Here is a 111020-nt window from a genome sequence, read left to right as displayed (position 1 = left end):
ATTCGAAGCGATAGCCGCCGCCGGCCTTGGCAGCCATGTCGGTGATCATCTTGGCCGCGTCGGTCGCGATACGCTTTATGCCGCCGACATCTTTCTCGAAGACGACGCGACGCTGCAACTCGCTGGTCGAGTTGTAGAAATGCACGATCGGGTTGGTGGCGCCCTTCAGCGCCTCGAAGGTGCGGCTGATCAGTTCAGGCCGGCACTGCACCAGCACCTGCAACGACACATCGGCCGGCACGTTGCCTTGCTCGATGCACCAGCGCGCGAAGTCGAAATCGGTCTGCGAAGCCGAGGGGAAGCCGATCTCGATTTCCTTGAAGCCCATGTCGAGCAGCAGGCCGAACATGCGCGCCTTGCGCTCGTGGCCCATGGGATCGATCAGCGCCTGGTTGCCGTCGCGCAGGTCGACCGAGCACCAGATCGGCGCCTTGTCGATCACCTTCGAGGGCCAGGTCCGGTCGGTGAGGCCGACGGTCGGGTAGGGTTGATATTTGCGGGCTGCGTCCGGCATGCCCCGGCCAACTTGCTTGCCGGTCGCGGCCTCGCTGGCGCGGATGTCTTCTCGTGCGTTCATCGTTGTTTCTCCCGGCGGCTGGCGGGTCCACCTTTCAGGCGGATGTGGAGCCAAGCGGCGCCTTTACCAGAATTTCGTTCGCTTGATATGATTTGCCAAGGAGCATGCGCTTGCGCGGCGGTTCGACCGCCGGGCGCTCCTTCAGCGAACCCGGCGATCGCCGATAAGGCCGAGAAGAAGCAGGGTCGAGGCAAGCGCGCGCACGGTCTCGGCGGCAAAGCCGGTCTGACGGGAAGCGGTGGTGGCGCGCGTATTCATGGCCGCTCTCATACAGGAGCGGCCTGTTGGAGGCAAGCGGGCCGGCCCCCGTCGAATTTTATCTTAACGCGGATGCTCTTCCCCGCGCGCCGCAAATGCGCCAGACTTGGCTTCCGGCGGGGTGCCGTCGGCAGGGGGCGTTCATGAATTTCGTGTTCTTCTCGCCGCATTTTCCCGCCAATGGCGCCGATTTCTGCGACCGGCTGAAGAAGGCCGGTGCAACCGTGCTCGGCATTGGCGATGCGCCCTACGATGCGCTCGACGGCAAGCTGAAGCAGGTGCTTTCGGAATACTATCGCGTCGCCGACATGGAGGATTGCGAGCCGGTGTTCCGGGCGATAGGCCATTTCATCCACAAATGGGGCCGCATCGACCGGTTCGAATCGCTCAACGAGCACTGGCTGGAGCTGGAAGCCAACATCCGCACCGACTTCAACATCTACGGCACCAAGCTCGATTTCGTGAAGAATCTGAAGCGCAAGAGCCGCATGCGCGCCTTCTTCCGCAAGAGCGGTGTCGAGACGATCGCGCAGCGCAAATGCTCCGACCGGGCCGGCGCCATGACCTTCATTCGCCGCGTCGGCTACCCCGTGGTGGTGAAGCCGGATTCGGGCTCCGGCGCTTCGAACACGTTCAAGATCTCCAATGCGAAAGAGCTCGACCAGTTCTTCCGGGACAAGCCGGAGGACGTGACCTTCGTCATGGAGCAGTTCATCGAAGGGCTGGTGGTGACCTATGACGGATTGATCAACCGCGACGGCGAGGTGGTGCTGGCGGCCAGCCATCGCTACGACCAGAGCGTCATGGACGTGGTCAACAAGGACCGCCACATGAGCTACACCTGCTTTCCCCGGATCAGGCCTGCCGTCGAGGAGGCCGGCCGCAAGATCCTGAAAGCATTCGACGTGCGCGAGCGCTTTTTCCACATCGAACTGTTCGAGACCAGGGACGACCGCATCATCGCGCTGGAGGTCAACATGCGGCCGCCCGGCGCCTGGATGACCGACGCGATCAACTACACGTTCGACATCGATGTCTACGCGGCATGGGCGGACATGGTGGTCAAGGATGCCGTCGGCGGCCCCTATGAGGGCAAGTATTTCACCGCCTATGCCAGCCGCAAGCGCCACCTCGACTATTTGCACAGCCATGCGGACGTGCTAGCCGCCCACCGCGACAAGATCGTCCATCATCAGCCGATAGAAGAGGTTTTCAGCCGGGCCATGGGAAATTACGCCTACCAGATGCGCTCGAAGGATCAGGCTGATCTGCGCGAGGCGGTGGCCTATATCCACGCCGAAAAGGCTTGAGGCATGGACATTTCCTATCACAAGGTCTTCGCCCGCAATCTCGGCCGCGACATGGAGTACAAGCGCTACGGGCATGCCGGCCGGCCGGTCGTGGTGTTCCCGACCTCGCAGGGCCGGTTCTACCAGTTCGAGGATTCCGGCGGAGTGGGGGCGCTCGCCGAGTTCATCGATACCGGCCGCATCCAGCTGTTCACCGTCGACGGCATCGATACAGAATCCTTCTTCGCCAGGGATGTCGATACCGCGCATCGCATCGAGCGGCACGAGGCCTATTTCCGCTATCTGCGCGAGGAGGCGCTGCCGGAATTTCTGGAAACCGCCGCGCAAGCCAATGGCGGACGGCGGTTGAAGCCGCTGTTCTCGGGCTGTTCGATGGGCGGCTACCATTCCTCGAACTTCGTCTTCCGGTTTCCCGAGCTCGCCAGCGGCGTCATCTCGCTGTCGGGTGTCTATTCGGCCCGCGATTTCTTCGGCAAGGCGCTCGACGGCGACATCTTCTACAATTCGCCGCTCGATTATCTGCCAGGGATCGTCGACCCGAAACTGCTGGCGCGGCTGAAGGCGCTCAGGCTGATCTTCTGCTGCGGGCAGGGCGCATGGGAAGAGCGCATGCTGGTCGAGACCCGCCAGCTGGAACAGATACTGCGCGACAAATCCATTCCGGCCTGGGTCGACTATTGGGGCGGCGACGTCAGCCATGACTGGCCGTGGTGGCACAAGCAGCTGGCTTATTTCTTCGGCCGCTGGCTGGATGACGATCTGATGCACAGGCTGGACTAAGGTGCATTGATATTCAGCTGGCCTGCGAATGGCTGACGCCTACCCCTCCTGGCAGGCCGGCAGGGGTGCGGTCTGGTGCTCCGCCGCGGATCCGCGGCGCAGACCGAGAAAGACGACGAGGGCGGTGACGATGGTGATTGCCGCCAGCACGATCAGCAGCCTGTCGAACGCCGTTTCGTAGGCCTCGACCAGCACGGCGGCGCCAGCCGCCGGCAAATGGTGCGCGGTTCCACCGACATTGCCGGTCACCAGCAATTGCGCCGCGGCGGCCGCGTCGCTGGAAGGCGCAGCGCCCCGAGCGGCGAGTTGCGCGGCGGTAAAGCCTGACAGGGTCGCCATGACGATGGCCAGCGCCACACCTTCGCAAGCGACACGGGTGGTGTTGAAGATGCCGACCGCCATCCCGGCCCGCTCCGTCGGCACGACGCTGACGGCGAGCCCGTCCATCAACCCCCAAGGCAAGGCGATGCCGACGCCGATCAGGATCAGTGGCGCGACCAGCGCAACCTCAACCGGGGGCGTCAGGCTCAGCCAGACCAGGCCGGCCGCCGCGACGAGCAGGCCGACGCCGCAGATCGTGGCCGGAGCGATCCAGCGCGCCAGCTGGCCGGCGAGCAAGGGCAGGAACAACAACGGTCCGGAGAGGCAGATCATCAATTGCCCGGCCTTGATCTCGCTCATCCCCTCGATGCCGATGAAGCGGATCGGTAAAAGTACGAGCAGGACGACGAAGCCATAGGCGGGCGCCGCCGCAAGAAACTGGACGCCGACGAAGCGAGGAAAGCGAAACAGGGTGAGATCGAGCATCGGCCGGCGCACGCGCCGCTCGGCGACGACAAACAGCACAAAGCAAAGGACGGCGACGCCGAGAAGCGTTGCCACCAGCGGGTCGGTCCAGCCGCTCTGGGGTGCCTGGAGCACGCCATAGGTCAGCGAGGCCAGCGCGAAGGTGAACGTGGCGGCGCCCGCCCAGTCGAGGCCGGAAGCATCCGGATCACGCGATTCCCTGATGGTGCGCAGGCCGAGGGTTGCCGAGCCAGCCGCGAGCGCCATCACCAGAACAAAGATCGACCGCCAGCCGAAGGCGGCGATGAGCAGGCCGGAGGCGATCGGGCCGAAGGCCAGCCCGATGCCGAAACTGGTGCCGAGGAAGGAGAAGGCGCGCAGCCGCGATGGTCCCTCGAATTCCTGGGCAAGTGCGGAGGCGCCGCCGGCGAAGGCCAAGGCACTGCCGAGCCCTTGCGCGGCCCTGAAGATGTCGAACCAGGCGATGTCGGACGCCAGCATCGCGCCGAGCGAAGCGAATATGTAGAGGGCAAGACCGACGAGGAAGATCCGCTTGCGGCCATGATTATCGGCCAGCGCTCCGGCCGCCATCAGGCTGGCGGCGAAGGTCAGCATAAAGGCGTTGGTCACCCAGTTGAGCGTGATCGGGCTGCCGCCGAGATCGGCCGCGATGCGGGAGAGCGCGACGGCCGGGCCGGTGAAGGTCAGAGGCATCGTCATCGCGGCAAGGCATACCGACAAGAGCACGAGCCATCGCCCGGCCGGGCCGGTGGTGGTCTTCAAGGTCATGGGTTTTTCCTATCTGAGCGGTCTGCGCCGGCGCGCAACCGCGGCGCCGATCATGCGGACCAAGATAGGTCAGAGACAGATCAGGAATAATAGTATTAAATATCCTGATATAACGGACTGAAACGCTCGAATGGAGCAGCATGATGGATCGCCTCAGCGGCCTTCTGGCTTTCGCCCGCACCGCCGAGTTCGGCAGCTTCGTCGCCGCCGGCCGGGCGCTCGGCATCTCCGCTTCAGCGGTCGGCAAAAGCGTCGCGCGGCTCGAACAGGAACTCGGCGTGCGGCTGCTGCAGCGCTCCACGCGGCGGATCGGCCTGACGGAGGAGGGCAAGCTGTTCAACGACCGCGTGCGGCGCATCCTCGACGACATCGACGATGCCGAGGCAATGCTGTCGCGGACAAGGGAGACGCCGCGTGGGCGGTTGCGCGTCTCGACCCCGATCGTCACCTACCATCTTTTGCTGCCGGTGCTGTCGGAGTTCATGGCCCGCTATCCCGAGATCGAGCTCGATATCGATTTCAACGACCGGATCGTCGACGTCATCGAGGAAGGCATCGACGTCGCCATCCGCAGCGGCGAGCTGCCCGATTCACGATTGGTGTCCAGACCCATTGCGCCCTTCCGCATGCTGCTGTGCGCGGCACCCTCCTACCTCGATCGCCATGGCACTCCCGGCGTGCCGGCGGATCTCATCAGGCATTTCGGCATAAACTTCCGCTATCTCAACAGCGGCAGGCTGCTGGACTGGCCGTTCATTACCGGGAGCGCCCAACCGCTGATCCGTTCAATGTTGACCTGCAACAACATGGAAGCTTTGAAAGGCGCCACGATCGCCGGACTCGGCATCGCCTGCATGCCCGATTTCCTGGTGCGGGACGCGTTGCGCGAGGACCGGCTGCGCACCGTGCTCGACGATCATGTCGACGGCCGTGGCCAGTTCCGGATGCTATGGCCCTCCAATCGCCATCTGTCGCCAAAGGTGCGCGTCTTCGTCGATTTCCTGCCCGAACGCCTGGCAGCCGCGCGATAGCGGTGCCCTGGTGGCAGCCCTCATCATTCCCTGATGCTTCTGGCTACCAGCCGGGCAATGCTCGGGCCGACAAGCAGCACGATCAGGAAGCGCGCCGACTGCAGGGCCATGACAAAGGAGATGTCGACGTTCTGCGCGGCGGCGGCGATGATGGCGACGCTGTCCATGCCGCCAGGGCTGGTCGCCAGATAGGCGGTCAGCGGGTCGACGCCGGCGAGCCGGCTGATGAGGAAGGCAAGGCCGCCGCAAAAGGCGATCAGCGCGACGATCGAAGCGATGATCTGCGGCAAAGCGCGTGCCGCGTGGCGCAGGATCGGCCTGGTGAAGTTCAGGCCGATCGCCCACCCGACCATCGCGTAACTGACCGCCAGCAGCCATTGCGGCAATTGCATCGGCACCCCGAGGCCGAGGTGGATGACTGTGCCGAAGATGAAGCTGCCGAGGAAGAAGGGCGAAGGCAGCCGGCAAAGCCTGCCCGCGAGGCCGCCGACGAGCGCCATGCCGATGGTGGCGGCGAAGGGTTGCGGATCGATCTCGGGGAACCAGACGACGGGCGGGACCTCGATGCCCGAGGTGTCGACCCACATCTTGGCGACGAGGGCTGCCGTCATCGAGACGAAGATGACGCGCAGATACTGCATGAAGGCGACAAGGCGCTGGTCGGCGCCGAAGGCGCCGGCCATCAGCACCATGGCGGTGGCGGCCCCCGGCGAAGAACCCCAGACGGCGGTGGTGCCCGGCAGGATGCGCCAGCGGCTGATCAGCCAGCCAAGCAGGCTCGAGGCCGCGACGGTGGCGATCACCACGCCGAGGAACAGCGGCCATTCCTTGTAGAAGACCGGGAAGATATCGGCCGAGATCGAAGCCGCGACGAGGCAGCCGACGACAGCCTGGGCGGCGCCGAACAGAAGCCGCGGCACACGCACCGCGGCACCGTTGGTGCCGGCGACGATGGCCGCCAGCATCGGTCCGATCAGCAGCGCCGCCGGCAAAGCGGCGAGTTCCAGCGCGCCGGCGAAGAGCGCGGAGATGACCAGCAGGATGAGCCACTGCCAAGGCTTGCTCAGCCGCGTCATGCGCTCGATGGCGGGTTGGTCGGAAGATGGCTGCTCGGCCTGGGAATCCATGTTCTGGTCTAACCCCAGACGCGAAAAATGCGAACGCAAGTGCGCCTGAAAAAGCACGTTTCCGCCTCGGGCGCCCGCCTTAGCCCGTTTTGGCTTCAGCCAAGCCGAAGCCGCCCACCGGATGCGTTTCCACCTGGAATTCGAAGCCGCCGATGAAGGGGCGCGCCTTGGCGATCGCCGCCTGGACTTCGGGAAGCTGCAGCGAGGCCTTGTGGCTCGCCTGATCGGTCCACACCTCGGTCACCCAGATCGCGTCGGCATCGGCCGGATCGGTGGCGATGATATAGCTGAGGCAGCCGGGCAGGGCGCCAGTGCTCTCACGCAGCACGGTCATGACTGCGTCGCGTTGGCCACGCGCCGCCCGCATCTTGCCGATCAGTCCATACATGTCCTCGTCTCCCCCTGGGTTGGCGCGAAAGGAGTGTGTCCAGTATGCCGGTCGCCGGTCAAGGCATCAACTGGCCGCCATTGACTTCGATCACCTGGCCGGTGACGTAGCCGCTCAACAGGTCCGATGAGAGGAACAGATAGGCGCCGACGCAATCTTGCGCCGTGCCGGCACGGCCCTGCGGGATGGTGGCGACCATGCCCTTCATCTGCTCGTCGGTCGAATAGCGTTCGTGGAAGGGGGTGAGGATGGTGCCCGGCGCCACGGCGTTGACGCGGATGCCGAAGCCGATCAGTTCCTTGGCCATGCCGCGCGTCACGTTGGAGACGAAGGCCTTGGCCGAGCCGTAAAGGCCAGCGCCGCCGCCCGCCCCGTTGCGCGCGGCGATCGACGAGGTGTTGACGATGAAGCCGCCCTGTTTTTTCAGCCACGGGATCGCCTTGCGCGAGGCGGTCAGCACCGAGCGTGCGTTGAGGTCCATCACCGCGTCGTAATGCGCCTCGGTCTGCTCGGCGTAGGGCACGCGGCCAAGCATGCCGCCGGCATTGTTGACCAGCCCGTCGAGCCAGCCGAAATGCCGCGCGCTGTCCTCGACGACGCGTTCGACATCGGCAGGGAGAGAAAAGTCGCCCTGGACGAGGAACACCTCGCCGCCGCCGTCGCGAATGGTCTGGCCGAGTTTCTCGGCGGCGTCGCGGCTGGAATTGTAGTGCAGCGCCACCTTGCATTTCTGCCCGGCATAAGCGAGCGCGAGCGCCGCGCCGATGCCGGTCGAGGCGCCGGTGACCAGCACCGCCTTGCCGGCGAGGTCGGGGATGACAAGACCAAGGGCTGTCTCTGGCACTGCTGTTCCTCCGGGGGATTTCCAAGTTTCTTGGCGGGTGTTGCCACCCTTGCATTCAAGTCAGTGCCGCTTCAAGGCCTGAGATAGACATAGCCCTGGCTTTGCAGTTCGGCGAGCTTGACGACGCCACCCCTGTCGGCGGCATGGAAGCCATCGAGCAAGTCGGCGAGCGTAATATCCATGCCGTGCATGGTGTTGCCGCAGGCATGCGGGTCGAGCCCTTGCTGGACAAGACCGGTAAAGCGCCCCGAAATCGCCGCCGATATGCCCTTCGACTTGAAGCCGGCAAGCGCCGGACCATGCACGACCAGCGCGATATCGACGTTGCCGCCGGTGCCCTCATAGTGGTTCTTGATGTTGCCGAGCACGAAATTGACCTTGTCGAGGTCGCTGAGGTGATAGGCGACCTTCAGCCTGGCAGGCTCGGTGGTTGCCGCCTGCACCGCCCGCAGGCCGAGAAGCGTCCCGGCTCCGGCGAGAGCCGCGTGGAACATGTCACGTCGGCGCATGGCGTGCCTCCCTGGCTTGCCGGCTCAGCGCGATTTGCTTGGCCGCGGCCGCAATACTAGCATAAATTGACGTTACGTCCTGTCGATGCGGAGAGGGGCACATGGCGTTCAGGGAATGGAAGACGTTTGCCAGCGCCGGATTTGGCGCCGCACTGCTTGGCGGACTTGTGGGTTCTGCTTTTGCCGACAATGCGCTCAAACTCACCGAACTCAGCCCCAACGGGGCGGACGCCTGTTTCGGCCGGGTCTATGACGCGGCGCACCTCAAGGCGCGTCCGAAGCAGAAGGTGACGCGGATTTTCTTTTACTACGGCCATGATCCGGTCAGCCGTCCGAATGAGGAACCGAACGCGAATTCCGATACTTCCTACAATGGGTTCCTAAGCACCACGGTGCGTGGCGCCAAGGCGCCGGAATGGGCCGGAGGCTGGTGCAATCACGAGTCCGAGGATGGCAAATCGGGCCCGATCCGTTGCGGCATGGACTGCGACCGTACCCTGGCGTCGCTGAAGGTCGACGGCAAGGGCCGGCTGATCCTGTCGGACCTGTCGTCCGACATCTACCTCGACGCCGGTTCGGAAGAAGAACTCGGCGCGGCTGAATACGACAGGCAGGCGCTTGGCAAGGAAGACGACAATTTCCGCCTCGATCCGATGCCGGCGGCGACCTGCAAGGCTGAATTCGCCCGCATCGATCCGATCGACCCGGCGCTCGGGCCGCCGCTGCGCGAGCGGCTGAAGCCAGACCAGGCCTTCTGCTACGGGCGCGACTATGACGCTGCGCATATGAGTTCGCATCCCGAGCAACTGACGCAGTCGATCCGGGTGTTTCGAGGACCGGTCGAACTGGCGTCCTTCGCCTCGGGAGGCGACGCCGCGAGCTGGCCCGACGGCGCCGACATCGTGGTCTCGGTCACGACGCGGCAGAAGGGAGCCAAGGTCACGCAGACTTATTCATGCCAGGGCGAGGCCGATCAATGGCGTTGTGCCGCGAGTTCGAAGACGAGCAATTTCTCCTGCGACATCGCGCAAAAGGAAATCTTCCTCAAGCGCGGCGCCAACGGCGCCATCACGCTTGCCAACCCCAACAGCAGCCTGGCGGTCGTCGACCTGTGCTCGAAGGCGGCCGACGGCAAGACGATGTCCGACGACAAGGTCTATCGGCTGGAGCCAATGCCACAATCCGCCTGCGCGCCGTAACCAGCGTTTCGTCATCCTTGGGTCGCCGCTACGGAGCTGCGCTCCTGCTTCGCCCAAGGATGACGAAGTCGAGAAACTCCGGTTAGCTCTTTGTTTTTACGCAATTCCGGACGGAAAGCCGCTCACGCTTTTCTTGGAATTGCTCTTCCAAGGTCAGCGACAGTGACCCGCCTCAGGCGAACGGCACCGCGGTCGTGCCCTTGGGCAGCTTGGCTTCGTCGTCGGGCTCGACATGGATGGTCACGCGCACCGAGGGGAGTTCGGCCTTCAGCGCGTCTTCGATGCGATCGCAGATGACATGGCTGGCGCCGACCGACATGTCGGCGTCGACGACCAGATGGAACTCGATGAAGGTGGCGCGGCCGGCGATGCGGGTCTTGAGATCGTGCACCTCCATGGCGCCCTTGCAATTGGCCGAGATGATGTCGCGGATGCGCATGTGCTCCGCCGTGTCGACGGCCCGGTCCATCAGGCCGTTCATCGACGAGCCGATGACATGCCAGCCCTGCCACAGGATGTTGAGCGCGACGATGACGGCCAATGCCGGGTCGAGGATCTGCCAGCCGGTCAGGATCGCTCCGACCAGGCCGCCGAAGACGCCGACCGACGTCACCACATCGGTCATGATGTGATTGCCGTCAGCGACCAGCGCCGGCGATTTCTCCGCCCGGCCCGTGCGAATCAGCATCCAGGCCCAGAAGGCGTTGATGACGGTGGCGACGCCGTTGACGGCAAGGCCTTTCCAAGGCTGTTCGAGCGGCGCCGGGGCCTGCCAGGAGCGCCAGACTTCGTTCAGAATCAAAAGCGCGGCGAGCACGATCAGCACGCCTTCCAGCACGGCGGAGAAATACTCGGCCTTGTGATGGCCGAAGGGGTGATCCTGGTCGGCCGGCTTGTGGCTGACCTGGATCGCCCAGAAAGCGGCAATCGACGCGATGACGTTCACGATCGATTCCAGCGCGTCCGAATAGAGCGCGACGGAGCCGGTCACGTACCAGGCGGCGGCTTTCAGCGCGAGCACGACAAAAGCGATCACGATCGACCAGAAGGCAAGCTTGGCGACCTTGCGCTTCGCGGCCGCCCTGGCTGCGATCGCCATCGTGTTCTCGGCTTCGGCCATTGGCGTCAGGCTGCCTTTTCCTTGGCCTTTCGCGGCAAATGCGCGACGATGTTCTCGATGATGCGCATGCCGGCATTGTGGCCGAGCGTCATGATCGATTCCGGGTGGAACTGCACCGCGGCGATCGGCTCCTTGCGGTGCTCGAAGGCCATGATGACGCCGTCTTCCGTCTCGGCCGTAACCATGAAATCGTCGGGCAGGCGTACCGGATCGGCGAAGATCGAGTGGTAGCGGCCGACGGTGACTTCCTTGGGCAGTCCGGAGAAGATGATGCCCGGCTTCGAGACGCGGATACGCGACGGCTTGCCGTGCATGGGAATGTGCAACTGCCTGAGTTCTCCGCCATAGGCTTCCGCCAGTGCCTGCAGGCCGAGGCACACGCCGAAGATCGGCAGGTCGCGCGCGCGCGCCTTTTTGATGGTCGCGGCGCAGTCGAAGTCCTTCGGCGTGCCGGGTCCGGGTGACAGCACGACGAGGTCGGGCTTCAGCCGGTCGAAGACTTCCTCCGGCACCGGCGAGCGCACGGTCGAGACATTGGCGCCGGTCTGGCGGAAGTAGTTGGCCAGCGTATGGACGAAGGAATCCTCGTGGTCGACCAAAAGGATGTTGACGCCGTCGCCGACGCGCGCCGTGGTGCGCTCGGTGCTGGTCGAATTGCCCGTCTTGGCGTCGCGGATCGCGGAGAGCATGGCGGATGCCTTCAGTTCGGTTTCAGCTTCTTCTTCCTCTGGAATGCTGTCGAAGAGCAATGTAGCGCCGGCACGAACCTCGGCGATGCCGTCCTTGATGCGGATGGTGCGCAAGGTAAGGCCGGTATTCATGTCGCCGTTGAAGTTGACCATGCCGATCGCGCCGCCATACCAGGCGCGCGGGCTTTTCTCGTTCTGCTCGATGAAGCGCATGGCCCACAGTTTCGGTGCGCCGGTGACGGTGACCGCCCAGGCGTGCGAGAGAAACGCGTCGAAAGCGTCCATGCCTTCACGCAAGCGGCCCTCGATGTGGTCGACGGTGTGGATCAGGCGCGAATACATCTCGATCTGGCGGCGGCCGATGACGCGTACAGAACCCGGCTCGCAGACCCTGGACTTGTCGTTGCGATCGACGTCCGAGCACATTGTGAGCTCGGATTCGTCCTTCTTCGAATTGAGCAGCTTCAGGATCTGCTCGCTATCGGAAATGGCGTCGTCGCCGCGTTTGATGGTGCCGGAGATCGGACAGGTCTCGACGCGGCGGCCGTTGACGCGCACGAACATCTCCGGCGACGCACCGATCAGGTATTCGTTCTCGCCCAGGTTGATGAAGAAGGAATAGGGCGACGGGTTGATGGACTTCAGCTTGCGCGAAATCTCGGAGGGCTGGGTCTCGCAACGCTCGTAGAACATCTGGCCGGGGACGACCTCGAACAGGTCGCCACGCTTGAACGAGTCCATCGCGCGGCGCACCAGATTGGCGTATTCGCCGGACTCATGGTCGCCGCGTGGCGGGATGCGGTCGGCGGTCCTGAACGGCTCGGCGATTTGGTCGCGTGGCAGGCCTTCGGTCGAAAAACCTTCGCCCGCATAGTCGTAGCGATCGGTCCAGGCCTTGGCCGAGTAGTGGTCGACGACCAGAATCTCGTCGGGCAGGAACAACACCAGGTCGCGCTGGCTTTGCTTGCGCACGAGCGTGTGGTCGACCGGGTCGAACTGGAAGGCAAGGTCGTAGCCGAAGGCGCCGTAGAGACCGAGATTGGCGTCTTCCGCCGTCTTGAACAGCGCGGTGATGGCGCGCAGCACAGTGAAGACCGAGGGAACGCGGCTGCGTTCCTCCTCGGTGAAGACACGGCCGGGTTTGGCGACATCGAGGCGGATCAGCTTTTTCGAGGTCTCGGCGATCGTGACCTCGGCGAGGCCGCCCAGTGTCCTGCCGATGACCGGCAACAGCGCCTCGCCACGGCCGTTCAGCGCCTCGATACGCATGGCGCGGCCGCGTGCCGAGATGACCAGCGGCGGATCGATGATGGCCGTATCCCAGCGCGTGTAGCGGCCGGGATATTCGTAGTTCGAGGAAAATACCGCGCCCCGGCGCGAGTTCAGTCCGTCGACATAAGTGTCGATCGCGCCTTCATAAGGGCGGCCGTGGCGCTCGCGGGTGATGGTGATGCCACCCGCCGTCGCGAAGCTTTCAGCGCCGTTTTCCAGAACCTTCAACGTCATTGCCGTCTCCATCAGCTACTTGGGCAACGGACCCGGGAATGGCTTTAAAAAACAAATGGCCGCCCGGACATTCCGTTGCGGCCACCCTCTATTTTCACGCGCACGCGTTCGAACAGGCCGCTGTCAGCAGGCCCACCACCAAATGGTCTTGATCGAACGCATGTTCATGGCGATTCCCTTAGCGGCGATTGGGCGGCCGCGCAACTGGATTCGACGCAGGCTCAATCCTCCAGCGTGCCCGACCTCGCATCGGCGCTCTTCCTGTCGCCAACCAGTTTCAACAGGTCTTCGCCGGAGCGGATGATGCGGCGCGAGCGGCGGGTCAGGATGATGCCGTCCTGCGGCGCGAACACTTCCGTGCGGCCATCGGCCTCGCCTGGCGCGTGAACGATGGTAGCGAGCCGCGCGCCCCTGGTGACGCGGTCGCCGGGTTTGACGTCGTAGAGGACCGCACCGCCACGGGGCGCCGGCATCATGTCGATATTTTCCAGAGGTGCCGCGACGCCCTTGAAGGGGCCGGGCGCGGGCAGGGCGGTGTCGGATATCACGCCGCGCGCCACCAGCAGCCGGTAGAGGCCTTCGGCGTCGGACTTGGCCAGCGCGCCGTCGACATCGAGAATGCCGCGATATTCGACAGTGGTGGCGACGCGCCTGTCGAACTTCGCCACATCGGCCGATGCGTTCTGGTAGGGCATGATCGAAGCGCCCTCGAAGGTGCCGTCGGTATCCTCGCTCCACAGCACCACGGCATCGACGCCCATGGCGGCGGCGCAATCGGCCATCCCGGGCCACAGGCTGGTGTGGACGTAGAGATAGGCAAGACCCTCATCGTCGCAGTGCAGGTCGAGCACGATGTCATGGCCGAGCGAAAGCTGCACCAGGCGCGACTTCAGCCGCTGGTCGGCGCCGCCAAAGGTGGCGTCCGGCAAGAGCCTGGCGTCGGGCGCGGCCAGCAGCGGAAAGCCGCGGTTGAAGTTGGTGCGGGTGCCGAGATGAAAGCGACCCTGGTGCTCGCCGAAATGGTATTGCGCGCGGCCGATCGGGTTGGCCCAGGGCACGATGGTGATGTTGCCCCTGATGCGACCCTCGGCCTCGGCCTTGTTCAGCATCGGCATCAATGCATCGATGGCGACGACGCCAGGCAATTCGCCGGCATGGAGCGCTGCCTGCAGGTAGGCCGAAGGTGCTGTCTTGTCGGCGCCGGCCAAGCGGAGCACCGGGAATTCGTAGGAAACGCCGTCGCTGTCGCCGGCGATGCGTTCGATCGATTTCTGCATGACGTTCTCCATGAAAGCGAGAAGACATGCCCATTGGAAGGTACCGATGTCGATTGGTCCAGCCCGCCGCGCCATGGGCGCAAGGGCCTATTCCGCGGCAGCGTGAAGCGTGACAGGCGCGCGCCTGTCCAGCGCCGCCGACAGCACCGCAACGGCGACCGCCAGCAGGGCTAGCACCGCGCCGACCAGTGGCAAACCGGCATAGGAAACGCCTGATGACAGCGCCACGCCGCCGATCCATGCGCCGCCGGCATTGCCGACATTGAAGGCGCCTTGATTGAGCGTGGCTGCAAGGTTCGGTCCTTCGGAAGCCGCCTCGACGACCCGGATCTGCAGAGGTGGCACGACGACGAAGATGAGCAGGCCCCAGAGGAAGACGATGCCGATGGCAACGCTGGCGATCGTGCCGAACTGCATGAAGCCGACGAACAGCAGGGCCATCAGCAGCAAGGTGGCGATCACTGTCGGCATCAGTTTCCAGTCGGCAAGCCTGCCGCCGATGATGTTGCCGATGGTCATGCCGGCGCCGAACAGCAAAAGCACCCAGGTGACCGCCGCGGTCGACAGGCCCGACACGCCGGTGAGGTATGGCTTTATGTATGTGAAAACGGCGAACAGGCTGGCCGAGGTCAGCGCCGCGATCAGCATCGCCAGCCACACTTGCAGCTTGCCGAGCACACGGACTTCGGCGCGCAGACCGCCGCCGCTCGGTTCCGTGACGTCGGACGGCACCAGCCAGGCGATGGCCGCGACCGAGATCAGGCCGATGCCGACCACGGCCAGAAAGGTGGCCCGCCAGCCGAAGGCTTCGCCGAGTGCGGTGCCGGCGGGAACCCCGAGGATGTTGGCGAGCGTCAGGCCCGCGAACATCAGCGCGATGGCGCTGGCGCGCTTGTTGCGCGGCACAAGGCTTGCCGCGACGACCGAGCCGATGCCGAAGAAGGCGCCATGGCCGAAAGCGGTGAAGACGCGCGCCGCCATCAGCAGCCAGTAATTGGGCGCGATGGCGCAGAAGACGTTGCCGACGACGAACAGGGCTGCAAGTCCCACCAGCACGGGCTTGCGCGGCAAATGCGCGGTGGCCATGGCCACGACAGGCGCGCCGAAGACGACTCCCAGCGCATAGCCGGTGACCAGCAGGCCGGCGGCGGGGATCGTCACGCCGAGATCGGCAGCGACCTCGGGCAGCAGGCCCATGATGACGAATTCGGTGGTGCCGATGCAGAAGGACGCAATGGCAAGCGCAAGGATCGGCAAAGGCATGGGAGGTCCAGACTGAATCGGTTCAATTTCAGACTGCGCGAGGATCCCTGCCGGGCGCAACAGACATTGCCGCAATGCAGCAATGCAGAAAGCATGGAGCGGACGTCTCCTCTTCTAACGGCCCGACGCAGACCGATCCTTCAAGGGCCGAAACGATGTCGCTTCGTGCCCGACACGATATCTTGAAGCCGGCGCGGCCCCAGCAATAAATGCGTGATGACGACCGTGAAATCGCGGAGCCTTCGGCAAGGCACAGGCGACGATTGAAGGGGCAGCGGCTGACAGTCTCACGCCAGCGGCTTCAGCTCCTGGGCGATGGTGGGCAGCAGCTCCGAGACGGTGGGATGGATGTGCACGGCGCGCGCCAGTGTGTCGACCGACGCCTTGGCGTACATCAGGTCGAGCACGCAATGCACCGCCTCGTCACCGCCCGGACCGAGCACGGAGCAGCCGAGGATCTCCCTGGTGTCGGCGTCCACGAGGATCTTCATGAAACCCTGCGTCTCGCCCTTTTCGACGGCGCGCCCGACACGGGTCATCGGCCGCTGGCCGACCAGGGCGCGACGTCCGGATTTCCTCACCGCCGTCTCGGTCATGCCGCAGCGGCCGAGCGGCGGGTCGATGTAGAGCGCGTACGCCTCGATGCGGTCGCTGATCCTGCGCGGATCCTTGTCGAGCAGATTGGCGGCGACGATCTCATAGTCGTTGTAGGAGGTGTGGGTGAAGGCGCCCTTGCCGTTGCAGTCGCCCATCGCCCAGATGCCTGGCACGCTGGTGCGCAGCTGGTCGTCGACGACAACCGCGCCGCGTCCGTCGACCTCGACGCCCGCCTTGTCGAGGCCGAGATCGTCGGTATTGAGCGTTCGGCCCAGCGCCAGCAGCACATGCGAGCCGACCGCGGGCGGCTGGCCCGTGGAGAAACTCACGGCAATGTCCCCGCCCTGCTTGGCGAAGCCGATGTCATCGGCGCCGACATGGACCGCGATCCCTTCATTTTCGAGGATCGACAGGATGGCGGCCGAGACGTCCTCGTCCTCGCGGCCGGTGAGGCGCGGGCTCTTTTCGATGACGGTGACTTCCGAACCGAAGCGGCGGAACATCTGCGCGAATTCGAGCGAGATGTAGCTGCCGCCGACGACGATCAGGTGGCGCGGCAAAACGTCGAGATCCATCATCGACGAGTTGGTCAGATAGTCGATGTCGTGGATGCCGGGCAGGTCCGGCACCGAGGCGCGGCCGCCGGTGTTGAGAAAGATCTTGTCGGCGGTCAACAGGTCGTCGCCGACGCGCACCGTGTTGGCGGATTCGAAGCGTGCATGGCCGCGATAGAGCGTGCAGCGCTCCATTCCGGCGATCCAGGTCTCCAGATTGCCACGGGCGTCGTTGGTTACCTTGTCCTTGCGCGCCTTGATCCTGCTATAATCGACCCCGACGGAGCCGGGGAACGTCACGCCATAGTCGGCAGCGCGCCGCGCCAGATGGGCGGCATAGGCGCTGGCGACCATGGTCTTGGTCGGCATGCAGCCGGTGTTGACACAGGTGCCGCCGACCAGCTTGCGCTCGATCAGCGCCACGCTCATACCGGCTGCCGCCAGGCGGCCCGCCAGGGGCGACCCCGCCTGGCCAGCGCCGATGATGATGGCGTCGAAGGTCCTTGCGTTCAAGGTCTGGGCCGTCATGCCACCGCCGCCACGATCAGCAGGCCGCCGATGATCGCCACCGCATCCTCCATGAAGGCCGCGGGCGGATCCTTGCCGAAAACGGCCGCCAGCCGGCCGCGCGCTTCGGCACCACCCAGGGTGCCGATGACCGCGCCGATCGCTCCGGCGATCAGGCACACGATGGTGGCGCCGCTGGTCGCGCCGATCACCGCGCCGCTGAACGCGCCGAGCAGAATGCGGGCGCCGAACTGCTGCGGCACCTTGCGGCTTGGCGTCGACGGCAGCTGGTCGGTGACCAGTTCGACTATGGCCAGGACGGTGAAGATGCCGACAGCCGCCCAATGGCCCATGAAGCTCGCCCAGGTGCCGGCAACCGGCAGCCAGCCGAGATAGGCGCCCCAGGCAACGGCGGCAGGTGCCGTCATGGCGCGCAGGCCGGCAATGACGCCGATCAGGAGTGCAAGAATGTAGAGCATGGTCGATCCCCCTCGATCCCGGGCCGGTACAGCCTTGAAACGGCAAGCTACCATAGGCCGGATATTTGGCTAGGCCGCAGACTCACAAGCGCACAGCCACGGCGGATCGAGGCAAGTCAGTTGGCTGATGGAGCGTTGATCGCAAATTGCGCGGCGAAAGCCCTGATATAGGCGGGCCGAGCTTCCCCGCGCGCCACATAGGCGGCCAGGTTTTGGTATTCATCCAGAATGCCTGACATTCTCAGTCGTAGCAGCACTGACACCATCAATAGATCGCCGGCGCTGAACGCATCATCGAGCCAGTCCGCGACGCCCAAATGCGTCGAGAGACAGTCCAGCCGGGCGCGAACACGGTCCTTTACCAGCGGCAAGCGCGCCTCGCTCCAGGACTTGTCCGCTTCGAAAATTCTTGCCGTGGTCAATTCGAGGATCGGCGGCTCGATGGTGTTCAGCGCGGCAAACATCCACGTGATCGCTCGCGCGCGGGCGTTGCGCTCCTTCGGCAGCAGGCCCGCATGCTGCTCGGCAAGATGAAAGACGATCGAGCCGGTCTCGAACAGCGAGAGAGAACCGTCCTCATAGGTGGGGATCTGGCCGAAAGGATGGATGGCCAGATGGTCAGGCGCCTTCATGCCCGCGAAGGAAACAAAACGAACCGCGTAAGGCTGCCCCACTTCTTCCAGCGCCCAGCGAACACGCGTATCGCGGGCCAGTCCCTTCCCGCCATCGGGTGATCGTTCAAACGCCGTGATCGTGATTGTCATCGCATTTGTTCCTTGCCTGGGCGAATTTCTTCGGCTTCCTACCGAGGACGAATGAGCTTCCCGGAAATCGACATCGGTCCTGAACTATTTCATTGCTGGAGCAGATCGCGAATGGCCGCCAATCAGCAAGGCCGCGCATCCTGGTTTACGGATTTCACGTCAGTCCTCGCCTTGGCGCTGTTCGCAGTGATGTAAAAAAACGGAGGCACTGCCATGGTTCAGAGCGAACGCGCGAAAATGGCTGGTGGTGAATGGTATACGTGCCTGGATGACGATCTTGGCGCGTTGCGCGGCTTGGCCGCGGATGCGGTGTTCGAGCACAATACGCTGCCGCCTCGCCGACGCGGGAATCTCGGGCCGGCCCTGCGGACACTGCTGGGCGGCGTGGGCGAGGGTGCCCGCATCGAGGCGCCGTTCCATTGCGCCTATGGCTTCAACATCTTTCTCGGCGCCGGCACCTTCCTCAATGCCGGCTGCACCATTCTTGACACCGCGCCGGTGCGTATCGGCGAGGGGACGCTGCTTGGCCCCAATGTGCAGATCTATTGCGCCGAGCACCATAAGGAGGCGGCAAGGCGCCAGGCGGGGCTGGAGATCGCCAAGCCGGTCACGATCGGTGACAATGCCTGGATCGGCGGCAGCGCGGTCGTCCTTGGCGGCGTCAGCATCGGCGAGGGCGCCATCGTCGGCGCCGGGGCGGTGGTGACGCGCGACGTGGCGGCGCACACGACCGTGGTCGGCAACCCGGCGCGGGTGGTCAGGCGGGGCTAACACTACGCGGCGGGAACCTGATCGTCGCTTCAAAACCGTCCCGTCGGCCGGATGCCGGTGAGGTCAGGACAAGCGTCGCATCGATCTGCTGCAGGATTTTGGTGACGATCGCCAGTCCCAGGCCTGATCCTTCGGCACGCGTCCCACCGCGTTCGAACCGTTTGACCAGACCGCCGGGAGCTGACGCCACCGGACCTTGGTTGATCACGCTGAGCCGGGCATCGTCAGTGATGCGAACGACAACCTCGCCGCCCTCGGCGCCATGCCGCAAGGCGTTCTCGATGAGGTTGCGCAGGATAATGGCCAATGCATCCGTATCGATCGCGGCCAACGCCTTGCCTTGGTCGGACGCTTCAAGACGAAGCCGACCCCTGTTCTGGCCGTGCTGCTCGAAGTCGGCGACCACCAATGCGGCGACCGCAGCGAGATCGGCTGGCTTGCCGGCGATCGCTACTCCGGCGTCGGCGCGCGCCAGCTGCATCAGCTTTTCGGACAGGCCGGCGAGGTCGGACAGAGCCGCCTTGATCTGGCGCGGGCGTTTTCTTGCCGCCTCGTCGGATGTTTCCGCGATCAGGCGCTCCGTTTGTGCCAACGCCCCAGCGATTGGTGTGCGCAATTCATGCGCGGCGTTCGCCGTGAACTCCTTTTCAGCATCGAGCGCCATATGCAGGCGCCGCATCAGGCTGTTGACCGACTTGGCGATGGCGGCAAGTTCGGAGGGCAGGTCCTCGGTGCGGATCGGAGCAAGGTTGTCGCCGTGGCGGGCGCTGATTTCGCCGCGCAGTGTCGCGATCGGCCTCAGGAAACGCGTCAGGGTCAGCCACGCGACAAGTGCGCTCAACGGGATGAGAATGACCATCGGTATGAGGAAGCCGGTGGCGGCTTCGAGCGTTTCCTCATTGCGCCGTGAATCGAGCTCGGCGACCTGGATGAGTATTGTGCCGCTGACCGCAGGCTCGGTGTAGATGCGCCATCCGGCTGCCTCCGAGAAGCCCTGCGCGAGCTCAGCCGTGAGCGGCTCCGCGGGAGCGTCATGGGAATGCATGAGAACGCGGCCGCCGGCGTCCCGCACCTGGAAGATGAGGCGGCCGCCTTCGTCGTCCGAAACAGCCTCCCCCAGCCTGCGCGGCGATTGCGATGCCTCACGCCCGAACATATCGTCGATGACCAGCGGCAGCAGTCTGCGGGCTGCCTCCTGCATCGAATTGTCCATGGCTTCATTGATTTCGCGGTGCAGCGTGATGCTTCCGGTGCCAGCGGCGACCAGGCCAACAGCGACCGTGACGAGGATCAGCGACGACACGAGGCGACCGGCAAGGCTGCTGAAGACCTTCATGGGAGTGCAAGGCGGTAGCCCAACCCCCTCACGGTTGTAAGGACCTGGCGCCCGATCTTCTTGCGCAAGCGGCTGACATAGACTTCGACAGTGTTGCTTTCGATCTCCGCGCCGAAGGCATAGAGCGCCTCCTCGATCTGGTTCTTGCCGACTGTCATGCCGGGCCGGCGCAGGAACTGCTCCAGCACCGCCCATTCGCGCGATGTCAGCATGGCCTCCGTGCCGTCGATGGTAACGCGGCGCGCGGCCTGGTCGATTTCGACGGCTCCGAGCCGGATCAAAGGGTTGGGGTTTCCGGCATAGCGGCGCGCGACCGCGGCAAGGCGTGCAGACAACTCGCTGAGATCGAACGGCTTGACCAGATAGTCGTCCGCCCCGGAATTCAGCCCCGCTATGCGGTCTGAGAGCTGGTCGCGCGCGGTCAGGATGATGACCGGCGTATCGGTGCCCTCACGACGCAGCGTTTTAAGGAATTCGAGACCCTTGCCGTCGGGCAGATGCAGGTCGAGCAGGACGAGCACATAGGAAACTACACGGAGGTGATCGCAGGCACCGCCAAGCGTCGTGCTCCAGTCCACGGCGTGGCCGTCGGCAGCGATATGATCGCGCACCGCTTCGCCCAGCACCGGATCATCTTCGATCAACAGTACGCGCACTTCGCCTCCGTGTCGCTGCAACACGCGCCTTCATGCGGCACGAGGCTGACAGGAAGCTGAATGAAAGCCAACTGAGGCTTTTGCACGATGCAATGCGTGTTCAGGCTGCTGTCAGGTTTCGCGGCCAAGGTCCTCGACATCGGAATCGGCCGATGGAGAAAATAAGATGAAGACCTTGATGCTGACCGCGCTGGTTATGGCTTTTGCCAGACCGGCCTTCGCCGCCGACAAATGCGATGTGCCGACCGGCCAGTGGCAGCCGCGCGAAGCCTTGCAGAAGAAGCTCGAAAGCGAAGGCTGGAAGGTTCGCAGCATCAAGACGGAACAGGGCTGCTATGAAGCCAAGGCGCTTGACGCCAATGGCAAGAAGCTGGAAGCCGTCTTCAATCCCAAGACGCTGGAGTCGGTCGGTGCCGATTCCGATGACGGTTGACGGCCATGAACGCCACTGTTTCGACACGAGAAACCTCGGTCGAGTCGACACGAGAAACCTCGGCCGAGTCGACACGAGAGGCCTCGGTCGAGGTCTGGAGCCCCTACGTCCGCCTCTTTCACTGGTCGCTGGTCCTTTGCGTCGCGGTGGCGTGGCTTTCTTCAGGCGAAATCATGAAGGTGCATGAACTGGCCGGCTACAGTGCCGGGGTTCTGATTGCCTCGCGTTTGATCGCCGGTCTGGCGGGGTCGGGATACACGCGCTTCCGTCAGTTTGTGCGTGGACCGCGCGTGGTGAGTTCTTATCTCGCCGACGTGGCGCATGGCGATGAAAAACGCTATCTCGGCCACAACCCCGCCGGCGGTGCCATGGTGCTGGCGCTTCTGGCTTGCGTGGCAGGAATTGCGCTCACCGGCTGGATGCAGACCACCGATGCCTGGTGGGGCGTGGCCTGGGTCGAGGATACGCACAAGATCCTGGGCAATGGTGTACTGGTGCTGATTGGACTTCATGTCGGCGGCGTGCTGCTCGCCAGTCTGCGTCATCATGAAAATCTGGTTCGCGCCATGATCACCGGCCGTAAACGCGCGGCCTCGCCGCAAGACGTTGGCTGACCGCGGAGAGCGGGAATGCAAGGGCACCGCAGCGACGCGACGCCCTTGCCGTTCGATCACGATGACAGGGCCAGCGCCACCCGTCCGTCCTGATCGACCCGTCTGGAAAACTCGCGCCGATATTGCGCGGGTGATGTCCTTAGCCGCGCGGCGAAATGTTGGCGCAAGGAAGTTGCGCTGCCGAAGCCGGCCTCGAAGGCGACCATGTCCATTGGCTTGTCCGTCGTCTCCAGCAGCCTCTGCGCCAGCGCGACGCGCTGGTCGGCCAGCCAGTCGCCGAAGCTGGTACCTGTCGTCTTGTGGAAACGGCGGGTAAAGGTGCGGCGGGTGAGACCGGCCGCGTCAGCGACGCTATCGAGACCGTGCGGTTCGTCTAATGTCGCGCGCACCATGTCGAGAGCCTGGGTAAAGCGGTCGGCGGCTGGGCTCGGCGCTACCGGGCGTTCGATGAACTGCGCCTGTCCGCCTTGTCGGTGCGGCGAAAGCACGATGTGCCGGGCGAGCCGCAGTGCCGCCTCGGCGCCATAGCGTGCGCGTACGATGTGCAGGCAGCAGTCAAGCCCGGCGGCGACGCCGGCGGAGGTGACGATGTCGCCGTCATCAACGTAGAGCACGTCCGCATCGACCGAAATGTCGGGATGGAGAGCCTGCAACTGATCCGTATAGGCCCAATGCGTGGTCGCCTTCCGTCCCGAAAGCAGGCCGACGGCGGCGAGGGCAAAGGTGCCGAGGCAGAGGCCCACGATCAGCGCGCCGCGCCGGTGGGCGCGGCCGAGCGCTTCCTCGAGCGGTTTTGCCACAGGCGCTCCGAGATCCTTCCAGCTCGGGATGATGACGATATCGGCGTCTTCGAGCGCGGCAAGCCCGTGCGGGACCAGGATGCTCAATCCGGCGTCGGTCTGGATCAGCCCTTCCTCCACGCCGCAGACGCGGAAGTCGAAGCGCGGCAGGCCGAGCCTGGTGCGGTCAACGCCGAACACCAGGCACGGCACGGAGAGATGGAACGGGCTGATGCCGGCGAAGGCGAGGACGGCGATGATGGGAGCGGTCATGGGGCGTTTCCAGTGTGAAGGAGGATTGTCCCAATCCTTTCGTATGATGTCAATCGGGCCACTGTTGGCGCCTCGGTCAGCAGGCTATCTTCGGTCCATCGCATTCAAGCCTGAAAGGAAATATCATGTCTGCCCCAGCCAACACCGCGCCGCGCCGCGCGCTGATCGTCGTCGACGTCCAGAACGACTATGACGGCGGCAACCTGGCTATCCAGCATCCGCCATTCCGCGACAGCGTCGTCAACGTGACGCGCGCCATGGATGCCGCATCGGCAGCAGGCATCAAGGTCGTGGTCGTCAAGCAGATGGCGCCCGAGACGTCGCCGATCTTCGCCCGGGGCAGCCATGGCGGCGAACTGCATCCCGAGATCGCCAGGCGTGGCCGCGACCATTATGTCGAGAAGAACTTGCCAAGCGCCTTCACCGGCACCGACCTCGAGGACTGGTTGCGCGCCAACACTATCGATACGATCGCGGTCGTCGGCTACATGACGCATAATTGCGACCTGTCGACCATCATCCATGCCGTGCATATGGGCTTCGCGGTCGAGTTCCTGTCCGACGCGACCGGTTCGGTGCCTTACGCCAACAGCGCCGGCTACGCCTCGGCGGAGGAGATCCATCGCGTGGTGAGCATCATCCTGCAGTCGCGCTTCGCCGCGGTGCTCAAGACCGCCGAATGGATCGACTGCCTGGAGACCGGCGCGCTGCCGGAACGCGACACGATCCATGCGTCCAACCAGCGGGCGCTGTCGCGCAGCGCCGCGTAGGACGATCCGCAAACGAGAAGGGCGCCGCGGCGATGCGGCGCCCTTCTTGTTCTTGTCGAGATGAAGATCAGAACAGGCCTTCGATCTGGCCGGCCTCGTTGAGGAAGATCTTTTCCGACGACGGCTTGCTCGGCAGGCCAGGCATGGTCATGACCTCGCCGCAGATGATGACGACGAAGCCGGCGCCGGCGGACAGCCTGACCTCGCGCACCGGCACGGTGTGGCCGGTCGGCGCGCCGCGCAGGTTCGGGTCGGTCGAGAACGAGTACTGTGTCTTGGCCATGCAGACCGGAAGGTTGCCGTAACCGGCATCCTCCCAGGCCTTCAACTGGTCGCGCACCGATTTGTCGGCGATGGCTTCCGAGCCGCGATAGATGCGCTGAACGATGGTGTTTATTTTCTCGAACAGCGGCATGGAGTCGGGATAGAGTGGCGCGAACTGCGAGGCGCCGGATTCGGCGAGCGCCACCACCTTGTTGGCAAGCTCCTCGATGCCGGCGGAGCCGTTGGCCCAGTGCTTGCACAGGATCGCTTCCTCGCCCATCGAGGCGACGTAGTCCTTGAGCGCCTGAATCTCGGCGTCGGTGTCGGAATAGAAGTGGTTGATGGCAACGACCGCCGGGACGCCGAACTGCCTGATGTTCTCGATGTGGCGTCCAAGGTTCGGGCAGCCCTTCCTGACGGCTTCGACATTCTCCTTGCCAAGGTCTTCCTTCTTGACGCCGCCATTCATCTTCATGGCGCGCACGGTGGCGACGATGACGGTGGCTGCCGGCTTCAGTCCGGCCTTGCGGCACTTGATGTCGAAGAACTTTTCGGCACCTAGATCAGCACCAAAACCGGCTTCGGTGACGACGTAGTCGGCAAGCTTGAGCGCCGTCGTGGTGGCGACGACCGAGTTGCAGCCATGCGCGATGTTGGCGAACGGGCCGCCATGCACGAAGGCCGGGTTGTTCTCCAGCGTCTGCACCAGATTGGGCTGCATGGCGTCCTTGAGCAGGACGGCCATGGCGCCATCGGCCTTGAGGTCGCGGGCATAGACCGCCGACTTGTCGCGGCGATAGGCGACGATGATGTCGCCGAGGCGTTTTTCCAGATCCTTCAGGTCGGTGGCGAGGCAGAGGATCGCCATCACTTCCGAGGCGACGGTGATGTCGAAGCCGGCTTCGCGCGGAAAGCCGTTGGCGACGCCGCCGAGCGAGCAGATGATCTCGCGCAGCGCCCGGTCGTTCATGTCCATGACGCGGCGCCACACCACGCGGCGGGTGTCGATGCCGAGTTCATTACCCCAGTAGATGTGGTTGTCGATCAGGGCCGACAAAAGGTTGTGCGCCGTGGTGATGGCGTGGAAGTCGCCGGTGAAGTGGAGGTTCATGTCCTCCATCGGCACGACCTGCGCGTAACCGCCGCCGGCGGCACCGCCCTTGACGCCGAAATTCGGGCCGAGCGAGGCTTCGCGGATGCAGACGATCGCCTTCTTGCCGACGCGGTTGAGGCCATCACCGAGGCCGACGGTGGTGGTGGTCTTGCCCTCGCCGGCCGGGGTCGGGTTGATGGCGGTGACGAGGATCAGCTTGCCGTCCTTGTTGCCCTTCACCGACTTGATGAACTCGGCCGAAATCTTGGCCTTGTCGTGGCCGTAGGGCAGCAGATGTTCGGTTGGGATGCCGATCTTCTGGCCGATCTCCTGGATCTGCTTTTTCCTGGCGCCACGCGCGATCTCGATGTCGGACTTCACTTCGGCCATGACGGCGTTCCTCTGGATTGGACGGTGGAGGGGACGGGGTTGATCTTACTCGCAAGAAGGCTGGAGCCGGACGCGCGGGGCATCTAACCCTGTCGCTGCGGCGGCGTCAACTTTCATGCAACTATGTTTCCTATAGAGAAAATTCCTCTGCGGCGGGCCGACCTATTCCCGGTTCTTTATGGCTCCGCTTGCCGCGCCGTATAGAAGCCAGAGCAGGGGCGCTTCCGCCGTCTCAAAACAGCCGCACAATGCACGGAATGCGACAGACGCGACGACGCAAATCCGCCATCGCGAGTGTTGCCGTGGGACAGCGCTACTGCGTCAGCACGTTGCTGATTTCAACCATGTTCGAGCGCACCCGAAGCACGTAGAAGCCCATCGTCGTCAGATGGGTGGGCAGCAGCCAGCCGTCCTCGCGGCCATTGGCGATGATGAAGGGCTGGATGCGCAGGGCCGACACGAACTGCGCGTCCATCGTATCCCACAGGCTCTGCAGGTGCTTTTCCTTGATGACGTCCTCGAAGTCGGCCTGGGCGCCCTTCATCAGGCCGTAATAGGCATAGAGCTGGCCATAGGCGAACCAGTAGCGGTCGTCGGCGCGGGTGTCGAACCAGCCATTGTTGTGGTTCTCGGCACGCTCCTTGAGGATGGCGGAGGTCGAGCCGATGTCACTGGCGATGCGATCGATATACTGCTTCAGATTGTCGGCGCGGGCATCGAAAGTGGCCTGGCAGGTGGCGAGCCGGGCATTGAACGAACGCAGCTTGCGCACGGCGTCGCGATAGTAGCTCGGCGTCGGTGTCTTCGGTCCAAACGGGCTCACGCCGAAATACCAGGTATACTCGTCGAACTGCAGATTGCCACGCGCGTCCTGCAGGTCGGCATCGATCTGCGAGGTGGTGCGCACGCGGCCGAGATTGTCGGCAAGCTCGGTCGCCGTGCGTCGCACCGCCTGGTTGATGCCGCGCTGGAAAGAGGCCTTGTTGTCCATCCACGGGGTGTTGTCCCAGTCGATGCCGAACAGGCCGAGCTTGTAGAGGATCATCGACGAGATCCAGGCATTCTGGTTGACGTTGAAGTCAGTCAGGTCCGCCGCCACCTGGGCGATGCCGGAGTTGCCGCAAGTCTTGGCCGTGTCGGTGCCGGCGCCGGCGGCCACCTGTTCACCGGCGGAAACGTTGCGCTTCTCGAACGTATAGGTGTCCGGGTAGTTCGGGTTGAACCTGTTCCACCACTGGGTGGCGTAGAAGAAGTTGGCGTAAAGGCCGATCAGCACCAGCAAGGCCAGGCCGACGACGGCCTTCAGGATCCAGCCGCGCTGCGTATACCAGCGGCCGGCCCACAAGAAGGGCCACAGGATCACGCCGATCAGAAGGCCGATGCCGCGGCCGATCCACTGGAACAGCTTGACGAAGAAGTTCACGATCGGGTCGAGCATGGCTGTATCACCCCCTCAGCACGATGCCAAAAAGTTGCAGACTTTTTCGATAACATCATGCACCAAAACAACAAGTTAGAACGGAATGACGGTTCATATCGTTCTAGTCGGTCAGGCCGTAGAGGCGTGTGCGAAACGCCACCTTTTCCTTCAAATATGTGGTTTTCAGAACGTCCACAACATGCGATCGCCAAGCGTCGCTGAAGCCGTCATAGTCCTTGTAGAAGCCGTCCTTGTTGAAGATGTAGCGCGACACGAAGTCCGACGGCACGAAATCCGAGATCAGCCGGTTGGTCAGCCAGGCGTCGGGATGATCAGGCTTGGCGCGGACCACCAGGAAGCGCTGCTGCGGGAAGACGTCCTCGATCTTGAGGTGGCCGAACTGGGCGATCTCGCGCTTGGCGGCGTTGAGGAAGGGAAAATTGCCGTCCCTGGTGATCAGGTCGGCATGGCCCTGGATCCAGGTCTGCAGCCAGACCTTGTCGACGTCGGTCAAATTGCGGTTCGGCTCGGCGTCGCGGATCAGCGCGCGCACGACCATTTCAGCGCGGTGCTCGAGATAGCCCGAGGTTTCGATCCAGGAGGCGCGCGGCAATTCGATGCGCCCGGTGGCGGCCAGGAATTTGAACACCTTGTCGGCGTCCTTGATGGAGAGATAGCTCACCTGCCAGGGCCGCGAGCGGCGGAAACCTGGAGCCGCCGGATCGCTGATCACCGTCGTCATGTCGGGATCGACGAACACGTAGAGGCCGCCGAAATGGCTGGTCCAGTACGCGTTGTGGCGGAAGATCACCTGGTCGGGCACCAGCGCGTTCTCCCTGATGTCGCCGCAGACCTTGGCGAGTTCCACCATGCGGGTCAGCATGGCATTGTCGCGCCAGGCGTCGGGCTCCTGCTTCAGCCGGTCGACGAGCTTGCCGAGTTCAGCGGCCTTGCCCAGCACGTCCTCGGCCGACAGCACCTTGAACTCGACCTGGCTGATCGACAGCAGGTCCTCGATGTCGTTGACCTTGGGAACGGAATCCTCGATCTCGCCGTAGATCACGTCCTTGATGGTCAGCGCGTCTATGGCGCGCTGGTTCCTGGACATGAATTCGAACATCAGTTGCGAGGTGTTCGAGAAGGCCGTGTGCACCACCGGCAGGTCGATCTGCGACGGCGTCAGGATGATGAAGCGGCGGTTGACCTCGTTGGGATCGAGATAATCGTAGTCGCCACACTCCTCGGCCACTTCGGGCGAAAAGCCGGTGCGGTCGATCTGGAAACTCTTCAGCCTGGTGGGCTTGAGTCCGAAAGCGGCCAGAGCCTTGTTGTAGCGCTGGATGAGATGCGGCTCGTCGACCGTGAGCAGCCGGCCGTAGATGAGCTCGTTGTCACGAAGGAGGTCGGGTTTTTTGCTCATCTTGCCTTCTCCCCGTTCACGGGGAGAAGGTGCCCGAAGGGCGGATGAGGGGCGGCGCAAACGCTCATCATCTCGTCTCCAAGATTGAAGGCAGAAACTTCGCGTCGATGCCAATCATCTTCTTGTTCAGCCGACCATCCACGGCCGCAACGATGGTTTCCAATACGCTCTTTCGGCCGCTCAAAACATCAGCGTGCCAAATCCTCAATACCGACCAACCATTAGCGTTCATCGTTTCGTCCCTGTAGCGATCCCGGGATCCACCTGCATGCTGGCTGCCATCGACCTCCACGACCAGATTAGCCTCACGACAGGCAAAGTCGGCGAAATAGGGCCCGATGGGCAGTTGGCGAATGAATTTGTGGCCATTCAATCGTCGCCCACGCAGTTCATGCCAGAGCTTTTCCTCGGCATCGTTCTCGATTTTCCGAAGCTCGCGGGCTCTTGCCACCTTGGGCTCGTTTCCACCACGCATGGCGCTGCCCCTCATCCGCCCTTCGGGCACCTTCTCCCCGTGAACGGGGAGAAGGAAGAAGAGCTCGCCTCACGCATTCCACAGACCCTTCTTCTTCATCTCCTCCATCTCGCGCGCTGCGCGTTCGCGCAGCCTTGCGTCGCGCAGCAGCTTCTCCACCGCGGCATCGTCGGACTTGTCGGAATAGCGGAACTCGGAATCGGCGTAGCGGTTGATCTCCTGCATGACCATGGCAAGCGAGAACGGCCCGCGCAATTCCTCGATCATCGCCTTCTTGTCGTCGTAGCTCTTGTGCATGAAAGCTTCCGGCTTTTCGAACCAGTCGTCGGGAAGCTCGATGTCCATGGCACGCATCTTGATGGCGTCGGTGACGTTCTTGATGGCGCGGCCGGTGAAGCGCGGCTCGGCATCCTTGATCAGGTGCAGGTAGGTGCCGATGTCGGCCATGGTCTTGGGCGCGCCATTTTCCTTCATGTAGCGCTCGTAGACCCGCACCAGTCCGTCCTCCCGCGGCTTTTCATGCTCTTCATAGGCTTCGGTGACGGCGCGCTGGATCTCCTGCGCGGCGTAGAGTTCGTGCTTGCCCAGGGGGATTTCGTGGTTCTTGCCGGCGAGCAGCACGAAAATGTCGATATAGTCGTCGCGCGTCTGCGGCCCGTCGACCAGCCAGCGGGCGCCGGCGCGCTGGCGCAGCGCATCGTCGACATTCTCGGGATAGTTGGAAAACATGCCGAACGAGCAATTGCCACGCACCACGGTGGCAGCACCGGCGAAGGCGTCCATCAGCACGCCGGTGATCTCCTGCTGGCCGGCCGATGCGCGGTCGTCGGAACGGCGGGCGGCCACCTGGTCGATGTCGTCGATGGTGCCGAAGCCGATGACGCGCGGGTTCAACACATTGTTGATGAACTGGCGGCAGTTCTGGCCAGACTTGCCTTGGTAGGACGAAATCTGGTCGACGCCGAAATTTTCATAGGCAAAGGGGTAGCCGGCGACTTGGCAATAGCCGTTGACGAGGCCGGCGATCATCTGGATCAGCGTCGTCTTGCCGGTGCCGGGCGCGCCGTCGCCGATGAAGGTGAACAGGAAGCCGCCGAGCTCGACGAACGGGTTCAGTTCACGCTCGAAATCATAGGCCATCAGCATCTTGGCGAGCTTGACCGACTGGTATTTGGCGATGTGGTTGCCGACGACCTCTTCCGGTTTCTTGAAGGTCATCACCAGCGGCTTGGAGCGCTTGCCCGGCGCCACGTCGAAGCCGTCGAGGGTGAAGTCGTCGGCGTCGATGCGGATATGGGCGTTCTCGAACGGGCCGATGCCGTCGAAGCGGCTTTTGCGCGCCAAAAGCCCGTCGATGGCGACGCGGGCGAAGGCGCGCGCCCTGGTCGTCAGGTCGCCGTCGTCCTTCGAGCCCGCTATCGCCTTGTCGATGCCGGCCAGGATCGATTTCACCGCATCCTGGGGCGTGTCGAACAGGAAGTCCGGCTCGGGGATATCGTTCGGCGCCTCGCCGTCGCCGTCGATGAGCTGGAACAGATACGAGGCGAGGCTGAAGGCCGAAATATAGGCGGAAGCCGACAGCAGTTTCTTGAAGGTGGACGCCTCGTCGCCTTCGAGCGGCGCGCGGGTGTTCCTGGCCTGCAGGCTTTCGAGATCAGAGCCTTCGGCGAAGACGTCCGATACCGCCAGCGCGATCGCCGTGCCGCGCCGGGCGCGAAAGAGCAGCGTGTGCTGCGGGATGGTCAGCAACTGGTCGTCGGGATGAACGGCGCCGACCGTCTTCGACAGCTCGACCTCGCGGGTGCGGCGCACCGAACCGACCGAGACGGTGGAGACGAAGCGGCGGTTGGTGCCGGCCAATGCCGTACCGGATTCGCGCGATGGATCCTCCAGCACGACGATGCGGGTGATGAAGCTCTGCGCGGTGGCGCGGTGTTTTTCGATAGCCGCTTCCGGGATGGTGGTCAGGCCGGTGTCCATGAAGGGTGCTCCGTGGTGTGACGGTCAGACGTCTGAGATGACCTGCCCATTCGACAGGATGTGAACCTTGTAGCCGCCAAAGATCTTCTGTGCTTCGCCGGCGGCGTAAAGCGCCTGGTAGGCTTGGTGCGGGATCAGCGCGTGGTTTTCGTAGCTCGACACGCCTTGGCGGGCGGCTTCCAGGTCGTCGGTGTTGATGAAGAATTCCTGCGTCGTCTTCTCGCTGGAGAACAGGCCCTTGCGGCCGGGCTTCTCGCCCTTGGAATAGACTTCCTGGATGGTCCAGGTCAAAAGCCAGGCATTCTCGGGCTTGCGCACCTTGGCCAGCACTTCCGTCACCGTCGAGTTGTTGTCGGTGATGCCTGCCGAGTAGAAGGGGCCAAGCACCACCCGCCTCAGCTGCTTGGGGTGCAATGGCTCGAAATCCTTGTCGAGATTGACCGCGATGGTCGCCGGCGACAGCGTATAGGCCGAATTCTTCTCGGTGAAATCGTCGAAGCGGTGGGCAAGCTCGGGGTTGAGCAGGCCGTCGACGGGCAGCGGAATGTCGACCTTGTCGTTGAGCTTGCCGCTCCGGTCGACAAGCTGGCGGACCATGCTTTCCGAGGAATCCTCCACCGTCACCATATAGACCAGAGGCAGGTTGGCGCTGCCGTCGAAGCTTGCCCAGTGGACGAGGTAATAAGGCCGCGCCGTCTTCGGATTGACCGACACCTTGGCCGTCTGCGCCAGCGTGAACGGACCGAAGGTCTGCTCGCTCTTGACGTCTTCGAGATAGAGCCGCTCGGCCATCGATTTCTGCAGCGCCTCGGGAAACTCCTTGTGGCGCAGGATGAAGTCGGCCATCTCCTCGCGCAGCTCGCCGGCCTGGGGGATGTTGGCGAGCCGCGCATCGGCCTGCAGGCGGTCGTTTTCCAGTTCAAGCAGGTTCTGGAACACCGGGTAGCCGCTCTCGGCGCGCGAAATGCGGAACGTGTCCATGAAGCCCAGCCGGTTGCGCCAGCAGGAAAAGGACTTGTCGAGCCGAGCGATGTACTCGGCAACGATCTTGGCGACGATGCCGTGCCGGTAAAGCGGCGAGCGGTCGTCGCGCATGAACACTTCAAGGCCGCTGAGCGCGGCCGTGATTGCCGAGAAATACCGCGCCGCGGCGTCGTTTTCGGGGGTCATGCTGTCAGTCCTGGGATTGTCGCACCGATGCGCGCGGCAATTATGACTGCACGTAGTTGGCCGAATTGTGCTTCTTCAGCACCTCGTCGAAGCGGCGGGCAAAGGCATCGTCGGCCAGCTTCTTGCGGCGCTGGATGTCGGCGCTGGCGACCATGTTCTTCTCGTGCATCTCCAAGAGATCGCCGATGTGCTTCTGCGAGGCGGCGCCGATGCCGGCCATGGTTTCCTCGGCCGTGTTGTCGACCTGGCTGCCCAGCGTGTTGATCTTGTGGGCGACGTCCTGCTGGGCGGCGGTCTTCAGCGAGTCCTCGAGCGCCTTGTAGAGCACGATGCGCTGTTCGGTATCGATGGTCAGCTTGTTGATCAGCGTCGACTGCGCGGCGATCTGGTTGTTGAGCGAATCGACGAAGGTCTGGAACATCGAAGTATAGCGCTCCAGCGTCTGGCTTTCGGCCAGCAGCTCCTGCTCCTTCGCCTGCTTTTCATTGTATTCGGTGGCGAGCTTGGAACGCTCGCCCTCGAGCTGCGTGCGGTCTTTCTGGCTGGTCGAGGCGGCGATCCTGTTTTCGATGTCGAGCAGCATCGGATTGAGCTCCTCGATGCGCTTCTGCACGGTTTCGAGGTTGGTCATGGTGATCTTGCGGCGCTCGATAACCTGCGACAGGCTGGCCTCGGAGGTCTTGTAGCGCTGGTCGAGAATTTCCTTCTGCGCCTTCAATATGCCGACGATGGTATCGGACTTGGCCAGCAGCTCCTGCAGGTTGCCGGCGAGCGACATGTTGCGGACGCGATCGGTGCGCATGCGCTGCTTGCGCTGTGCCGAAAAAACGCCGACGAAGTTTTCCCAGCCGGTATAGTTCTTCATGCTCTCGAACTCGGCGCCGAAGACGTTGGTGGCGTCCTCCAGCCCGATGATCAGGTCGGCGATGTTGCCTTCCATCACCTTCTGCTGCTTCAGTACATCCTCAATGCGGGCGTTCTCGATGTCGAAATTGGCGTCGCCGATCTTCTTGTCGGCGGTTGCGAGCGTGTCGAGCACGGTGCCGGATTGCTCGATCTTGGTGCGCATGTCCTGGACGACCTGCTTGGTCTTGGCAATTTCGGCATCGAAATTCTGCAATGTCGCCATAGGGGCCTCCCGCTTCGGCTTCCGCTCGCTGGTTGCGAACAGCGGCGAATATATGTGGGGTATCAGGGGATTGAAAGACGTGAAGACAGTGGGTGGCGCGAAAACAAATATCCGGCCGAACCCTTGAAAGCCAGTGGAGCCGTGGTCATGACGTGATCAACTGGCAGGCCAAGCCTTGTTCAGCTGATTTTGAACTTTGATGCCGGCAAAGCAATCAATCCACGCGGAAGCGAATGGCTCCTAAACTCGACAACAACTGGCCATTTGCAGCCCCACCGGCGGCACAAGTCGGCCCGTCCGACGACGAACGGCGTCTGCTCAGGGTTTGGGGTCGGCCTTCAGATAGGCGACGACGTTGGCGATGTCGTCGTCATTGCTGAGGCCGCCAAAGGCCATCCTGTTGCCGGGCACCTTCAGCTTGGGCGATCTGAGGTATTCGGCAAGATTTGCCTCGTCCCAGACGAGACCGGCAGCACCCGCGCTCTTCATGGCGTCCGAATAACGGTCGAGGAAGCTTTCGGCGGTTCCCGCCTTGCGGCCGACGACGCCCATCAGATGCGGGCCGACCTTGTCGCGGTCGGACGCCGCCTCATGGCAGGCCATGCATCGGTTGAAAACATGTTTGCCCAGCACAGGATCGCTCCCGGCCCGGGCGGTAACGGAGGTGGCAAGCAAAAGAAGGCTGGCGGACAAGACGGCTCGAAGCATGGCTGACCCCGGGAGGCTCTGGCTGAGGGTGGGAAAATAGGGCGCTGGCCTTAACAAAGGCACCATAGAACGGCGCGGCCGACAAGAGGTGGCAGCCAGCTACCCACGCCGACGCCCCAGCGAGCCCCATTCAGCGGCTGATGAAGCCGATGAAGTCGTCCGGTGCCGCGCGGCCCATTTCCTCTTCCCAATGCCGGCGGCAGAGCGAGACATAGACGTCCTTGCCGATCGCCACCTGTTCGCCCTGCCTGGCCACCTTGCCGTCGGGACCGAGGCGCACGACCATCGTCGCCTTGCGGCCGCAGCGGCAGATGGTGCGCACTTCGCGCAGATCGTCGGCGATCGCCAGCAGCGCGCGCGAGCCGGGAAACAGCTTTCCCTGGAAATCGGTGCGCAGGCCATAGCACATGACCGGGATGTTGAGCCGGTCGGCGATGCGGGCAAGCTGCCAGACCTGCTCCTCCTCCAGGAACTGCGCCTCGTCGACAAAGATGCAATGCACCGCCGTGTGCTGGTGATGCTCGGCGACGCGGGCGAACAGGTCGTCGCCGTCGCGGAACATCTCGGCTTCCGTTTCCAGCCCGATGCGCGACGAGATCAGGCCGGTGTCACCCTTGCGGTAGTGGCCGGCGACGAACAGCATCGTCGTCATGCCGCGCTCGCGGTAATTGTACGACGCCTGCAACAGCATGGTCGTCTTGCCGGCATTCATCGTCGCGTAGTGGAAGTAAAGCTTGGCCATGCCGCTCTTTTAAGCCGACTTGCCAGGCCTCGGGGAGGGGCCGGCGCCGCATTCCCCTGAAAAAGCCGCCATTGCCGAGGCAGATTGCGCCTGGGCTCGGCGCGGAAAGCGTCAGCTGTGTCGCTGATGGGCCAGCCAGCGCCGTTGATCGTGATTGTCTTAGCGCTTGAAACCACTCCAGAATGGTGTTTGGCTGACGAACCAAGGCGGGCACAAAAACCGTAACTTCGCTTCGCCAAAGAATCGAAATGGGAGAATACAGATGTCGCGCATGAATTCCTTCGTCGCCGGCCTAGGCCTGGCGGCTTTCCTGTCCACGAGCGCCGCCTTCGCCGGCGATCCGGCAAGCTGCAAGGCGGTTCGCCTCTCCGATGTCGGCTGGACCGACATCCAGGCCACCACCGGGCTGGCCTCGGTGCTGCTCACCGCGCTCGGCTACGAGCCGCAGGTGATCCAGCTCTCGGTTCCGGTGACCTATGCGTCGCTGAAGAACAAGGACCTCGACGTCTTCCTCGGCAACTGGATGCCGTCGATGACCAATGACATCAAGGATTATACGGCCGACGGTTCGGTCGAGACCGTCAGCCAGAACCTGGCCGGCGCCGGTTACGGCATCGTCGTGCCGACCTATGTCGCGGATGCCGGCGTCAAGTCGCTGACCGACCTCGGCAAGTTCAAGGACAAGTTCAACGGCAAGATCTACGGCATCGAGGCCGGCAATGACGGCAATCGCATCATCCTCGACATGATCAAGAACCCGAAGGACAATCTCGACGGGTTCGAACTGGTCGAATCCTCGGAGGCCGGCATGCTGACGCAGGCCGAGCAGTCGATGAAGAGCAATGAGTGGATCGCCTTCCTCGGCTGGACGCCGCATCCGGTAATGGGCGCCATGAAGATCACCTATCTCGACGGCATGGGCGACAGCGGTTTCGGCGCGGCCACCGTCTCGACCAATGTGCGCAAGGGCTACATGACCGAGTGCCCGAATGTCGGCAAGTTCATCGCCAACCTGAAGTTCAATCTGGATATGGAAGGCCAGATGATGGACGCCATCCTGAAGGGCAGCGATGCCAACAAGGTGGCAACCGACTGGCTGAAGAAAAACCCGGATGCGGTCAAGCCGTGGATCGCCGGCGTGACCACCTTCGACGGCGGCGACGCTGCGGCGGCGGTCAAGACCGCGCTCGGAAGCTGAGCCGACTTTGATTTCGGCGTGACCGAAACAGAGGGCAGTCTTTGTGGAAAAGGCTGCCCTTTTTCGTATCCTGTGACAAGATGACGTCGCGACAGTACGGGGCCGAAGGCAGAGCTCTGGCAAACGAGGGGTGAGATGGATCCGATTTCCAAGTTCATGGTCGATCACAAGATCCCGATCGGCGCCTGGGGAAAGGCGTTCTTCGGTTTCCTTACCGACAATTTCGACACCGTCTTCAGGGCGTTCTCGAATGGCCTCAATTTTCTGCTCGACGGGCTGGTCAACATCCTGCTGATGGTGCCGCCGGTGCTGCTCGCTTTGGTGATTGCCGTCATCGCCTGGCTGCTGCAGCGTTCGCGGCCGCTCGCCATCGGCGTTTTCATCGGGCTGATCTTCATCATCAACCAGAACCTTTGGAAACAGACGGTGCAGACGCTGGTGCTGGTTGTCGCGGCGGCGGCGGCGGCGATGGCGATCGGCGTGCCGCTCGGCATCTGGGCCGCGCACAAGCCGAAGGTCTATCGCATCATGCTGCCGGTGCTCGACCTGATGCAGACGCTGCCGACCTTCGTCTACCTGATCCCGGTGCTGACGCTGTTCGGTCTTGGCAATGCGCCCGGCCTGATCGTCACCATCATCTTCGTCATCCCGACCGCGGTCCGGCTCACCCATCTCGGCGTCGTCTCGGTACCGAAGTCGATCATCGAGGCCGGCGAGGCCTTTGGCGCCACCAAGAGCCAGCTGTTGTGGAAGGTCGAGCTGCCCTCGGCGCTGCCCACCATCATGGCCGGTCTGACGCAGTCGATCATGCTGTCGCTGTCGATGGTGGTGTTCGCGGCCCTGATCGGCGCCGGCGGGCTCGGCACGGAAATCAACCGGGCGCTCGGTTCGCGCCGCATCGATCTGGGCCTTGAGGCCGGTCTCGCCATCGTCGTGCTCGCCATCGTGCTCGACCGGATGACCCGCATTGGCGTTGGAGGCAAGAAATGACCGTCGCCGTCGATTTCAGGAATGTCGATATCGTCTTCGGCGCCGACCAGGCCGGCTCGCTGGCGATGATCGACAAGGGCGCCACCCGGGCCGAAATCCTCGAGAAGACCGGCAATGTGCTCGGCTGCGCCGGCGCCAGCCTGACCGTGCATGAAGGCGAAATCTCGGTGCTGATGGGCCTGTCCGGTTCGGGCAAGTCGACGCTGCTTCGCGCGGTCAACCGGCTGAACGTGGTGTCGCGCGGCCAAGTGCTGGTGAAGGACGGTGACCGCACGGTCGATGTCGTCACCTGCGACGAGCCGACCCTGCGGCGGCTGCGCCAGAAGCAGGTGGCAATGGTGTTCCAGCAGTTCGGCCTGCTGCCATGGCGCACGGTGGAGGAGAATGTCGGTCTCGGCCTCGAACTCGCCGGCGTGCCGGATGCCGAGCGCAAGGAGCGGGTGCATCGCCAGCTCAAGCTGGTCAATCTCGACCAATGGTCGAACAAATACGCCCATGAGCTGTCGGGCGGCATGCAGCAGCGCGTCGGCCTGGCGCGTGCCTTCGCCACCGAGGCGCCTATCCTGTTGATGGACGAGCCGTTCTCGGCCCTCGACCCGCTGATCCGCACCAAGCTGCAGGACGAACTTCTGCAGTTGCAGGCGGAATTGAAGAAGACCATCATCTTCGTCAGCCACGATCTCGAGGAGGCGCTGAAGATCGGCAGCCACATCACTATCATGGAGGGCGGCCGTATCGTCCAGACCGGCGCGCCGGAAGACATCGTGCTGCGCCCCGCCAACGATTATGTCCGCGACTTCATCGCCAATGTGAACCCGCTCTCGGTGCTGACCGCCTGGAACGTGATGCGCGACCGCCGCGATCTCGAACAGGGCAAGGACGGCTGGGTGTGGCTCGACCGGCGCAAGACGACGCGCTTCAAGATCGACGAACACGGGCTGGTGGCGGCGGCCGAGCGCGACGGCAAGCCGGCCGTATGGGTGTCCTGCGCCGATGTCGAGGGCCAGCCGGAGGAGTTGGCGCAAGTGTTCTGGGCCAATCCCGGCACCTCGCTGAAGACCGTGATGCTGGCCATGCACCGGTCGCAGACCGCACCCGTGGCGCTGTTCGACGACCAGTCGCGCTTCGTCGGCGCGATCGGCATCCGCGACGTGCTGAGCGCGGTGCTGCGGCGCTGATGCATGTCGCCCAAAAGTGACCTCGGTTTTGGGAAGACGACATGCACAAAAACGAAGGCTAAAGCGCGTCGCCTGATCCGCTTCGACGCGACGCGCTTAAGGCGGCTATGTCCTAAGCCGCCATCGGCAGGCGCAACTCGGTCAGCAGGCCGCCGTCTGGATGGTTGGACAGGCGCACTTCGCCGCCCGCCGCGCGCGCGATGTTGCGGGCAATGGTCAGCCCAAGCCCGAGACCGCCGGTCTGGCGATTGCGGGATTGTTCGAGACGCACGAAGGAGCCGAAGACGGCGTCGATCTGTGCCTGGGGAATGCCCGGTCCCTCGTCACGGATGGCCAGCGTGATCGTGCCGTCCAAGCGGCTGAGGCTGAGATGCGCCTGCTTGCCGTAGGTGACGGCGTTCTGCACCAGATTGGTGACGCAGCGCTTGAGAGCCACCGGCCGCGCCATGCAGATCAGGCCTCGCGAACGGACGTCGTCATTGTCGAAGGACACGGTCTCGTAGCTGTCGGCGACCGATTCGACGAGCGACCAGAAATCGATCCGTTCGGCCTTCTCTTCCGTGACCTCGAATTTGGCGAAGTCTATCACGGAACTCGCGATGCTTTCGATGTCGGCGAGATCGTGGGCGAGCGCCTGGCGCGCCGGTGATCTGCGCAACAGCTCCAGGCGCAGCCGCATCCTGGTCATCGGCGTGCGCAGGTCGTGCGCGAGGGCCGCCGCCAGGTGCTCACGATCCTCGACATATTCGCGCAGCCTCGCCTGCATGGCGTTGATCGCCTTGGCGGCGGCGCGCACCTCGCGGCTGCCACTCTCGGCGATCGGCGGGCTCTTGAGGTCGTTGCCGATCCGGTTTACGGCGGTTTCCATCATCCGGTAGGGCGCGGTCAGCCGGCGCAGCGACCAGATCGACATGATCACCACCAGCCCCGCGATCAGCGAATAGAGCGGCAGGCTATCGACGCTCAGGATCGGGCCGACGGGCGTGATCGGTTCGGTGAAATTCAGCCATTGGCCGTCGGCGAAGCGCAGCGAAGCCGTCAGCTTGTCGCTCTGGGCGAAATCGGCGGCCAGCACCAGAAGATCCCGCTCCACCTGGCCGATCTCGGGTCCCGGTGCCGCGCCGCCGGCATCGTCGGCTTCGCGCGTCGCCGGATCGCGCCGCACGCGCGCGTCGGTGATACCGAACTTGGACAATCGGCCGACGAGAATGTCTTCCAGTTCGGCCAGTTCGTCGTCGCCAGCGATCGAGGAGGTGACGGCGGGCGTGTCCGAGACGGTGAGCGCGTAGGTGGAGTTGAACAGCCCGGTCGCCGTCGCCTTGCGCTCCTCCGGCGTGGCGTCGTGCATCAGCTGCACGAGCGAGAAGGCGCGGTCGTTGAGGCGGTAGAGGTCGACCACGTCATTGGCGGCGGCGCGGTCGCGCGATACGATATAAAGCGTCGCGACCTGACTGATCAGCAGGCCGGCAATGACGATCAGCAGCACCCAGACAGGCAAGGTCTGCGGCAGGAAACGTCTCATTCGGAGGTCGTCTCGGGCAGGAACTGGTAGCCGCCGCTGCGCACGGTGAGGATCAGTTTGGGCGTCTTGGGATCATCTTCCATCTTGCGCCGCAGCCTGGAGACAAGGATGTCGATGCTGCGGTCGAAGGAATAGTCGCTGTCGCCGCCGGACAGTTCGATGAGCTGATCGCGGGTCAGCACGCGCTGGGCGCTCTTGACGAAGGTCTGCAGGAGGTTGAACTCAGCCATGGTCAGTTCGACCCTGACATCGTCGGGCGCGGTCAGCCGCCGCCGCGAGCAGTCCATCGTCCAGCCGGCGAAGTGGTAAATCTGCTTGGTGGTGGCGCGCTTGGGCTCGGCGGCGCCATTGCGCCGAAGCACGGCGCGGATGCGGGCCAGCAATTCGCGCGGGTCGAAGGGTTTGGGCACATAGTCGTCGGCGCCCATCTCGAGCCCGACGACGCGGTCGGTCGTCTCGGTGACGGCGGTCAGCATGATGATCGGCGTCGTATACTGGGCGCGGATGTCACGGCACAGTTCCAGCCCGCTCCTGCCGGGCAGCATCACGTCGAGCACGATCAGATCCACCTGCGTGCGGCGCAGGATGGTTTCCATCTCGGTCCCGTCGGCGGCAACCGAGGTGTGCAGGCCCCGCTTCTGGAAGAACTCCTGAAGCAGGTCGCGAATGCCCTTGTCGTCGTCGACGATCAGTATGTGTGTCTCGGATTTCACAGCTGCCCTGTCTGGTTTGCCGGCCACGCCATTCTTGGCTGGTGAGCCACACGATAGAATTCGGGCCGTATGTTGGCCAGTGCCTTGCTTTTCAAGGAAGAATGAATTCCGCCTTCTCCACAACGGCCAGCTTGCGTGGCCCGGCCAGACACAATCCAGAAACAAAATTCTACAATCGGGAAAAACTCCTGAAAAGGTAGGCCGGCATAACGGTGCCGTGGCGGTCAGGTCATCGGCTGCGACGCTAGTCTCCGGGTTCACGGATAAACCGATGCCAAGATTGTCGATCAGTTTGTTGGGAGTTTTGCTGGGCCTTGGCCTGCTCACTGCCGCTGTCGACCAATCAGACGCAAAGGCGCCGCTGACCCGGAGCGAACGGTGCGCCAATCTCAGCCACCAATTTGATGAAGCCCTCGAAACCCATGCCACGGCAACGCAGGTCACCGCGGCAAAGGCACTTCAGAGAAAGGGCAACCGGTACTGCGCCGCCAAGAAACAGGCGCAGGGCATCCGGATGCTCGCCAATGCTTTGAAGCTGCTTGGAGTGACACCGAACGACCCGGTCCAGTGACACTCAAAACGACCCGCACAAAAAAGGAAAACGAAGCCATGAAAAAATCCCTCCTGTCCGCCCTTGGTCTCGCCGTCGCTCTCGCCTTCTCGATGCCCGTTCTCGGCAACGCTGCCGCGACCACGACCGCTGCCCCGGCCGCTGCCACCACGACCACCGCTCCGGCTGCCGCCGCGACGACCACTGCTCCGGCCAAGGCTGCTCCGAAGAAGGTCGCCAAGAAGACCGTTTGCAAGGTGACCAAGAAGCACAAGTGCCCGGTCAAGAAGGCCCCGGCGATGGCGGCTCCCGCGAAGGCGGCCCCTGCGAAGGCTGCTCCCAAGAAGCCCTGATCAGCTTCGAGGTTAGTTCTAGCAAGGCCGCCCCAGCCGCAAACCGGCTGGGGCGGCCTTCTGCCAAGGCATGATCGAAGAGCTGAACGCCGGCGGCTTCCAGCCACGCATCTCGATCGTGCTTAACCCGTTTGCAATGCCGGCCCCTGTAGGACAATCCGCATGAAGAAGCGGCTTTCGTCCATTTTTCGCTCCATGGTGATCGGCGGCCTGGTTGCCACCGGCGTCGCCAGGGTGCTGATTCTGCTCACCGCCAGCCCCGTGCCGGACCCTGCAAGCGGGCGCACCGAGCCTTCGCTGTTCGCACCGGCGATTTCCAGCAACTGGGATTACATCACGCCGGTGCAGGCATGGCTTTTGATCGTGCTCGCCGGTGTGACGCTGATCTGTGTAGCCGGATGGGCGATCGCGGCATGGCTGGAACGCCGGGCGGATGCCGACCCAACGCGCCGCGTCTTCGGCCGTCAGGGCCGTTGAACCGCGACCGACAATTCCCCACATGATCTTGAAGGACCGGGCCCGCCCGCCGACGGTCCGTAAATGGACGATCACTGCCGCCCGCGGCAAAATGCGGACTTAAGCTGATCGCGAAAACAGTCGGTTCGAATGCCTGAAATCACCACAAAACCGCGCACCAAGGTCAAACCGCAGACAGAGCGGCCGAAGCTCTACAAGGTCATCCTCGTCAATGACGACTTCACGCCGCGCGAATTCGTGGTGACGGTGCTGAAGGGCGAGTTCAAGCTTTCGGAGGACCAGGCGCACCGGGTCATGATCACCGCGCACCAGCGTGGCGTCTGCGTGGTCGCGGTCTTCACCCGGGATGTCGCCGAGACCAAGGCGACGCGGGCCACCGACGCCGGCAAGGCCAAGGGCTACCCGCTGCTGTTCACGACGGAACCGGAGGAGTGAGGAGGGGCTCGTCATAGCCTTGGTTTCGACGATTGGCGAAACCACTCGAGACAGCGTCGCTCTCCGCGTCACTACACGGGGAGAAAGTAAGAGCGCACTGCTCTATCGTCCCTCGCGGTACCACATCGAACCCATCGCCAGGAGCAACAGGCCCAGGCCAAGGAAGCCGCCGAACAGCGGCACGCGCGACACGGCCTTGAGCACACTGTCGTCGGTGGTGCGCAGGCCGATCCAGTCGCTGCCCGACGCCTCGCCGGCCGAGCGCACCGGCACGATGGAAGGCAGCGTCACGTCGCTGCCCGCGGCAGGCGCCAACCGGCGCACGCTGCCGCCGGTGGCTTCCGCCGGCGCCTTCAGCCGCTCCTGCGTGGAGACGACGTCGGCGAATTCCGGAGCGTTGACCGGTCCGACATGGGCAAGCGCGGTGAGATCGCCATTGGCAACCTGGAAGAGGCCGATCTCGCTGGTCTGGACGCTGCCGAGGAAGACGCCGGGCTCGGACTTGTCGAGCTTGACGGTGAGCGTCTTGCCGGAGGGGGTGATGATCTGCGCCGGGCCGGGATCGTCGGCCATGGTCTGGCGGCGGATCTCCAGCACCATGCCGCGTCCCTCGGCGGTCAGCCGCTCTTCCTCGAGTTCGGGCTCCTTCATCAGCCAGTGGGCGATGCGCCGGTAGAGCTGGACATGCGGGCCGCCGCCCTCGAAGCCGCGCGCCCACAGCCAGCCCTGGTCGGACAGAAGCATGCCGACGCGGCCTTCGCCCTTGCGGTCGAGCAGCAGCAGCGGCCGGTTGTCGGCGCCCTTCATCACCACTTCACCCTGCGGATTCTGCACGCCGATGGTGCGGAACCAGCGGCTCCAGTGCGGCGGCTCGGTGGCCGAACCGTCGAGGCCGCGCGTCACCGGATGACGCTGACCGAGTTCGGTTAGGCGGGGATAAAAGGCCTTGTCGACAACCTCGCCGGTCGGCATGGCCGGCAGCGCCGACATCAGCGGCGTGCGTGCGATCGAAGCCTCGCCGGCATATTCGGGACCGGCGGCGATCAGCAGCGCGCCGCCCTTTTCGACATATTCGGAGATGTAGTCGTAATAGAGGATCGGCAGCACGTCGCGGTGCTGGTAGCGGTCGAAGATGATGAGGTCGAAATCCTTGATCTTCTCGACGAACAGCTCGCGGGTCGGGAAGGCAATCAGCGACAATTCGTTGATCGGCGTGCCGTCCTGCTTTTCCGGCGGCCGCAGGATTGTGAAATGGACGAGATCGACCGAGGCGTCGGATTTCAACAGATTGCGCCAGGTGCGCTCGCCCGCATGCGGTTCGCCCGAAACGAGCAGAACGCGCAGGTTCTCGCGGATGCCGTCGACCAGCGCGATGGCGCGGTTGTTGGTGTCGGTCAGTTCGCCCGGCTCACGGTCGATGGCAAGTTCGATGATGTTGCGGCCAGCACCCGGGATGGTCACCTGCAGCGGCATGGCCTGGCCGACCGTGGCATGCTCGACCGAAACCTGCTCGCCATTGACCGAGACGCGCACATCGACCGGTCCGGTCTCGTTTTCGGTCGAGATGACGCGATAGCTCATGTCGAGCGGCTTGCCGACGAGGCCGAAACGCGGCGCGTTCTCGAAACGTATACGGCGGTCCTTCTCATGGTCGTTGCCGGTGATCAGGGCATGCAGCGGGGCGTTGAACTCGGGCGTGCCCGACGGCGTGTCATGCACCTCGCCGTCGGTGACCATGATGGCGCCGCCGATGCGCGAGGGCGGCACGTCGCGGAAGGCGCCTTCCAGCGCTCCGAACAGCCGCGTTTCCGTGCGCTCCTCGGCGGCGTCGGATTTGCCGGCCTCGACGACACGGACGTCGAACTGCTTGAAGCGGCCAAGACGCTGCTGCAACCCGGCCACGGCCTCGTCGGTCTGCCTGGTACGGTCGCCAATGTCCTGGCTCTGGCTGCGGTCGACGACCAGCGCGACGACGCTTTTCAGCGGCTCGCGCTCCTCGTTGAGGAATACGGGGTTGAAGAGGGCGGCGGCGAGCGCGAGCAGGGCGACCAGGCGCAGGACCGAGCCGCGCTGGCGAAACCACAGGCCGACGAGCGCCAGCAGCGCCAACGGTACCAGCACCAGGGCCAGCAGCGGCCAGGATAGAAGCGGTTCGAAGGAGATCGACCAGTTCATGCTTCATCCTCTCCGTTGTGGAGAGAGTTGACCCGCCGTGGAGAGTAAGAACGTCATCCTACTGCCCCAGCCGTTCGAGCAGGATGGGAACATGCACCTGGTCGGATTTGTAGTTGCCGGTCAGCATGTACATCATGATGTTGACGCCGGCGCGCAGCGCGTAGACCCGCTGCATCGGATCGTTCGGTACGGTCGGCAGCAGCGGATCGCCATTCTCGTCGACCGCCCAGGCGCCGGCGAAATCATTGGCGGTGATCATGATCGGCGATACGCCGTCACCGGTGCGCACCGGCCGGTTGTCGGCATTGCTGGCATCGAGCGATGCCTCGACCCAGAGCGGGCTGCCGGCGAAGCGGCCGGGAAACTCGGGCAGGATGAAGAAGGATTTGGTCAGCACATGGTCCGACGGCACCGGCTCCAGCGGCGGCACGTTCAAGTTGCCGAGGATGTCGCGAAGCCGCTCGGTCGCCGGGCTGGTGGAATCGGCGCCGATGCCGTTGGCGAACTGGTCGCGGGTGTCGAACAGCACGGTGCCGCCCTGCTGCATATAGGCGTCGATGCGGGCGATCGCGGCCTGGCTTGGCATCGGTGCCGCCGGATCGATCGGCCAGTAGATCAGGGGATAGAAGGACAGTTCGTCCTTCGAAATGTCGACGCCGGCCGGCGCCCCCGGTTCCAAGGCGGTCTTCTCGATCAGGAAGCGGGTCAGACCCTCGAGCCCGGCGCGGCTGATCGAATCGACACCCGGGACGCCTGTCAGCACATAAGCGATGCGGGTTTTCGAAATCGCCTCGATAGCAACCTGGTCGCCCGGCTTGGCATCATCGGCGCGCGCGACATCGGCATGGCCGAACAGTGCGCCAAGCGCGATCAAGACAGCGGCTGTGGTGGCGCCCGCACCGGCACGGCGGGGCCGGCGCGAAAACAGGCCGCCCATCCACAACACCGCCAGCGTGTCGAGCAGCATCAGCAACAGAGCCGCCGCGACCAGCGCGCCCTTCAGGTTGCGCGATTCATCGAAGGCGTACTGGACGGTGGTAACCGGGACCGTCACTTGCGGGCGCGCCAGCGGGGCGAGGGTGCTTGCGGCGTCGAGCAGATTGTGGGCGAAGACGCCGGTCTCCGAACCATAGAGGCCAGGCGGGTTCTCGAAGGTGACCGGCAGTGGTCCTGCGCCCGGCACCAGCGGCCGTGCATCCGGTGTCGGCGGCACCAGCGAGCCGTCGGCCGCGATCATCCGATAGGGCGCCAGCGACGTGGCAGCGGCTTCGGCATTGGCGATCGCCGCGCCCTGGTTGCGCGACAATTGCACGATGCGGCGCAGCATCTCCACGAAACTGCCCGATATGGGCAGGTTCGACCACGTCGCCTCGGGCGTGACATGGAACAGCACCAGCGTGCCCTTGCCCTTCTTCAGCCCGGTCACCAGCGGCGTGCCGTCGGCAAGAGCCGCCCAGGTGCGCTCGACGATGTCGGGTGTCGGTTCGGCCAGCACCTGCCTGGTCACCGTGACCTCGGTCGGCGGCGCCAGGTCGGCGAAGGGGCCGGCCTTGGGAAATTCGGTGACCGGCTGCGGCGAGGTCCATGACAACGCGCCGCCGAGCGAACGCTCGCCGGTGCGCAGGCGGACCGGCAGCAAATCGTCGTCATTGCCGGCGGCGGCCAGCCGCGAGCCGGCGAAACGCACGAGCGTGCCGCCATTGTCGACCCAGTCGACCAGTCTTTGCCGGACCTGTGCGGGAATGGTGCCGATATCGGCCATGACGATCATCGCCGGCTTCTGGTCGAGGATCTGCGGGATGGCGTCGGCGAGATCGGCGCTGGAGGGCTCGACCAGATCGGCGAAGGGCTGCAGCGCGCGCCTGATGTAGTAGAGCGGCGACAGAAGCGGCTGCGCCTGGTCGGCCTCGGCTTGCGACAACAGCCCGACGCGGCGGCGTTTGGAGCTTTCGTCGAGCACACGCACGGCACCCGCATGCCGTTCGCCATCGAGCGCAATCGAGGCGAAGTCGTTGCGCAATTCGAACGGCACCGCCATGGTGCCGGTGGCCGTGGCTTCGCCCGGCGCGAAGGTCAGGATCGCATCGGCGATGCGGCGGCCCTTGTCGTCGAATGCGCCGGCGGTGACCTGCGCCGGGGCGGGATCGCCGGGCGCGCGGATGGCGGTCAAACCAAAGCCATCAACCTGGTTTTCGGCTGATGTCAGGCCAGTCAGCGACAGCCGGTCGGCCACCGCCCAGACGATGCGGGCGGCATTTTTCGAGAACAGCGTGTTGAAGGCGGCCTCGTCGCCCTTTGCCCCCAGGCCATCGGCCAGCACGGCGACGCTGGCGCCTGGCAAGGTTTCCAGCATGCCGGCGACACGGGCATAGACGGCGGGCCGGTCGGTGGGGATCGGCCGCGGCTTGGCGGCGCGCAGCCGGTCGAGCGCGGCGGCGGCATCGAAGGGGCCTATCTCCGCATTGGGCTTTTCGGCGGTGAAGGCGATGATGACAGGCACGCCGTTCGAGCCGGCGTCCTTGATCAGCCGCTCGGCGGTGGCGACGCGCTTGTTCCAGTCGGCGGCACTCGCCCAATCATTGTCGATGACCAGGGCAAGCGCGGCACCCTCGGCCGGCAACTTTTCGCGCGGGTTGAACACCGGTTCGGCCAATGCCGCGACGACGAGGGCGGCCATCAGCAGCCTGAGCAGCGTCAGCCACCAGGGGCTGCGCTGCGGGGTTTCCTCACGCTTGAGCACACGGGCCAGGATCTTCAGCGGCGGGAACACCTCGGTCTGTGGCTTGGGCGGGGTGAGCCTGAGCAGCCACCAGATCACCGGTAGCGCCAGCAGGCCCCACAGCACCATGGGGGCACCGAAGGAGAGCGGCAGCCAGCTCATGCGACCGCCTTTCCAGGCTGATCGCCCTTGGCGATCAGCCTGGGCTGATCGCCGGCAATGATACCGGCATGCCCGCCATCGGCGGTCATCGCCATGTGCAGGCGCACCAGCGCGTCGGACGCGAGCCGGTCGGTGTGGTTGACGGTAAAGCTCCAGCCAAGCCGCTTGCACCAGCCGGCCAACTCCTGGCGGCGAGCGGTGTAGAGCAGGCGGTATTCATCGGCCAGCATCTCGGCGCGGCCGGCGGTCAGCTTGTCGCCGGTCTCGGGATCGGTGAACTCGGTGCGGCCGGCATAGGGGAAGGTTTCCTCGGCCGGGTCGGCAACCTCGATCAGATGGGCGCGCACGCCATGGCGGGCGAGCACGTCGAGCCAGGCCATGGTTTCCTCGACGGGGTCGAGGAAATCGCTGGCGATGACGATGTCGCAGAAGCGCCTGATGTTGGAGAGATCGGGTTTTGCCGGCAGTTCGCCGGCATGCATGAGCTGGGCGGCGATGCGCTCGGCGCCGTTGCGGGCGGTGAATGGATCGGTCAGATCAGGCCAGGCGATGCGTTCGCCGCTGCGTGACAAAAGCTCGGCCATGGCCAAGGTCAGCACCAGGGCGCGCGATTGCTTGGAAACGCCGGCTCCCGTCGATTTGTAGAGCATGGACGGCGAGGGGTCGGCCCACAGCCAGACGGTGTGGGCGGCTTCCCATTCACGGTCGCGCACATAGGTGTGGTCGTCGCGGGCCGAGCGGCGCCAGTCGATGCGCGAGGCGTCGCCTTCGACATAGGGCCGGAACTGCCAGAAATTCTCGCCGATGCCGCGCTTGCGGCGGCCATGCCAGCCGGCGATCACGGTGTTGACGATACGGCGTGCCTCGACCAGCAGGTCGGGAACCAGCGAAGCCCGCAACCGGCCTCGGGCGAGCGCATCGCGCGTCGCTGCCGGGGCCTGGACTTCGCCGATACGCGCCATCAAATGCCTTTCACAAGCTTCGCCACCACGTCGCGCACGCTGGTGCCCTCCGCGCGGGCGGCGAAAGTCAGCGCCATGCGATGCTGCAGCACCGGTTCGGCCAGCGCCCTGACATCGTCGACCGAAGGCGCCAGGCGTCCGTCGTAGAGCGCGCGGGCCCTGGTGCACAGCATCAGCGCCTGGCTGGCGCGCGGGCCCGGGCCCCAGGCGACATGCTTGTCCGTGTCGGCATTGCCCTGGCCCGGACGCGCCGAGCGCACCAGGGTAAGGATCGCCTCGACGACGCTTTCGGGTACCGGCATGCGGCGGATCAGTGTCTGGATCTCCTTCAGCCGCGCCGGCTGCAGCACGTTCTGGGCTTTCGCGTCCTCGACGCCGGTGGTTTCCAGCAGGATGCGGCGCTCGGCCTCGATTTCGGGGTACAAGATGTCGACCTGCATCAGGAAGCGGTCGAGCTGGGCTTCGGGCAGCGGATAGGTGCCTTCCTGCTCCAGCGGGTTCTGCGTCGCCAGCACATGGAAGGGGGAAGGCAGGTCATAGCGCGCGCCGGCAATGGTGACATGATATTCCTGCATCGCCTGCAGCAGCGCCGACTGCGTGCGCGGCGAGGCGCGGTTGATCTCGTCGGCCATCAGCAGCTGGGCGAAGATCGGCCCGGAAATGAAGCGGAAGGAGCGCTTGCCGGTCTCGTCCTGCTCCATGACCTCGGAGCCGAGGATGTCGGACGGCATCAGGTCGGGCGTGAACTGGATGCGGCGCGAATCGAGCCCGAGCACGACGCCCAACGTCTCCACCAGCTTGGTCTTGGCGAGGCCCGGCACACCGACCAGAAGCGCATGGCCGCCGGCCAGCAGCGCCACCAGCGTACGCTCGACGACGTTCTCCTGGCCGAAGATCACCCGGCCAACCCCGTCACGGATCCTGGAGATGTCGGCAAGTGCCTTCTCGGCCTCGGCGACCATGTCCGTTTCGCTGATCGGGCTTTCCTTGACCATCACGCTCATGCCGCATCGATCCCTTTGGTTGGAAATGCCATGGTTTGGAAATGCTGGCCCGCACCATACCATAGACTGCCGCGATTCGGCCTCGCGGAGCGCCTATGGTTGAACTTAAATCACAGACTTAGGCTGACAAGCGGAACAACAGTGACTATTTCGTGACGATGAGCGAACACCACGAACATCGCCAACAAAGCCTTACGCAGGCCACCGAGGCTCGGGGCCTCGAGGCGCTGATCTCGCGCGCTGCCCGCGCAGGCAAGGGCGCGGCGCCGGTCGAGCGCTGGAATCCCGACTTTTGCGGCGATCTCGACATGGAGATCAAGGCCGACGGCACCTGGTTCTACCTGGGCACGCCGATCGGCCGCATGCCGCTGGTGCAGCTTTTCTCCTCCGTGCTGCGCAAGGACGCCGACGGCAGGACCTATCTAGTGACGCCGGTGGAAAAAGTCGGCATCCGCGTCGCCGATGCGCCCTTCGTCGCCGTCGAGATGGATGTTTCGGGCGAAGGCGAGGATCAGGTCATCACCTTCCGCACCAATGTCGGCGACGTGATCGAGGCCGGACCGGAGCGGCCGCTGCGCTTCGTCGACGAGAACGGGACCGGCGGTTTGAAGCCGTATCTGCTGGTGCGCGGCAGGCTGGAGGCGCTTGTGGCGCGGCCGGTCATGTACGAACTGGTCGGGCATGGCGAGGAGATCGAAATCGACGGCAGGACGATGTTTTCGGTGCGCTCCAAGAACGCCGTGTTTCCGATCATGCCGGCCGATCAGTTGAAGCGGTTGAGTTCATGATGGACCAGGTATCGCCGGCGCCGTTTTCATCGGCGGATTTTCGCGCGCGCTTTGCCGCGCAGCCGGAGGCGCATGCCGGCGGCGACTACGGCGATCACCGGTTCAATCCCGGCCATCCGCGCCTCAATCCGGGCAAGCCGCTGCGCAACGCCGCGGTGCTGATCCCGGTGGTCGACCACGACGGCGAGGCGACGGTTCTGCTGACCAAACGGGCCGAAAAACTCCGCAATCATTCCGGGCAAGTGGCTTTCCCGGGCGGCACGATCGATGCGACCGACGCAAGCCCGGAAGCGGCGGCGCTGCGCGAGACCTTCGAGGAGATCGGCCTTGGCCAGGATCGCATCGAGATCATCGGCCGGATGCCCGATTACGTCGCCGGCAGCGGCTACCGCATCGCGCCGGTGCTAGGCATCGTGCGGCCACATTTCCAGCTGACCCTGAACGCGGATGAGGTCGACGCCGCCTTCGAAGTGCCGCTGCGCTTCCTGATGGACGCGGCCAACCACAAGCGCGACAGCCGCATCTGGAACGATCTCGAATGGTTCTTCTACGACATGCCCTATGGCGACCGGCGCATCTGGGGTGTCACCGCCGGGATCATCCGCACACTGTATGAAAGGCTCTATGCGTGAGTGTTTCGATCGCGGGCAGGGCGGACTGGCTCTTCGACAAGCATCTGCAGCGCCTGCTTGGCGCGCTCACCGAAGGCGGTGAAGAGGCGCGCATCGCCGGCGGCGCCGTACGCAACGTGCTGATGGGCCAGCCTGTCACCGACATCGACATAGCAACCTCTTGCCTGCCGCGGGAAACCATTCGCCGCGCCGAGGCGGAAGGCTTCAAAGCGGTGCCGACCGGTATCGAGCACGGCACCATCACGGTGGTCGCCGATGGCAAACCTTATGAAATCACCACCTTGCGCGCCGATGTCGAGACCGATGGCCGTCGCGCCAAGGTGTCGTTCGGGCGCGACTGGAAGCTCGACGCCGAGCGGCGCGACTTCACCATCAACGCGCTCTATGCGGAGGCCGACGGCAGCGTTGTCGACCTTGTCGGCGGCATCGCCGACATCGAGGCGCGCCGGCTGCGCTTCATCGGCGACCCGGAGGCACGCATCCGTGAGGATTATCTGCGCATCCTGCGCTTCTTCCGCTTCTTCGCCTGGTATGGCGAAGGCCGGCCCGACGCCGAGGGGCTGAAGGCCTGCGCCCGGTTGAAGGAAGGCCTCGCCCAACTCTCGGCGGAGCGCATCTGGTCCGAACTGAAAAAGCTCTTGTCCGCACCCGATCCCTCGCGGGCGCTGCTCTGGATGCGGCAGGCCGGTGTCTTGACCGCCGCGCTGTCGGAAAGCGAGAAATGGGGCATCGATGCGATCCACGGATTGACCAGGGCCGAGAAGGACCTGGGCTGGGCGGTGGATCCGATGCTGCGGCTGGAGGCGATGGTGCCGCCGGATACGGCGCGCATGAAGACGCTTGCGGAGCGGCTGAAATTCTCGACCGCCGAAGCGGATCGCCTGCGCCATTGGTCGATGGCAACCGCGGTCGAACCGAAGACGACCGAGGGCGAATTGGCGAAACGGCTCTATCGCGGCGACCGCCAAGGATTTGTCGACCGCCTGCGGCTTTCGCTTGCGGCGGCGCGGGTGCGGGCCGTCGAAGACAATGAAGCGCTGCTCGAAGCCGGCGGCTTTTCGCGCCTGCTTTCCTTTGCGCTCAAATGGAAAAGGCCCGAATTTCCGCTGCGAGGCGCCGATCTGACCGCGCTCGGCGCAACCCCGGGGCCGAAGCTCGGCGAGATCCTCAAGAACCTGGAAGCGGAATGGATCGATGCGAGTTTCACGCCCGATCGCGACGCACTGATCAAGCGCGCCGCGGAGGCACTTGAAGGCTGATGAGGATCATGCCGCGTCGCGGACCTTCTCAATTCGGGAGCGGATAGCCTCGATCATCGTCTCGCGGATGGTCGTTTCGCCATGTGTCTCACGCATATGCTCGACGGCACGGCGCATCACTTCGGCCTCCTCGCCGGCACGAGTATGCCACTCACAGCCGGGAACCAGCGACCCGCAGTGAAATTCCTTCATCGGATTTCTCCTTTTCCTCCGTGGAGCCTGCGAGGCTCCGGTACTTTTTTGGCTCATGATCCGACTTTTCCGATCATGGGCGGGGGTGAGAACCATAACACAGATGGTGTGATATTGGTTGCGGTCAACGGTGAAAGGGCGGAGCAGCGCTGCTCCGCCCTCTTACGCTAGCCCGGCGGGCAGGCCGTCACTTCACGATCTTGACTGCCTCGGCAACTTTGTCCTTGCCGCTCATGTCCCACGAAATTCTGACCTTCTCGCCGACCTTCAGGCCAGGATCCTTGAAGGTTTGGGGAAGCGTAAAAGACGATCCATTGTCGAGAACCAGGCTCTTGGCCGTCGCATCGAAGCTCTTGACCGTTCCGGTGGTGTGCTTGACGGCGGCGAACGCCACCGAACCGGAAGCAAGAAAGGCAGCCGCGGCAGCGGAAACAATGATCTTTCTCATGCTGATATACTCCTGGGAAAGCGGCCATCCTTTGACGAAGATGATCCGCATCGTCTTCGGGCCGTCCGGTCGCGTCGAGTCGCGGTTCGCCTGTTCCGACGCAATTCCGAAGGGAAAACCGCATTTTCCTGGAATTGCCCTCAGGCAAACCACCGGCGCTTCCCGACCCGAATGCGATAAATAACCCAGCTTTTTCAGATGGATATTAGACGAAAAAGATATTCATTGCGTCACATTCCGCGCCCAGATTCGAACAATGGGACATCAATGCGGCCTCACATCGCGCTCACAATTTTTTTATGGCCAGCGCACCTCCGGCGGCAGGCTGGACAGGATCGAGGCGACATTGCCGCCGGTCTTCAGCCCGAAGATGGTGCCGCGATCGTGAAGAAGGTTGAATTCGACATAGCGGCCGCGGCGAACGAGCTGTTCGTCGCGGTCGCCATCGGTCCAGTTCTCGTTGAAGTTGGCGCGCACGAGGTGACCGTAGACCACGAGAAAAGAGCGCCCGACATCCTGGACGAAGTTGAAATTGGCATTCCAGCCGCCCTTCTCCTCTTCCGGATGCAGGTAGTCGAAGAAGATGCCGCCGGTGCCGCGCGGCTCGTTGCGGTGCGGCAGGAAGAAGTACTCGTCGCACCAGGCCTTGAATTTCGGATAGTCGGCGACGGCGGCATTCTTCTCGCAAGCGAATTGCATGGCACGCTGGAAGGCGATCGTGTCGGGATCGTCCTGCGTGCGGCGGCGGTCGAGCACCGGCGTCAGATCGGCGCCGCCGCCGAACCACTGGCGCGAGGTCACCACCATGCGGGTGTTCATATGCACGGCCGGAACGTTGGGGTTCCAGGGATGCGCGATCAGTGAAATGCCCGATGCCCAGAAGCGCGGGTCTTCCTCGGCGCCGGGCATCTGCTTCCTGAATTCGGGCGAGAACTCGCCATGAACCGTCGAGGTGTGGACGCCGACCTTCTCGAAGACGCGGCCGTGCATCATCGACATTGTGCCGCCGCCGCCCTTGCCGTGATCGCGCTCCCAGGGCGTCTTTTCGAAACGGCCCGGTGACCACGAAGCCAGCGGCCCGCCGAGATCCTGCTCGATCTGCTCGAAAGCGCCGCAGATGCGCTCGCGCAGCGCCTCGAACCAAAGCCGGGCCTTCATCTTCTTTTCTTCGATGTCGGCAGGCAGCCCCGCCGGTATTTCAGGTCGTTCCAAGTGCCGTCTCCGGTTGCGGGGCGGTGAGTCGACAAAAGACTCGTCTTTTCCGGGCGCGATCCCTAATCTCTTAAGGGACAGGGTCAAGTCACTTTGGTTTCGCGCATGATCCTTTCCGAAACCCGATTCCGATTTCGGGGTCATGCGCCAGGTGCAAGGAGTTGTTTCGTGCGCACCCCGGCAAGACCGCCGCTGGATGGCCTGAAGAAAAGGCTCGATCAAAGCCGGGCAGAGCGCGCACGCATGCCGCGCGACGGTTTTTTGCGCGAGACCTTCGTCCTGCCGCGCTCGGACGCCCGTCTCAAGGCCAAGGAATGGTTCGAGCGCTTCCCCAAGCAGGCCTACTGGACCGAGATCGAAAGCTGGTTCGAACGCCCGGGCGATCTGATCGAGTTCACGATAAGGCGGCTGCCGGTTGCGGATTAGCGCTCGACCAGCAGGCGCCTCGCGCCCGTTCCCTCCCTTGCCAGCCGATCCCCCTTATTGCGAAGTGGGCATTTGTCGATCGACATGCAGCCGCAGCCTATGCAGTCGGTCAGGCCGTCGCGCAACTTCTTTAGCTGGCTGATTTTCTGGTCGAGGCTATCGCGCCAAGCCGTTGAAAGCAGATTCCAATCCTCGCGCGTCGGCGTGCGGCCTTCAGGTAATGATTCAAGAGCGGCACCGATTTCCGCGAGCGAGATGCCGACCTCCTGGGCAATCCGGATGATGGCCACCCGGCGCAGCACGTCACGGCCGTAGCGCCGCTGGTTGCCTGCCGTACGATGGCTGCGGATCAGACCGCGGGCCTCGTAGAAATGCAGTGCCGACACAGCCACGCCGCTGCGCGCGGCCACCTGGCCGACCGTCAATTCCGTTACCGGCGCCATTTTCTCACTTTCCGCTTGACCTCAAGTTAAGTTGAGCTTGTAGCCAAGAAAGCCTGACTGTGCAAACCAAAGGAGAAGGCGGATGTGCGCCTGGGCAAAAATCACCGCTGACGGCGCTGCCGGCGATCCCCTATCGGAGTTGCCGGACGGCTTCGCCCGCCACCATGGCGACGGAAAGGGCGACGTTGATGCTGCGCGCGCCGGGCTGCATCGGGATGGTCAGCCGCGCATCCGCCGCCTGATGGACTGGATCCGGCACCCCCGCGGATTCGCGACCGAACAGGAGGATGTCGCGGTCGGTGAAGCTGAAGTCGGTGTAGGGGGTCGTAGCCTTGGTCGACAGCAGCACCATGCGATCCGCGCGGGCCTTGCGCCACTCCTCGAAGGCGTCCCAGTCGACATGCCGGGTCAGGGCAGCCATTTCGAGGTAGTCCATGCCGGCGCGCTTGAGCGCTTTGTCGGAGAGCGGAAAGCCGGCCGGCTCGATGATGTCGACGCCGAGGCCGAGGCAAGCGGCGAAGCGCAGGATTGTCCCGGTATTGCCGGCAATGTCAGGCTGGTAGAGCGCGATGCGGAGACCAGGGTTCACTTCCGCGTCCTTCTAATAAGTGGCAGATCGGCCACAGCAGCCTCCTGGTTTTGGAAATTCCTGGGCCTGCGGGTGGCCATTTTTTTCGAAGTCGGGTATACGACCAGCATTGTCAACCCGAACCGATGGAGGGGTAATTCATGATGGCCATGTACATCCAGCGCCCCACCTGTGGGCTTATTTGCGCCCTGGCGGTTTCGGTACGACGTTTCTCCTGATCTTTTAGACACTTCCGCACCGATTTTCCGCCGAAACCATACCCTGGTCTTCGAAGGAAACCCGCGATGTTTTTCAAGCTGCCGAAGGGGCCGATGGCCCCGTCCCAACGCGTTCCGACTGATCCGCCGCCGATCCCGCGGCACGATGTCGATCATCCTTTTTATCTCTATTTCAACACGGAGGACGGACCGATGTTCGATCCCTACAGAATACCGGGCTCGAGGAGCCTGCAACACCCGAAGGTGGTGGCTTGGGCGCTGTTGATCGGCGACACCTATTCGTCGGCGGTTCATGCCGAAGTACGCCGGCGTCCACATCGCGGCATGCTGCCGGATGTCGATTTCTCGCGCGCGGTACCCGATCCGAGCCGTCCGTCGCTGGTGCGCCGGATCATCCGGCTGATCCGGCCAGGCGCGAAAAACCGGACTGGTGGCGCCATGTCGTCAGGATCGACAAAGGTGGCTGTCGGCGAAAAGCCGGCGAACCCCTATATAGCGCGAAGCAGGGCCGACGCTCCGGATGATTCCGGAGCGTCGGCCCTCGATGCCATGCGGTCCGAGGACTTCGTACGCCGCCAAGCCGCGTAAGCGGAAAACAGATATCACAGGCGTGACCTATGTTGTTGTTTAGCTGGTTTGAAAGAAAGCTCGATCCGTTCCCGGCCGCGGAACCGGTCGAGCCGCCCAAGACGCTTGTTGCCTTCTGCCTGCATTATACGCGCGGGGCATGGCCCTATATTCTTGTCGATGCGGTGCTGGTCGCGGCCATCGCCATCGCGGAAGTGTGGATGTTCGGTTTCCTCGGCCGCATCGTCGACTGGCTGTCGGGGCAGAACCGCGAGACCTTCCTGCAGACGGAGGGCTGGAAGCTCGCCGGCATGGCCTTCATTGTATTGTTTGCGCTGCCCGGCACGGTCTGGCTGCATTCCCTGCTCAACCAGCAGACGCTGATGGGCAATTACCCGATGCGCATCCGCTGGCAGGTGCACCGCTACCTGCTCAAGCAATCGATGAGCTTCTACCAGGACGAGTTCGCCGGCCGCATCGCCACCAAGCTGATGCAGACCGCGCTTGCCGTGCGCGAATGCGTCATCAAGGTGATCGACGTCCTGAACTACGTCGTCGTCTATTTCCTCGGCATGCTGTTGATCGTCGGTTCGGCCGACTGGCGGCTGGCCGCGCCGCTCGGCGTCTGGATGGTCGGCTACATCCTGCTGCTGCGCTTCTTCATCCCGCGCCTGGGCAAGGTCGGCGAGGAGCAGGCCAATGCGCGCTCGACCATGACCGGTCGCGTCGTCGACAGCTACACCAACATCCAGACGGTCAAGCTGTTTTCCCATTCACGCCGCGAGGCCGCCTTCGCCAGGGAAGGCATGATGGGCTTCCTCGACACGGTCTACCGGTCGATGCGGCTGGTGACACTGCTGTTCGGCTCGCTCTACATACTGAACGCGCTGCTGCTGTTCTCGGTCACCGCCATCTCGCTGTGGCTGTGGATGGGGCAAGTGGTGACGATCGGTGCGGTCGCCGTGGTCATCGGCCTGGTGCTCCGGATGTGGGGCATGTCGCAGTGGATCATGTGGGAAATGTCGAGCCTGTTCGAGAATATCGGCACGGTGCAGGACGGCATTGCCTCGATCTCGTTGCCGCGCCTTGTCGAGGACAGGCCGGATGCCAAGGAGATCATCGTTTCCAAAGGCGATATCCGCTTCGAGGATATCCGCTTCCATTACGGCAAGCAGAAGGGCGTCATCGAAAACCTGTCGCTGGCGGTGAAGCCGGGCGAGAAGGTCGGCATTGTCGGCCGCTCGGGCGCCGGCAAGTCGACGCTGGTCAATCTCCTCTTGCGCTTCTACGACTTGGAAAGCGGCCGGATCCTGATCGACGGCCAGGAGATCGCCGGCATGAAACAGGATTCGCTGCGCGCCCAGATCGGGATGGTCACGCAGGACACCTCGCTGCTGCATCGTTCGGTGCGCGAGAACATCCTCTATGGCCGGCCCGATGCCACCGACGAGATGCTGCTCGAGGCGGCGCGGCGGGCCGAGGCGATGGATTTCATATCAGGACTTTCGGATCATCATGGACGCAAGGGGTTCGATGCCTATGTGGGCGACCGCGGCGTCAAACTGTCCGGCGGTCAGCGGCAACGCATCGCCATTGCTCGCGTTATGTTGAAGGACGCGCCCATACTTATCCTTGACGAGGCGACGTCAGCGCTCGATTCCGAGGCGGAAGCCGCCATCCAGGAGAACCTCTACAAGCTCATGCAAGGCAAGACCGTCATCGCCATCGCGCACCGGCTGTCGACCATCGCGGCGATGGACAGGCTCGTCGTGATGGACCAGGGTCGCGTCATCGAGGAAGGCTCGCACGAGGAACTGGTCGCCAGAGGCGGGCTCTACGCGCAGCTCTGGCAGCGCCAGTCGGGTGGGTTCCTGCTCGATGACGTCCCAGTCGAAGCCGCCAATGACGCAATAGCAAAGGGGCAAGCCGCAGAATGATGGCCGCCGCATGATGACAGCCGTCTACCGCTGGTTCGAGACCTGGGTCTACCCGTTCAGGGAGCCGGCGAATCTTCGGCCACCGGCCAGCGTTACGGGCTTCCTCTGGCACTATGTCGGGCAAGCGAAGTTCGCCTTCTTCGCCATGCTGGTCATCGGCGGCATCGCGCCGCTCGTCGAGGCCGGGCTGTTCTATTTCGTCGGACGGCTGGTCGATATTCTCGACCAATTGCCCGGCGAACGGAGCTGGCACGCGCTGTGGACCGCCGCCGGACCCGAACTGGTGTTCATGGTCGCGGTGGTGCTGATCATCCGCACCGTGGTCGTCGCCTTGTCGGCGCTGGTCGACGAACAGACGATCACGCCCGGCTTCTACAATCTGGTGCGCTGGCAGGCGCACCGGCACGTCTCGCGCCAGTCCTACGCCTTCTTCCAGAATGATTTTGCCGGCCGCATCGCGACGAAAGTCTGGCAGGCCGGGCAGGCAACGGGCGACCTGATGGAAAGTTTCATCGAGGTCGTCTGGTTCATGGTCGTCTATACGGCGACGACGCTGGCGCTGGTCGCCGGGCTTGACCTCAGGCTGGCGGCACTCGTGGTGGTCTGGATCACCGCCTTCGGCTTTCTGGCGAAGCGCTATTTGCCGGCAATCCGCAAGCACGCCGAAGCGACGGCGGAGGCGGGCTCCATGATCAATGGCCGCATTGTCGATTCCTACTCCAACGTGCAGACGCTGAAACTGTTCGCGGCCGACGGCGACGATCGCTACATCAGGAACGGCTTCGACATCTATCTCGACGCATTGCGGCCCTTCACCCGCCGCTTGACCGGCGTGCGCATGGCGCTGACGACGCTGTCGGGCATCATGATCACGGCGATCGGCTGCTTTGCCGTTTATCTCTGGGTCGAGGGCTCGATCACGGTCGGGGCGGTCGCCTTCACGCTCAGCCTGGTGCTGCGGCTCAACATGCTGCTCGGCCGGTTGATGATGCAGATGAACGGCATCTTGCGGAATCTCGGCGTGCTGGAGAACTCCAAGGCGCTGATCTCGCAGCCGCTCGGCCTGACCGATGCACCGGACGCCGGGGAACTGGTCGTGGCGGGCGGGCGCATCGACGTAAAAAATGTCGAGTTCCACTACGGCAAGGGGTTTGGGGTGCTGAACGGCATCAACCTTATCGTCAAGCCGGGTGAGAAGGTCGGGCTGGTCGGGCCTTCGGGCGCCGGCAAGACGACGCTGGCGAACCTTATCCTGCGCCTCTACGATCTCGAAAGCGGCCAGATCACCATCGATGGCCAGGACGTCTCTGGTGTAACGCAGGATTCGTTGCGCGCCAATATCGGCGTCGTCAGCCAGGATACGGCCCTGTTCCACCGTTCGCTGCGTGACAACATCAAGCTCGGCATGCCCGACGCAACCGATGCGCAGGTCGTCGCGGCGGCGAAAAAAGCCGAGGCCCATGAATTCATCCTGACCTTGCGCGACAACAGGGACCGCCAGGGCTACGAAGCCTTTGTCGGCGAGCGCGGCGTGAAACTGTCGGGCGGCCAGCGCCAGCGCGTGGCGATCGCCCGCGTCTTCCTCAAGGACGCGCCGGTCCTGATCCTCGACGAGGCGACGTCGGCGCTCGATTCCGACATCGAGGCGGCGATCCAGGAGAATCTGACGCGGCTGATGGAGAACAAGACCGTGATCGCGATTGCCCACCGGCTGTCGACGATCGCGGCACTTGACCGCCTGGTGGTGCTCGACGGCGGCCGCATCGTCGAGCAAGGCACGCATGACGAGCTGGTGGCGCTCGACGGGCTTTATGCCCGGCTGTGGAAGCGCCAGTCCGGCGGGTTCCTCTATCACGAGGAAAGCGTGCTGGAAGAGACGCGGCCGGCGGAGTAGGCGCGTGGGTGGATCGGCAGAGCTCAGTCCGGAGATCGGCCCAGAGATCGGCTACACGCTCAAGCGTTTGCGGCCAACCGTGGCGGCCTTCGACACGCTGAAGGAAGAGAGCCGGCTGGAAGGCTACTGGATGCTGGTGCGTCTGGGCGATGGCTGGGCAAGCGGCCGCAACAAGTTCCTGAAGCGGGGCGAGGCGCTGTTCGGAGCCTGGCATGGCGCCGAACTCGCCGGTGTCTGCGGGCTGAACATCGATCCCTATTTCGAGGGCAGGGACCACGGCCGGGTCCGCCACCTGTTCGTCAGCGCGCGTCACCGCCGCGCCGGCCTTGGCCGAACGCTGGTCGAGATCGTGATCGACCGAGCCCGCCAGTATTTCACCGTGTTGAACACCCGCGCGCCGCCAGAAGCCTTCGCTTTCTATGAACGGCTTGGTTTTCAGCCCGTGGAGGGTGAAGAATTCGTCACCCATCGCATGGTGTTCAGGAAAGGGAACTGAAATGTCCTTGCGTCCGCCATCCCATCTTGCCGGCACGTCGGCCGCCGACGCGGCCTTCGACGCGCTTGGCCATGAAATCCTGGCAGAGAAGGCGGCGGCGCTCGGGCGGGCCGGCCAGCGCGTGGAAGAAACCTTGGCGCCGTTGCGCGATAACGGGGACGATGAGTTGCGCCCCCGTCTGCTCAAGGAGGCTGCCGTGGCCGTTCACGCCTATTTCATCCAGCGCGAACTGTGCGGCCTTCGCAAGCATGACGCCGTGATCCGCGAATACAATATCCCCAGGGCGGTTCTAGTGAGGCTGGGCGCCGCGTAAAATCAGTTTTTAGGAATCACTCCAGCCATTCGGTGATGAAGCTGCCGTTTTCGTGAATGTCGGTCGTTTCCAGTGGACCGGGACCGAGATTGGTGAATTTGTGCGGCGTGTTGGGCGGCACGATCAGGATCTGCCCCGCCGAAGCCTCGATTTCCTGGTCACCGACCGTGAAGAGGCCGGTTCCCTGGCGGATGATGAAGATCTCCGCATAGGGATGGGCGTGCAGCCGCGGGCCGCCGCCGACGTCGGGCAGGTGATTGAAGATCAGGCAGGAGTTTGAGCCGTAGGCACCGCACTGCAGTTCGCCCTTCCAGTGGTCGGAACGAACAGCCCATTGCTCGCGATCGATGACGTGCGCCATGCGAAGGAGGATAGATCACACCGGCGCCGTGTGTCGAGGCAAGCCGGAGCCTTGGATTTTGCTGATATTCCCGGTTGTTTAGCCGCCCTTTGCAGCCATGCGCCGTCCCGCCGGACACGAGGGGATTTTGTCCCCGCGACAATCTGCCCTTGTGCCTTCACCCGTCTGGACAAAAACGGGCTTCACGCATAAACCGAAGTCCAAATGCCGGAGGAATTCGCTAGCCTGTTCGCCATGCGCTGTCGGGTTGGCGTGATTGAGCGGGGAACAAGGCTCGGCCACCGGCGCGGAAGAGGCGAAAGGATCAGGCACCCGTGAGCGCAACCGACATCCACGATCCCAATCGTCGAGATTTTCTCTACGTCGCCACCGGCATGGCCGCCGTGGTCGGCGCCGGTGCCGTGGCCTGGCCCTTCATAGACCAGATGCGCCCCGATGCCTCGACGCTGGCGCTCGCGTCGGTCGAGGTCGATGTCTCCTCGCTGACGCCTGGCAGCTCGCTGATCGTCAAGTGGCGCGGCAAGCCGGTCGTGGTGCGCAATCGCACCGAGAAGGAAATGAAGGACGGCGAGGCCGTCAGCCTCTCCGATCTCAAGGATCCGATTGCCCGCAACGCCAATTTGCCGTCCGATGCGCCGGCGACCGACGCCAACCGCACCACGCCAGGCAAGGAAGCCTGGATGGTGATGGTTCAGGTCTGCACCCATCTGGGCTGCATCCCGCTCGGCCAGGAAGGCGATTTCGGCGGCTGGTTCTGCCCGTGCCACGGTTCGCAATACGACACGGCCGGCCGCATCCGCAAAGGCCCGGCGCCGGAGAACATGGCGATTCCGGTATTCAAATTCGTTTCCGACACCAAACTCCTTATCGGTTGAGGCAGGGGATATTTCGATGAGCGAGGGACACTCGACCTACACGCCGAAGACCGGTATCGAACGCTGGTTCGACGCCCGCATGCCGCTGCCCAGGATGGTCTATGACAGCTTCATCGCCTATCCGGTGCCGCGCAACCTGAACTATATGTGGACCTTCGGCGGCATCCTGGCGATCATGCTGGTGGCGCAGATCCTGACCGGCATCGTGCTGGCCATGCACTATACGGCCGACACCAATCTCGCCTTCGGTTCGGTCGAAAAGATCATGCGCGACGTGAATTCCGGATGGTTGCTGCGCTACATGCACGCCAACGGCGCCTCGTTCTTCTTTATCGCCGTCTATTTGCACATCTTCCGCGGCCTCTATTACGGCTCCTACAAGGCGCCGCGCGAGCTGCTGTGGATCCTCGGCTGCATCATCTACCTCCTGATGATGGCGACCGGTTTCATGGGCTATGTGCTGCCATGGGGGCAGATGAGCTTCTGGGGCGCCACTGTCATCACCGGCTTCTTCAGCGCCATTCCTCTGGTTGGCGACTGGATCCAGCAGCTCCTGCTCGGCGGCTTCGCCGTCGACAATCCGACGCTGAACCGCTTCTTCGCCCTGCATTACCTGCTGCCGTTCATGATTGCCGGCGTCGTCGTTCTGCATGTCTGGGCGCTGCATGTCGTCGGCCAGTCGAACCCGACCGGCATCGAGGTCAAGTCGAAGACAGATACCGTGGCCTTCACGCCCTACGCGACCATCAAGGACGCGTTCGGCATGATCGTGTTCCTGTTCGTCTTCGCCTACTTCGTCTTCTACCTGCCGAACTATCTCGGCCATCCGGACAACTACACGGTCGCCAACCCGCTTAAGACGCCGGCCCATATCGTCCCGGAATGGTACTTCCTGCCGTTCTACGCAATCCTGCGCGCCATCACGTTCAACATCGGGCCGATCAATTCCAAGCTCGGCGGCGTGCTGTGCATGTTCGGCGCCATCGTCATGCTGTTCCTGGTGCCGTGGCTCGACACCTCCAAGGTGCGCTCGGCGGTCTACCGGCCCTGGTACAAGCTGTTTTTCTGGCTGTTCGTGGCCGATGCTATCCTGCTGGGCTGGCTGGGCTCGCAGCCGGCGGAAGGCAGCTATGTGTTCATGGCGCAGATGGCGACGCTGTTCTACTTCGCCTTCTTCCTGATCGCGCTGCCGGTGCTCGGCTTGATCGAGACACCCCGCAGGCTGCCGAACTCGATCACCGAGGCGGTGCTCGAAAAGAACAAGGGTGGCAGCGGGCATCCGGCGGGCGCCACGGCAGCGCCTGAGACCAAGGGCTGAGCGGTAGAGAATCTAAGGGGATTTGGCATGAAAAAGATTCTCACCTCGCTTGCGCTGGTCGGCCTCGTGGCCGCCGGCACCGGAGTTGCAGGCACTTGGGCGTTCGCGGCCGAAGAGGCGCACAACGCGGCGGCACCGACGCATTTCCCGATCAACGAGCCGAAGGAAATGAGCTGGAGCTTCACCGGCCCGTTCGGCACCTATGACAAGGCGCAGTTGCAGCGCGGGCTGAAGGTCTACAAGGAAGTCTGCTCGGCCTGCCATTCGATGAACCTGGTGGCGTTCCGCACGCTTTCGGACCTCGGTTACAGCGACGCGCAGATCAAGACGCTGTCAGCCGAATACACCATCCATGATGGCCCCAACGATGCCGGCGACATGTTCGACCGTCCCGGCAAGCCGTCCGACCATTTCCCGGCCCCATTCGCCAATGAGGAAGCCGCCGCTGCCTCCAATGGCGGTGCGGCGCCGCCGGATATGTCGTTGCTGGCCAAGGCGCGCGGCGTCGAACGCGGCTTCCCGCAGTTCGTCTTCGATATCTTCACCCAGTATGATGCCGGTGGTCCCGACTACATCCATTCGCTCTTGACCGGCTACGACCAGACCCCGCCCGCCGGCATGGTCATCCCCGAAGGCACACACTACAACCCGTACTTCATGTCCGGCGTGTCGCTGAAGATGCCCAAGCCGCTCTCCGACGGCCAGGTCACCTATGACGACGGTTCGCCGCAGACCATCGACCAGTATTCCCGCGACGTGGCTGCCTTCCTGACATGGGCTGCCGAGCCGCACATGGAAGACCGCAAGAAGATGGGCTTCCGCGTGCTGGTATTCCTGCTTCTGTTCGGCGCCCTGGTCTACCTGACCAAGCGCAAGGTGTGGGAAGCCGTCGCGCACTAGGCCTGTTGATCTTCAGGTGAGGCCGGTCTGCAAACAATGGCTTCCTGCGCTTCCGGTGCTCACGTACTTCAAGTACGCTCCGCTCCGGTTCTCGGAAACCCGTTTTCGATTCGGCCTGACCTGAATCTCAAAAGGCCTTGGACCGTTCAGTGCACAACATGGGGCGCCGCGAGGTGCCCTATCTGCTTTTTGAGTGGATTGCGCCTCCACGTCTCGGCGGTGTCACATGGCCGTCACCACACATCGCGATCCTGCGGCGCTCTCATCAAAGGATCACGCCCATGAAAAGATACGCATCGCTTGCGGCAGGCCTGCTGCTGCTCGTCGTTGGTTCCGCGGCCCGCGCCGAAGACGCAAAACCATTCATCACCAACAAGGATGTCGACCTGACGATGATCCTGCCGCCGCCGCCGGCCAATGATTCGGCTGAGACCAAGGCCGAGCTTGGCGAAGTGCTGACCATGCAGGTCACGCGCACACCCGAGATGGAAGCCCGCGCCATCGCCGACGCCGAGGAAAACGTCTGGCGTTTCGCCGATGTCATGGGGCCGAATTTCAACAAGGACAAGCTGCCGAAATTCAGCGCCTTCTTCGATCGCGTGGTGGAGACCGAAGGCGCCGTCGTCGATCCGGCCAAGGATGTCTGGAAGCGCCCGCGTCCGCACCAGCTCAGCGATCTCGTCAAGCCGGTGGTCAAGCTGTCGAGCTCCGGTTCCTGGCCGTCCGGCCATGCGACCGTCGGCACGATGATGGGCATCATCCTGTCCGACATGGTTCCGGAAAGGCGTGCTGAGATCATGGCGCGCGCGGCCGAGTTCGCCCACAACCGCATCGTCGGCGGCATCCACTATCCGTCCGACGTCGAGATGGGCAAGATTTCCGGCAGCGTCATCGCCGCCGTCCTGCTCAACCGGGATGACTTCAAGGCCGAGTACGATGTGGCCAGGGCGGAGCTTCGTTCCGATCTCGGCATGTAGGATTTGGCCGATAGCCATCCGTTCGAGCGGGGCGCCTTCGGGCGCCCCTTTTTCGTGGCTGCGCCCAACAGGAGGAAAATCGCCTGGCTCCCAGCCCGTAGTCAATTCCTTTGCCGGATGCGCTTGTCTCGGTCGCCACATCGCGCTAGCCGTTGTCGGTCGCGCCGGGTTACGATCGGCCCCGCGCCGTTTCACTTTGTCAGCCGGATCATTCGGAGCCGCTTCATGAAACCTTCTCTCGAAGACACGCTGCTGGCCTCGATCCGTACCATCCCGGACTATCCCAAGCCCGGCATCCTGTTTCGCGACATCACCACGCTGCTCGGCAATGCGCGCGCCTTCCGCCGCGCCATCGACGAGCTGGTGCATCCCTATGCCGGGCAGAAGATCGACAAGATCGCCGGCATCGAAGCGCGCGGCTTCATCTTGGGCGGCGCCGTTGCCCACCAGCTCTCGGCCGGCTTCGTGCCGATCCGCAAGAAGGGCAAGCTGCCTTATGAGACCGTGCGCGTCGCCTACAGCCTGGAATACGGGCTGGACGAGATGGAGATGCACAAGGACGGCGTCGCGCCCGGCGAGAAGGTGATCCTGGTCGACGATCTGATCGCCACCGGCGGCACGGCTGAAGCGGCGGTCAAGCTGCTGCGCCAGATCGGCGCCGACATTCTCGCCGCCTGTTTCGTCATCGACCTGCCGGATTTAGGCGGGCGCGCCAAGCTCGAAGCGCTCGGCGTGCCGGTGCGAACGCTGATCGGGTTCGAGGGGGTTTGAGACCGGTTTGCCGAAGGCAAATTGAAAGGTCCAGTGGACCTTTCAAAGATCTCGAACGCCCGGAGCGATAGCGAAGGGCAGGGAGGCAACACGACAACCAGCGCGGGTGCCGCCCTCATCCGCCTTCGGCCACGCCATAAACGGGGCGAAGGAAGAGACTACTCCACCTTCACCAGCACCGCGCTTTCGAACTCCAGCACCTTGCCGCCGGTCGAATCAGTGGCCTCGCAGAGGAGCGCCAGCAACCGCCAGCCGGGGCGGGACGCGATGGGGCGGTGGGACAGCGCCGTGCGCGTGAAGGTGATGGTTTGCCCGGCAAAGACGGGCTTCAGCCACTTCAGGTTCTTGAATCCGGGCGAGGGGCCGAATTCGGGCACCGGGCCGTCCCAGCCTTCGGCGTCCAGGCGGCTCTCCAGGTTCAGCTTCATCCAGGTGGCGGCGGTATGCCAGCCGGAGGCGCAGAGGCCGCCGAGCACGCTCTTCTTCGCGGCCTCTTCGTCGATGTGAAAGATCTGCGGGTCGTATTTGCGGGCGAACGCCTTGATCGCCTCGGGCTCGAATCTGTGCGAGCCCAGCGTCACCGTGGTGCCGATGCGGAAGAATTCGTCGAGCGTCATGCCGCATTCCCCGCGTCGCGCGTCAGGAACATGACGGAGTTCTCGAGCTCGAAGACGCTTTCGCCGCGCTGGTTGACCAGTTCGCTGCGCATGGTCACGAAGCCGAGTTGCGGCTTCGATTTCGACAGGCGCCTGGCCAGAACCACCAGGCTGCCCCGCAGCGTATCGCCGGCGAGCACCGGCTTCTTCCATTTGACCTGATCGACTCCTGGTGCGCCCTGGCAGGTGGAGTCCAGCAGGAAGGCATCGCACAGCATGCGCATGAACATGGCGCAGGTGTGCCAGCCTGAAGCCGAGAGGCCGCCCAGGATACTCGCCTTGCCGGCCCCCTCGTCGAGATGCATCGGCTGGGCATCGAACTCGCTGGCGAACTCGATGATTTCGGCCGCGCTCACCTCTTTCGTGCCGAGGTCGAACGAGGCGCCCTCGACGAAGTCCTCATAGGCCCATGTCTTGCCGGTCATGGTCTGGCATCCCTGCAGAACGCGCGATCCGCATGGATCGGCGAACCCGGATGCAGGCCGCGGGCGATTTGGTCAAGTCCTTTCTGGTGAGCCAGCCGGCGCGATCGGGCCCGCGGCGGCCGTAGGGGCCAGCTGCGGCGCCTCCGATCGGCTAGCGGGCGTTCGGCAGGATCTGGTGCAGGACGATCGCCCAGACGGCGCCGAAGGCAATGGATGAGCCCAGAATGTACTGCACGATATCGGGCAGCGTCTTGACGAAATCCGGCGGTACCAGCGTGGCGAACAGCGCCATCAGGATGGGCAGGCCGATGACCAGCATGTTGCGTTCGGTCAGCGGCGTCCCGCGCACCACCCGAAAACCGTTCATGGCGATGACGACGCAAAGCACTCCGAAGACGCCGCCGATGACCGGCCCCGGGATTGAGGCGATGACCGCCGAAAGCTTGCCGATCAGCCCGAACAGCACCAGGAAGATGCCGGCCGCCCCGAAGGCGGCACGGCTGGCGATGCCGGTGATGGCGATGATGCCGGCGTTGGACGAATAGCCGGTGACCGGCGTGCTGCACAGCAGCGCGCTGATCAGACAGCCAAGGCCTTCGCCCGTGGCGCCCCGGTCGAGCTGCTCGTCCGAGAGCGGCTTGTCGATGACGGCACCGACCGCGAACCAGGTGCCGGTGGTTTCGGCCAGGACGACGATGTAGACGATCAGCATGGTCAGCGTCGCCGACCAGGAGAAGGTGACATCGAGATTGAGGAAGGCGATGCGCGGCATGGAAAACCAGGTCGCGGCGGAAACGCCCGTCATGTCGAGCTGGCCCATGAAGGCGGCGGCCACGCTGCCAGTCACAAGCGCGATGATCACGGACAGCAGGCGCAGCCATGCGCCTTTCGCGCCAAGCGCCATGCCGATCAGCATGCAGCCGACAAGCACCGCCGCGGCGACGAAGGCGAGGACGATGTTGCCGCCGACGGTGGCGGTGCCGTGGACGGCGAAGACGCTCTCCTTCAGTGCCACCGGCATCAGTGCGACGCCGACGACGATGATGATGGCGCCGCCGACGATGGACGGCACGAAGCGGTTGACGAGGCGGTGGAAGAGCTTTGTCGGCGATCCCAGAAGCATGACCAGTATGGCGCCCGGAATGAGTGCGCCGATCACGGCCGACAGGCCCGGCAGGCCGCCGCCGGCGCCAAAGGCAATCGCCAGCACCGCGCCGATCGGGACGAAGGACGGTCCCTGGACGACGGGCAGCCGCATCAGCAACTGCGACTGGATCAGGGTTGCGATGCCTGCCGCCACGAAGGCCGACTGGATGAAGGCGCCGGCGTCGCCGACGCTGAAGGCAAGCACCGACGCGATGATGAACGGCACGATATAGACGTCCATCGCCAGCACGTGCTGGAGGCCGAGCAGGGCGGCCTTGCCCAGGGGCAACGGATCGTCCGGCTGGGCGATCAAACTGATTTCTGGCGCAACGCGTTCCATGATGTCCCCTCTGGAAATCCCCGGCCGATCATGGGATCAGTCGGCGGCAAAGGACAGCGGCGGAAATGTTTGCCAACTGTTTTCTTCTAGGCCACGCATTGGCAGCCCCGCCCGCCAGCAGCACCGGAGCGACGATATGACGGCAGATCCTTTCACGCTGCTCGGCACCGCCTTCCATACGCCTGAGCGCGGCAGGCTGGAGGTGCTGGAGGAGCACCTGTTCTGCGTCGACGCACAGGGGCGCATCGCCGAGATCCAGGCGCCCGGCCACCCGGAATACACGGCCACGATAAGCGATGCTCGCCGGGCGGGCAGGCTGGTGGAACTTGGCGAGGGGCAGTTCCTGCTGCCGGGGCTCGTCGACCTGCACATCCATGCGCCGCAATGGCCGCAGATGGGCAAGGCGCTGGACGTGCCGCTCGAAGTCTGGCTGCGGAAATACACTTTCCCGCTCGAGGCCCGCTATGCGGATTTGGACTATGCTCGTGCGGTCTATGCTGATCTGGTCGACAATCTGCTCGCCAACGGCACCACCACCGCGCTCTATTTCGCCACCGTCCATGTCGAGGCGAGCGTGGCGCTCGCCGAGACATGTCTTGAGAAAGGCCAGCGTGCCCTGGTCGGCAAGGTGGTGATGGACGACCCCGAACAGTGTCCGCCCTTCTATCGCGATGCCGATGCGGCAAGCGCTGTTTCGGATACCAGGCGCTTCATCGAGGCCGTCATGTCATTGGATCCGGGCGAGAGGCCGCTTGTCCAGCCGGTGATCACGCCGCGCTTCATTCCAAGCTGCACCGACGCGGCCTTGCAGGGGCTGGGCGAACTCGCGGAAGAGTTCGGCTGCCACGTGCAGACCCATTGCTCCGAAAGCGATTGGGCAAAGCAGTTCGTGGAAGCGCGCTTCGGCCAAACGGATGCGGCAAGCCTCGATGGTTTCGGCCTGCTCACCCGTCATACGATCCTGGCGCATTCGAACTTCATCGATGGGCAGGACATGGACCTGATCAAGGAGAAGGGCGCCGGCGTCGCTCATTGCCCGCTGTCCAACGTCTACTTCGCCAATGCAGTGTTTCCGCTTCGCGAGGCGCTCGACCGGCACATGCATGTCGGGCTCGGCACCGATATTTCAGGCGGCTACAGCCCATCGCTGTTCGACGGTTGCCGGAACGCGCTGTCGGCCTCGAGAACATTGCAGAGCGGCGTGCATGCCGGCCTGCCGGCAAAGGAGCGCGGCGCGCCCGGCGAGCCGATCACGCATCAGGAAGCGTTCTGGCTGGCGACCGCGGGAGGCGCGGAAGCGCTCGACCTGCCGACCGGCAGTTTTCGCGTCGGACACGAATTCGACGCGCTGCTGATCGACACCAAAGCGAGCGCCTCGAACATCCATGTCAACGGCGCCGACGATACGCTCGACGACGTCTTTCAGAAGATCGTGCTCAATGCGGCACGGGCCAATATTGCCACTGTTTGGGTCGGAGGCCGGGCGGTGGTCGGCTGTAGCTAAGCTACGCTCACTTGTAGTGGCCTCGCCTGCGCGAATAAACATGGCCCTGTGCCGACGTCGGCAGCGCCTGCGAGCATGGAATACGACAGCCCGTTTTCGTCTTTCGCAACGGGCGCTATACGAGATCGTCAACCGAGACATTGAGGGCGGCGGCGATGCGCTTGATCGTGTCGAAGCTACCGTCGCGGGTGCCTGTCTCGATCTGCGAGAGATAGCCTGCGCTGATCTCAGTCTTTTCAGCGAGGTCGCGAGCCGAAATCCCGCGATGCTCGCGCCAGACGCGGATCTTATTCTCGCCGTCCAGGATGCGGTTGACGACGGCGACCGGAATAAGCTCCTCCTCGCCGGCAGTGATCTTTTGCTTGATCTGATCGTAGGTTTGAATGTCGGCCACGTCCTCCGCCGCTTCAACAAGGCTCTCGTAATCAGCGAGTGGCAGAATAGCCATACGGTCGCCATTCGGCGTGGTAATGATGGTGGGCTTGTTCATGTCCTCATCCCTCGTAGATGCTACCGCGCGGTCCGATCTCCAGAATGTCCATTACCGTGCCTTCCTGATCGAAGATAATACGGTAGTCCCCGACCCTAAGCCTGAAGCCTGGCCGGCCTTTCAGCCGTTTGACATTTTTCGCCAAGCTGGCCGGTTCGGCTGCATATTGGCCGATTTTAGCAGTGATCAGCCGAGCCGTGTTGGCGGGCATCCGCGCGCAAGCTAGAAATTTGCGTTAGCAAATAATGGGACATGGCTTTCATCGGTCTCCACCGGGTGCTGATCGGGGTAAGGCGACTTATGGTCTTCAATACCCCCGCGAGAGCTCTGCGGCAGGGATGGTGCTGTCCGACTGACGGTTGGGTCGCTCCGCCGCGACCTCCTCAGGTATTGAACTTGAACAGCATGATGTCGCCGTCCTGGACGACGTACTCCTTGCCTTCGTCGCGTGCCTTGCCGGCTTCCTTGGCCGCCACTTCGCCGCCCAGCGTGACGAAGTCGTTGTAGGCGATGGTCTGGGCGCGGATGAAGCCGCGCTCGAAATCGGTGTGGATGACGCCGGCCGCCTGCGGCGCCTTGGCGCCCTTGTGCACGGTCCAGGCGCGCGTCTCCTTCGGCCCAACGGTGAAATAGGTGATGAGCTGCAACAATTCGTAGCCGGCACGGATCACCTTGTTCAGGCCGGGCTCGTCGAGGCCGAGCGAGGACAGGAATTCCATCTCTTCCTCGTCGGAGAGCTGCGCAACCTCGGCTTCGATCGCGGCCGAAATGACGACAGTGCGGGCGCCCTGCGCTGCGGCCATCTGCTCCACGGCCCTGGTGTGCTCGTTGCCGGTGGCCGCGTCCGCCTCGGCGACGTTGCAGACGTAGAGCACGGGATGTGAGGTCAGAAGGTTCAAGCCCTGCAAAATGTGCAGATCTTCCGCCGAGATGCCGTCGAGCAGGATGCGGGTCGGCTTGCCTGCCTGCAGCAGCTCGAGCGCGGCCTCCATCATCGGCAGCACGGTCGTCGCTTCCTTGTCCTTGCTGCCGGCGCGCTTGCGGAACTGGACGATGCGGCGCTCGAGGCTGTCGAGGTCGGCGAGCATCAGTTCGGTCTCGACCGTCTCGGCGTCGGCGACGGGGTCGATGCGGCCCTCGACATGGGTGATGTCGTCATCCTCGAAGCAGCGCAGCACATGCACGATGGCGTCGACCTCGCGGATGTTGGCGAGGAACTGGTTGCCCAGGCCTTCGCCCTTGGAGGCGCCGCGGACCAGGCCGGCGATGTCGACAAAGGAGATGCGGGTCGGGATGATCTCCTTCGACTTGCCGATCGCCGCGATCTTCTGCAGGCGCGGATCGGGCACCGCCACCTCGCCGGTGTTCGGTTCGATGGTGCAGAACGGGTAGTTGGCGGCCTGCGCGGCGGCCGTCCTCGTCAGCGCGTTGAAAAGCGTCGACTTGCCGACGTTGGGCAAGCCAACGATGCCGCATTTGAAACCCATTTTATCCAGTCCTATCGGGAAAAGCGAAATTTGATGAGGCTATGGGCGATAGGGGTTGGGAACGTCAAGTCCCGTGACGCCGCATGCGCCTACGCCTCAGTCCTTGTTGCCGAAGAGTTTCTTCAGCATGGCGGCCATGGGGCCGCTTTCCGGCAGCTTGGCGACCGGCTGCTGAGGGCGGGCCTGGCGGACATGACTTTGCTGTTTCGGGCTTTGCTGTTTCGGGCTCGACTGCTTCCGCGCCGGGTTTTCCGGTTCGGCGCCGGTCTTGCCCTGGACGGCAAGGGCGGCCTTGTTCATGAAACCGGATTCGTCGCCCTTGACGATCATCGCCGCATTGTCGGCGATCGCGTCGAGCAGCGGGTCGAGCCAGTCGCGGTCGGCCTTGGCGAAATCACCGAGCACATGATGCTGGACCATTTCCTTGACGCCGGGATGGCCGACGCCGATGCGCACACGGCGGTACGCATTGCCGACATGGCCGTCGATCGAGCGGATGCCGTTGTGGCCGCCGGCGCCGCCGCCGGTCTTGATGCGCAGCTTGCCTTCGGCAAGGTCGATCTCGTCGTAGAAGACGGTGAGGGCGGAAAGGTCGAGCTTGTAGAAGCGCAGCGCTTCGCCGACCGACTGGCCGGACAGGTTCATGAAGGTCTGCGGCTTGATCAGGATGATCTTTTCGCCGCCGAGCGTGCCCTCGGAAATCAGGCCCTGGAACTTCTTCGACCAGGGTGAAAAGGAATGGCGGCGGGCGATAGCGTCCGCCGCCATGAAGCCGACATTGTGCCGGTTTTCAGCGTATTTCGCGCCCGGATTGCCGAGGCCGGCAAAGACAAGCGCTGTCTTTTCTGGCATCGTCGCCTCCGGGCGTGAAAAGAGTTACTTCTCTTCGGCGGCGGGAGCCGCTTCGGGAGCCGCGGCCTCAGCTGTCTCTTCGGTCTCCGGCTTCATCGCCGACGAACCGGCAACGGTCGCGATGGTGAAGTCGCGGTCGGAGATGACCGGCTTGACGCCGGCCGGCAGCTTAACCGACGAGATGTGGATCGAATCGCCAATGTCGGCGCCGGTGAGATCGACGGTGATGAATTCCGGGATCGCATTGGCCGGGCAGTGGAACTCGACTTCGTGACGCACGATGTTGAGCACGCCGCCCCGCTTGATGCCGGGTGACTTGTCTTCATTGATGAAGTGCACGGGAACATCGACGTTGACTTCGGTGTCCTTGCCGATGCGCAGGAAGTCGACATGGACAGGGAAATCCTTGACCGGGTCGAGCTGGAAGTCCTTCGGCAGGACCTGGATCTTCTTGCCGTCGACATCGATCGTGGCGATCGTGGTCAGGAACCCGCCGCCATGGATCTTGTAGTAGATGTCCTTGTAGGTGAGCGCGATCGCCAGGGGAGGCTGTCTGTCACCATAAATTACTGCAGGCACTTTACCGTTGCGGCGAACTGCACGGGCGGACCCCTTACCGACCTGTTCGCGCGCTTCGGCCTTGAGCTCGTAAGTATCGTGGCTCATGGCTTTTCCTTTCGCGTGTTATGGAGCGCCTACGGTTGGCAATGTACCAGGCCGTAAACGTCGAAAGCCGCCAGACCTCGATGTCCGAATGCCGGAAACCGCAGCGAGCGGATCTTTGTTCGGGATCACAAGGGGAAGGCAGCCTTCCGCCGCGTTGCCTCCAAGGGTGTCTACGCGGGTGGCGGCTCTATAGCGGAAGGCGGGCAGGCGTGCAAGCGGCGGTGGGAAGGCCGTTGCTACCGGTCGCCGCTCAACGCATCGCGCAACGCCTGGACCTGCCGGTTCAGCGTGTCGAGTTCGGCCAGCGTCATGCCCGAGCGTTCGACCAGGGTCGCGTTCAGGCAGTTGCACTGGACGAGCAGCTTGCGGCCGGCCGGTGTCAGGTCGACCTGTACCTGGCGCTCGTCGGTCTGGCTGCGCTGGCGGGTAACCAGGCCGGCCTGCTCCATCCGCTTCACCAGCGGCGTGACCGTGCTCGATTCCAGGGCGAGCCTGTGCGCGATCGTGCCGACAGACATGCCGTCGGCCTCGCCCAGCGCGTTGAGCACGAGATATTGCGGATAGGTGATCCCCATCTCGTCCAACATCGGCTTGTAGGTGCGATTGATCGCCATGCTGGTGGCGTAGAGCGTGAAGCAGAGCTGATTGTCCAGCGGGAGAGGCACGGTGGGTTCCTTTGCCGATTAAGCGCACGCATTATGTACCACGGAAAAAGATGTCGCGATACATATTTCCATGGACAAGAACCTCGAGCTGGGTTAGCGATATTGCTATCGTGATATTGTTTATCGCGATAGCAATCAAACGGAGATTGAGATGACCTCGCAGACCAAACCAGGCTCAGGCAGCGGCACGATCACCACCAAGGACGGCACGCAGATCTATTACAAGGACTGGGGAACCGGTCAGCCCATCGTGTTCCATCACGGCTGGCCGCTGAGCAGCGACGACTGGGATGCACAGATGCTGTTCTTCCTTGGCCAAGGCTACCGGGTCATCGCCCACGACCGCCGCGGCCACGGCCGTTCGACGCAGACGGATATCGGCAACGAGATGGACACCTATGCCGCCGATGTGGCTGAACTTGTCGCGCATCTCGATCTCAAGGACGCCATCCATGTCGGCCATTCGACGGGTGGCGGCGAGGTGGCGCGCTATGTCTCCCAGTATGGAGCGGGCGGCCGTGTCGCCAAGGCAGCGTTGCTCGGCGCGGTACCGCCGATCATGCTCAAGACCCCAGCCAATCCCGGCGGCCTGCCGATCGAGGTCTTCGACGGCTTCCGCTCGGGCGTCGCCGCCAACCGCGCGCAGCTATGTCTGGATGTTCCCGCTGGCCCGTTCTACGGGTTCAACCGTCCGGGCGCCGTGGTCTCGCAGGGCATTATCGACAACTGGTACCGCCAGGGCATGATGGGCGGCACCAAGGCGCATTACGACTGCATCAAGGCCTTCTCGGAAACCGATTTCACCGAAGACCTCCAGAAGATCGACGTGCCGGTGCTGGTCATGCATGGCGACGACGACCAGATCGTTCCCATCGCAGATTCGGCGCTGCTGAGCATCAAGCTGCTCAAGAAGGGCGAGCTCAAGGTCTACAAGGGCTTTCCGCACGGCATGGCCACCACCCACGCCGACATCATCAACGCCGACCTGCTGGCCTTCTTCAAGGCCTGAAGCCCTCCTGCCGGAATGGCAAAAAGCATCCGCCATATGGCGGGTGCCTTTTGCCTGGACACAGATGATTCAAGCGGCCGCTTGCGCCTTCCGGGCTTCCTTCATGTTGGGCAGGAACACCGTCAGCAGCCCCAGGAACGGCAGGTAGGAGCAGATCTGGAAGACGAAGTCGATGCCCTTCATGTCGGCGACGACGCCAAGCACCGCGGCCGCGATGCCGCCGACGCCGAAGGCGAAGCCGAAGAAGATGCCGGCGATCGTGCCGACGCGGCCCGGCACCAACTCCTGCGCGAAGACGACGATGTTGGAGAAGGCCGACGACAGGATGAGGCCGATCAGCACGGTCAGCACCATCGTCCATTCCATGTTGGCGTAGGGCAGCGCCAGGGTGAAGGGCAGGACACCGACGATCGAGAACCAGATCATCGCCTTTTGTCCATAGCGATCGCCGAAGGGACCGCCGAGCAGGATGCCCAGCGCCGAAGAGCCGAGGAAGAGGAACAGCATGACCTGCGACATCTGCACCGAAACGCCGAACTTATGGATGGAATAGAAGGTGTAGTAGCTGGCCAGGCTGGCGATGTAGGCGTTCTTGGTCAGCACCAGCAAGGTCAGCACCGCCAGGGCCCACATCACCTTGCGGCGCGGGAAGGGCGACACGAAGCTTGCCGCCTTGCGATTGCCTTGCGCGGCGCGCAGGCGGCTGTACCAGCCGCCGACCTGCCACAGGATGACGATGCCGATCAGCGAGCCGACGGCGAACCAGGCGATGCTGGTCTGGCCGAAAGGCACGACGATGAAGGCGGCCAGCAAGGGACCCATGGACTGGCCGAAATTGCCGCCGACCTGGAACAGCGACTGCGCCAGGCCAAACCGGCCGCCGGATGCGAAGCGGGCGATGCGCGAGGATTCCGGATGGAAGATCGCCGAACCGATGCCGATCAGCGAGGCGCCGATCAGCAGCAGGTAGTAGTGCCCGGCATAGGCCAGCACGACCAGGCCGATCAGCGACGATGCCATGCCCCAGGGCAGCGAGTAAGGCATCGGCCGCTTGTCGGTGACCGCGCCGATGATCGGCTGCAGCAGGGATGCCGTTACCTGGAAGGTGAAGGTCAACAGCCCGATCTGCCAGAAGTCCAGGCCGTAATTGTCTTTCAGAAGCGGATAGATGGCCGATAGCAGCGACTGCATGATGTCGTTGATGGAATGGCAGAGGCTCACTGCCAGGATGACGGTGAAGGCCGTCGCCTGGGCTGACGCGTGACTGGCGGTCGCAGGCGGCGCGACGCCGGTGGCTGTCGTATCGGTCAAGATAGGCTCCGTAGTCTTTTTGGCGGGGTTGTTCCCGCAGGCGACGTGGCGGGCGCTTCCCGCAGGCAGCCTTATAGTCCGGTTGCCAGGCGACTTCTTTCGTGGTTTGGTCCAATAGTTTCGCAAGTGGGCCATACCGAATGCCAAAAACCAGGGAAATTTTCGGCGCCGGACACACCGACCTCGAGCAATTGCACGGGCTGCGCTGGCAGTGGCTCGAGCAGGCGGTCGGGCCGGCGGTGGTGCTGCCGACCGAATATCCGGATGGCTACCACGTGCCGCACCACCACCACAGCCGCAGCCAGTTGCTGCATGCGCTGGTCGGCGTCGTGCTGGTGACGACGCGGCATGGGCGCTGGATGGTGCCGCCGGACCATGCGATGTGGATTCCGGCCGGCATCGAACATTCCGTCGAGATGCTCGGCGACGTTTCGATGCGCTCGGTCTATGTCATGCCGCAGGCGATCCCGGGCCTGCCGGAGGGCATGCGCGTCGTCGGCGTCACCGACCTGATGCACAGTCTTATCGTGGAATCCGAGAAGCTGCCGCAAGGCAGCGAACTGGAAGGGCGCGGTGGCCTGATCATGAACCTGCTGCTGCATGAGATCCCGCAATTGCCGGAGCGGCCGCTCGGCCTGCCGTTCCCGTCGGATCCCAAACTGGCGGCGCTTTGCCGGCGTTTCGTCGCCGCACCCTCACCGCACGCGACGATCGACGAATGGGCCGATACCGTCGGCATGAGCCGGCGCACCTTCACGCGGGCCTTCCAGCGGCAGACCGGCCTGTCGCTGTCGACATGGCGCCAGCAGGCCTGCCTGTTCGCGGCGCTGCCGAGGCTCGCCGATGGCGAGCCGATCACGCGGGTGGCGCTCGATCTCGGCTATGACAGCGTGCCGGCCTTCATCACCATGTTCAAGCGCATGCTTGGCTCCTCGCCGCGCGGCTATATGCGCGGCGCGCGTGATGCCGGCGAAGGCATGCGGCGAGCCCCGGCCCGGCTGGAGGCGCCGACGCCATCGGCCTTGCCGCAGGAATAACTTGGGCCGCAGGAATAACTTGGGCCGCAGGGGTAACCTGGGCCGCAGGGATAACTGGTTTTCAGTCGAACAGGCTCGAGACCGATTCCTCGGTCGCCGTGCGCGAAATGGCTTCGCCCATCAGGTCGGCGATCGAGATGACGCGGATGTTGGGCGCGTCGAGCACGCCTTGCGTCGGCTGGATGGAATCGGTGATCACCAGTTCCTGTAGCTTCGAGCCGCTGATGCGAGCGACCGCGCCGCCCGACAGCACGCCGTGGGTGATATAGGCGGTGACGCTGGTGGCGCCGTTGGCTAGCAGTGCGTCGGCGGCATTGCACAGCGTGCCGCCGGAATCGACGATGTCGTCGATCAAAAGGCAATCCTTGCCGGCGACCGCGCCGATGATGTTCATGACTTCCGATTCGCCGGGACGCTCACGGCGCTTATCGACGATGGCAAGTTGCGCGTCGAAACGCTTGGCAAGCGCACGCGCACGCACCACGCCGCCAATATCGGGCGACACGACGACGACATTGCCGAGTTGCTTGTACTTCGCCTTGACGTCACGGGCCATCACCGGCACCGAGAACAGATTGTCGGTGGGGATGTCGAAAAAGCCCTGGATCTGGCCGGCATGGAGATCCAGCGTCAAAACCCGGTCGACACCTGCACGGGTGATCATGTTGGCGACCAGCTTGGCAGAGATCGGCGTGCGCCCGGAAGCGCGGCGATCCTGCCTGGCATAGCCGAAATAGGGAATAACCGCCGTGATGCGCTTGGCCGACGAGCGCATGAAGGCGTCGATCATGATGAGCAGTTCCATCAGGTGATCGTTGGTCGGGAACGAGGTCGACTGCAGGATGAAGACATCCTCGCCACGCACGTTTTCCTGGATCTCGACGAAGATTTCCTGGTCGGCGAAGCGCCTGACACTGGCCTTGCCCAGCGGGACGTTGAGATAGCGGGCGACCGCTTCGGCCAGCACCCTGTTGGAATTGCCCGCGAAGAGTTTCATGCACCGTTCCTGGTGGAGGACGGAGAGGCCTGACGGACTCTCCTGCACCTTTTAACCGGGCTTTTAGCGGCCCGCGCGGCTATTGCAAGCGCCGAGATCGTGAATCCGCCGGCTAAGCCTAAGAAAGCTGTTCGGCATCACCGGCTGGCAACACCTCAGCTCGCCTTGCCGCTGAGAAAGGCCGCAAACTGGTCGATGGTCTGGTCGGCGATCGCCTGCATGGTGGCTGGCGAGACCGACTTCCAGCTGTCGGCGCCCGCGCTGTCGCCGGAACCGGTGGAAGGCGCCTTCATCTGGCCGTTGATACGGTGCAGCCGGTTGCCGGATGGGTCGTAGACATCCCAGACATAGATGACCGTGGTGTCCTTGCCCTCTGTCATCGCCGAGAAGTAGCCCTTGAGCACATGGGTCGCGGTCTGGTCCTGGCTGCCGGCCAGCGTAATGCCGCGCTGCCTGGCGCGTGTCTGCAGTTCCGCCGTCAGCGGCGTTGCGGCTTCCACCGAAGCGCCGACGATCGGCGCGATCTGCAGCCGGGTCTTCGCCAGGATGGCGGCGGCCTGGGCCGAAGTGATGGGCGCGGGCGCGCCCGCCGTCGTGGTGGCCGTCGCGGCCGTGGATGGCGCCGGGGCGGGAACGGTGGCGGCAGCGCTGCCTTGCGTGGCCGGTGCGGGCTGCGCCGAGGCCGCCGGCGGGGTGATGGCGGAAGGTTCGAGGACGTCCTTTGCGTTGGTGCAGGCGGTCAAAGCCAATGCCACAAGCAATGACACGGTCGTCACATGCGATCGTCTCATTTGCCTTCTAACTCCTTGGCGAAGAACGCCTCCCATTATGGATTCACTGCACGATCAAGTCGAGATCATGGCGGGACAGCGGCTTCGGCTGGGATTCGGTGGTCAGGTAGGTGCGGCCAAGCGTCATCGCCGTCTCGGTCTCGGAGTCCATGATGATCATGTGGGCAAACAGCGTCATGTTCGGCGCGATCGGCTCGGGATTGCCCTGGTAGAACATCGGCATGTCCATCCAGGACGGCGTGAAGCGGGCGCCGACCGAATAGCCGCAGGCGTTCAGCCGGTGCTTGGTCAGCCCGTGCGCTTCCATGGTGCGGGCATGGGCGTCGAACACATCGCCGAAGCTGTTGCCCGGCGTCATCGCCTTTTCAACGGCCAGAAGTGCCGCGCGTGCGGCGTCGAACAGCTCCTGATGGCGCTTGGAGACCTTGCCGGTCAGCACCGTGCGCATCATCGGCGCATGGTAGTGATGGAAGACGCCGGCCCATTCGAGCGTCAGCTGGTCGTTCTTGGTGAGCTTGCGGCGGCCGGCCTTGTAGCGGCACAGCAGCGCATCGACGCCGGAGCCGATGATGAACTCGTTGGCCGGATAGTCGCCGCCGCCGGCGAAGATCGCGCCCTGCATGGCGGCCAGGATCAGCGCCTCGTCGCCGCCCTGCTTGATCAGCGGCAGGGCCGCGTCCAGCGCGTCGTCGGAGAGATTGGCTGCCTTTTCGGCCTTGGCGACCTCGGCCGGGCTCTTGAACAGGCGCAGCCGCCCGACGATGCCGGAGGCGTCGGCGATCTGGCCGAAGGTCTGCAACTGCTCGTCCAGGCGGCGGCCATTATAGGCGGTCAGGCCGTGAGTGTCGTATTCGACGCCGATGCGGGCGCCGAGCAGGTCGAGTTCGTTAAGCAGGTTGCGCAGGTCGACCGCGGGATTGGCGCCGTCGCGGTCGGTCCACAGCACAATGTTGTCGATGATCGAGGTTTGGCGCGCCTGGCGCAGATCGGCCGAGCGGGTCAGCAGCACCATCGAGCCGTCGGCCTTGACCACCAGGCACTGGAAGAAACAGAAGCCGAACGTGTCGTAGCCGGTGAGCCAGTACATGCTTTCCTGGGCGAACAGCAGGATGGCGTCGAGCTTTTTCTCGGCCATCTCTATCATCAGCCGGTCGCGCCGCGCGTCGAATTCGGATCGTTCAAAATGCAGCGCCATTATACCTTCTCCAAAACGATTGCCGAAACCTGCCGGCCATAATCGGGCTCCCTGCGGTGCGTGGTGCGCCGGTAGGAGTAAAACAGATCTTCCTCGGCATAGGTGCAGCGGCCAAGGCCATCGGCCGTCACACCAGCCTTGGCCAGCCGGTCGATCGTGTAGCGGTTGAGGTCGAACATCGAATGGCCGGCATGGGCCGAAGGCACGAAATACCGGGCATTTTCGCTGTCGGCCTCGACGAAGCGGGCGACGAATTCGGGCCCCACTTCGTAATTGTCGGGGCCGATGGAAGGGCCAAGCACGGCGATGATGTTTTCGCGCCGGGCGCCGAGGCTCTCCATGGCGGCAATGGTGTTTTCGAGCACGCCTGACAAAGCGCCTTTCCAGCCGGCATGCGCGGCGCCGATGATGCGCGCGCCGGCATCCGCGAACAGAACCGGGCCGCAATCGGCGGTTGAGGCCCCGATGGCGATGCCCTGCCGGTCGGTGACGATGGCGTCGGCCTTTGGCCGCTCGCCGGCAAAGGGTTCCCTGGCGACGATGACGTCGGGCGAATGGACCTGCCAGGCGGTCAGCAGATGATTTGCGGGCACGCCTATCCAGGCGGCGACACGGGCGCGGTTCTCGGTCACCAGTGCCTGGTCGTCATCCGACCCGGTGCCGATGTTGAGGCCCCGGTAGATGCCCGTGGAGACGCCGCCGATGCGGGTGAAATAGCCGTGGCGGATGCCTTGTGCCTGTGCCTTGTCCAGCAGCGGCGACCGAATGGGATCCGGTTTGGTCTGATTGAGCATGCGGGCGTTGTTGTCCGTGTGGGCGGTTTCGTCAAGGAAAAGCGGCCGGCAGTCCGGCGGCTCTTTTACCGGACGGGAGATTGGGAGGGGTAGCGACGAAAAGTCAATCCGCCGTTGCGAAGGGCCTGACGGAGACGTCGCGTGGAACGACGGCCAGGACCTTGAAGAGTTCGCCCATCGCTTGCGGCCCGGCGAGCCGTTCGACGGCATCCGATATGTTGTCGCGTGCCGCCTGGCCGGCATCGGCGCCCAGCTGGCCGGCGCGCTCCAGAATGCCCATGCCGAGCAGGAAATTGCCCTGCGTCGACAGATGGGCATCGAGACCATGCGCGCGCACGATCGCTGCAAGAGCGGCGAAATCGACATGGGACGTAAGGTCTGCCTCACCGGGATTGGCCAGCACATCTTCGTGATTGTGCCGGCGCAAGGCCTGCAGCGTGTCGCCGACGCCGGGCCGCAGATGGCCGTAGTCGAGGAATAGCCCGGCGCCGCCATGAGCCGCCATGCGCTCAGCGATCGCCGCCATCAAGGCGGTGCGGGCGGGCGCGATTTCGACGATCGCGCCTTGCGGCGCGTCGGCCGCATCCCTGGGCAGCAGCGTCGGGTCGACCGAGCCGGCGCCGGCGAAGAAGCAAAGATTGTCGGCATCGTCCAGGCCGACCATGCGCTCGCGCCAGTCGGCGCCGGCGCGGATGAACTGGCGGATCGGCACGGCATCGAACAATTCGTTGCCGACGATCAACAGCGGTTGATGGGGCAGGGTCTCGATCGCTTCATGCCAGTCTATCGCGAAGGGTGTCGCTCCAAGCGTCTGCTTCTGGATCTCGGCCAAGCGCGGACTGGTCTCGATCATGGCGAAGGCGGCGCCATTGGCCAAGGCCGGATCGAGCCGCGACAGAGTGCGCAGCATGTCCTTCATCAGCGTGCCACGGCCGGGGCCGATCTCGGCGACGGTGACCGGCATCGGCCGGCCGATCGCCGCCCAAGCCTGATAAAGCCAGACGGCGACGAGTTCGCCGAACATCTGGCTGATCTCCGGCGCGGTGATGAAGTCGCCGGCCGCGCCGAACGGCTCGTGCGTGGTGTAATAACCATCGCGCGGATCGAACAGGCACAGCGCCATGTATTCGTTGATGGGCATCGGACCGACCGCCTCGATCAGGTCGACGATACGAGCCTTCAGCCGCGTCATGTCGCCTGCGGCTGCGCTTGCGTCATCGGCTTGGCCGTCGCCATCGCCCAGATGCCGGCCAGCACCATCGGCGTCGACAGGATCATGCCCATGGTCAGCCAGTTGGTGCCGAGGAGATAGCCGAGCTGCTGGTCGGGTTCGCGGAAGAACTCCACGAAAATTCGTGACAGGCCGTAGCCGCAGATGAAGGCGCCGCCGACAAAGCGCGGTGTCTTCAGCTTGAGGCGCGAATGGGTAAGGATGCGCAGCACGACAAACAGCACCAGCCCTTCGAGCAAGGCCTCGTAAAGCTGGCTCGGATGGCGGGTGAACGGACCGCCATTGGGGAATTCGATCGCCCAGGGCACATCGGTGGGCCGCCCCCAGAGCTCGGAGTTGATGAAGTTGGCGACGCGCACGAGACCGAGACCGACCGGCACGCCAGCTGCCACGACATCGAACAGCGACCAGGTGCGGATGCCGCGCTTTATGGAAAACAGCGTCATGGCGAGGATGACCCCGAGCAGGCCGCCATGAAAGGACATGCCGCCTTGCCAGACAGCGAAGATGTCGAGCGGATGGGCGATATAGCGCGCCAGGTCGTAGAACAGGACATAGCCGGTGCGGCCGCCCAGAACCACGCCAATGGCCGCCCAGACAATGAAATCGTCGAGATCCTCAGGCTTCATCGGCAGGACGCCGTCGGGCCAGAGTTTAGGATTGGCGGCGAGCCGCTTGGCATACCACCAGGCAAACAGGATGCCTACGATGTAACCGATGCCGTACCAGTGCACCGCCAGCGGCCCGATCTGGACGAGGATCGGATTGATATTGGGAAAAGGCAGCGAAGCCAGCGGCAGCAGGAAATATTCGTTCAACGGGGAGCTCTCGGTTGCGATCGGCGCGGACCATGCGGCAGGGTTTTGGCAGGGTCAAGGCAAGGTCACGGGCGTCAATGCTGCGGGAACAGATTCGGGTCCGGGAACAGATTCGCTTCCAGCTCCGTCGCCGGGGAAGCCGTGCTTACCCCCTGGGCTTGGCGGCCACCACTTCGCGCAAGGCGTCGTTGATCCTGTCCTGCCAGCCGGGACCATCTTCCTGGAAATGATCGAGCACGGCCCGGTCGATCCTGATCGAGACAAGCTCGCGGGCATTCGGTGCGGTGGAGGGTTCGCGAGGCGGGGCCGCGGCCGGTTTCTTGACCGGCTTGAAGACTGCTTCGGCGGCTTCCGTCGGATTTGTCGGTCTGCGCGGGGGCGTTGCCATTGGTGATCCTGATTGAAACGTGCGTGAAGGGAGACGAGGGCCTTACAATAGGCGAGTTGCCGCTACCAAGTACAGCTTCGGAGCCGTTCGAGAGGCTCCTGCAGGACCCGCGCCCATCATGCGGGACGTGCGCCATAGCAGCGCGGAGGCCGCATCGGGTCCCAACGTTCTTGCATTCCTGGCGCCACGTCACTAATTCAAATCAAGCAAGCGAGGATTTGCCATGTCGACCGGACCGAACCGCATTCTCGATGAATTCGCCAAGCTGATGACCGATGCCGCCGGTGCCGCTCAAGGCGTGCGGCGCGAGGTGGAGACGGCCTTCAAGGGCCAGGCGGAACGCATCCTCAACTCCATGGATGTCGTGCAGCGCGAGGAGTTCGAGGCCGCGCGCGAGATGGCCGCCAAGGCGAGGGAAGAAAACGGCAGGCTCGCCTCGCGCATCGAGACGCTCGAGGCCAGGATCGCCGAGCTGACCGGTCAGGCCACACCTGCGGCGCCGGCGAAGCCCAAGCCGAAAAAATAATTCGTTAAACTTTTCCACAAAGCACCAGCCTGAAAATCGCTTTGCCGTGAATCGCTTACCGGCATTGCGTGACTCTTTGTGACAGGCACCTTTCCACATGCGAATGACGCAGTGCGAAAAATTGGGCTGTTCACGCGACTCCCGATCAATAGACTGAATTTGTTGCATGATTCGGAGCAGGGTCATGCAACCGGGCGGTGGGGTTCGGTCTGGGGTCTTTGCGTTGATAAGTCCCGGCCGTCCGAGTTCTAGACAAGATTGTTCGTCGTGTGTGCCCCGCGGAGCGTGTGGCGCTCCCCCTGAACACAGGAAGCATTCCATGGAACTTCTCGAACTCGAATTTTCCCGCGAAATCCATCCGGTGGATGTGATCGAGCAGGTGGCCCACAACAATGACTGGTCCTTCGAACGGGCCGGCGATGACGAAATCTCGATCTCGGTTGCCGGCAGCTGGACCGACTATCACGTCTCCTTCTCGTGGATGGAGGATTTCGAGGCGCTGCACCTTGCCTGCGCCTTCGACATTAAAGTGCCGGAAGCCCGCACGCTGGAAGTGATGCGGCTGTTGTCGCTGATCAACGAACAGATGCTGTTCGGCCATTTCGACCTGTGGGAGCAGGAAGGCGCGATCATGTTCCGCCAGTCGCTGCTGCTCGCCGGCGGGGTCGAACCCTCGAGCCAGCAGGTCGAGGTGCTTTTGTCCTCGGCGCTGGAAGCCTGCGAATGCTATTTCCAGGCTTTCCAGTTCGTCGTCTGGTCGGGAACCTCGGCCAAGGACGCGCTGGCCGGCGTGCTGTTCGAGACCTTCGGCAACGCCTGAGCAGAAGCGTTCGACATGGGTTCAAACAACGAGCGCAAGCCTGAAATCAGCTTCGCCGATTTCGATCGTGTCGACATCCGTGCCGGCACGATCGTCGAGGCCGAACCGTTTCCGGAGGCGCGCAAGCCGGCCTTCAAGCTGAAGATCGATTTCGGACCCGAGATCGGAGTGAAGAAGTCCTCGGCGCAGATCACCAAATATTATACGCCCGAGACCTTGATCGGCCGCCAGGTCTTCGCGGTGGTCAATTTCCCGCCGCGCCAGATCGGCCCGTTCATGTCGGAAGTGCTGACGCTCGGCTTTCCCGATGAAGAGGGCGCCGTGGTGTTGGGCGCCATCGAGCGCAAGGTGCCGGACGGCGGCAGGCTGTTCTAGGCTTTCCGAGGCCAACCAGAATACCGCCTCGTTCCTTGGCGTCCCCGCCGGCCTGTCGGATCAGGCCGCCAGCTTGCGCGTCTTTCCCAGTGCTTCCCCGACCGCGTCGAGAAACATTTCCGCGCAGGCCTTCCAACTGTAGCGCATGGCGCGCTCGCGGGCCTGGTCGCGGCTGACGTCGAGCGCGGCCAGCGCGGCCTCGCGCAAATCGGTGGAAACAGCACCGCCGACACCGTCACCAACGATGTCGATCGGCCCGGTCACCGGATAGGCGGCGACCGGCGTGCCGCTGGCCAGCGCCTCGATGATGACATTTCCGAAAGTGTCCGTGCGGCTGGGGAAGACGAAGACGTCGGCCGAGGCGTAAATTTCGGCCAGTTCGTCATTGGGGCGATGGCCGAGGAAATGCGCCCTAGGATATTTCGCCTTCAGCTTGGCAAGCTCGGGCCCTTCACCGACGATCACCTTGCTGCCGGGCAGGTCTAGGTCGAGGAAGGCCGACAGGTTCTTTTCGATGGCGACGCGGCCGACACAGAGGAAGACCGGGCTGGGGAAGCCGAGGTTCTTGCGCTTGTCGGGCCGGAAATGCTCGGTGTCGACGCCACGCGTCCAGGGCCTCAGCTTGTTGAAGCCGCGCGCCGTGAGATCGTCGGCGAGCGACTGGGTGGCGACCAGCGTGCCTTGGCCCGAATTGTGGAAATCGCGCAGCCAGCGATAGGCCCAGCTCTCCGGCACCGGCAGGCGGGCGCTGAGATATTCGGGAAAGCGGGTGTGGTAGCTGGTGGTGAACGGCCGGCCGGCATTGCGGCAATGGCGCCGCGCCATGATGCCAAGCGGTCCTTCGGTGACGATGTGGATGTGGTCGGCCTTGTAGCCGTCGATCAGGCGCGCGACATGGCCGGGCGTGGTCAGCGCCAGGCGGATGTCGGGGTAGGTCGGCAGGGGCAGGGTGCGAAAGATGTTCGGGGTCAGGAACTCGACCGCGACGTCGAAGGATTTCAGGGTCTCGGTGAGCCGCTCCAGCGTGTGGACGACGCCGTTGACCTGCGGGCGCCAGGCGTCGGTGACCATCACTATGCGCATGGCGGTCCTTTGCTCCGGAGGCCGGCGATTGCCTTGAAACGATGCCGGAACGGCGACCATGCGGCCGCCCTCGCTTCGCTCCAGCGCACCCTGACGGGCACGGGGTCGAAGTGAGGCGGCAAGGACGAATCAAGTGCGGTCGCGCGCTTCATGCGCGCTCTTGACCATGGTTTCATGACGGGCGGATGAAGCAGACCGTGATCCCGAAAAGTCGAAAGCGGTTTTCAGGCAAGATCATGCCAAATAGAAATCAGGCCGGAACCTTGATCACCGCGCGCAGGCCACCCATCGGGCTGTCGTCGAGCGTGATGTCGCCGCCATGGCTGCGGGCGATGTCGCGGGCGATCGACAGGCCGAGCCCGGTGCCGCTGGCGTCGAGATTACGGGCTTCGTCGAGCCGCACGAAGGGCTTGAACACGTCTTCGCGCCTGTCGGCCGGAATGCCTGGCCCATTATCGTCGACGGTGACCAGAAGCGAGCCGCGGCCGTGGTCGGCGGTGACCTCAACGGTGCGGGCATAGCGGAAGGCATTGCCGATGACGTTGGACAGCAGCCGCGCGAAGGCGTTCGGCCTGACATGCACGGTCGGATCGCCGGAAAGCGTCGTCGACAGTCTGCATTTGCGCAAGTTCGCTTCTTCGCCAAGCTTCTGGAAATAGGCTTCGAGATCGAAACGTCCCGGGTCCTCCGAGGCCTCGCCCTTGGCAAAGGCGAGATAGCCTTCCAGCATCGACTGCATGTCCTCGATGTCCTGGTCGAGCGCCGCCTTGGTCTCGGCCTTGCCGCCGGCCAACGCCAGCTGCAGCTTGAAGCGAGTAAGGATGGTCCTGAGATCATGGCTGACACCGGTCAGCATGGCCGTGCGCTGCTCGATCTGGCGCTCGATGCGCTCGCGCATCTGGATGAAGGCAAAGCCGGCGCGGCGCACCTCTTCGGCCCCGCGCGGGCGGAAATCGCGCGGCATCGGCCGGCCCTTGCCGAAGCTTTCGGCGGCCTCGGCAAGCGCCAGGATCGGCCGGATCTGGTTGCGCAGGAAGGGGATGGCGATCATCAGGAGCACCAGCGATGTGCCGACCATCCAGATCAGGAAAATGTGGGTGTTGGAGGCATAGGCCTGGCTGCGGCGCACGAAGACGCGCAGCACCTTGTTCTCGAGCTGGACGCGCACTTCGATGATGTTGGAATTGCCGACAGTGTCGATCCAGAAGGGGCGGTTGATCTGCCGGGTGATTTCGGCGGAGAGAACATCGTCGAGGATAGAGAAGAACGGCTTTGGACCGGGCGGCGGCAGCGGATCGGGCGGCAGGAGATCGACCTTCAGCTGCATGCGATCCTGCGCGATGCGGATGATGTTGGCGTAGTCGGCGTCGTGCGGATAAGTCTCGATCAGGTCTATGATGGCGGCGATGTCGCGCACGGTGGCCTGCGACAGGCGTTGCGTCACGGTTGCCCAGTGGCGTTCCATGAAATCGAACGCGACGACCGACTGCAAAAGGATCATCGGCGCGATGACGATGATCAGCGAGCGCGCATAGAGGCGCTTGGGCATGTAAAGCGAAACCAGGCGCCAGAACCGGTTCCAGATGCGCGGCACCGCCTTGAGCGACCGTGTGGCGCGTGCACTCAAACCGTCATTGTCCGGCTGTTCCAGTTCCGTGGTCGCCATTGGCTCTTTTCATCCGTCGGCGGTATTGGGTCGGGATGACGTTTGGCTGAATCGTCATCCTGATCCAACTCTTTGTTGGAGCATGATCTTTTCCGAAAACCGGTTCCCACTTTTCGGGACCATGCACTTGGGCCGCCGCCGGCATTCTATTCCACGCTGAGCCGATACCCAATACCGCGCACGGTCTGCAGCCAGACCGGATTGGACGGATCGCGCTCGATCTTGCGGCGCAGCCGGTTGATCTGGACGTCGATGGTGCGCTCGCCGACTTCCGAATCGTCGCCGACGAGTTCGTGGCGGGGGATGGTTTCGCCGGCGCGCGCGGCGAAGATCGCCAGGATCTCCTGTTCGCGGTCGGTCAGCTTCAGCGCCTCGCCGCCGCGCTTCAGTTCGCGCCTGGCGATCTGGAAGGTGTAGGGGCCGAACACCAGCTGCTCGACCTTGGGCGTCGCCGCCGGGCCGCCACGGCGCAGGATGTTGTTGATGCGCAGGATCAGCTCGCGCGGGTCGAAGGGTTTTGGCAGGTAATCGTCGGCGCCGGCTTCGAGCCCCGAGATGCGGCTGTCGGTTTCCGACAAGGCCGTCAGCATCAGGATCGGCACGTTCTTCTCGGCACGCAGCGCCTTGGTGAGATCGACGCCGCTTTCTCCCGGCATCATCACGTCGAGCACGAGCAGGTCGAAATCGAGGCCGGCGAGCTTGCGGCGGGCCTCGCCGGCATTGCCGGCGACGGTGACGCGAAAGCCGTTTTCGGTCAGATACTGCTTGAGAAGATTGCGAATGCGGGTGTCGTCGTCGACCACGAGCAGATGTGGTGCGTCGTCATCCGGTGCGGCCGCGGTGTCGACCCTCTCAGTGCTCTCCATGGCTTTTCCCTGACATTTTTGCGGACCCAACGTCGATCTGAGCTCTCAGTTCCGGATTGACCATTGCTTCGAGGAAGCGTTCCACCAAGGCCCGTTCGGTGGCGCCGGAATCTTCCAATGCAGCACGGATGCGGCGTGACTGTGGCCGCGCCAGCGCCAGCGCCAGCGCACGGCCCTTGGCCGTCGGATAGAGTTCGCGCTGGCGACGGTCGCGCGGGCCCTGCAACTGCACGACGTGATCGGTGTCGATCAATTGCTTCAGCACACGCGCCAGGCTCTGCTTGGTTATCTTCAGCACGTCGAGCAATTCGGCGACGGTCAGGCCCGGCCGGCGGTTGACGAAATGCAGCACGCGGTGGTGGGCGCGGCCGAAGCCGTAGTCGGCCAGGATCTGATCGGGATCGGAGGTGAAGTCGCGATAGGCGAAGAAGAAGAGTTCGATGAGAGCGAAGTCAATGCCGTCCTCGCTGGTGATCGCGGTCCTGATCGGTTTTCCGGCAGCTGGGCTTTTATCCGTCATCATTTCTCCATGGGAACGGGAGATTATGTCAGTACTATTGACGTAATTTCCCTGCAATGGTAATTTTTGACAAGCTTTTGGGCGGATTGCGAACGAAAAGGCGAGGCAGGCCGGTTTTTCCGGAACTTCCTGAGTTTGCCAGGGCGCGATTATCCGCTTACGCTTCCAGACACCGGCCGGCGTCTCCAACCACATGGCGCTGCCAAAAAAGAACACGCAACGACACTAGGATATGCGGGTCGCGACCCGCGGGAGGTTATCATGGCATCCGTTCCCTTCGATCAACTGGACGGCTTCATCTGGATGAATGGCGCGTTCGTCCCGTGGGGGGACGCCAAGATTCATGTGCTGACCCACGGCCTGCATTACGCCAGCGCGGTCTTCGAGGGTGAGCGCGCCTATGGCGGCGAGATCTTCAAGCTCAACGAGCATACGGAACGCCTGCATGAATCGGCACGCCTGCTCGGCTTCAAGATTCCCTATTCGGTGGCCGAGCTCAACGACGCGTCGACCACGCTCCTGAAGAAGCAGGGCTTCCAGGACGCCTATGTCAGGCCGATCGCCTGGCGCGGCAGCGAGCAGATGGGTGTTTCGGCGCAAAACAACCGCATCAACGTCGCCATCGCCATTTGGCAATGGCCGAGCTATTTCGACCCGGCGCAGAAGCTGAAGGGCATCCGTCTCGATGTGGCGGAATGGCGCCGGCCCGATCCGCGCACGGCGCCGTCGCGGTCGAAGGCCGCCGGCCTCTACATGATCTGCACCATGTCCAAGCATGCCGCCGAGGCCAAGGGCTATGCCGACGCCATGATGCTCGACTGGCGGGGCCAGGTCGCCGAAGCGACGGGCGCCAACATCTTCTTCGTCAAGGACGGCAAGATCCACACGCCCAAGCCCGATTGCTTCCTCGACGGCATTACCCGCCGCACGGTCATTGGTCTCGCCAGGGATCGCGGCCTGGAGATCATCGAACGCGCCATCCTGCCGGAAGAACTGGAAGGGTTCGAGCAGTGCTTCCTGACCGGAACGGCAGCGGAAGTAACCCCGGTTTCGGAGATCGGCCCTTACCGATTCGAAGTCGGCGAGATCGCCAAGAATCTCATGAACGACTATTCTATCGCCGTTCAACCCAAGCATGCTATCGCCGCAGAATAACGATAGTCACAGCTTTTCGCGCAAGCAGGGGCGGTTTTCGGGCCGCCCCTTTTATTTCAGCGTTTCTGCATTTGACTTTCCTCCAATTCGGCGTCTCATGATGGTGTCGGCCCGGGAGGCTGGCAGCTATGGAGGGACTAATCATATGGACATGAACACGCTTCTTCCGATCATCATTCAGATCATCACAGGCATCATTGGTGGTCAGGCGGTCGGCGCGGCGATCAAGACGGCGGCAATGGGTCAGCTTCCCAAAATCCTGGGCGGAGCCATCGGCGGTGTCGGCGGCGCGGCGATCCTCGGCAGCCTGCTTGGCGGCGGTGCGATCAGTCCTGACGCGGCCGCGGCGGCGACCAGCGGCCTGGGCAGCGCGCTCAACCTGCAGAACATCGTCGGTGGCGCCGGCGGTGGCGCGATCCTGACCGGCATTCTCGGCGCGGTCATGGGCGCCATGAAGAAATAAGCCTGCCGATCTCGGGCTTCGCAGAATGGGCGGCTTCGGCCGCCCATTCCTTTGGAGACGCACTGTTTGGCCTTCCGGCTGTGGACGGTTTTAAGCGATGCCTCTACATGATCGCTGACACAGCGAAAGGACGATCATGGGTCAGCTCAATGCCGGCATCGTGCCGGTCACACCGTTCCAGCAGAACTGCACCATCCTGTTCGACATGGACGACAAGCATGGCGTCGTCGTGGATCCGGGCGGCGACATCGACAAGGTGCTGGCAACGTTGAAGGACAACGCGATCGCGGCCGAGGCGATCTGGATCACGCACGGTCATATCGATCATGCCGGCGGCGCCATGGAACTGAAGGAAGCACTCGGCGTCGAGATCATCGGCCCGCATGAAGCCGACAAGATGCTGCTCGACAATCTGGAAAACCAGGGCAGGCGCTACGGCATCGGCGGTGTGCGAAACTGCGTGCCCGATCGGTTCCTCGCCGAAGGCGAGACGGTGTCGTTCGGCGGCCATGTGTTCGAGGTGCTGCATTGTCCCGGCCACGCACCGGGCCACGTCGTCTATTATAACCGCGCCGCCAAATTCGCCCATGTCGGCGATGTTCTGTTTCGCGGTTCGGTCGGCCGCACCGACCTGCCCGGCGGCGACCATGCGGCCCTCATCGCCTCGATCAAAAACAAGCTGTTGCCGCTCGGCGACGACATCGGCTTCATCTGCGGCCATGGCCCCGGCGGGCGTTTTGGCGAGGAACGGCGAACCAACCCGTTTTTGACCTGAATGAGATGGGGACCGCTGCCGGAAGCCCAACAAACCGACAACAAAAAAGCGCTGGCCTTGCGGTCAGCGCATTTTTGTTTGGGGCAGGGAAGCCTCAGTTTGCGGTGCAGAAATGCTGTTCGCCGTCGCTGCCGGTGAAGGTGCCGGTACGGGAATTGAAGGTGCGGTAGCGGTCCGAGCAGTACTCGTACCAGCCGCGCGTCCACGGTTCGGCGTAACGGTCGGCATAGACCACCTGCGGTTCCGCGTAGTAGCGGCGGACCGGGGCAGGGCGCACCCGCACGTCACGATCGTAGTAACCGTCATCGTAATAACGGTCGGAATCGGGCGGTGGCCGGTCATTAGCCAATGCGCCACCGATCAATGCGCCGGCGGCAAGGCCGAGAACGCCGGCTGCCACGGCATCGCCATGGCCATGGCCGTGATGGTGCCAACGGCGCCAGTCATCGGCATTGGCCGCCGAGAAGGTCCCCAGCGTGGTGGCGACCACGGCTGCGGACAGCACGGCTGTCTTGAAAATGCGGTTCATCTTGGTCTCCTTCGTACCGGACCGTGCAGTTTCTTGCAGGGGATGCAGTCCGGCTTTACGAATGACTAATATGGGACCGTGGCTGAACGGGGGCTGAACGAAAATTTGGCCGCACGCATTCTTTCACCGCCTCAAAACCGCACCTTTCGGCGCGGACCTGACTGTCGGAGCCGGTCCGAAGCCGGCTCAGCCGACCGACAGGTTGACGGCCTTGGGTCCCTTGCCGCGCTTGTCCGGCTCGGTGTCGAATGTCACTTTCTGCCCATCTTCGAGACCGGGGAGACCCGACGCCTGCACGGCCGAAATATGGACGAAGACATCCTTCGCGCCATCATCCGGTGTGATGAAGCCGAAGCCCTTGGCATGGTTGAAGAATTTGACGGTGCCGGTCTGCGGCATGGGAAGCTCCTTTGATCCCATAAACTCCAGTCTCGGGCCGGCAAATGCCCGAATGCAAATTTGTCCTTTATTTTAGCGCTATCGGCAAGAGAAAGTTTTGCTGGTACTTAAAGCACGTCGCTTTAAGTGCTTGTTTTGATGCGCGTCATTGGCCCGGACCCGGGATGAACTTCCGGATGAGATGAGTCTGCGCTGCGCGGCGGACATGAAAAAGGCGCGGCGAAAACCGCCGCGCCTTTCAAAAACCCGTCTGCCTGCCCAGGTGCTGGTCAAGCTCCTCGTTCGCCCATCCGCCTGGGATGCGCGCGCGCCGATCGCTCAGGCTGCGCGCAGGTTGACCGCCTTCGGGCCCTTGCCCATGCGGTCCGGCTCGACGTCGAAAGTGACCTTCTGGCCATCGACGAGCGTGCGCAGGCCCGAGGCCTCGATCGCTGAAATGTGGACGAACACGTCCTTGGCGCCGCCGTCGGGCGTGATGAAACCGAAGCCTTTGGTCGCATTGAAGAATTTAACGGTGCCGGTCTGGGCCATTGGGGAAACTCCTTCACCCGTTCAGTCTTGGTGGTCCTGCCCGCCACCTGGCGTCGAGGGCAGTTCCTGGTGGTTGCTTTCGGCAGTCATGCATTGGCGCATGGTCAAACCCCCCGCCGAAAAACGGGGCCGTCAGAGATTCACAGTATCGGGGAAAGGTCGTCCAAAACGTTCCGCTCTCCGGGTCGCAAATGCCCGAACACAGAATTTATCGCACGGAAACGTGAAGGTTGCAAGATAGCGCCGCGGGCCGCCGCCCTTGGCGCATCCCGACGCAAAAATCGACCGATCAAAGCGTCGACCGGCCGCAAATAGGCTTCGTTGGCGGAAGGGTCATCGGCCCACAGCACCGGTCATGGATGGGCCAGGAGCGACGATTGCCGGGGACGCGGCTGGGCCCCATCGGTTCGGGTGTCGTTCTCCTACAGAAGCCGCAAACAAGGGTTGCAATTGGCGGTGGAATGACGACGATCACGCCATTGGGTGACTGATCCAAATCTTGTTTTGATCGATATCATCATCAACGAACCGCCACGCAGTCTTGGGCGGTACGGACCGGGACGGGGATCGAGGGAGAGACGATCATGAGGTTTCTTGCGGCGATCTTTTCACGGCAGGTTTTTGCCGTCCTTTTCCTGTCGGCAATTCTTGCCGCCTGCACGGTCGTCGTCGATGACGGACCTGGGCCGCGACCGCGTCCGCCGCGCCCTGAACCGCAATTCTGCACCAAGCAATACGAGCCGGTCTGCGCCCGGCGCGGCGGAGATCGCCAGACCTTCGCCAATGCCTGTCTGGCCGATCGGGCGGGTTATCGCATCGTGCGTGACGGCGCCTGTCACGGCGGTGATGGCGGTGGCGGCGGTGGCGAGCAGACGTTCTGCACCCGCGAATATGCTCCGGTGTGCGCCCGCCGGCATGGAGAGATGCGCACCTTCCCCAACGCCTGCGAGGTGCGGGCCTCGGATTACCGCATCGTCGGCGAGGGGCCGTGCTGAGATTCTGCCGTCTCCCGCATGAGGGGAAGGCCATTATTTGTCCACGCCAACATAAGCTTTGCTCTTGAGCAGGCCGGCCAGATGAGCAGCGTTTGAGGCCGCCATTTCGATGGCTTCGGTAACCTTGGCGGGGGTTTTCGGCAGGTCGACGTAATTGACGTCATGCATGGCTTCACCGACCCAGTAGACGCCGCCATTGGCGGGAATGGTGAAGCCGACATCGTTCAGCGCCTGGAAGCACTCCGCATGGCAATGATGCGCGCCGTCCTCGTTGCCGACAATCGCCACCAGGGCCACCTTGCCGGCGGCCGGCATGCGGCCCTTGTCGTCGGTCTCCTCGAGAAAGGCATCCATCCGCTCCATGACGCGCTTGGCGACGCTCGATGGCTGGCCCAACCAGATCGGCAAGCCGAGAATGAAGATATCGGCGGCCAGGATCTTTTCGCGCAGGCCAGGCCAGTCGTCGCCCCTGCCCATGTCGGAGAGCACGCCAGGCTTGATGTCATGATCAAGCGTGCGCACGACCTCGCCTTCCACGCCATGCGGTTTGAGCGCCGCGAGCAGATCGGCGATGATCTTGTCGGTGGACGATTTTTCCTTGTCGCTGGATGCTTTCAGCGAACAGTTGAGGGCAAAGGCGGTGAGGGACATCGCAAAACTCCTGCATCTGGTGTGCAGGCTCACGCCGCGAGGCGTTTGCGGTTGCGCGGTGTGTCGGCTGGCCTCCGCTCAGCTGGCCGGATTGTCGGCCAGTTCGAGATTGTCTTCCGTGGTGACCCGTTCGTGGGTCTCCTGGTCGCTGCGGATGCGGTATTGCGGGGAACCGTCCTTGACCGGCAGCCTGCTCTTGATCTCGAACAGTTCCGCGGCCTTGTTGACCAAGCCGGTCCGGCTTTTCATCCGCACGGTCTGGCCGATGGCGAAGAGATGCGAGGGGGTGTCGGTGCGCGGTCGCGCATTCTGTTGAAAACGGATCATGCTGCATTCTCCCGGTCGCGCACCAGCGCGGTTTCGAGGTCCAGGTGGTCGATGGCGACGAGCTGGCTGGTGAGCGGGTTGTTCACCGCCTTTGCCGGCAGATGGATGAAGGTGGCGACGCGGCGCCAGGCAAGCCGCGACATGTCCTCGATCAACTCCTCGTCGTGATCGATGTCGTAGTCGCCGGCCGGCAGTTGTCCTTCCAGGCCACCGAGCATGAATGGCGCGGTGAAATGGGCGATGGAACGGGTGGTGCGGTCGGGCATTGTCCTGGCCTTTTGGGATGAGATTGGCGGGTCGAGAACCTCTGACGCCGCGAGATGCCAATTCTGGCCCAAACCATATGTGATATATAACGGAAATCGGCGCTCTATTCAAGAGTAATAACGAAATTCCTTGCTTCCATTTGAAAAATAGACGGATATAATTTTGGAATAAATCTGCTATGTCTGCGGATATCTTCGAAAATTTCTTCGGGATGTGCCGAGTTTTTCCTCGGCGCCTATGTTTTTATTTTTTCTAAAAGGGATAAAGCCATGGATTCAATCAGAACTTCGAAAGGGAAGAGCATGGCGATCAATCCGATCGTCAGGTCAATCGCCACGTACCCCATTGGCGCTGCCGGAAAGCCGATGGCCGTCCAGTCGGCGCGGCTGACCATCAGAAGCGACGAGGCGGCAAGGCGAACGATCTCCGATACCGATGGAACTGTGAGGCGGGCCAGGCAGGTTGCAGAGACCAATCGCCTGATTTGATCGCTTTCGCCGCGACGTGAGGCGCAGAATCAAGCAAAGCCTTGAACCTGTAACGCCGATGGCCTAGATCGCGGCAGGCGCACGAACACGGTAGGTGTCCCATCAACAGAGATCAGAGAAGAGCGGCGGGTGCGGGGACCAAGCCTGGCGCGGCCAAGTCTGGCGGGGGAGGACAGCCGCCGCTGGGCCTCGACCAGTATGTGCAGCAGGCATTGCAACTGCACCAGGCCGGGCGCCGGCAGGAGGCCGAGGCGATCTACCGCCAGGTGCTGACGCGTCAGCCCAAACACGCGGCCGCGGCGCATTTCCTGGGGTTGCTGCTGCACCAGACGGGGCGCAGCGAAGAAGGCATGGATTTCCTCGAACAGTCGGTTCAGCTGCAGCCGACCAATCCCGACTTCCTCAACAATCTCGGCACGGTGATGCGCGATCTGGGCCGTGTCGCGGCGGCGATCGATTTCTTTCGCGGCGCGGTGGACCTGCGGCCGGAGCAGCTCGCGGCGCGCGACAATCTCGGCTCGTCGCTGAAGCAGATCGGCCGGTTCGACGAGGCCGAGGACATCTATCGCGGCACGGTGCAGCGCAATCCATTCCACGTGCGCGCCCGTATCGGACTTGCCGAAACCCTGCAGGAAGCCGGACGCCTCGACGAGGCGCTGGCTGTCTTCCAGGAGGCACTGACCATCCGGCCTAGGGATGCCGACCTGCTGCACGGACTGGGCGTCGGGCTGATGGAAAAGGGCAAGCTCGACGAGGCGACCGGCCTGTTCCGGCAGGCGGTGGCGATCCAGCCCGGCATGGCCCGCGCGTGGCTGATGCTGACGCAGGTCAAGCGCCAGAAGGAGCGCGATGCCGAAATGACTGGCATGGAGGCGCAGCACGCCAAGGCGCCTCAGGACAGCCTGGCACGCATGCAGCTGTCGTTTGGCCTCGGCAAGGCCAATGACGATCTCAAGGATTATGGCAGGGCCTTCGACTATTTCGCCGAGGGCAATGCCATCCGCCGCAAGGGCATCGACTACGACCCGGTGAAGACGCGCGCCGAATTCGAGGCAATGAAGACGGTGTTCGATGCCGGCTTCTTCGAAAAGCACAGACCGAGCCCGATTGCCGACGACGCGCCGATCTTCGTCGTCGGCATGCCGCGTTCGGGTACGACGCTGGTCGAACAGATCATCGCCAGTCACCCCCAGGTCTATGGCGCGGGTGAGCTCAGCATCCTGAAGACGGCGGTCGGCAAGCAGTTCCCGTCGAACATGCCGGGCGGCTTCCCCTGGGGGGTGGCCGACACGGACGATAGGGATTTCGCCGAGGCGGGGCAGGCCTATCTGGACATGCTGCATGCCCGGTATCCGCATATGCGCCACGTCACCGACAAGATGCCGGGCAACTTCCTGCTTGTCGGCTTCATCCACATGATGCTGCCGAAGGCCAGGATCATCCATTGCGCCCGCGATGCGGCGGCGACATGCCTGTCGATCTACAAGGTGCATTTCCGCGGCGACAGCCACCGCTATGGCTATGACCTCGGTGAGCTCGCCGATTTCCACAATCTCTACACCGACATCATGGCGCATTGGCACAAGGTGCTGCCCGGCGTCGTGCACGATGTGCGCTACGAGGATTTCGTCGCCGACCAGGATGGGCAGAGCCGGGCGCTGATCGACTATCTCGGCCTGCCATGGGACGATGCCGTGCTGTCGTTCCACGAAACCGACAGGCCGGTGCGCACGGCGTCGGCCGCGCAGGTGCGCCAGCCCATGTACCAGGGCTCGGTCGATCTGTGGAAGCGCTATGGCGACAGGCTGAAACCACTGCTGGATAAGCTCGGATAGGCCGATAGCGCGGTAAGGCCGGCCTGCGAACGGCGGTCGAGCTGTCTCAAAGTTCCATGAAGGGCTGGAAGCCGCCGAAGATCATGCGCTTGCCGTCGAACGGCATCGTGGCCATATCGCGCTGCAGACGAGGGTCGGCCATCACCTTGGCCATCACCGCATCGCGATCCTGCCTGGATTTGTATACGGCCCAGGAGAAAACGACGATTTCATCATCCTTGGCCTGAACGGCACGCGGAAACGAGGTGATTTCGCCATAGGGCACGTCGTCGCCGATGCATTCGACATAGGCGAGCGCGCCATGTTCCATCCATATGGGGCCTGCGAGGTTGGCGAGCTTTTTATAGTCATCGAGATTTGCCTTCGGCACGGCAAGCACGAAGCCATCAACATAGGACATGGTGGTCTCCTCTTTGCTGAATTCGAACGCCGGGTCGGCAGGGATACGAACCGGCGCGGTTAGGCGCATCCCCTCGGCGAGGGGGCGCGCTCGCTAAAGCCTATTCCGTCGGTGCGTTCATTGCCCATGCGACGCCGAAGGGATCCTTCACCTGGCCCCAGCGGTCGCCCCAGAACATCACCTGCAGCGGCGTGACGGCCTCGCAGCCGGCGTCGACGGCGCGCTTCCACCAAGCGTCGATATCATCCTTGCCGAGATGGAGCTGCAGCGTATAGCCCTGCGCCACCTGGTGCGGATGGCCGTGTTCCGGATAGGCGTCGCCCAGCATCAGTGTCGAGCCGTTGATATAGAGATGGATATGCATGGTGCGGCCTTTTTCGTCCGCCGGGTAGGCAAAGACTTCCTCGGCCCCGAAAGCCTTCTTGTAGAACTCGGCCGCCTTGATGGCACCGTCGACCTGAATATAGGGGGTCAATCCGCCAAGCACTTTTGGCCGGGGTGGGGTCTGGTCGGTCATTGCATGTTCCTCTTCACGTTGGTTTGGCCTTGCGGACCATAGGACGGATGAGATGACGGCAATCCTACAGGACGCCGAAAATTTTTGGCCGGGCGACAACCGATGGGTTGGGAAGGCGTGCAACGAACTTGCGTCGGCGGCTTCCAATCAGAGCGCAATTCTCTCGGCTCCCAAGCTAAAAGAGTTGGATTGCGCGCCGCCTACTCAGCCCGGAGACGACAATGATCCTCTATTATCAGACCCACTCACCTTTCGCGCGCAAGGCGCTGGTCTTCGCGCATGAGGCAGGCGTCGCCGATCAGCTCCAGGTCATTCATCACGAAACCAGCCCGACCTTGCACAACGCCAGTGTCCACGCCGAAAACCCGCTAGGCCAAGTGCCGGTGCTGCTGCGTCCGGGTGCGCCGGCGATCTTCGATTCCGACGTCATCTGCGCCTATCTCGATACGCTGCATGATGACCGGAAGTTGCTGCCGCAGGTCGGCGAGGCACGCTGGCAGGCGTTGCGGCTGCAATCGGCCGCCCAAGGCCTTGCGCAGACGGGCATCGCCTTGCGCTGGGAGACGGAAAGGAGACCCGAACAGCTGCGCTATGATGCTCTTGCCGAAGGATATCGGCAGAAGATCGAGGCGACCTACGACTGGGCCGAGGGCGCCCTTGACGACGAGGCGCCGCTCCATGTTGGACATATTGCGCTAGCCACCACGCTGTCCTGGATGGCGTTCCGTCATCTTCCGTCGTTTGGTTCGCGGGCGCGGCTGACGCGCTGGTTCGAGGCTTTCGAAAGGCGTGCGTCGATGCGTGCGACGCCGCTTTCGGGCGATACACATGATTGATTCGCGCTCGCCTGAGAGGCGGCGAGCGTCAACGGTTGTTCCGCGTGTCGAGGATTTCCGGAAAGCCGATATCCTTGCGCAGCGCGGCAGGCAGCGACAGCAGGATGCGTTCGCTGCGGTGACGGGCGCGCGCCGCGGCATACCGGGTTGCGATGCGGCCGATGGATGACAGGACGGACATGACGAATTCTCCCTGGTTTGGCGCCGGCATCATCGTGTCGGCATCCCAAGGACGGGGCCGCAACGGGCGATCCGACAGATTGCCCGGAAAATTTTTTGTCAGCATTTACATCTCGTTCAGGCGTCGCCGAGGAGAGCCTATGCGACCTTGAGCGTGGGAATAGCCGAAACATCGACCTCACGCTCGGCGTGCCAGGCATCGAAAGCCGCCTGCATCCGAAGCCAGATCGCGGCGCCGTCGCCGAACAGCTTCCCAAGGCGAGCGGCCACCGCCGGCGAAACCGGCTTCCTTTCGCGGATAATGTCATAGAGCTGCTGCCGGGATATCCCGAGCAGATTTGCAATTTCCACCTTGGTCTTTCCAGTTGCCGGGATAATGTCCTCAAGCAGCGCTCCCGGGTGGGAGGGGCAACGCTCGATCGGACGCGTCGGCTCGTGCACGGTCATACGTCAAACTTCTCCAAATCTGGCCGCCTCAGTGATATTGCTCGAAATCGACGCGGGCGGCGTCGTTACCGTCGAATTCAAATGTAATGCACCACGGACCATTGACGTGGACCGTGTAGCGGATGGAATCGAGGCCTTTCAGCGAATGGAAGTCGAAGCCGGGAAGGTTCATCTCCTCCGGCTTTTCCGATGCTTCCAGGCGGTCAAGCCGAACAAGGATGCGCTTGTGCATCTTGGCATCGATCTTGCCGGTTTTTCCGGTTTGAAAAAGGTCGGACAGCGCCTTGTTCTTGAACGATTTGATCATGACATATGTAAACAGATCGCTTACACAAGTCAAGAACCTGTAAGCAAATAATTTACAGGCATGCCGATCTCCCGCCGCTCAGCCGGTTCCCTCAGCCACCTCGCGGAAGAAGCTCTCCGGATCCTCGACTTCGGTCAGCTTCCGCTTCTCGATCAGCCAGAAGCGGTTGCCGATGGCGCGGATGAAGGAGCGGTCGTGCGAGGCGAGCAGACAGCTTGCCTGGTGCTTCAGCAGCTCTTCCTCCAGCGCTTCCTGGCCGTCTATATCGAGATGGTTGGTGGGCTCGTCGAGCAGATAGAAATTGGGATTGGCGAGCCTGAGCGCCAGCATCATCAGCCGTGCCTTCTGGCCGCCCGACAGAACACCGATCTTTTTCTCCTGCATCTCGATGACCACGCCGGCGCCGGCAAGCAGCGAGCGGGCGCGCTGTTCGCCGACATCGTAACGGCGCGAGACCATCGCCAGCGGCGTGTCGTCGCCGCTGATGCCCGACAGCGCCTGGTCGCTGTAGCCGAGCACGGTGGACGGCGTCACCTTCACATTCCGCACCGTGTCCGGCACGAGGATGGCGTTGCGGATCATGGTGACGAAGCGCGACTTGCCGACGCCGTTGCGGCCGAGCAGCACGATGCGGTCGCCCTGGCAGATGTGGCGCTTGCCGGTCCTGAACAGCAGCGTGCCGTCGGGCGTTTCGACCGCCGCGTCGTCAAGCGTGATCAGCACCTTGGCGTGGGTACCGCGATTGGCGAGTTTAATCGCGCCCGCCGATTTCTCGCGATGCGCCGGATTGGCGGCCTCTTCCAAATTTTCCGCGCGCTGGTTGAGTTGCTTGGTCTTGACCGTCAGCAGGTCGCTGCCGGAATTGATGCCGATATTGTTGAGCTTGGCCGCCTGTTTGCGCAGTTGCTGCGCCACCTTCATGTCGCGCTGGAATTTTCGTTCGGTCGACGCGTCAACCTCGTCCAGCGCCTCCCTGGCGCGGGAATAGGGGAGGGAGAACACCGGCGACTGTTCCGGGCGCAGGAACAGCGTCCGGTTGGTGGTGGCGTCTAGGAAGGCGCGGTCATGGCTGGCGATGATGACGGGCACCTCGCGCGGCAGCGCGTTGAGCCAGGTTTCCAATTGGCTGATGCGGGCAAGGTCGAGATGGTTGGTCGGCTCGTCGAGCAAAAGCATGTCGGGATCGGTGACCCAGACGCGGGCGATCAGCGCCAGCCGCTGCCAGCCGCCGCTCAGTGCCTGCATTTCTCGCCCGCGCATCGGCTCGGGCACGTCAAGCGAATCGAGAACCACATCGACGCGCCACATCTCGCTGTCGGCCTGTTCGGGCGGTAACGCCTCAGCCACAACCTCGTAAAAAGTGCGGCCAAGCAGGGCAGGGGCAACGGACTGCTCGACATGGCCGACACGCAGACCGCGCGTGCGGGTGATGTCGCCTGTCGTCGGTTCCAGTTCGCCGGTCAGGCATTTGAGCAAGGTCGACTTGCCGCGGCCGTTGGCGGCGACGATGCCGAGCCGGTCGCCGTTGCCGATGCTGAGGTCGAGATTGGAAAAGAGCGGCGCACTCATGGTGACGCCGAGGGATTTGAGGCTGATCAGGGCCATTTTGATTTCTCTGGTCTTGCCGGAATGCCGGCTCATGCACTTTGACGGTGCGCGTGCCGGCCATCAGGCCAGGCGTTGCGTACCACGAAGGGCAGACCAAAAAATCGAAGCGGGAGAAAACCCGGACCGTCCCTGGTCAGCCCTGCAAGCTGGCTCGCAGGGCGCAAATCGGGCCACGCTGACGATGGTGACGATAGAACGTAAACACGTGAGCCCTCCTTTCGAGACGTTCGAGTGTGACGACTGGCTACACCAAAGGCGAGGCTGATGGCAAGGCCGCCGCTTTCAAGCGGCGCGGGAAGGGGTCCAGCACCAGTATGCAGCCGCCGATGATTGCCACCGCGCCGAAGCCCTGGATCAGGGTCAGCGACTCGCCGAGCACAATCGTTCCGGCCAGCACCGCGATCGTGGTGACGGCGAATTCGACGCTGATGGTCCTGGTCGCTCCGATGCTGGCCACCAGCCGGAAATACACGACATAGGTCAATGCGCTCATCACGCAGGCCAGTATGGCCAGGTAGAGGAAATCGACAGGTCGCGGCATGGCCGGCACCGGCACGGCGAGCAGCAGCGGCAGCGTCATCAGGCCGCCGAACAGGAAGGCGGCGCTGGTGAGTTCCAGCGAGCCGGCCGAGCGCAAATGGCGATTGGCGTAGTTGCTGCCGAATGCCGCCGAGAAGGAACTGAACAGCGAGGCGGCACAGCCGATCGCAAAGGATGCGGTGACCGGAACGGCGGGGAAACCGACCAGGACGATGATGCCGGCAGCGCCGAGCAGCAGTCCGGCCAGGCCGCGAACAGCGATGCGCTCAAGCCCCCAGAGCTGGCCGATGATCATCGAGAACAGCGGGATGGCGGCAACCAGGATGGCCGCCATCGCCGTGCCGATGCGCGGCGTGGCATAGGACAGGCCGATCAGCTGCGCCGCCACCGTCGTCGCGCCGACCATGGCGAAATGCCGCCAGCCGGCGCTGAAATCCAGCCGTCGCCGCGTCGCGGCGGCAAGCAGAAAGAGCGTGATGCCGGCGATCAGCGCCCGCAAGGTGACCGCGCCGACCCAGCCAAAGGCATGCACCACCTTGAGCAGCACCAGGAACGACAGTCCCCAGGTGACAGCCAGGAAGACGTAGGCGGCGATGTCTCTGGGTTTCATGGGGGAGTTGGCTGATGGTTTTCGGAGCGGAAGAGCAGAATTGAAAGGCCCGTATAGGTTCGTCCCACCACTGGCAAGGTGGCAGGAAAAGCTGATCTATATTGGAGGGACAGCGGGGGCGCGAAGAATTGCTACCGTCCGGGCCTGCCTGTCTTGCCCGGCCGGCGCTTTTCGCGGCGGGCGTCGCCTTGGTCTTCGTAGGAGCCGATGCCGGAGCGTTGACGGACGATAGGCTTGTCGGTATCGCCGCGATCCTTCGCGCCCCTCTCTGTCCTGCCGGACATCTCCCCCACGGGGGAGATTGGCTGTGGCTTCGCCGGCACTTTTCCTTCTACCGGTTTTTCGGTGCGGCGCACCGTCATCTCGTCGAGCGAGTTCTTCTTGAACAGCGGCTTGGTCGCATCGCCGGGGATGCCGAAGTCGGAGCCATGCGCTTCTTCCGCCGACTGCTTCTTGAACAGCGACCGCGACACCGCGCCTGACGGCGTCGGCATGTCGGTACCAGGTCCCATATCGTCCAGTGACGGCTTGGCGAACAGTGGCTTCTTCACCGGCACGGCGCCGTCGGCGCCCATCTCGTCGAGATCGGGCTTGCGGAAGAGGTTGGGCCTGGCGGCCTTGGCTGCCTCTTCGGCGGCGCGTGCCTGATCGAGCTTGCGGAACCGTTCCTGTTCCTCCAATGTCCGATGCTTGGCCACGCCCTTGTTGTGCTTCCCCTTTTCGCGGCCAGAGGCCGGACTTTGGCCTTCCACCTCGCGCGCCAGCGGATCGTCGGAGATCGACAATTCCATCTCGTGCAGCCGCTTGATCTCGTCGCGGATGCGGGCCGCCTTTTCGAAGTCGAGATTGGCGGCGGCGTCGCGCATCTGCTTGTCCAGCGCGTCGAGATGGGCCTTGAAATTGTTGCCCATCATGGCGCCGGCGCTGTCGGTGAACTGCGAGATGTCGGCGCGGACATGGTCCTTCTCGTAGACCGAGTCCAGAATATCGGAGATTCGCGACTTGACCGATTCCGGCGTGATGCCGTTGGCGGCGTTCCACTCCATCTGCTTCTCGCGGCGCCGGTTGGTCTCGGCCATCGCCCGCTCCATCGAACCGGTGACCTGGTCCGCGTAGAGGATGACCTTGCCGTCGACATTGCGGGCGGCACGGCCGATGGTCTGGATCAGCGAGGTTTCCGAACGCAGGAAACCTTCCTTGTCAGCGTCGAGAATGGCGACGAAGCCGCATTCGGGAATATCGAGGCCTTCGCGCAAAAGGTTGATGCCGACCAGCACGTCGAAGGCGCCGAGGCGCAGGTCGCGCAGGATCTCGATGCGCTCCAGCGTGTCGATGTCGGAGTGCATGTAACGCACGCGCACGCCCTGCTCGTGCAGGTATTCGGTCAGGTCCTCTGCCATGCGCTTGGTCAGCACCGTCACCAGTGTGCGATATCCCGCCTTGGTGGTGTCGCGGATCTCACCGACGACGTCGTCGACCTGGCTCTTGGCCGGGCGCACCTCGACCGGCGGATCGATCAGGCCGGTCGGGCGGATAACCTGTTCGGCGAAGACGCCGCCGGCCTGTTCCATCTCCCAGCCGCCCGGTGTCGCCGAAACGGCAACCGAGAGCGGCCGCATTGCGTCCCATTCCTCGAAGCGCAGCGGTCGGTTGTCCATGCAGGAGGGCAGGCGGAAGCCATATTCGGCCAGCGTCGCCTTGCGCCTGAAGTCGCCGCGATACATGCCGCCGATCTGCGGCACGGTGACGTGGCTCTCGTCGATGAAGACCAGCGCATTGTCTGGAATGTACTCGAACAGCGTCGGCGGCGGATCGCCCGGCTGGCGGCCGGTGAGGTAGCGCGAATAGTTCTCGATGCCGGCGCAGGAGCCGGTGGCTTCCAGCATTTCGAGGTCGAAGCGGCAGCGCTGCTCCAGCCGCTGCGCCTCGAGCAGGCGGCCGGCGCGCTCGAGTTCCACCAGCCGGTGCTTGAGCTCTTCCTTGATCGACTTGATCGCCTGGTTGAGCGTCGGGCGCGGCGTCACATAGTGCGAGTTGGCGTAGATCTTGACGCTCTTCAACTCGCCGGTCTTCTGGCCGGTCAGCGGGTCGAACTCGGTGATCGCCTCGATCTCGTCGCCGAACATCGAGATGCGCCAGGCGCGGTCCTCAAGGTGGGCCGGGAAGATCTCGATCGTGTCGCCGCGCACGCGGAACGAGCCGCGCACGAAATTGATGTCCTGGCGCTTGTACTGCTGGGCAACGAGGTCGGCGAGCAGAGCGCGCTGGTCGAGCCGGTCGCCGATCTGCATCTGGAAGGTCATCGCCGTGTAGGTCTCGACCGAACCGATACCGTAGATGCAGGATACGGAGGCGACGATGATGACGTCGTCGCGCTCGAGCAGCGAACGGGTCGCCGAATGGCGCATGCGGTCGATCTGCTCGTTAATCGAGGATTCCTTCTCGATGAAGGTGTCGGTGCGCGGAACGTAGGCTTCCGGCTGGTAATAGTCGTAGTAGGAGACGAAATACTCCACCGCATTGTCGGGGAAGAATTTCTTGAACTCGGAATAGAGCTGCGCGGCCAGCGTCTTGTTGGGCGCCAGGATCAGAGCGGGGCGCTGTGTCTCCTCGATCACCTTGGCCATGGTGAAGGTTTTCCCGGAACCGGTGACGCCGAGCAGCACCTGGGTGCGGTCGTTGTTGTCAACGCCCTCGACCAGATCCTTGATGGCGGTCGGTTGGTCGCCGGCGGGCTCGAAGTCCGACACCATCTTGATGGCGATGCCGCCTTCGGATTTTTCCGGCCGGGCAGGGCGGTGCGGCGTCCACAGCACGCCGTCCTTGTGCAGCGGATTGCCGGATTCGATCAGCGCCGAGAGCGCGGCCACCGTGGCGGTGACGCCACTGGACGACATCGTCTCGGCTTCTTCCAGCGAGATGTCGAGCCCGGCGACCGGATTGAGGCCGGCCGCCGTGCGTTCGCGGGCCGACGCGGCGCCGCCCATCGAGGTGCCGCGCGCGGTGCGGCCCGGCGCGGCGGAGCGCTCGGGTATTTTCTTCGGCGACTTGGCGCCGCCGCCTTTGCCCGCGGCGCGTCCTTCCCGTTCAGCCTCCTGCTCGATCTGCTCGGCCCAATCGGCGATCGAGCCGGTCAGCGGCGTGCCCGACAATTCGGCCTGCGGCATCTCGGCGAAGCCGCCCTTGTGCAGCGGTTCCGAGGCGTCGAGGAAATCGGTCAGCGGGCTGCGCCGCTTCGGCGCGGCGCGGTCCTCATTCGCCGTCGGCGGCGTTCTTTTATCGGGGGATTTAGCCATGTCCCGAATATGGGATTTCTCGGCCAAAATGGAAAGAGCGCGATGAGGACGGGCCGGCGGTCGCGTCAGGCTCCTGACAGAAGGCTGTCAGGAGGTGGCGGACGGTTTCGCCTTATCTCAAGCGCCGCTTCCGTTCGACGCGACCCGGGTCGCCGATCCGTTCAGGCGATCCACCACGACGAGGCGGGTGACCTTGCCCTTCTTGAAGGCGGCGAGGAAGCGGGAATAGTCCCTGAAGACGACGCAGCCATTGGATTCGGCGCGACCGCCCCGCAGCATGTAGGTATGCGCGAGCAGGCCGTTGCGGTTGTATTTGTTGCCGCCGCTCGTCGGGGTCAGGCGGATCGCCTCGACGCCGTGGAAGCGGGATTCGCGCAGCGACAGATTGTAGGTGTTGGGCGGCGTCGGGCCACGGTCCTTGACGTGGACATAGCGCGGCTGGTCGACCATTGCGCCGAGGCCGGAATGCGCCTCGAGCCGCTGGCCGTCGGGCATGTAGACGGTCTTGGCACTGATGTCGTAGACGGCGACCCCATGGCCGGCGCCGCTTCCGGCGCTCGGGCCGTTGAACAGGTTCCTGAACGCCTGGCCGAGGCCGCCCGAAGGCGTGTCCGGCTTGGCATAGGCCAGCACGTCGCCACCATCACGGGTCCGGCCTTGCCGGGCCGGCTGCCTGGCTTGCTGGACGGGCTTCGGCTGGGGCGCCGGCTTCTGCTCCAAGGTCCTGGGCTGTGCGGCCGGCTTGTCCTCTTCCACGATCCGGGGTTGCCGCGGCGCGTCATATTGCGGGCGGCGGGTCGGCAGCGGCACGTCGTCGGTGAGCGCATCCGGCAGCGAAGCGGCGTCGCCCGGCTGTTCCTGCTGGGTCTCGACAGGCGCCACCGCGACATCGGGCGAGGATTCGGTCATCGGCAGCGGCGAGGCGAAAGCTTCGTCCTCGACCGGCATCGACTCGACCAGGGCAAGCGCCAGTTGCGCGTTGTCGGGCGTTTCCGATTGGGCAAAGCCCATCGGCGCCGGCGCGGTCTGCACGACGGAACCCGTTTCAGCGCGGGCGAAGCGTTCCGCCGCCGGAGCCGGCATGTCGTTGGACAGGCTGGCCATGACCCGGACGGACGGCACGAGGGACGCCTCGGTGATCCGTGGAGTGGCGCTGGAAATCACTGGATGGGTGCTGGCCGCGGTCGCCGGCTTTCCCGCGCCGGCGAAGGCAGCGGCAAGCTTTGTCGGCGACAGCGACGCTTCCATCAGTTCGAAGCGCTGCTGCGATTTCGACTTCGCCGGCGTTGGCTTGGCCTGCGCCACCAGGCGCCCGGATTTCTCCGCCTTGGAGGTTATCGCGGCCAGCTTGAAGCAACTGGCACCGCATTGTACGGCATGGTCGTGCAGCGCCTGCGCGCCGCCATGCGCATTGGCTGTCATGAAGGGCGCCGAAGAGCTGAGGAAATGCTGCTTCAACGGATCGGCGAGAGCGAGCGTGCCCGGCATGGACAGCGTCTGCGGCAGGCCGACCGACGTGACCGAAAGCGAGGCACCGACAGAGCTAAGGCCGGCCATGGTGCCGATCAGCCATAGGCCGACGGCGGCGCTGACGCCCGGCACCGCAATCCAGCGGACAACCCGTTCAGGGGTGAAGGATGAGGCACGTGGCGCTTCGAAGGCGGTCTCGCCGCTGCAACGCCTGTCCCCGACAATTTTACGACTCAACAACGCCATGCAACCAATCTTGCTCCAATCGGCTCCCACGTCCGCGGCTGTGATAGCCGCGACGACCATTCTGTGAGTGATCCCAGGTGGTCCCCGACGCGTTTGCCGCGCCTGTCGTTAGTTGCCGATTGCTTCAAAATATGGACAAAGTTGGTTAACCAATCCCTCTCAAAACCAATCGAGAGACGTGGACTTTGTGCCGAAAAAGGCTCGTCCACGACCATGCACGCGGTATTGCAGCCCTTCCAAGGCTTTTTTGCTGCCTGTTTTTGCCGGGCGAGTCAAGCGAAACAGCCTTCGCTAATCCTCGCAAAAGGCGATTCGGCGCTTCCGGGACAGTGAGGCACGCCAAATGCCTGTCGGCCGGGCGCCCGCAAACATCACGGGTGCCAACAGATTTTGTTGCCGTGCTGCCACAAGTCTTCGGCCCAAAAGGGTCGGCTCTCGGGGCTCATAGCAGCGGTCGTGGTGGGCTCCTACGGCTCCAACGCCGCTGTCCAAGGGTTCCCTACTTTCGGATACGTCGGAGTTCGGCCGACGCGCAGCGTCCGCGCCGCTCAGTTGAACCACAGTGCGAACGTCAAAAACCCGCCACCTCCAAACTCGCGCTGGATCTGGTCGAAATCCTCGCTGGTCAGGATCTTGCCGCTCTCCAGATAAGGCGCGATGCCGGGACCGGTGATCGAGAGTACGAGGTCGAAGGGTTTAGGCTCGTCGAAGAAGCGCTTCATGTCGATGCCTTTGCCGGTGATGCGGAAGTGCGGCAGCAGCGCGCGGCCTTCGAGCAGGTCCTCGGCCATCGTCAGGGTCGCGAGCCAGGCCTGCACCTGCTCCTCGCCGACTTCGAGGCCGGTGAGCGGGTTCTCGCCCTTTTGCTGCGGGCCGGGCAGCCATTCGCGGTCATTGTCGGTCTCGGCGCGGATCGCCTTCCAGTCCTCGCGCGACAGCCGGATCATTTCGAGCAGCTCCTGGCGCGCCGCCTTGCGGCGTTCCGGTTCGACAACCGGCCAGTTGACGAGATGCACCATCGAGATGAAGTCGGCGATGCGCCATTCCGAGGAGAAGATGCTCGAGCCCATCTCGCTTGGCGGCGGCACGAGGATGTCCTGCAACGGCAGCTTGGCGCGCGGAAACAGCATGTGGAACGAGCCGTCGAACGTGCCCTTGAAATCATGCGCCAGCCAGAAATCGGCCTGCGCCATCAGGAATTCGGCATAGCCTTGCAGCCAATAGCCGTCGGCGCGGTCGAAGCGGAAGGTGAGCGCGGGGGCTGTATCGCCCTGGGAGATGCCGCCGCGCGACAGCGCCGCCATGATCGCCGCCATGCTTTCATCCGGTGCGATGGTGCCGTCCTCGTTGAGGTCGATGCCGACATGGGTGAGGTCGATGACCATGCCGATATCGGCATCGGCCGGCACCGAACCAAGCGTGGTGGCGGACTTTGCCAGCCGGTCACGGAAGGCCACCAGTATGGCGCGGAACTCTTCGTAGGTCAGCGGCTCGGGATTGGGGTTCGCCGGTACCGGCAGCCGCATCAGCGGCAGCATGAAGGATTGCGGGCTCTCAAACCCATGGCGATGCAGGCCGCTGGCCAGCAGTTCCAGCGCGGTGAAGAACTCGCCGGCGCCGGCGGCATAGGCTGACGCTGGATCTTTCGGCGCGGCCGCTTCCAGTGTCGACAGCGCGCCGTCGCGCGCGGCCACGGTCCTTGCCTCGAACAAAGCGGTTGCTGCTTCGGGCATGGCCGCCGATGCGGACGACAGCGGCACGAGCATAATGAAGGCCGATGCCAGCAGGCTTGCTATTCGTGTCATCTTTTCCCTCCCATTTGTCGCCGGCGACCATACACGGATTTACGACGCCGCGCCTGTCGATGCCGGCACGCCGTCCACATCGTTGCATGATTGTCGCCGGGCACGCTTCAACCGGTCCGGCGGACGGTCTACAGAAGGCCAACGATGAGGCGTGCCGTGTCGAACTATCCGCTCTCCTACAAACTGTCCTGGCTGCCGCGGTTCCTGAAACCGTCGCTCGAGGGCGACGTCAACGGGTTTGCGCCGGCATCGGGGACGCTGGTGGAGCCGCCACCGAGACAGACGGTGCGGCTGGCCTTCATCGGCGACATCTCGGCGGTAGCCAACCGGAGCGCGCCGGACTGCGATCCGGCGATCAAGGCGCTGCTGGGCACGGCCGACCTGGTGATCGGCAATTGCGAAAGCCCTGTCGTCGACAGGCCGAGCGCCGTGCTGGGGACAAAGCTCGGTACGCATCATGCTATGAGCGAACGCTTTCTGGCCGAGACACTCGCGGCGGTTGGCATCAGGCGCGAAAAACTGGTCCTGTCGCTGGCCAACAATCATGTGTTCGACCAGGGCGTCGCCGGTTTCGACGCGACGGTCGCGGCGTTGAAGCGGCTCGGTGTCGGCATCATCGGCCTCGCCGCCAAGGGTCCGGTCGAACGCTTCGCTGCCGGGCCGCTCGCTCTCGGCTTCGCCGCTTTCACGCTCTGGCGCAACGCCGATGAGAGACTGTTTGCCGACCGCGTCTCGATGGAAGGCGATCCGGCGCGCTGGCCGCGCGAGGCGAGTGCTGGGGTCGATCTCCTCTGTGCCGTGCCGCACTGGGATTGGGAATTCCGGCATTTTCCGCGCGCCGCAACACGGGCACT

117 protein-coding genes (2 of these 117 only partly in view) are annotated in these 111020 nt (G+C 63.6%); 42 read left to right on the top strand and 75 right to left on the bottom strand.

The genetic code is table 11. From position 1 onward, the window contains the following. Window positions 1-577 carry the beginning of a 2-isopropylmalate synthase gene (gene leuA / locus LB571_RS06005; RefSeq protein WP_224592912.1) on the bottom strand. 1163 nt of this gene lie to the left of the window's left edge, so only the first 577 of its 1740 coding nucleotides appear in the window; the start codon lies at window positions 575-577; its stop codon lies off the left edge, out of view. Window positions 578-978: 401 nt separating this feature from the next. Between leuA and LB571_RS06000 the strand changes: the two genes are divergently transcribed. Then, window positions 979-2145 carry an acetyl-CoA carboxylase biotin carboxylase subunit family protein gene (locus LB571_RS06000; protein ID WP_224592909.1) on the top strand — a complete coding sequence of 389 codons (1167 nt, stop codon included), beginning with the start codon at window positions 979-981 and terminating at the stop codon, window positions 2143-2145. A 3-nt stretch (window positions 2146-2148) separates the two neighbouring features. Next, window positions 2149-2925, top strand: coding sequence for an esterase family protein (locus LB571_RS05995; RefSeq protein WP_224592907.1), 777 nt, complete (start codon window positions 2149-2151; stop codon window positions 2923-2925). A gap of 39 nt (window positions 2926-2964) precedes the next feature. Here the strand turns inward: LB571_RS05995 and LB571_RS05990 are convergent, their stop codons facing one another. After that, a complete protein-coding gene (locus LB571_RS05990; RefSeq protein WP_224592904.1) occupies window positions 2965-4500 on the bottom strand; it encodes an MFS transporter in 1536 nt (511 codons plus the stop codon). A gap of 143 nt (window positions 4501-4643) precedes the next feature. Between LB571_RS05990 and LB571_RS05985 the strand changes: the two genes are divergently transcribed. Further along, complete coding sequence (locus tag LB571_RS05985; RefSeq protein ID WP_041163681.1) at window positions 4644-5531, top strand: LysR family transcriptional regulator; 888 nt, start codon at window positions 4644-4646, stop codon at window positions 5529-5531. Between the two features lie 23 nt (window positions 5532-5554). On the opposite strand, the gene LB571_RS05980 is transcribed toward LB571_RS05985, so the two are convergent. The 4 genes from LB571_RS05980 to LB571_RS05965 form a co-directional block, all read right to left on the bottom strand. Then, entirely contained in the window at window positions 5555-6658 is a 1104-nt protein-coding gene (locus tag LB571_RS05980) for an AbrB family transcriptional regulator (RefSeq protein WP_224592901.1), read from the bottom strand. A gap of 79 nt (window positions 6659-6737) precedes the next feature. Further along, a complete protein-coding gene (locus LB571_RS05975; protein ID WP_023770344.1) occupies window positions 6738-7046 on the bottom strand; it encodes a putative quinol monooxygenase in 309 nt (102 codons plus the stop codon). A 58-nt stretch (window positions 7047-7104) separates the two neighbouring features. Next, a complete protein-coding gene (locus tag LB571_RS05970) occupies window positions 7105-7890 on the bottom strand; it encodes an SDR family NAD(P)-dependent oxidoreductase (protein WP_140721621.1) in 786 nt (261 codons plus the stop codon). A 71-nt stretch (window positions 7891-7961) separates the two neighbouring features. Next, window positions 7962-8399 (bottom strand): DsrE family protein, encoded by a 438-nt coding sequence (locus LB571_RS05965; RefSeq protein ID WP_015316019.1) that lies wholly within the window; start codon window positions 8397-8399, stop codon window positions 7962-7964. Between the two features lie 101 nt (window positions 8400-8500). Here LB571_RS05965 and LB571_RS05960 point away from each other — a divergent pair, with 101 nt between their 5' ends. Beyond that, the gene (locus LB571_RS05960; RefSeq protein ID WP_140721624.1) at window positions 8501-9598 is read left to right on the top strand and encodes a hypothetical protein; all 1098 of its coding nucleotides are present in this window, start codon (window positions 8501-8503) and stop codon (window positions 9596-9598) included. 172 nt (window positions 9599-9770) lie between these two features. Here the strand turns inward: LB571_RS05960 and LB571_RS05955 are convergent, their stop codons facing one another. The 7 genes from LB571_RS05955 to LB571_RS05925 form a co-directional block, all read right to left on the bottom strand. Then, on the bottom strand, window positions 9771-10718 hold the full coding sequence (locus tag LB571_RS05955) for a cation diffusion facilitator family transporter (protein ID WP_224592898.1): 948 nt from the start codon (window positions 10716-10718) through the stop codon (window positions 9771-9773). A gap of 5 nt (window positions 10719-10723) precedes the next feature. Then, window positions 10724-12913 (bottom strand): anthranilate synthase, encoded by a 2190-nt coding sequence (locus LB571_RS05950; protein ID WP_224592896.1) that lies wholly within the window; start codon window positions 12911-12913, stop codon window positions 10724-10726. Between the two features lie 221 nt (window positions 12914-13134). Next, complete coding sequence (locus LB571_RS05945) at window positions 13135-14190, bottom strand: succinylglutamate desuccinylase/aspartoacylase family protein (protein ID WP_140617657.1); 1056 nt, start codon at window positions 14188-14190, stop codon at window positions 13135-13137. Between the two features lie 87 nt (window positions 14191-14277). Further along, window positions 14278-15453, bottom strand: coding sequence for an MFS transporter (locus tag LB571_RS05940; RefSeq protein ID WP_224592893.1), 1176 nt, complete (start codon window positions 15451-15453; stop codon window positions 14278-14280). Window positions 15454-15740: 287 nt separating this feature from the next. Continuing rightward, entirely contained in the window at window positions 15741-17117 is a 1377-nt protein-coding gene (locus LB571_RS05935; RefSeq protein ID WP_224585897.1) for an FAD-containing oxidoreductase, read from the bottom strand. Window positions 17118-17128: 11 nt separating this feature from the next. Beyond that, window positions 17129-17590: a DUF4126 domain-containing protein gene (locus tag LB571_RS05930; protein ID WP_224592890.1), complete on the bottom strand. Its 462-nt coding sequence runs from the start codon at window positions 17588-17590 to the stop codon at window positions 17129-17131. Window positions 17591-17706: 116 nt separating this feature from the next. Beyond that, window positions 17707-18354 (bottom strand): glutathione S-transferase family protein, encoded by a 648-nt coding sequence (locus tag LB571_RS05925; RefSeq protein ID WP_224592887.1) that lies wholly within the window; start codon window positions 18352-18354, stop codon window positions 17707-17709. Window positions 18355-18567: 213 nt separating this feature from the next. On the opposite strand from LB571_RS05925, the gene LB571_RS05920 reads away from it, so the two are divergent. Beyond that, on the top strand, window positions 18568-19125 hold the full coding sequence (locus tag LB571_RS05920; protein ID WP_224592886.1) for a sugar O-acetyltransferase: 558 nt from the start codon (window positions 18568-18570) through the stop codon (window positions 19123-19125). On the opposite strand, the gene LB571_RS05915 is transcribed toward LB571_RS05920, so the two are convergent. Both LB571_RS05915 and LB571_RS05910 read right to left on the bottom strand, forming a co-directional pair. Continuing rightward, window positions 19112-20461, bottom strand: a complete 1350-nt coding sequence (locus LB571_RS05915) for an ATP-binding protein (RefSeq protein WP_140665152.1) — start codon at window positions 20459-20461, stop codon at window positions 19112-19114. The genes LB571_RS05920 and LB571_RS05915 overlap by 14 nt on opposite strands. Beyond that, on the bottom strand, window positions 20458-21117 hold the full coding sequence (locus LB571_RS05910; protein ID WP_224592884.1) for a response regulator: 660 nt from the start codon (window positions 21115-21117) through the stop codon (window positions 20458-20460). The genes LB571_RS05915 and LB571_RS05910 overlap by 4 nt, the downstream gene beginning before the upstream one ends. A 166-nt stretch (window positions 21118-21283) precedes the next feature. Here LB571_RS05910 and LB571_RS05905 point away from each other — a divergent pair, with 166 nt between their 5' ends. Together LB571_RS05905 and LB571_RS05900 are read left to right on the top strand one after the other, a co-directional pair. After that, a complete protein-coding gene (locus LB571_RS05905; RefSeq protein WP_224592882.1) occupies window positions 21284-21550 on the top strand; it encodes a PepSY domain-containing protein in 267 nt (88 codons plus the stop codon). Between the two features lie 5 nt (window positions 21551-21555). Then, window positions 21556-22164, top strand: coding sequence for a cytochrome b/b6 domain-containing protein (locus LB571_RS05900; protein ID WP_224592879.1), 609 nt, complete (start codon window positions 21556-21558; stop codon window positions 22162-22164). A gap of 56 nt (window positions 22165-22220) precedes the next feature. Here the strand turns inward: LB571_RS05900 and LB571_RS05895 are convergent, their stop codons facing one another. Beyond that, window positions 22221-23216, bottom strand: a complete 996-nt coding sequence (locus tag LB571_RS05895; RefSeq protein WP_224592878.1) for a helix-turn-helix domain-containing protein — start codon at window positions 23214-23216, stop codon at window positions 22221-22223. Between the two features lie 125 nt (window positions 23217-23341). Here LB571_RS05895 and LB571_RS05890 point away from each other — a divergent pair, with 125 nt between their 5' ends. Next, the gene (locus tag LB571_RS05890; RefSeq protein WP_140713596.1) at window positions 23342-23986 is read left to right on the top strand and encodes a cysteine hydrolase family protein; all 645 of its coding nucleotides are present in this window, start codon (window positions 23342-23344) and stop codon (window positions 23984-23986) included. Between the two features lie 67 nt (window positions 23987-24053). Here the strand turns inward: LB571_RS05890 and LB571_RS05885 are convergent, their stop codons facing one another. The 9 genes from LB571_RS05885 to LB571_RS05845 all read right to left on the bottom strand — a co-directional run bounded on the left by LB571_RS05885 (window position 24054) and on the right by LB571_RS05845 (window position 34777). Further along, on the bottom strand, window positions 24054-25733 hold the full coding sequence (locus LB571_RS05885) for a formate--tetrahydrofolate ligase (protein WP_015316036.1): 1680 nt from the start codon (window positions 25731-25733) through the stop codon (window positions 24054-24056). 313 nt (window positions 25734-26046) lie between these two features. Beyond that, a complete protein-coding gene (locus LB571_RS05880; RefSeq protein ID WP_015316037.1) occupies window positions 26047-27171 on the bottom strand; it encodes a DUF2333 family protein in 1125 nt (374 codons plus the stop codon). Between the two features lie 103 nt (window positions 27172-27274). Next, complete coding sequence (locus LB571_RS05875; RefSeq protein WP_224592877.1) at window positions 27275-28573, bottom strand: DUF6638 family protein; 1299 nt, start codon at window positions 28571-28573, stop codon at window positions 27275-27277. A gap of 67 nt (window positions 28574-28640) precedes the next feature. Next, entirely contained in the window at window positions 28641-29048 is a 408-nt protein-coding gene (locus LB571_RS05870; protein WP_015316039.1) for an endonuclease domain-containing protein, read from the bottom strand. 69 nt (window positions 29049-29117) lie between these two features. Then, on the bottom strand, window positions 29118-31028 hold the full coding sequence (locus tag LB571_RS05865) for an AAA family ATPase (RefSeq protein ID WP_224592875.1): 1911 nt from the start codon (window positions 31026-31028) through the stop codon (window positions 29118-29120). Window positions 31029-31052: 24 nt separating this feature from the next. Continuing rightward, on the bottom strand, window positions 31053-32198 hold the full coding sequence (locus LB571_RS05860) for a hypothetical protein (RefSeq protein ID WP_224592873.1): 1146 nt from the start codon (window positions 32196-32198) through the stop codon (window positions 31053-31055). Between the two features lie 40 nt (window positions 32199-32238). Beyond that, on the bottom strand, window positions 32239-33327 hold the full coding sequence (locus LB571_RS05855; RefSeq protein WP_140665129.1) for a hypothetical protein: 1089 nt from the start codon (window positions 33325-33327) through the stop codon (window positions 32239-32241). A 318-nt stretch (window positions 33328-33645) separates the two neighbouring features. Further along, on the bottom strand, window positions 33646-34035 hold the full coding sequence (locus tag LB571_RS05850) for a c-type cytochrome (RefSeq protein ID WP_224592869.1): 390 nt from the start codon (window positions 34033-34035) through the stop codon (window positions 33646-33648). A gap of 130 nt (window positions 34036-34165) precedes the next feature. Then, window positions 34166-34777, bottom strand: coding sequence for a thymidine kinase (locus LB571_RS05845; protein WP_140617670.1), 612 nt, complete (start codon window positions 34775-34777; stop codon window positions 34166-34168). 262 nt (window positions 34778-35039) lie between these two features. On the opposite strand from LB571_RS05845, the gene LB571_RS05840 reads away from it, so the two are divergent. The 3 genes from LB571_RS05840 to choV all read left to right on the top strand — a co-directional run bounded on the left by LB571_RS05840 (window position 35040) and on the right by choV (window position 38143). Next, entirely contained in the window at window positions 35040-35975 is a 936-nt protein-coding gene (locus tag LB571_RS05840; protein WP_023781406.1) for a choline ABC transporter substrate-binding protein, read from the top strand. 135 nt (window positions 35976-36110) lie between these two features. Next, window positions 36111-36965: a choline ABC transporter permease subunit gene (gene choW / locus LB571_RS05835; RefSeq protein WP_140665124.1), complete on the top strand. Its 855-nt coding sequence runs from the start codon at window positions 36111-36113 to the stop codon at window positions 36963-36965. Further along, entirely contained in the window at window positions 36962-38143 is a 1182-nt protein-coding gene (gene choV, locus LB571_RS05830; protein ID WP_015316047.1) for a choline ABC transporter ATP-binding protein, read from the top strand. Before choW ends, choV begins: the two co-directional genes overlap by 4 nt. Before the next feature lie 112 nt (window positions 38144-38255). Here choV and LB571_RS05825 read toward each other — a convergent pair whose 3' ends face one another. Next, window positions 38256-39665, bottom strand: a complete 1410-nt coding sequence (locus LB571_RS05825) for an ATP-binding protein (RefSeq protein WP_140617672.1) — start codon at window positions 39663-39665, stop codon at window positions 38256-38258. Continuing rightward, window positions 39662-40378 carry a response regulator gene (locus LB571_RS05820; RefSeq protein ID WP_015316049.1) on the bottom strand — a complete coding sequence of 239 codons (717 nt, stop codon included), beginning with the start codon at window positions 40376-40378 and terminating at the stop codon, window positions 39662-39664. Before LB571_RS05820 ends, LB571_RS05825 begins: the two co-directional genes overlap by 4 nt. 271 nt (window positions 40379-40649) lie before the next feature. Here LB571_RS05820 and LB571_RS05815 point away from each other — a divergent pair, with 271 nt between their 5' ends. The 4 genes from LB571_RS05815 to clpS all read left to right on the top strand — a co-directional run bounded on the left by LB571_RS05815 (window position 40650) and on the right by clpS (window position 42193). Further along, on the top strand, window positions 40650-40949 hold the full coding sequence (locus LB571_RS05815) for a hypothetical protein (RefSeq protein WP_015316050.1): 300 nt from the start codon (window positions 40650-40652) through the stop codon (window positions 40947-40949). A gap of 38 nt (window positions 40950-40987) precedes the next feature. After that, the gene (locus LB571_RS05810) at window positions 40988-41281 is read left to right on the top strand and encodes a hypothetical protein (RefSeq protein WP_140617674.1); all 294 of its coding nucleotides are present in this window, start codon (window positions 40988-40990) and stop codon (window positions 41279-41281) included. A 162-nt stretch (window positions 41282-41443) separates the two neighbouring features. After that, a complete protein-coding gene (locus LB571_RS05805; protein ID WP_224592867.1) occupies window positions 41444-41758 on the top strand; it encodes a hypothetical protein in 315 nt (104 codons plus the stop codon). 129 nt (window positions 41759-41887) lie between these two features. Then, window positions 41888-42193, top strand: coding sequence for an ATP-dependent Clp protease adapter ClpS (gene clpS, locus LB571_RS05800; RefSeq protein WP_015316053.1), 306 nt, complete (start codon window positions 41888-41890; stop codon window positions 42191-42193). 102 nt (window positions 42194-42295) lie between these two features. Here the strand turns inward: clpS and LB571_RS05795 are convergent, their stop codons facing one another. The 4 genes from LB571_RS05795 to LB571_RS05780 are packed head-to-tail and all read right to left on the bottom strand — an operon-like array spanning window position 42296 to window position 49215. Then, window positions 42296-44368, bottom strand: coding sequence for a hypothetical protein (locus LB571_RS05795; RefSeq protein ID WP_224592864.1), 2073 nt, complete (start codon window positions 44366-44368; stop codon window positions 42296-42298). Window positions 44369-44426: 58 nt separating this feature from the next. Beyond that, complete coding sequence (locus LB571_RS05790; protein ID WP_224592861.1) at window positions 44427-47249, bottom strand: DUF4159 domain-containing protein; 2823 nt, start codon at window positions 47247-47249, stop codon at window positions 44427-44429. Continuing rightward, on the bottom strand, window positions 47246-48211 hold the full coding sequence (locus LB571_RS05785) for a DUF58 domain-containing protein (protein ID WP_140617678.1): 966 nt from the start codon (window positions 48209-48211) through the stop codon (window positions 47246-47248). The genes LB571_RS05790 and LB571_RS05785 overlap by 4 nt, the downstream gene beginning before the upstream one ends. Beyond that, window positions 48211-49215 carry an AAA family ATPase gene (locus LB571_RS05780; RefSeq protein WP_023770308.1) on the bottom strand — a complete coding sequence of 335 codons (1005 nt, stop codon included), beginning with the start codon at window positions 49213-49215 and terminating at the stop codon, window positions 48211-48213. Before LB571_RS05780 ends, LB571_RS05785 begins: the two co-directional genes overlap by 1 nt. Window positions 49216-49373: 158 nt before the next feature. Here LB571_RS05780 and LB571_RS05775 point away from each other — a divergent pair, with 158 nt between their 5' ends. The 3 genes from LB571_RS05775 to LB571_RS05765 are packed head-to-tail and all read left to right on the top strand — an operon-like array spanning window position 49374 to window position 51894. Beyond that, window positions 49374-50003: a DUF1285 domain-containing protein gene (locus LB571_RS05775; RefSeq protein WP_224593036.1), complete on the top strand. Its 630-nt coding sequence runs from the start codon at window positions 49374-49376 to the stop codon at window positions 50001-50003. Then, window positions 50003-50635 (top strand): CoA pyrophosphatase, encoded by a 633-nt coding sequence (locus LB571_RS05770; protein WP_140617851.1) that lies wholly within the window; start codon window positions 50003-50005, stop codon window positions 50633-50635. The genes LB571_RS05775 and LB571_RS05770 overlap by 1 nt, the downstream gene beginning before the upstream one ends. Continuing rightward, on the top strand, window positions 50632-51894 hold the full coding sequence (locus tag LB571_RS05765) for a CCA tRNA nucleotidyltransferase (RefSeq protein WP_140665109.1): 1263 nt from the start codon (window positions 50632-50634) through the stop codon (window positions 51892-51894). Before LB571_RS05770 ends, LB571_RS05765 begins: the two co-directional genes overlap by 4 nt. A gap of 6 nt (window positions 51895-51900) precedes the next feature. On the opposite strand, the gene LB571_RS05760 is transcribed toward LB571_RS05765, so the two are convergent. The 3 genes from LB571_RS05760 to hemF form a co-directional block, all read right to left on the bottom strand. Further along, window positions 51901-52086, bottom strand: a complete 186-nt coding sequence (locus LB571_RS05760; protein ID WP_015316061.1) for a DUF1059 domain-containing protein — start codon at window positions 52084-52086, stop codon at window positions 51901-51903. A 187-nt stretch (window positions 52087-52273) separates the two neighbouring features. Next, a complete protein-coding gene (locus LB571_RS05755; protein WP_015316062.1) occupies window positions 52274-52534 on the bottom strand; it encodes a DUF1344 domain-containing protein in 261 nt (86 codons plus the stop codon). A gap of 297 nt (window positions 52535-52831) precedes the next feature. Next, window positions 52832-53746 carry an oxygen-dependent coproporphyrinogen oxidase gene (gene hemF, locus LB571_RS05750; RefSeq protein WP_140617679.1) on the bottom strand — a complete coding sequence of 305 codons (915 nt, stop codon included), beginning with the start codon at window positions 53744-53746 and terminating at the stop codon, window positions 52832-52834. Between the two features lie 168 nt (window positions 53747-53914). Between hemF and LB571_RS05745 the strand changes: the two genes are divergently transcribed. Further along, complete coding sequence (locus LB571_RS05745; RefSeq protein ID WP_027030665.1) at window positions 53915-54172, top strand: hypothetical protein; 258 nt, start codon at window positions 53915-53917, stop codon at window positions 54170-54172. Here the strand turns inward: LB571_RS05745 and soxR are convergent. After that, window positions 54169-54615, bottom strand: coding sequence for a redox-sensitive transcriptional activator SoxR (gene soxR, locus LB571_RS05740; RefSeq protein ID WP_224592858.1), 447 nt, complete (start codon window positions 54613-54615; stop codon window positions 54169-54171). The genes LB571_RS05745 and soxR overlap by 4 nt on opposite strands. Before the next feature lie 130 nt (window positions 54616-54745). Then, the gene (locus tag LB571_RS05735) at window positions 54746-55204 is read right to left on the bottom strand and encodes a tRNA (cytidine(34)-2'-O)-methyltransferase (protein WP_015316066.1); all 459 of its coding nucleotides are present in this window, start codon (window positions 55202-55204) and stop codon (window positions 54746-54748) included. A gap of 284 nt (window positions 55205-55488) precedes the next feature. On the opposite strand from LB571_RS05735, the gene LB571_RS05730 reads away from it, so the two are divergent. From LB571_RS05730 to LB571_RS05710, 5 genes are read left to right on the top strand one after another with little or no spacing between them, the layout of a single operon-like run. Further along, on the top strand, window positions 55489-56010 hold the full coding sequence (locus tag LB571_RS05730; protein WP_224592855.1) for a hypothetical protein: 522 nt from the start codon (window positions 55489-55491) through the stop codon (window positions 56008-56010). A gap of 29 nt (window positions 56011-56039) precedes the next feature. Then, the gene (locus LB571_RS05725; RefSeq protein ID WP_140617682.1) at window positions 56040-57926 is read left to right on the top strand and encodes an ABC transporter ATP-binding protein; all 1887 of its coding nucleotides are present in this window, start codon (window positions 56040-56042) and stop codon (window positions 57924-57926) included. Between the two features lie 10 nt (window positions 57927-57936). Further along, the gene (locus LB571_RS05720; RefSeq protein WP_140793091.1) at window positions 57937-59820 is read left to right on the top strand and encodes an ABC transporter ATP-binding protein; all 1884 of its coding nucleotides are present in this window, start codon (window positions 57937-57939) and stop codon (window positions 59818-59820) included. Window positions 59821-59824: 4 nt separating this feature from the next. Then, on the top strand, window positions 59825-60316 hold the full coding sequence (locus LB571_RS05715; protein WP_224592852.1) for a GNAT family N-acetyltransferase: 492 nt from the start codon (window positions 59825-59827) through the stop codon (window positions 60314-60316). A gap of 1 nt (window position 60317) precedes the next feature. Next, window positions 60318-60629, top strand: coding sequence for a DUF6665 family protein (locus tag LB571_RS05710; protein WP_224592848.1), 312 nt, complete (start codon window positions 60318-60320; stop codon window positions 60627-60629). A gap of 16 nt (window positions 60630-60645) precedes the next feature. Here the strand turns inward: LB571_RS05710 and LB571_RS05705 are convergent, their stop codons facing one another. Then, window positions 60646-60990 carry a cupin domain-containing protein gene (locus LB571_RS05705; protein WP_140617686.1) on the bottom strand — a complete coding sequence of 115 codons (345 nt, stop codon included), beginning with the start codon at window positions 60988-60990 and terminating at the stop codon, window positions 60646-60648. A 314-nt stretch (window positions 60991-61304) separates the two neighbouring features. Between LB571_RS05705 and petA the strand changes: the two genes are divergently transcribed. From petA to LB571_RS05680, 5 genes are all read left to right on the top strand, one after another. Next, window positions 61305-61865 (top strand): ubiquinol-cytochrome c reductase iron-sulfur subunit, encoded by a 561-nt coding sequence (gene petA / locus LB571_RS05700; protein WP_015316073.1) that lies wholly within the window; start codon window positions 61305-61307, stop codon window positions 61863-61865. Window positions 61866-61881: 16 nt separating this feature from the next. Beyond that, window positions 61882-63183: a cytochrome b gene (locus LB571_RS05695; RefSeq protein WP_015316074.1), complete on the top strand. Its 1302-nt coding sequence runs from the start codon at window positions 61882-61884 to the stop codon at window positions 63181-63183. Window positions 63184-63210: 27 nt separating this feature from the next. Then, window positions 63211-64083, top strand: a complete 873-nt coding sequence (locus tag LB571_RS05690) for a cytochrome c1 (protein ID WP_015316075.1) — start codon at window positions 63211-63213, stop codon at window positions 64081-64083. 281 nt (window positions 64084-64364) lie between these two features. After that, on the top strand, window positions 64365-65060 hold the full coding sequence (locus tag LB571_RS05685; RefSeq protein WP_015316076.1) for an acid phosphatase: 696 nt from the start codon (window positions 64365-64367) through the stop codon (window positions 65058-65060). 225 nt (window positions 65061-65285) lie between these two features. Next, the gene (locus LB571_RS05680) at window positions 65286-65831 is read left to right on the top strand and encodes an adenine phosphoribosyltransferase (RefSeq protein ID WP_015316077.1); all 546 of its coding nucleotides are present in this window, start codon (window positions 65286-65288) and stop codon (window positions 65829-65831) included. A gap of 158 nt (window positions 65832-65989) precedes the next feature. Here the strand turns inward: LB571_RS05680 and LB571_RS05675 are convergent, their stop codons facing one another. The 3 genes from LB571_RS05675 to LB571_RS05665 form a co-directional block, all read right to left on the bottom strand. Beyond that, window positions 65990-66448 (bottom strand): MaoC family dehydratase, encoded by a 459-nt coding sequence (locus LB571_RS05675; protein ID WP_015316078.1) that lies wholly within the window; start codon window positions 66446-66448, stop codon window positions 65990-65992. Next, the gene (locus LB571_RS05670) at window positions 66445-66912 is read right to left on the bottom strand and encodes a MaoC family dehydratase (RefSeq protein ID WP_015316079.1); all 468 of its coding nucleotides are present in this window, start codon (window positions 66910-66912) and stop codon (window positions 66445-66447) included. The genes LB571_RS05675 and LB571_RS05670 overlap by 4 nt, the downstream gene beginning before the upstream one ends. A gap of 151 nt (window positions 66913-67063) precedes the next feature. Then, window positions 67064-68398 (bottom strand): uracil-xanthine permease family protein, encoded by a 1335-nt coding sequence (locus tag LB571_RS05665; protein ID WP_224592845.1) that lies wholly within the window; start codon window positions 68396-68398, stop codon window positions 67064-67066. A gap of 136 nt (window positions 68399-68534) precedes the next feature. Between LB571_RS05665 and guaD the strand changes: the two genes are divergently transcribed. Continuing rightward, a complete protein-coding gene (gene guaD / locus LB571_RS05660) occupies window positions 68535-69902 on the top strand; it encodes a guanine deaminase (RefSeq protein WP_015316081.1) in 1368 nt (455 codons plus the stop codon). Window positions 69903-70017: 115 nt separating this feature from the next. Here guaD and LB571_RS05655 read toward each other — a convergent pair whose 3' ends face one another. From LB571_RS05655 to LB571_RS05630, 6 genes are all read right to left on the bottom strand, one after another. Then, window positions 70018-70392, bottom strand: a complete 375-nt coding sequence (locus LB571_RS05655) for a helix-turn-helix domain-containing protein (protein ID WP_015316082.1) — start codon at window positions 70390-70392, stop codon at window positions 70018-70020. Between the two features lie 4 nt (window positions 70393-70396). Further along, window positions 70397-70603, bottom strand: coding sequence for a type II toxin-antitoxin system RelE family toxin (locus tag LB571_RS05650; RefSeq protein ID WP_141906198.1), 207 nt, complete (start codon window positions 70601-70603; stop codon window positions 70397-70399). A 172-nt stretch (window positions 70604-70775) separates the two neighbouring features. Further along, complete coding sequence (ychF, locus tag LB571_RS05645) at window positions 70776-71879, bottom strand: redox-regulated ATPase YchF (protein WP_015316083.1); 1104 nt, start codon at window positions 71877-71879, stop codon at window positions 70776-70778. Between the two features lie 96 nt (window positions 71880-71975). After that, window positions 71976-72731: an aminoacyl-tRNA hydrolase gene (pth, locus tag LB571_RS05640; RefSeq protein ID WP_140665084.1), complete on the bottom strand. Its 756-nt coding sequence runs from the start codon at window positions 72729-72731 to the stop codon at window positions 71976-71978. Between the two features lie 24 nt (window positions 72732-72755). Beyond that, window positions 72756-73397 carry a 50S ribosomal protein L25/general stress protein Ctc gene (locus LB571_RS05635; protein ID WP_015316085.1) on the bottom strand — a complete coding sequence of 214 codons (642 nt, stop codon included), beginning with the start codon at window positions 73395-73397 and terminating at the stop codon, window positions 72756-72758. Window positions 73398-73633: 236 nt separating this feature from the next. Then, window positions 73634-74062 (bottom strand): MarR family winged helix-turn-helix transcriptional regulator, encoded by a 429-nt coding sequence (locus LB571_RS05630; protein WP_140617695.1) that lies wholly within the window; start codon window positions 74060-74062, stop codon window positions 73634-73636. Window positions 74063-74213: 151 nt separating this feature from the next. On the opposite strand from LB571_RS05630, the gene LB571_RS05625 reads away from it, so the two are divergent. Continuing rightward, a complete protein-coding gene (locus tag LB571_RS05625) occupies window positions 74214-75071 on the top strand; it encodes an alpha/beta fold hydrolase (protein ID WP_224592842.1) in 858 nt (285 codons plus the stop codon). Window positions 75072-75140: 69 nt separating this feature from the next. On the opposite strand, the gene LB571_RS05620 is transcribed toward LB571_RS05625, so the two are convergent. Then, entirely contained in the window at window positions 75141-76382 is a 1242-nt protein-coding gene (locus tag LB571_RS05620; protein WP_224592839.1) for an MFS transporter, read from the bottom strand. 140 nt (window positions 76383-76522) lie between these two features. Between LB571_RS05620 and LB571_RS05615 the strand changes: the two genes are divergently transcribed. Beyond that, complete coding sequence (locus tag LB571_RS05615; protein ID WP_224592827.1) at window positions 76523-77419, top strand: AraC family transcriptional regulator; 897 nt, start codon at window positions 76523-76525, stop codon at window positions 77417-77419. A gap of 61 nt (window positions 77420-77480) precedes the next feature. Here the strand turns inward: LB571_RS05615 and LB571_RS05610 are convergent, their stop codons facing one another. From LB571_RS05610 to LB571_RS05580, 7 genes are all read right to left on the bottom strand, one after another. After that, window positions 77481-78416 (bottom strand): ribose-phosphate pyrophosphokinase, encoded by a 936-nt coding sequence (locus tag LB571_RS05610; protein WP_015316090.1) that lies wholly within the window; start codon window positions 78414-78416, stop codon window positions 77481-77483. 155 nt (window positions 78417-78571) lie between these two features. Continuing rightward, window positions 78572-79207, bottom strand: a complete 636-nt coding sequence (locus LB571_RS05605) for a hypothetical protein (protein WP_140617698.1) — start codon at window positions 79205-79207, stop codon at window positions 78572-78574. Window positions 79208-79250: 43 nt separating this feature from the next. Further along, window positions 79251-80402 (bottom strand): M24 family metallopeptidase, encoded by a 1152-nt coding sequence (locus LB571_RS05600; protein WP_015316092.1) that lies wholly within the window; start codon window positions 80400-80402, stop codon window positions 79251-79253. Next, window positions 80402-81196 carry a peptidoglycan editing factor PgeF gene (gene pgeF / locus LB571_RS05595; RefSeq protein ID WP_224592825.1) on the bottom strand — a complete coding sequence of 265 codons (795 nt, stop codon included), beginning with the start codon at window positions 81194-81196 and terminating at the stop codon, window positions 80402-80404. Before pgeF ends, LB571_RS05600 begins: the two co-directional genes overlap by 1 nt. Before the next feature lie 103 nt (window positions 81197-81299). Further along, the gene (locus tag LB571_RS05590) at window positions 81300-82388 is read right to left on the bottom strand and encodes a class I SAM-dependent methyltransferase (RefSeq protein ID WP_224592821.1); all 1089 of its coding nucleotides are present in this window, start codon (window positions 82386-82388) and stop codon (window positions 81300-81302) included. Next, entirely contained in the window at window positions 82385-83245 is an 861-nt protein-coding gene (gene lgt, locus LB571_RS05585; RefSeq protein ID WP_224529405.1) for a prolipoprotein diacylglyceryl transferase, read from the bottom strand. The genes LB571_RS05590 and lgt overlap by 4 nt, the downstream gene beginning before the upstream one ends. Window positions 83246-83390: 145 nt before the next feature. Beyond that, a complete protein-coding gene (locus LB571_RS05580; RefSeq protein WP_224592816.1) occupies window positions 83391-83633 on the bottom strand; it encodes a BrnA antitoxin family protein in 243 nt (80 codons plus the stop codon). Window positions 83634-83856: 223 nt separating this feature from the next. Between LB571_RS05580 and LB571_RS05575 the strand changes: the two genes are divergently transcribed. The 3 genes from LB571_RS05575 (at window position 83857) to LB571_RS05565 (ending at window position 85354) form a co-directional block, all read left to right on the top strand. Continuing rightward, the gene (locus tag LB571_RS05575) at window positions 83857-84159 is read left to right on the top strand and encodes an accessory factor UbiK family protein (protein WP_015316097.1); all 303 of its coding nucleotides are present in this window, start codon (window positions 83857-83859) and stop codon (window positions 84157-84159) included. A gap of 319 nt (window positions 84160-84478) precedes the next feature. Continuing rightward, on the top strand, window positions 84479-84979 hold the full coding sequence (locus LB571_RS05570) for a YbjN domain-containing protein (protein ID WP_015316098.1): 501 nt from the start codon (window positions 84479-84481) through the stop codon (window positions 84977-84979). Window positions 84980-84994: 15 nt separating this feature from the next. Further along, window positions 84995-85354, top strand: coding sequence for a tRNA-binding protein (locus LB571_RS05565; RefSeq protein ID WP_224529397.1), 360 nt, complete (start codon window positions 84995-84997; stop codon window positions 85352-85354). 60 nt (window positions 85355-85414) lie between these two features. Here the strand turns inward: LB571_RS05565 and LB571_RS05560 are convergent, their stop codons facing one another. The 4 genes from LB571_RS05560 to LB571_RS05545 form a co-directional block, all read right to left on the bottom strand. After that, a complete protein-coding gene (locus LB571_RS05560; RefSeq protein ID WP_224592813.1) occupies window positions 85415-86437 on the bottom strand; it encodes a glycosyltransferase family 4 protein in 1023 nt (340 codons plus the stop codon). Window positions 86438-86687: 250 nt separating this feature from the next. Next, window positions 86688-88103: an ATP-binding protein gene (locus LB571_RS05555; RefSeq protein WP_015316101.1), complete on the bottom strand. Its 1416-nt coding sequence runs from the start codon at window positions 88101-88103 to the stop codon at window positions 86688-86690. A gap of 146 nt (window positions 88104-88249) precedes the next feature. Then, window positions 88250-88969: a response regulator gene (locus tag LB571_RS05550; RefSeq protein ID WP_023770265.1), complete on the bottom strand. Its 720-nt coding sequence runs from the start codon at window positions 88967-88969 to the stop codon at window positions 88250-88252. Next, window positions 88956-89489 carry a MarR family winged helix-turn-helix transcriptional regulator gene (locus LB571_RS05545; RefSeq protein ID WP_224593035.1) on the bottom strand — a complete coding sequence of 178 codons (534 nt, stop codon included), beginning with the start codon at window positions 89487-89489 and terminating at the stop codon, window positions 88956-88958. The genes LB571_RS05550 and LB571_RS05545 overlap by 14 nt, the downstream gene beginning before the upstream one ends. Before the next feature lie 261 nt (window positions 89490-89750). On the opposite strand from LB571_RS05545, the gene LB571_RS05540 reads away from it, so the two are divergent. The 3 genes from LB571_RS05540 to LB571_RS05530 all read left to right on the top strand — a co-directional run bounded on the left by LB571_RS05540 (window position 89751) and on the right by LB571_RS05530 (window position 91882). Continuing rightward, window positions 89751-90644: a branched-chain amino acid aminotransferase gene (locus LB571_RS05540; protein ID WP_140617704.1), complete on the top strand. Its 894-nt coding sequence runs from the start codon at window positions 89751-89753 to the stop codon at window positions 90642-90644. Between the two features lie 145 nt (window positions 90645-90789). Continuing rightward, on the top strand, window positions 90790-91107 hold the full coding sequence (locus tag LB571_RS05535) for a hypothetical protein (RefSeq protein WP_015316105.1): 318 nt from the start codon (window positions 90790-90792) through the stop codon (window positions 91105-91107). A 136-nt stretch (window positions 91108-91243) separates the two neighbouring features. Beyond that, the gene (locus tag LB571_RS05530; RefSeq protein ID WP_224592810.1) at window positions 91244-91882 is read left to right on the top strand and encodes an MBL fold metallo-hydrolase; all 639 of its coding nucleotides are present in this window, start codon (window positions 91244-91246) and stop codon (window positions 91880-91882) included. Between the two features lie 94 nt (window positions 91883-91976). On the opposite strand, the gene LB571_RS05525 is transcribed toward LB571_RS05530, so the two are convergent. The 3 genes from LB571_RS05525 to LB571_RS05515 form a co-directional block, all read right to left on the bottom strand. Further along, complete coding sequence (locus LB571_RS05525; RefSeq protein WP_015316107.1) at window positions 91977-92411, bottom strand: BA14K family protein; 435 nt, start codon at window positions 92409-92411, stop codon at window positions 91977-91979. A gap of 186 nt (window positions 92412-92597) precedes the next feature. After that, window positions 92598-92810, bottom strand: a complete 213-nt coding sequence (locus tag LB571_RS05520; RefSeq protein ID WP_008877668.1) for a cold-shock protein — start codon at window positions 92808-92810, stop codon at window positions 92598-92600. A gap of 318 nt (window positions 92811-93128) precedes the next feature. Then, entirely contained in the window at window positions 93129-93341 is a 213-nt protein-coding gene (locus LB571_RS05515) for a cold-shock protein (RefSeq protein ID WP_006202520.1), read from the bottom strand. A 584-nt stretch (window positions 93342-93925) separates the two neighbouring features. On the opposite strand from LB571_RS05515, the gene LB571_RS05510 reads away from it, so the two are divergent. Next, window positions 93926-94336: a Kazal-type serine protease inhibitor domain-containing protein gene (locus tag LB571_RS05510; protein ID WP_224592807.1), complete on the top strand. Its 411-nt coding sequence runs from the start codon at window positions 93926-93928 to the stop codon at window positions 94334-94336. 33 nt (window positions 94337-94369) lie between these two features. Here the strand turns inward: LB571_RS05510 and LB571_RS05505 are convergent, their stop codons facing one another. The 4 genes from LB571_RS05505 to LB571_RS05490 all read right to left on the bottom strand — a co-directional run bounded on the left by LB571_RS05505 (window position 94370) and on the right by LB571_RS05490 (window position 96056). Further along, window positions 94370-94987, bottom strand: coding sequence for a flavodoxin family protein (locus LB571_RS05505; RefSeq protein WP_140823223.1), 618 nt, complete (start codon window positions 94985-94987; stop codon window positions 94370-94372). A gap of 78 nt (window positions 94988-95065) precedes the next feature. Beyond that, complete coding sequence (locus LB571_RS05500) at window positions 95066-95314, bottom strand: hypothetical protein (RefSeq protein WP_015316110.1); 249 nt, start codon at window positions 95312-95314, stop codon at window positions 95066-95068. Next, window positions 95311-95580 carry a hypothetical protein gene (locus LB571_RS05495; RefSeq protein WP_224529394.1) on the bottom strand — a complete coding sequence of 90 codons (270 nt, stop codon included), beginning with the start codon at window positions 95578-95580 and terminating at the stop codon, window positions 95311-95313. The genes LB571_RS05500 and LB571_RS05495 overlap by 4 nt, the downstream gene beginning before the upstream one ends. Window positions 95581-95816: 236 nt before the next feature. Then, window positions 95817-96056 carry a hypothetical protein gene (locus tag LB571_RS05490; protein WP_181172906.1) on the bottom strand — a complete coding sequence of 80 codons (240 nt, stop codon included), beginning with the start codon at window positions 96054-96056 and terminating at the stop codon, window positions 95817-95819. A gap of 213 nt (window positions 96057-96269) precedes the next feature. Between LB571_RS05490 and LB571_RS05485 the strand changes: the two genes are divergently transcribed. Next, window positions 96270-97904, top strand: coding sequence for a tetratricopeptide repeat-containing sulfotransferase family protein (locus tag LB571_RS05485; protein WP_411909926.1), 1635 nt, complete (start codon window positions 96270-96272; stop codon window positions 97902-97904). Window positions 97905-97950: 46 nt separating this feature from the next. Here LB571_RS05485 and LB571_RS05480 read toward each other — a convergent pair whose 3' ends face one another. Continuing rightward, window positions 97951-98304, bottom strand: coding sequence for a DUF1428 domain-containing protein (locus LB571_RS05480; protein WP_140617709.1), 354 nt, complete (start codon window positions 98302-98304; stop codon window positions 97951-97953). Window positions 98305-98404: 100 nt separating this feature from the next. After that, entirely contained in the window at window positions 98405-98821 is a 417-nt protein-coding gene (locus LB571_RS05475) for a VOC family protein (RefSeq protein WP_140664855.1), read from the bottom strand. 221 nt (window positions 98822-99042) lie between these two features. Between LB571_RS05475 and LB571_RS05470 the strand changes: the two genes are divergently transcribed. Beyond that, window positions 99043-99657 carry a glutathione S-transferase gene (locus LB571_RS05470; protein ID WP_015316116.1) on the top strand — a complete coding sequence of 205 codons (615 nt, stop codon included), beginning with the start codon at window positions 99043-99045 and terminating at the stop codon, window positions 99655-99657. A 28-nt stretch (window positions 99658-99685) separates the two neighbouring features. Here LB571_RS05470 and LB571_RS05465 read toward each other — a convergent pair whose 3' ends face one another. The 8 genes from LB571_RS05465 to LB571_RS05430 form a co-directional block, all read right to left on the bottom strand. Then, window positions 99686-99943, bottom strand: a complete 258-nt coding sequence (locus LB571_RS05465; RefSeq protein WP_015316117.1) for a hypothetical protein — start codon at window positions 99941-99943, stop codon at window positions 99686-99688. Between the two features lie 32 nt (window positions 99944-99975). Next, window positions 99976-100284: a HigA family addiction module antitoxin gene (locus tag LB571_RS05460; protein ID WP_015316118.1), complete on the bottom strand. Its 309-nt coding sequence runs from the start codon at window positions 100282-100284 to the stop codon at window positions 99976-99978. A 28-nt stretch (window positions 100285-100312) separates the two neighbouring features. After that, window positions 100313-100591 carry a type II toxin-antitoxin system RelE/ParE family toxin gene (locus LB571_RS05455; RefSeq protein WP_140664861.1) on the bottom strand — a complete coding sequence of 93 codons (279 nt, stop codon included), beginning with the start codon at window positions 100589-100591 and terminating at the stop codon, window positions 100313-100315. Between the two features lie 78 nt (window positions 100592-100669). Next, entirely contained in the window at window positions 100670-102196 is a 1527-nt protein-coding gene (locus LB571_RS05450; RefSeq protein ID WP_224592794.1) for an ABC-F family ATP-binding cassette domain-containing protein, read from the bottom strand. A 247-nt stretch (window positions 102197-102443) separates the two neighbouring features. Next, complete coding sequence (locus tag LB571_RS05445; RefSeq protein ID WP_140713659.1) at window positions 102444-103349, bottom strand: DMT family transporter; 906 nt, start codon at window positions 103347-103349, stop codon at window positions 102444-102446. Window positions 103350-103480: 131 nt separating this feature from the next. Then, on the bottom strand, window positions 103481-106645 hold the full coding sequence (uvrB, locus tag LB571_RS05440) for an excinuclease ABC subunit UvrB (protein ID WP_224592791.1): 3165 nt from the start codon (window positions 106643-106645) through the stop codon (window positions 103481-103483). A gap of 117 nt (window positions 106646-106762) precedes the next feature. Further along, the gene (locus LB571_RS05435) at window positions 106763-108361 is read right to left on the bottom strand and encodes a DUF2778 domain-containing protein (protein WP_140713663.1); all 1599 of its coding nucleotides are present in this window, start codon (window positions 108359-108361) and stop codon (window positions 106763-106765) included. 548 nt (window positions 108362-108909) lie between these two features. Beyond that, window positions 108910-110166: a hypothetical protein gene (locus LB571_RS05430; RefSeq protein ID WP_224592789.1), complete on the bottom strand. Its 1257-nt coding sequence runs from the start codon at window positions 110164-110166 to the stop codon at window positions 108910-108912. A gap of 144 nt (window positions 110167-110310) precedes the next feature. On the opposite strand from LB571_RS05430, the gene LB571_RS05425 reads away from it, so the two are divergent. Continuing rightward, window positions 110311-111020, top strand: partial view of a CapA family protein gene (locus LB571_RS05425; RefSeq protein ID WP_224592787.1) — the 5' portion only. Its footprint extends 364 nt past the window's final position; only the first 710 of its 1074 coding nucleotides appear in the window; the start codon lies at window positions 110311-110313; its stop codon lies off the right edge, out of view.

The organism is Mesorhizobium sp. BR1-1-4 (genome assembly GCF_020165375.1).
Lineage (GTDB): Bacteria > Pseudomonadota > Alphaproteobacteria > Rhizobiales > Rhizobiaceae > Mesorhizobium > Mesorhizobium australicum.
This window is presented reverse-complemented; position numbering and strand designations above follow the sequence as displayed.

Excerpts from the sequence above, each read along its gene's own strand:
- LB571_RS06000 (WP_224592909.1), top strand. The coding sequence starts at position 979 with ATGAATTTCGTGTTCTTCTCGCCGCATTTTCCCGCCAATGGCGCCGAT.
- LB571_RS05995 (WP_224592907.1), top strand. The coding sequence starts at position 2,149 with ATGGACATTTCCTATCACAAGGTCTTCGCCCGCAATCTCGGCCGCGAC.
- LB571_RS05990 (WP_224592904.1), bottom strand. The coding sequence starts at position 4,500 with ATGACCTTGAAGACCACCACCGGCCCGGCCGGGCGATGGCTCGTGCTC.
- LB571_RS05985 (WP_041163681.1), top strand. The coding sequence starts at position 4,644 with ATGGATCGCCTCAGCGGCCTTCTGGCTTTCGCCCGCACCGCCGAGTTC.
- LB571_RS05980 (WP_224592901.1), bottom strand. The coding sequence starts at position 6,658 with ATGGATTCCCAGGCCGAGCAGCCATCTTCCGACCAACCCGCCATCGAG.
- LB571_RS05975 (WP_023770344.1), bottom strand. The coding sequence starts at position 7,046 with ATGTATGGACTGATCGGCAAGATGCGGGCGGCGCGTGGCCAACGCGAC.
- LB571_RS05965 (WP_015316019.1), bottom strand. The coding sequence starts at position 8,399 with ATGCGCCGACGTGACATGTTCCACGCGGCTCTCGCCGGAGCCGGGACG.
- LB571_RS05960 (WP_140721624.1), top strand. The coding sequence starts at position 8,501 with ATGGCGTTCAGGGAATGGAAGACGTTTGCCAGCGCCGGATTTGGCGCC.
- LB571_RS05955 (WP_224592898.1), bottom strand. The coding sequence starts at position 10,718 with ATGGCCGAAGCCGAGAACACGATGGCGATCGCAGCCAGGGCGGCCGCG.
- LB571_RS05950 (WP_224592896.1), bottom strand. The coding sequence starts at position 12,913 with ATGACGTTGAAGGTTCTGGAAAACGGCGCTGAAAGCTTCGCGACGGCG.
- LB571_RS05945 (WP_140617657.1), bottom strand. The coding sequence starts at position 14,190 with ATGCAGAAATCGATCGAACGCATCGCCGGCGACAGCGACGGCGTTTCC.
- LB571_RS05940 (WP_224592893.1), bottom strand. The coding sequence starts at position 15,453 with ATGCCTTTGCCGATCCTTGCGCTTGCCATTGCGTCCTTCTGCATCGGC.
- LB571_RS05930 (WP_224592890.1), bottom strand. The coding sequence starts at position 17,590 with ATGCTCTACATTCTTGCACTCCTGATCGGCGTCATTGCCGGCCTGCGC.
- LB571_RS05925 (WP_224592887.1), bottom strand. The coding sequence starts at position 18,354 with ATGACAATCACGATCACGGCGTTTGAACGATCACCCGATGGCGGGAAG.
- LB571_RS05920 (WP_224592886.1), top strand. The coding sequence starts at position 18,568 with ATGGTTCAGAGCGAACGCGCGAAAATGGCTGGTGGTGAATGGTATACG.
- LB571_RS05915 (WP_140665152.1), bottom strand. The coding sequence starts at position 20,461 with ATGAAGGTCTTCAGCAGCCTTGCCGGTCGCCTCGTGTCGTCGCTGATC.
- LB571_RS05905 (WP_224592882.1), top strand. The coding sequence starts at position 21,284 with ATGAAGACCTTGATGCTGACCGCGCTGGTTATGGCTTTTGCCAGACCG.
- LB571_RS05900 (WP_224592879.1), top strand. The coding sequence starts at position 21,556 with ATGAACGCCACTGTTTCGACACGAGAAACCTCGGTCGAGTCGACACGA.
- LB571_RS05895 (WP_224592878.1), bottom strand. The coding sequence starts at position 23,216 with ATGACCGCTCCCATCATCGCCGTCCTCGCCTTCGCCGGCATCAGCCCG.
- LB571_RS05890 (WP_140713596.1), top strand. The coding sequence starts at position 23,342 with ATGTCTGCCCCAGCCAACACCGCGCCGCGCCGCGCGCTGATCGTCGTC.
- LB571_RS05885 (WP_015316036.1), bottom strand. The coding sequence starts at position 25,733 with ATGGCCGAAGTGAAGTCCGACATCGAGATCGCGCGTGGCGCCAGGAAA.
- LB571_RS05880 (WP_015316037.1), bottom strand. The coding sequence starts at position 27,171 with ATGCTCGACCCGATCGTGAACTTCTTCGTCAAGCTGTTCCAGTGGATC.
- LB571_RS05875 (WP_224592877.1), bottom strand. The coding sequence starts at position 28,573 with ATGAGCAAAAAACCCGACCTCCTTCGTGACAACGAGCTCATCTACGGC.
- LB571_RS05870 (WP_015316039.1), bottom strand. The coding sequence starts at position 29,048 with ATGCGTGGTGGAAACGAGCCCAAGGTGGCAAGAGCCCGCGAGCTTCGG.
- LB571_RS05865 (WP_224592875.1), bottom strand. The coding sequence starts at position 31,028 with ATGGACACCGGCCTGACCACCATCCCGGAAGCGGCTATCGAAAAACAC.
- LB571_RS05860 (WP_224592873.1), bottom strand. The coding sequence starts at position 32,198 with ATGACCCCCGAAAACGACGCCGCGGCGCGGTATTTCTCGGCAATCACG.
- LB571_RS05855 (WP_140665129.1), bottom strand. The coding sequence starts at position 33,327 with ATGGCGACATTGCAGAATTTCGATGCCGAAATTGCCAAGACCAAGCAG.
- LB571_RS05850 (WP_224592869.1), bottom strand. The coding sequence starts at position 34,035 with ATGCTTCGAGCCGTCTTGTCCGCCAGCCTTCTTTTGCTTGCCACCTCC.
- LB571_RS05845 (WP_140617670.1), bottom strand. The coding sequence starts at position 34,777 with ATGGCCAAGCTTTACTTCCACTACGCGACGATGAATGCCGGCAAGACG.
- LB571_RS05840 (WP_023781406.1), top strand. The coding sequence starts at position 35,040 with ATGTCGCGCATGAATTCCTTCGTCGCCGGCCTAGGCCTGGCGGCTTTC.
- choW (WP_140665124.1), top strand. The coding sequence starts at position 36,111 with ATGGATCCGATTTCCAAGTTCATGGTCGATCACAAGATCCCGATCGGC.
- choV (WP_015316047.1), top strand. The coding sequence starts at position 36,962 with ATGACCGTCGCCGTCGATTTCAGGAATGTCGATATCGTCTTCGGCGCC.
- LB571_RS05825 (WP_140617672.1), bottom strand. The coding sequence starts at position 39,665 with ATGAGACGTTTCCTGCCGCAGACCTTGCCTGTCTGGGTGCTGCTGATC.
- LB571_RS05815 (WP_015316050.1), top strand. The coding sequence starts at position 40,650 with ATGCCAAGATTGTCGATCAGTTTGTTGGGAGTTTTGCTGGGCCTTGGC.
- LB571_RS05810 (WP_140617674.1), top strand. The coding sequence starts at position 40,988 with ATGAAAAAATCCCTCCTGTCCGCCCTTGGTCTCGCCGTCGCTCTCGCC.
- LB571_RS05805 (WP_224592867.1), top strand. The coding sequence starts at position 41,444 with ATGAAGAAGCGGCTTTCGTCCATTTTTCGCTCCATGGTGATCGGCGGC.
- clpS (WP_015316053.1), top strand. The coding sequence starts at position 41,888 with ATGCCTGAAATCACCACAAAACCGCGCACCAAGGTCAAACCGCAGACA.
- LB571_RS05795 (WP_224592864.1), bottom strand. The coding sequence starts at position 44,368 with ATGAACTGGTCGATCTCCTTCGAACCGCTTCTATCCTGGCCGCTGCTG.
- LB571_RS05790 (WP_224592861.1), bottom strand. The coding sequence starts at position 47,249 with ATGAGCTGGCTGCCGCTCTCCTTCGGTGCCCCCATGGTGCTGTGGGGC.
- LB571_RS05785 (WP_140617678.1), bottom strand. The coding sequence starts at position 48,211 with ATGGCGCGTATCGGCGAAGTCCAGGCCCCGGCAGCGACGCGCGATGCG.
- LB571_RS05780 (WP_023770308.1), bottom strand. The coding sequence starts at position 49,215 with ATGAGCGTGATGGTCAAGGAAAGCCCGATCAGCGAAACGGACATGGTC.
- LB571_RS05775 (WP_224593036.1), top strand. The coding sequence starts at position 49,374 with ATGAGCGAACACCACGAACATCGCCAACAAAGCCTTACGCAGGCCACC.
- LB571_RS05770 (WP_140617851.1), top strand. The coding sequence starts at position 50,003 with ATGGACCAGGTATCGCCGGCGCCGTTTTCATCGGCGGATTTTCGCGCG.
- LB571_RS05760 (WP_015316061.1), bottom strand. The coding sequence starts at position 52,086 with ATGAAGGAATTTCACTGCGGGTCGCTGGTTCCCGGCTGTGAGTGGCAT.
- LB571_RS05755 (WP_015316062.1), bottom strand. The coding sequence starts at position 52,534 with ATGAGAAAGATCATTGTTTCCGCTGCCGCGGCTGCCTTTCTTGCTTCC.
- soxR (WP_224592858.1), bottom strand. The coding sequence starts at position 54,615 with ATGGCGCCGGTAACGGAATTGACGGTCGGCCAGGTGGCCGCGCGCAGC.
- LB571_RS05730 (WP_224592855.1), top strand. The coding sequence starts at position 55,489 with ATGTTTTTCAAGCTGCCGAAGGGGCCGATGGCCCCGTCCCAACGCGTT.
- LB571_RS05725 (WP_140617682.1), top strand. The coding sequence starts at position 56,040 with ATGTTGTTGTTTAGCTGGTTTGAAAGAAAGCTCGATCCGTTCCCGGCC.
- LB571_RS05720 (WP_140793091.1), top strand. The coding sequence starts at position 57,937 with ATGATGACAGCCGTCTACCGCTGGTTCGAGACCTGGGTCTACCCGTTC.
- LB571_RS05710 (WP_224592848.1), top strand. The coding sequence starts at position 60,318 with ATGTCCTTGCGTCCGCCATCCCATCTTGCCGGCACGTCGGCCGCCGAC.
- LB571_RS05705 (WP_140617686.1), bottom strand. The coding sequence starts at position 60,990 with ATGGCGCACGTCATCGATCGCGAGCAATGGGCTGTTCGTTCCGACCAC.
- LB571_RS05695 (WP_015316074.1), top strand. The coding sequence starts at position 61,882 with ATGAGCGAGGGACACTCGACCTACACGCCGAAGACCGGTATCGAACGC.
- LB571_RS05690 (WP_015316075.1), top strand. The coding sequence starts at position 63,211 with ATGAAAAAGATTCTCACCTCGCTTGCGCTGGTCGGCCTCGTGGCCGCC.
- LB571_RS05685 (WP_015316076.1), top strand. The coding sequence starts at position 64,365 with ATGAAAAGATACGCATCGCTTGCGGCAGGCCTGCTGCTGCTCGTCGTT.
- LB571_RS05680 (WP_015316077.1), top strand. The coding sequence starts at position 65,286 with ATGAAACCTTCTCTCGAAGACACGCTGCTGGCCTCGATCCGTACCATC.
- LB571_RS05675 (WP_015316078.1), bottom strand. The coding sequence starts at position 66,448 with ATGACGCTCGACGAATTCTTCCGCATCGGCACCACGGTGACGCTGGGC.
- LB571_RS05670 (WP_015316079.1), bottom strand. The coding sequence starts at position 66,912 with ATGACCGGCAAGACATGGGCCTATGAGGACTTCGTCGAGGGCGCCTCG.
- LB571_RS05665 (WP_224592845.1), bottom strand. The coding sequence starts at position 68,398 with ATGGAACGCGTTGCGCCAGAAATCAGTTTGATCGCCCAGCCGGACGAT.
- guaD (WP_015316081.1), top strand. The coding sequence starts at position 68,535 with ATGACGGCAGATCCTTTCACGCTGCTCGGCACCGCCTTCCATACGCCT.
- LB571_RS05655 (WP_015316082.1), bottom strand. The coding sequence starts at position 70,392 with ATGAACAAGCCCACCATCATTACCACGCCGAATGGCGACCGTATGGCT.
- LB571_RS05650 (WP_141906198.1), bottom strand. The coding sequence starts at position 70,603 with ATGCCCGCCAACACGGCTCGGCTGATCACTGCTAAAATCGGCCAATAT.
- ychF (WP_015316083.1), bottom strand. The coding sequence starts at position 71,879 with ATGGGTTTCAAATGCGGCATCGTTGGCTTGCCCAACGTCGGCAAGTCG.
- pth (WP_140665084.1), bottom strand. The coding sequence starts at position 72,731 with ATGCCAGAAAAGACAGCGCTTGTCTTTGCCGGCCTCGGCAATCCGGGC.
- LB571_RS05635 (WP_015316085.1), bottom strand. The coding sequence starts at position 73,397 with ATGAGCCACGATACTTACGAGCTCAAGGCCGAAGCGCGCGAACAGGTC.
- LB571_RS05625 (WP_224592842.1), top strand. The coding sequence starts at position 74,214 with ATGACCTCGCAGACCAAACCAGGCTCAGGCAGCGGCACGATCACCACC.
- LB571_RS05615 (WP_224592827.1), top strand. The coding sequence starts at position 76,523 with ATGCCAAAAACCAGGGAAATTTTCGGCGCCGGACACACCGACCTCGAG.
- LB571_RS05610 (WP_015316090.1), bottom strand. The coding sequence starts at position 78,416 with ATGAAACTCTTCGCGGGCAATTCCAACAGGGTGCTGGCCGAAGCGGTC.
- LB571_RS05605 (WP_140617698.1), bottom strand. The coding sequence starts at position 79,207 with ATGAGACGATCGCATGTGACGACCGTGTCATTGCTTGTGGCATTGGCT.
- LB571_RS05600 (WP_015316092.1), bottom strand. The coding sequence starts at position 80,402 with ATGGCGCTGCATTTTGAACGATCCGAATTCGACGCGCGGCGCGACCGG.
- pgeF (WP_224592825.1), bottom strand. The coding sequence starts at position 81,196 with ATGCTCAATCAGACCAAACCGGATCCCATTCGGTCGCCGCTGCTGGAC.
- LB571_RS05590 (WP_224592821.1), bottom strand. The coding sequence starts at position 82,388 with ATGACGCGGCTGAAGGCTCGTATCGTCGACCTGATCGAGGCGGTCGGT.
- LB571_RS05580 (WP_224592816.1), bottom strand. The coding sequence starts at position 83,633 with ATGGCAACGCCCCCGCGCAGACCGACAAATCCGACGGAAGCCGCCGAA.
- LB571_RS05575 (WP_015316097.1), top strand. The coding sequence starts at position 83,857 with ATGTCGACCGGACCGAACCGCATTCTCGATGAATTCGCCAAGCTGATG.
- LB571_RS05570 (WP_015316098.1), top strand. The coding sequence starts at position 84,479 with ATGGAACTTCTCGAACTCGAATTTTCCCGCGAAATCCATCCGGTGGAT.
- LB571_RS05565 (WP_224529397.1), top strand. The coding sequence starts at position 84,995 with ATGGGTTCAAACAACGAGCGCAAGCCTGAAATCAGCTTCGCCGATTTC.
- LB571_RS05560 (WP_224592813.1), bottom strand. The coding sequence starts at position 86,437 with ATGCGCATAGTGATGGTCACCGACGCCTGGCGCCCGCAGGTCAACGGC.
- LB571_RS05555 (WP_015316101.1), bottom strand. The coding sequence starts at position 88,103 with ATGGCGACCACGGAACTGGAACAGCCGGACAATGACGGTTTGAGTGCA.
- LB571_RS05550 (WP_023770265.1), bottom strand. The coding sequence starts at position 88,969 with ATGGAGAGCACTGAGAGGGTCGACACCGCGGCCGCACCGGATGACGAC.
- LB571_RS05545 (WP_224593035.1), bottom strand. The coding sequence starts at position 89,489 with ATGACGGATAAAAGCCCAGCTGCCGGAAAACCGATCAGGACCGCGATC.
- LB571_RS05540 (WP_140617704.1), top strand. The coding sequence starts at position 89,751 with ATGGCATCCGTTCCCTTCGATCAACTGGACGGCTTCATCTGGATGAAT.
- LB571_RS05535 (WP_015316105.1), top strand. The coding sequence starts at position 90,790 with ATGGACATGAACACGCTTCTTCCGATCATCATTCAGATCATCACAGGC.
- LB571_RS05530 (WP_224592810.1), top strand. The coding sequence starts at position 91,244 with ATGGGTCAGCTCAATGCCGGCATCGTGCCGGTCACACCGTTCCAGCAG.
- LB571_RS05525 (WP_015316107.1), bottom strand. The coding sequence starts at position 92,411 with ATGAACCGCATTTTCAAGACAGCCGTGCTGTCCGCAGCCGTGGTCGCC.
- LB571_RS05520 (WP_008877668.1), bottom strand. The coding sequence starts at position 92,810 with ATGCCGCAGACCGGCACCGTCAAATTCTTCAACCATGCCAAGGGCTTC.
- LB571_RS05515 (WP_006202520.1), bottom strand. The coding sequence starts at position 93,341 with ATGGCCCAGACCGGCACCGTTAAATTCTTCAATGCGACCAAAGGCTTC.
- LB571_RS05510 (WP_224592807.1), top strand. The coding sequence starts at position 93,926 with ATGAGGTTTCTTGCGGCGATCTTTTCACGGCAGGTTTTTGCCGTCCTT.
- LB571_RS05505 (WP_140823223.1), bottom strand. The coding sequence starts at position 94,987 with ATGTCCCTCACCGCCTTTGCCCTCAACTGTTCGCTGAAAGCATCCAGC.
- LB571_RS05500 (WP_015316110.1), bottom strand. The coding sequence starts at position 95,314 with ATGATCCGTTTTCAACAGAATGCGCGACCGCGCACCGACACCCCCTCG.
- LB571_RS05495 (WP_224529394.1), bottom strand. The coding sequence starts at position 95,580 with ATGCCCGACCGCACCACCCGTTCCATCGCCCATTTCACCGCGCCATTC.
- LB571_RS05480 (WP_140617709.1), bottom strand. The coding sequence starts at position 98,304 with ATGTCCTATGTTGATGGCTTCGTGCTTGCCGTGCCGAAGGCAAATCTC.
- LB571_RS05475 (WP_140664855.1), bottom strand. The coding sequence starts at position 98,821 with ATGACCGACCAGACCCCACCCCGGCCAAAAGTGCTTGGCGGATTGACC.
- LB571_RS05470 (WP_015316116.1), top strand. The coding sequence starts at position 99,043 with ATGATCCTCTATTATCAGACCCACTCACCTTTCGCGCGCAAGGCGCTG.
- LB571_RS05465 (WP_015316117.1), bottom strand. The coding sequence starts at position 99,943 with ATGCTGACAAAAAATTTTCCGGGCAATCTGTCGGATCGCCCGTTGCGG.
- LB571_RS05460 (WP_015316118.1), bottom strand. The coding sequence starts at position 100,284 with ATGACCGTGCACGAGCCGACGCGTCCGATCGAGCGTTGCCCCTCCCAC.
- LB571_RS05455 (WP_140664861.1), bottom strand. The coding sequence starts at position 100,591 with ATGATCAAATCGTTCAAGAACAAGGCGCTGTCCGACCTTTTTCAAACC.
- LB571_RS05450 (WP_224592794.1), bottom strand. The coding sequence starts at position 102,196 with ATGGCCCTGATCAGCCTCAAATCCCTCGGCGTCACCATGAGTGCGCCG.
- LB571_RS05445 (WP_140713659.1), bottom strand. The coding sequence starts at position 103,349 with ATGAAACCCAGAGACATCGCCGCCTACGTCTTCCTGGCTGTCACCTGG.
- uvrB (WP_224592791.1), bottom strand. The coding sequence starts at position 106,645 with ATGGCTAAATCCCCCGATAAAAGAACGCCGCCGACGGCGAATGAGGAC.
- LB571_RS05435 (WP_140713663.1), bottom strand. The coding sequence starts at position 108,361 with ATGGCGTTGTTGAGTCGTAAAATTGTCGGGGACAGGCGTTGCAGCGGC.
- LB571_RS05430 (WP_224592789.1), bottom strand. The coding sequence starts at position 110,166 with ATGACACGAATAGCAAGCCTGCTGGCATCGGCCTTCATTATGCTCGTG.